Here is a 113,503-nt window from a genome sequence, read left to right on the forward strand (position 1 = left end):
GATCTCGCCCAAATCGCATAAATTCGTCGGCGTCGCGCTCGAGGAAATCTATCACGAGTTTATAAACGTAGAAACGATTCAACCGGAAGAAGCCGTGCAAGCCGAATCGGAGAACGAATGAGAAAACAACCCTCGCGGTTGTTTTTTTCATCGCGGCAACAAGTTTTCGCGCATTTTTCAGATTGACGGGGGAGGGAACGCCATGTCTGGACCGCTTGCAGGCAAGACGATCGTGCTCGGGATTACGGGGGGAATCGCCGCGTACAAGGCGGCGACGGTTTGCAGCCGTCTCGTGTCGCTCGGGGCCGAAGTCCGCGTCATCATGACGGACGGCGCGCAGCGTTTCATCGCGCCGCTTACGCTGCAGACGCTGTCCCGGCATCCGGTGGCGACGGATACGTTCGACGAAAGGGAAGCGTCCAAAGTGCAGCACATCGACTGGGCCGACGCCGCCGACCTGGTCGTCGTCGCTCCGGCCACCGCGAATATCATCGGCAAAATGGCGGCCGGCATCGCCGACGACATGCTCAGCACGACGCTGCTCGCGACGACGGCGCCGGTGCTGATCGCCCCGGCGATGAACGTGCACATGCTGGAGCATCCGGCCGTCGTGCGCAATCTCCAGACGTTGGCCGAGCGGGGCGTCCGGTTCGTCGAGCCGGGAACGGGACAGCTCGCTTGCGGCTACGTCGGCAAGGGCCGGCTCGCCGAGCCCGACGACATTGCGGCGGCCGCCGCGCGGCTGCTGGCGACGGACAAGCCGCTGGCGGGCAGGCGGGTACTCGTCACCGCGGGCGGAACGATCGAGAGGATCGATCCGGTCCGCTACATTACGAACGATTCGTCGGGCAAAATGGGCTTCGCGCTCGCCGAGACGGCGCTGCTGCTGGGCGCGGACGTGACGCTCGTATGCGCCCGGACGGACGGCGCGCCGCCTGCGGGGACGAAGCTCGTGTCCGTTCGCTCCGCGGAGGAAATGCTCGAAGCCGTCATGGCGCGCGCGGGCGAAATGGACGCCATCGTTATGGCAGCCGCGGTCGCCGACTACCGGCCCAAAGCCCCGCTCGAACGGAAAATGAAAAAAGGGCCGGAGACGCTGACGCTGGAGCTGGTCCGCAATCCCGATATTTTGCAGACGGTCGGAGAGTGGAAGGCGGATCGGATTCACTCCGGCAAAACGCCGTTCGTCATCGGCTTCGCGGCGGAAACGGACGAAGTGGAAAAGCATGCGACGGACAAGCTCAGGCGCAAGCGTTGCGATTTGATCGTCGCCAACGACGTTTCGCAGGAAGGCGCGGGCTTCGGCGCCGATACGAATATCGTGAGCGTCTACGGGCCGGAGGGTCTGGTGGAATCGCTGCCGCTCCAGTCCAAACGGGCGGCGGCGGAACGCATCTGGCGGATCGCGGCCGCGCGTCCGCCGTGGCGCGAAGCGGGAGAAGCCGCAAAGGCCGGGCAACCGGCAGCCGCGGCGGCGGACAGCCGGACCGTCCCGGCAAGCAGCGGCCGCCCGGCTGCTACCGGGGAGGCGGCCGACGCATGAAGGTTGCCCGCGTCATCGTCGACGTGCCCAGCCGGGACACGGACCGGCCGTTCGATTACCGCATCCCGGAGCATCTCGCCCGGTGGATCGACATCGGCAGCCGGGTTGCGGTCCCATTCGGCGGCAGGCTGCTTCAGGGGATCGTCGTCGCCGTTCCGGACCGGGCGGAGGTCGATCCGGGCAGGCTCAAGCCGGTCGAGGACGTCCTCGACTCGCTGCCTCCGCTGTCGGCGGAACTGGTGGAGCTCGGGGAATGGATCAGCCGCCGCTGGCTTTGCCCGCTCACGGTCGCGCTGCAGGCGATGCTGCCCGCGGCGCTGAAAGGGAAGACGGAGAAGTACATAGCGCCGATGCCGGGAACTCGCTGGACGGAAGCCGACAGGGCCGCGGCGCCCGGCCTCGTCGAAGCGCTCGAGCGGCAGGCTCCGCTCAAGCTGACTGCGCTCGCGAAGCAATTTCCGGATGCGGCGGACGCGATCAAGCGATGGCTGAAGCAGGGAAAATTGGGGGAACGGCAGAAGGTGGAAGACCGGCTGTCGGTCAAAACCGTGCTCACGGTCGTTCCTCCGGACGAGCGGCGGCTTCGCGAGGCGCTCGCGGACATTCCGGGTCGCGCCGCCAAGCAGCGGGAAGTCCTCGAATATTTGCTCGCCCATCCCGAGCCGATCGCCCAGCAGAAGCTTGCGGACGCGGCGGGGACGAACGTCTCCGTCATTCGGGCGCTGGCCGACAAAGGCTATGTCGCCGTCGAAGCCGTCGAGGCGAACCGGGATCCGTACGCGGACCGGACGTTCGCGCCGTCCTCGCCGATGACGCTGACCGAAGCGCAGGCGGCGGCCTTCGAGCCGATCGCGCGGGCGATCGACGAGGAGCGAAGCGAAGTGTTTTTGCTGCATGGCGTCACGGGAAGCGGCAAGACGGAAATTTATTTGCAGGCGATTCAGCGCTGCCTGACGTTGAACAAGGAAGCGATCGTGCTCGTGCCGGAAATCGCGCTGACCCCGCAGATGGTCGAACGCTTCAAAAGCCGGTTCGGCGATCTGGTCGCGGTGCTTCACAGCCGGCTGTCGAACGGCGAACGCTATGACGAGTGGCGGAAAATCCGGGACGGAAGCGCCCGCGTGGCCGTCGGCGCCCGCTCCGCGATTTTCGCTCCGTTCGAAAACATCGGGCTGATCGTCATCGACGAAGAGCACGAATCTTCGTACAAGCAGGAAGAAAGCCCGAAATATCATGCGAGGGACGTGGCGGCGGAAAGGGCGAGAAAGCACGGCGCCGCCGTCGTGCTCGGCTCGGCGACGCCTTCGATGGAGTCTTACGGCGCCGCCAAATATCCGGGCAGCGGGGTGGAAGCCGATCTTCGCCCCGTTTACGTTGCCTTGCCCGAGCGAGTCGCCGCCCGCCCGCTTCCGCCCGTGTCGATCGTCGACATGCGCGAGGAGCTGCGCCTGGGCAACCGGGCGATGTTCAGCAACCTTTTGAAAGAGAAGCTGGAGGACCGGCTCGAAAAAGGGGAGCAAACCGTTTTGCTGCTGAACAGGCGCGGCTACTCCACGTTCGTCATGTGCCGGTCCTGCGGATATACGGCGCAATGCCCGCATTGCGACATCGCGCTGACGTACCATAGGGGATCGCGCAACCTGCGCTGCCACTACTGCGGCTACGCGGAACGGGAGCCGGAGGAGTGCCCGTCGTGCCAAAGCCGGCACATCCGCTTTTTTGGCACCGGAACGCAAAAGGTCGAGGAAGCGCTCGCCCTCGCGTTCCCCGGCGTCCGCGTCATCCGGATGGACGTCGACACGACGTCGGAAAAAGGCTCGCACGAAAAGTGGCTGACCGCGTTTCGCGAGCGCAAGGCGGACGTCCTTCTGGGCACGCAAATGGTGGCGAAAGGGCTCGATTTTCCTTACGTCACGCTCGTCGGGGTGCTTGCCGCCGATTCCGCGCTGCGCCTTCCCGATTTCCGGGCTCCCGAACGAACGTTCCAGCTGCTGACCCAGGTGGCGGGGCGGGCGGGAAGGCACGAGCTTCCGGGCGAGGTGGTCATTCAAACGTACGAGCCGGAGCACGCCTCGATCGCGGCCGCCCGCCGCCACGACTACGGCGGCTTCGCGCTCGAGGAGCTTCGCCATCGGCGAATGATGGCTTATCCGCCGTACGGGAGGCTGATCGCCGTCACGTTTTCGCACGAACAGGTTCCGCTGCTCATGTCTCTCGGAGAAACGTTCGCCTCCAAAATGCGGGCGAGGGCGGAATCGGCCGGGCTTGCCGGAGCCGCGGGCTTGCCCGCGTTCGAGGTTCTCGGTCCCGTCGCGTCGCCGATTCCTCGGCTGAAAGATCGCTACCGTTTTCAATGTATGGTAAAATATCGGGGAGCGGATGCGGACGCTCATGCCTGGACGGCGGAAACGCTCCGCGAAATCGCGGACCCCGCCAAAAAACACGGCGTGCAAATCAGCGTCGACGTCGATCCGCAAATGATGTTATAGCCGTTTGCAACGCCAGTCTGCTTGAAAAGGAATGATGAAACCATGTCGATTCGATTGATCGTCAAACACCCGGACGATGTGCTGAGGGAAAGGGCTCAGGAGGTTACCAAGTTCAACGCGAATCTCCACAAGCTGCTCGACGATATGGCGGATACGATGTACGACGCGGATGGGGTCGGTCTCGCGGCTCCGCAGGTCGGCATTTTGAAGCGCGTCATCGTCGTCGACGCGGACGAAGAGCAAGGGCTGATCGAGCTCGTCAACCCCGAGATCGTCTCGGCGGAAGGCGAGCAGCTCGGACCGGAAGGCTGCCTTAGCATTCCGGGGCTGCAGGGCGACGTGCGGAGGGCGAACAAAGTCGTCATCCGCGGACAGGACCGTCACGGCAACCCGGTGCAGTACGAAGGAACCGGATTGCTGGCGCGCGCTTTCCAGCATGAGGTGGATCATTTGAACGGCGTGCTTTTTATCGATATAGCGGAATCGGTATACGAGGCGCGCAAGGCGGAACAGGACGGGGAATAAAATGAACATACTGTTTATGGGAACGCCCGATTTCGCCGTTCCTTCGCTTCGGGCGCTCCTGGAGCGAGGCCTGAACGTCGTCGCGGTCGTCACGCAGCCGGATCGGCCGAAAGGCCGCAAGCGGGAACTCTCCCCGCCGCCGGTCAAGGCGTTCGCGCAGCAGCGGGGACTCCGCGTGCTGCAGCCGGAGAAGCTGCGATCGCCCGACGCGGTCGCGGCCGTAACGGAGCTGGCCCCGGATTTGATCGTGACGGCTGCGTACGGCCAAATTTTGCCCAAGGCGGTGCTGGATTTGCCGCGCTTCGGCTGCGTCAACGTGCACGGCTCGCTGCTGCCGCGTTACCGCGGCGGAGCTCCGATCCAGCGCTCCATCATGAACGGGGAGCCGGTAACCGGCGTAACGCTCATGTACATGGCGGAGGGGCTCGACACCGGGGACATGATCGCCAAAGTCGAGGTCCCGATCGGCGACGACGATACGGCGGGCTCGATTTTCGCCAAGCTGAGCGACGCGGGGGCCGAGCTTCTGATCGAATGGCTGCCTCGCCTGCTCGACGGAACCGCCCCGCGGATCGCGCAGGACGATGCAGAAGCGACCTATGCGCCGAACTTGACCCGGGAAGACGAGCGGATCGACTGGAATCGGACCGCCCGGGACATTTTCAACCAGGTCCGCGGCCTGCATCCGATGGCCGGGGCGTTTACGTTTTTGAACGGGGAAGTGTTCAAAGTATGGGGCTGCCGGGCGCCGGGGGAAACGGATGCCCGACTGGCGGCCGAATGGGCCGAAGCCAAGCCCGGCACGGTGCTCGAAGCGGGCGCGGACGGCATTCGCGTGCGGACGGGCGACGGCAGCGTCGTCCTGACGCAGGTGCAGCCGGCAGGCAAAAAAGCGCTGCCCGCGGCGGAGTATGCGAGAGGGGCGCGCATCGCCCCCGGAACGGCGCTCGGTTAATACGGGCGCCGTTTTTTCGCATCGCAGCGAATCGGGAACCCCAAAATACATCACCCGCCCGATCCGGCGCAAACTAGGTTTGCGCGGACCGGAACGGGGCATGCGGAAGGACGACGAAATCGAGGTGCGAACATATCGTGGACGGTCAACATCGAAACACGCCGGGACAAACCGGCGCTAAAAAAGCCGGGCCTGCCGGGGGAACCAGAACCCGCCGGGATCCCGGGGGAGCGGGAGAGCACGGCAGGAGAACGCCGGCCAAAAGGAAGCCCGAGGGAGCGCGCGAAACCGCGCTCAACGTGCTGGAGCGGGTCGACCGGGAAGGGGCGTACAGCGGGCTTGAGCTCAACCGGACGCTGAACGAAGCGGGCTTGTCGAGGCAGGACGCGGCGCTGGCGACCGAAATCGCGTACGGCACGATTCAGAGGCTGAATACGATCGATTACGTCCTCTCGGACCGGGTGAAAGGCTGGCCGCGCAAAATCGAGCCCTGGGTGCGCAGCCTGCTCAGGCTCAGTTATTACCAGTTGCGCTTCCTTGACCGGGTGCCGGCGCACGCGGTCGTCGCCGAGGCGGTGAACATCGCCAAGCGGCGCGGCCACGCCGGCATCGCGGGCCTCGTCAACGGCACGCTGCGCGGGCTGCTGCGGGACGGCGTCGCGCCGTCATTGCCGGACGGGCTGGACGAGGCGGAGCGGATCGCGCTCGTCCACAGCTATCCGCTCTGGCTCGTCCGGCGCTGGCTTGCGGCCTACGGCGCCGCAAGGACGGAATCGCTGTGCGCGGCCGGCAACGAGCCGCCGCGAGCGTCGGCCCGCGTCAACCGGCTGCGGGCGGACCGAGACCGGCTGCTGGCCGAAATGGCCGAAGCCGGCATTGCCGCGATGCCGTCGAAGCTGTCGCCCGACGGCATCGTCGCGGTGCGCTCCGGCAGCCTCGCCGCGACGCCCTGGTACAAGGACGGCCTGCTCACGGTGCAGGACGAAAGCTCGATGCTCGTCGCCGCCGTCGCCGATCCGCGCCCGGGCGATCGCGTGCTCGATTGCTGCGCCGCCCCGGGCGGCAAGACGACGCAGCTTGCGGAGCGGATGGGCGACGCCGGCGAAGTGACGGCGAACGACATTCACGCGCACAAGGAGGCGCTCATCCGGGAGCAGGCGGCTCGGCTCGGCCTCGGCTCGATCCGGACGATGACCGGCGACGCGCTCGATCTGGCCGACCGCCTGCCGCCGCTGTCGATGGACGTCGTGCTGCTGGACGCGCCTTGCTCCGGTCTCGGCGTCATCCGCCGCAAGCCGGAAATCAAATGGAACAAGCGGCCCGAAGACATCGCCGCGCTGGCCGGCTTGCAGCGCCGCCTGCTGGAGCGGGCAAGCGCGCTGGTCCGGCCGGGGGGACGCTAGTGTACAGCACGTGCACGATCGCACCGGAGGAAAACGAGGAAACGATCCGGCATTTTCTCTCGTCCTTTCCCGAATTCGCGCTCGACCCCGGCTGGCCGGAGGAGGCGGCTCGGCCGCTTCGCGAGGCGGGCGTTCTGACCGACGCGTTCGAGGGAATGCTGCAGCTTTTGCCCGATCAGTTCGGCAGCGACGGTTTTTTTATCGCCAGGCTCCGCAGGAAGGAAGCTTAGCCTCTCGCGAAAGGCCGGGTTCTTTCTGAGCCGGCGGTTTTTATGGTAAAATAGACAGAATGGTGGTGACAAAGTGGAAAAACAAACGACGGTCAAAGGATTGGCCGATAAGCTCAATTACAAAACCGAGAAACCTTTTATTTACGACTATACGCTCGAACAGCTTCAAGATTGGGTCAAGGAGCAGGGCCAGCCGGCTTTCCGCGCCGGCCAAATCTTCGACTGGCTTTACGTGAAGCGGGTCGACGATTTCGAGGGCATGTCCAATTTGCCCAAAGCGCTTCGGGAAAAGCTTGCCGAGACGTTCAATTTCGTCACGCTGAAGGAAATTACGAAGCTGCAATCGAAGGACGGAACGGTCAAGTTTTTGTTCGGGCTGCACGACGATCACGCGATCGAGACGGTCATCATGCGCCACAACTACGGCAACAGCGTCTGCGTGACGACGCAGGTCGGCTGCCGGATCGGCTGCACGTTTTGCGCTTCGACGCTCGGCGGTTTGAAACGGAATTTGACGCCCGGCGAAATCGTCGCCCAGGTCGTTCAGGCGCAAAAGCTGCTCGACCCGGAAAACGAGCGGGTTTCCAGCATCGTCATTATGGGTTCGGGAGAACCGTTCGAAAACTATGACGCGACAATGACGTTTCTCCGCTTGATGACGCACCCGAAGGGGCTCAACATCGGGCAGCGCCACATTACGGTTTCGACAAGCGGCATCGTGCCGAACATGATCAAATTCGCGGACGAGAACACGCAAATCAACCTGGCGATCTCGATTCACGCGCCGAACGACGAGCTGCGCTCGAAGCTGATGCCGGTCAACCGGAGGTTCCCGTTCAGCGAGGTCATCGACGCCTGCAAATATTACATCGAGAAGACGGGCCGGAGAATTACGTTCGAGTACGCGCTGATCGGCGGCGTCAACGACCGCCCCGAGCACGCGGAGGAGCTCGGCAAGGTGCTCAAGGACATGCTGTGCCATGTCAACCTGATTCCGGTAAACTACGTGCCCGAGCGCGACTACGTGCGAACGCCGCGGGACGATATTTTCGAGTTCCACCGCATCCTGGTTCGCAACCGGATCAACGCGACGATCCGCAGGGAGCAAGGGCACGACATCGCGGCCGCTTGCGGCCAGCTGCGGGCGAAGCATATGGAGTCACAGGCGAGGTGAACGATGTGAAGACGGCTTGGCGAAGCCATGTCGGAAGAGTCCGGCATTTGAACGAAGACAGGGCTTGGACGGGGCAGCTCCGGAACGGCATTGCGGCGGCGGTAGTCGCCGACGGAATGGGGGGCCACAAGGCGGGGGACGTGGCAAGCGGCCTTGCGATCGACAGTTTGACGCAGTCGCTGACCGAGTGGAACGAGGATCTCTCTTCGGAGGCGAGCGAGGATCGCCTTCGGGCAATCGTTCGCAAGGCGAACGCGGCGGTTTTCGAAATGGCTTCCGGCAACGAAGCTTATTCCAACATGGGGACGACGGTCGTCCTCGCCATGGCGGACAAGGAAGCCGCGATGATCGGCCATATCGGCGACAGCCGGGCCTATCGGATGCGCGAGGGCGAACTCCAGCAGCTGACGGAGGATCATACGCTGGTGAACGAACTCGCCAAATCGGGCCAACTGAGCCCGGAGGAGGCGGCGAACCACCCGCGGCGCAACGTGCTGACGCGGGCGCTGGGAACCGACCGGGAAGTCGCGGTCGACGTCAGGCGGATCGATCTGCGGCAAGGCGACCGGCTGCTGCTGTGCAGCGACGGGCTCAGCTCCCTGGTGGAAGACAAGCTCATTCTGGATACGCTGAAGGAACCGGACGCGAATATGGAACAGATCGCGGACCGGTTGATTACGCTTGCTCTCCTGGCCGGAGGGGACGACAACGTGACGGTGGCCATCATCGATTGCGCCGAGGATGATGCCGCGGAAGGGGGAGCGTCATGATCGGTCATACGTTGAGCGGCAGGTACGAGCTGCTCGAGCGGGTCGGCGGCGGCGGGATGGCCCTCGTTTACAAGGCGAAGGACAATCTGCTCAACCGATTCGTTGCCGTGAAGGTGCTTCGCCAGCAGTTTATGCACGACGACGAATTCGTCCGCCGCTTCCGCAGGGAAGCGCAAGCCGCGGCGTCGTTGTCGCATCCGAACATCGTGAGCATCTATGACGTCGGGCAGGAAGAAGATACTCATTATATCATTATGGAATTCGTGGACGGCCGCAATCTGAACGAAATTATTCGCGAGCGCGCGCCGCTGCAGGCGGAGGAAGCGGTGCGGATCGCGTCGCAAATCTGCGACGCGCTCGATCACGCGCACCAGAACCAGATCATCCATCGCGATATCAAGCCTCATAACATCCTTATCGGAAACAACGGACGGGTGAAGGTTACCGATTTCGGCATCGCCCGCGCGGTCACCTCCTCGACGATTACGCAAACGGGCTCCGTCGTCGGCTCGGTCCATTATTTTTCGCCCGAGCATGCCAAGGGCGTGACGACCGGCGAGAAGTCGGATATTTATTCGCTGGGGATCGTTTTGTATCAAATGCTGACGGGCCGTCTTCCGTTTTTGGGCGAAAGCCCGATCAGCGTGGCGCTCAAGCACCTGCAGGAGCCGTTCGAGCAGCCGCGCCTGGTCAATCCGCACATCCCGCAAAGCGTCGAAAACATCATCCTTCGCGCGATGCGCAAAAATCCGCAGGAGCGGTACGCTTCGGCCAAGCGGATGCTCGACGATCTGGAGACGTGCCTGTCTCCGCAGCGACTGAACGAACCACCGGTTTCGTTCGAGAGCGACGACGACGAGGAGGAAGACCGGACGAGGGCGATCCCGGCGCTGAAGCCGGATATGCGGCTGTCGGGCGAAGAGACGATCGTTCGCGGCGAACCGGAGTCCGATGAAGAAGAGGAAGAAGAGGAGCCGAAGCGCCGGTGGGTGATGCCGACGGTGCTCAGCGTCATTGCCGTCATCCTGATCGGGATTTTGATCTGGGCGATCATGACGCTGCGGGGATCGCTCAGTCCGGACGACGTCGAAGTGCCGACCGTCATCGGCCACGATATCCAGGAAGCGATGCAAATGTTGGAAAACGTCGGCCTGGTAGGGGTCGAGGTCGCCTCCGAGCCGAGCTCCGAATACGAAGAAGACGTCGTCATCAAGCAGAACAAGCAGGATATGTCCGTCAAAAAAGGCGCCACGGTCGAACTTACGGTCAGCAGCGGACCGCTCATGATCGAACTTCCGCCGCTCGTCGGAGGGACGTACGAGGATGCCGTCGTCAAGCTGGTCGGTCTCGGCATCGACGAGGGCAGGATCGAGAAAACGGAAACCCATGACAAGAGCGAGCCGGGCACGGTTATCCACCAGTCGCCGGGCGAGGGAACGGAGTTCAATCCGGAAACGGACACGATCGAGCTGACCGTCAGCCTCGGCGAAGAGTCGTTCCCGATGCCGAACCTGATCGGGATGACGCTTAGCGAAGCCAAAGCCGCCATTTTGCAAAACGATCTGGTGCTGCCGAAGGAAAACATCCTTTACGAGCCAAGCTACGCGACGGAGAACAAAGTATTCAAGCAGTTCCCGGCCGAGCAGAACGAATCGGTGACAGCCGGATCCGAAGTGCAAATCTGGATCAGCAGCGGCTATCCGGCCGAGGCCAAGGAGCGGAAGTACAACGTGACGGTGCCCCCCGCGCAGGAAGGCGCGCAAAGCGTCATCCGAATCGAGTATTCCGACGCGCGCGGCGACAATATCGAATGGGGCACGAAAAAAATTACGACGACGGAGACGTTCCCGGTCACGCTCGTGCTGTCGCCGAGCAAGGAAGGCTTGATCCGGATTTACCGGGACGATCAAATATTGGACGAAATTCCGATCCCGTACGAGGACGTCCCGGCTTCGGAGACGCCTGCGGTAGAGCCGTCCGGGGAACCGTCGGACAATCCGGACGCTTCCGGCGAACAGACGGACGCCGAGCAGGGAACGTTTAACGAAGACGGGAACGGAGACGGAATCGAAGGCGAAGGAGAAGGCGGAGAACAGGAGAATCAAGGATGAGCAGAGGAGGCCATACATGCCCGAAGGCATGATTTTCAAGGCGCTCAGCGGCTATTATTACGTCAAACGGGACGACGGCGGAGAGCCGGTGCAATGCCGGGCGCGCGGCATCTTCAAAAAACGGGGCGTTTCGCCGCTCGTCGGAGACCGGGTAAAGTTCAGCGAAACGGAAAACGGGGAAGGCATGGTGGATGAAATCCTTCCCCGCTCGACGGAGCTGATCCGGCCGCCCGTCGCCAACGTCGATCTGGCCGTGCTCGTGTTTTCGGTCGTTCGTCCCGAAATGAACTTGCTGCTGCTTGACAAATTTCTCGTCCATACCGAGCATGCCGGGCTTGACGCGCTCATCGTGCTGACGAAGCTGGACGCCGTCCAAAACGACCCCGAGCATGAACGGATCGTGCGGGAAATGGAAGAAGCGAGAACGTTGTACCGCGCCATCGGGTACGATATGCTGGCGACAAGCTCGAAGCAGGGCGAAGGGATCGAAGAGCTGCGCAAGCGGCTAGCGGGCCGCGTCAGCGTGTTCGCCGGCCAATCGGGCGTAGGCAAATCGTCCCTTCTCAATGCGCTCGTGCCCGGTCTGACCCTCGAAACGAGCGAAATCAGCGAGCGGCTCGGGCGGGGACGCCACACGACGAGGCACGTGGAGCTGGTTCCGCTTGCGGGCGGCGGCTACGTCGCGGATACGCCCGGCTTCAGCCAACTGGACTTCGCGGAGCTCGGCATCGATCAGATCGGCTCCTGTTTCCGCGAACTCCGCGAGCTGGCGTCAAGCTGCAAGTTCCGCGGGTGCACCCATATGCACGAGCCGGGCTGCGCCGTTCTCGCCGCCAAGGAAAGCGGCGAGATCGCGGCGAGCCGCTATCAAAATTATGCCGAGTTTATGAACGAATGGAAACAGATTCGACGGAGGTATTAAGAGATGGCTATTATTGCGCCCTCTATTTTGTCGGCGGATTTCGCCAAGCTGGGAGAGGAAATCCGGGAAGTCGACCAAGGCGGCGCGGATTGGATTCATATCGATATTATGGACGGCCAATTCGTGCCGAATTTGACGTTCGGCCCTCCGGTCGTAGCGGCGGTTCGCCCGTACACGAAACTTCCTTTCGACGTTCACTTGATGGTGCATACGCCCGAGCGGCTGTTCGGCGATCTCGTCAAGGCCGGGGCGGATCGGATCACCGTGCACGCGGAGGCTTGCGTTCACCTTCACCGGACCGTGCATATGATCCGGGAGCTCGGCCTCAAGGCCGGGGTGGCGCTCAATCCCCATACGCCGCTGTCGGTGCTGGACTACGTGCTTGAAGACGTGGATCTCGTTTTGATCATGACGGTGAATCCGGGATTCGGCGGACAAGCGTTCATTCCCTCCACGTTGGCGAAAATTCGCGCCCTGCGGGACGCGCTCGACGCCCGGGGCCTTTCCGGCGTTCATATCGAGGTCGACGGCGGCATCAACGCGGAGACGGCGAAGCTTGTTGCGGAGAGCGGGGCGAACGCGCTCGTCGCCGGAAACTCGATCTTTTCGCAGGCCGACCGGGCGGCCGCGATCCGGGCGCTGAGGCCGTAAGCTTGCCTTCGCGAAAACGGCTGTGCCTCTCCTTGCGGGGAGGGCTCAGCCGTATTTTGATAATATTCTCTGTCCCGGGGACGTCTATGTCGTTTTGCTTGTTTTTACTTGAAATATAAAGAAGGTTTTATTCTTTCGTCGCGAAGCCGACCGAGAAATCTTTCTGGACATTTGCGCGCCGTTCGGACAGCGGGAACATTTCCCCTTTGATGTTTTTTCCATCTGCGCCGCAAATCGGCTCGCCCTTCCGCGGATCCGATGGAGTCGTAGTTGCTCAACTTAACCGATTAAACGCATGTGACCGCACTCAGTTGGGTAAATATGACTCATTTCAACCGGATAGACGCATGTGACCGCACTCAGTTGGGTAAATATGACTCATTTCAACCGGATAGACGCATATGACCGCACTCAGTTGGGTAAATATGACTCATTTCAACCGGATAGACGCATATGACCGCACTCAGTTGGGTAAATATGACTCATCTGAACCGGCTAGACACATAGGCCGGAGTCAATTGGGTAAATATGACCCGTCTCACAGGAGGCAGAGCTGTTTTGACCTGGCTGCCGGCCGCCCGCAAGATGGGCGCGCGATCTCTTCGATCGCCGTCATAGGACAAAGAGGCACGTGCATACAATGGAATCAATAGCGTGCGCACTGCGGAACGACCGCCGCCGCGGACCTATGTCTGCTTTGCCGCGAAGGGACCGGAGGAGGGTGAAGGATGAAATTTTACACCATCAAACTGCCGAAATTTTTAGGCGGATTTGTCAAGGCAATCCTGAACACGTTCCAGAAAAACTGACGCCTCACCGGGACTACTTTCGTTCCGGGGGGCGCCGGCCTTGCCGGCACCCGGCCGCAAATCGCAACCTTTCCAACGACAACAAAAAGCACCTGGAGCCCAGGTGCTTTTGTCATGTCGCCGCAATGGCGGCCGATTATACGCGAGTCACTTTGCCGGATTTGAGAGCGCGGGTGCTCACATAAACCCGTTTCGGTTTACCGTTTACCAAAATACGCACTTTTTGTACGTTAACCCCCCACGAACGGCGGGTATGATTGTTGGCGTGAGACACATTGCAGCCGGACCCCGGACCTTTGCCGGTAACAAAACACTTGCGTGCCATTTAACTCCACCTCCCTGCCAAGACCATGCAAACACTCTACCTATCATAGCACAGCCTATGAGGGGTTGCAATCGATGTTCCGCGCTTCAAACCGAAACTTTTTTGTAGTAAAATGGGGATAATCCTTAGGTAAGGATTGAAGGAGGAGTTTCCATGTCCATGCAACTGACGACAGAAACCGGAAAAATCCACGTCTCGGACCAGGTTATAGCGATTATTGCCGGGTCGGCGGCGCTGGATTGCTTTGGATTGGTGGGAATGGCCTCCCGCAAGCAGCTGAAAGACGGATTCTCGGAAATGCTCGGACGGGAAAATCTTTCGCGCGGCGTTGAGATCAGGCGCGAAGGAGAACAGCTGCATCTGGATCTGTACGTCATCGTCGCATACGGAACCAAAATTTCCGAAGTTGCGCATAACATTCAATCGCAAGTCAAATATGTGCTGGATGAAGTGGTAGGGCTCAAGGTCGATCATGTCAACATTTTTGTTCAAGGCGTACGCGTTAGCCGCTAGGACACGACCGGGAAAGAGAACAACTTTATCGATGCCGATCGTATCTTTGGAAGGAGAATTTACATTTGAGCAGACGCAGCTTGAACGGAGCGGAATGGTCGGCCATGGTGCTCGCGGGTTCGGAACGGCTCGCGGAGCATGCCGAGCGAGTGAATGAATTGAACGTGTTTCCCGTGCCGGACGGCGATACGGGAACGAATATGAGCATGACGATGAAAGCGGGAGCGGCCGAGCTCGGGGCGAGGCCGCAGGCGGAAATCGGACGGGCGGCGGAGGTTCTGTCCAAGGGACTGCTGATGGGCGCAAGGGGCAACTCCGGCGTTATTTTGTCCCAGCTGTTCCGGGGGTTCGCCCGCGCGGTCGCAGGGCACCAGGAATTGACAGTGCCGCTGTTTGCGACCGCTTTGCAGCAGGGAGTTGACACCGCTTACAAATCCGTCGTCAAGCCGGTGGAGGGAACGATTCTGACCGTCGCGAAGGAAGCGGCGCGCCACGGCACGGCGATCTCCCGCCGAACGCCGGATATCGGCGAGTTCATGAAGGAAGTCCACCGCAAGGCGGCCGAAGCGCTGTCGCGCACGCCGGATTTGCTTCCGGTGCTGAAGCAGGTCGGCGTCGTCGATTCGGGCGGTCAGGGCCTAGTCTACGTTTACGAAGGCTTCGTCGACTATTTGTTCTCGGGCGCCGTCGAAGCCCCGGGCTTCGGGGCGCAGTCGGCCGGGCGTTCCGCCGCGGAACCGCCTTCGGCTTCGGCGCCGTCTTCGGCAGCCGTTTCGGGAATCGCGCCGACGAGCCGATCCGCCCAATCCCGAATCGCGACGGAATCGATTCGATTTCCGTACGACATGGAATTTTTTATCCGGAAATTGGCTTCCCCGGGCGGCCGGGCATTTTCGGAATCCGCCTTCCGAAGAGAGCTGGAGAAGGACGGGGACTCCATCATTTTGATCGACGACGGAGACGTCATCAAGGTGCACGTTCATTCCCGCCGGCCGGGCGACGTGCTGAACGCGGCGCTTGCCTACGGCGAACTGACCCAGCTGCATATTCTGAATATGCGCGACCAGCATCGCGATTTGCTTCGGCCGGAGACGGCGATGCTTCCGGGCGTCCGCCTCCCGGCGGAGGACGAAGCGCTCGGCATGGAAGCGGCGTCCGGCATTCCGGCGGTGCAGGATCCGTTCGGAGCGGACGTCCTGCAGCCCGGACAAGCGCCCCATCCTTACGTGCACGAAATGGCGGCTTTCGGCGTCGTTGCCGTCAGCGCGGGGGAAGGGAACGCGGAACTTCTGCGCAGTCTCGGCGTCGACATCGTCATTTCCGGCGGTCAGAGCATGAATCCGAGCACCGAGGATTTGCTGCAGGCGATCCGTTCGCTTTCGGTCGAGCACGTATTCGTGCTGCCGAACAACGGCAATATTTTGATGGCGGCCGAGCAGGCGTCCGAGCTGGCGGAGCGGCCGGTTACGGTCGTGCCGACGCGATCGGTGCCGCAAGGCTTTGCGGCCATGTTCGCGTTCCGCGAAGAGGAATCCGCCGCCGTCAACAAGGAGCGCATGCTGCAAGCCATCGAGCGCGTCGGAACGGGGCAGATCACCCGGGCGGTGCGCGATACGCGGATGGACGACATCGACATTCGCAGCGGGCAGTTTATCGGAATCCAGGACAAGACGATCGTGGCGGCGGCGGACGAGCTCGGCGATACCTGCCGGCAACTGCTGGCGCGGCTGATGAAGTCCGGCGACGAAATCGTGACGATTCTGACCGGCGAAGGCTCGGAAGAGACGGTTACGGCCGATTTGCTGGCATGGCTCGAGGAACGGTACCCGGACGCGGAAGCCGAACGGCATGAGGGCGGACAGCCGCTATATCCGTACTGGTTCATGGTGGAGTCGGATTGACGGGCGAGTCGAATCGATTAACTGAAACGGGAGGATTGCCCATGCAAGTCGCGATCGTAACGGACAGCACGGCGGATATTCCGCGGGAAGTGCGCGAGCGTCTCGGGATCGACATGATCCCGCTGCAGGTTCATTTCGGCGACGAATCGTATCTCGACAATATCGATCTTGAGCCTGCGCAATTTTACGAAAAGCTGAAGGCGTCGAACGTATTGCCCAAAACTTCGCAGCCGTCGCCGGCCGACTTTCACGAAGTGTACAGCCGGCACGTGCAGGCCGGGCGGCCGGTCATTTCCATTCATCTGTCGTCCGCGATGAGCGGGACGTACCAGTCCGCGCTGCTGGCGAAATCGATGCTGGAGGACGAGGGCAACGTCACGGTCATCGACTCCAAGTCGGCTTCCTACGGTTACGGCATGCTGGTCGTAGAGGCGGCGGAAATGGCGAACCAGGGCGCCTCCGTCGATGAAATTACCGCGAGAATCGACAAGATTCGCAAAGATACGAAGCTCTATTTTCTGGTCGATACGCTGGAATATTTGCATAAAGGCGGCCGCATCGGCAAAGCTTCCGCGATGTTCGGATCGCTGCTCAATATCAAGCCGATTTTGACGATCGACGGCGAAGGCGTCGTCTCTTCGATCGACAAGGCCAGAGGACAAAAACGCGCCTTCGCGCGAATCGCCGAACTGCTGGAGGCGGATTTCGGATCCGCGCCTTTGCAGCTCAGCGCCGTCGTGACGCCTGGCGATACGGCGATGGCGGACGAACTGATCGAGCTGCTGCACGAACGGTTTGCGATAAGCCGGTTTTTCCGTTCGGAAATCGGTCCCGTCATCGGCACGCACGCAGGGCCCGGGACCGTCGGATTGTTCGCCCGGGCGGCCGCCTCGGACCGATAGTAGCCAGATTCGAATGGGGTAGGTTCTATGTCTTCATCTTTATTTTCCATTCCGGTGAAGCGACTTCAAGGCGTGAGCTCCCAGAAAGAAGAGGAGCTTCACGCCTTGGGCGTTTTTACGATCGGGGATCTGCTGGAGTATTATCCGTTCCGGTACGAAGATTACCGGATTCGGTCGCTTTCGGAAACGAAAGACGGCGAAAAAGCAACCGTTCAGGGAACGGTGGCGTCCATGCCGTCGCTCCAACGCTTCGGCCGCAAATCCCGGCTTATTTGCCGGGTGGCGGTCGACGGGATGATCGTCACGGGCGTATGGTTCAACCGCGCGTTTTTGAAGGAGCAGCTGACGCTCGGCAGGGAGATCGTGCTGACGGGGAAATGGGACCAGAGGCGGCGGCAGATGACGGTGGCGGAATCGGAGTTTCCGGACCGCCAAAACGCGAAGTCCGGGACGCTGCAGCCTGTCTATTCCGTCGGCGGCAGCCTGACGCAGGCGTGGATGCGCCAGCGGATTGCCAAGGCGCTCGATCAATACGGCGCGATGATTCCGGAGCTGCTGCCGGCGGAGCTGCTCGAGCGCTACAAGCTTCCGCCGCGCCGGGAAGCGATATGGCGCATTCACCGGCCCGAGGGCACGGCGGAAGGGCAGGAAGCGCGTAGGCGCATGGTGTATGAGGAGCTGTTTTTGTTCGAGCTCAAATTGCAGGGTTACCGGGCGATGAACCGGAAGCAGCCGGACGGAATCGCGCATAAAATCGACAGCGAAGACATTCGCGCGTTCGCGGCCGGACTGCCGTTTGCGCTCACCGACGCCCAAAAAAAAGTCATCAACGAAATCACGCACGATATGCGCCAGCCTTACGCGATGAACCGGCTGCTGCAGGGCGACGTCGGATCCGGCAAAACGGTCGTGTCCGCGGCGGCGCTCTTCGCTACCGTCAAAGCGGGCTGCCAGGGAGCGCTCATGGTGCCGACCGAAATTCTCGCCGAGCAGCATGCGAGATCGCTCGGCAAGCTGTTCGAGCCGTACGGCATTCAGATCGGCCTGCTTACCGGCAGCCTGACCGAGCGGAAGCGGCGGGACATGATCGCCGGGCTTCAGATGGGGCTGACCGACATCGTCATCGGCACGCACGCGCTGATCCAGGAGGACGTTCATTTTCGCCGCCTCGGCCTCGTCGTGCTGGACGAGCAGCATCGCTTCGGCGTGCAGCAGCGGAGCATTTTACGGAAAAAGGGAATGAATCCCGACGTGCTGTCGATGACGGCGACGCCGATTCCAAGGACGCTTGCGATCACGGTGTTCGGGGACATGGACGTTTCGACCATCCGGGAACGGCCGAAAGGCCGCCTGCCGATTTTGACCTATTGGGTCAAGCATGACAAAATGGACCGCGTGCTCGGATTTATCCGGCACGAAGCGGAACTGGGGCGGCAGACGTTTTTCATTTGTCCGCTCATCGAGGAATCGGAGAAGCTCGACGTGCAAAACGCGATCGACCTGCACGCCCAGCTGCGCCAGGCGCTGCCGGAGCTTTCCGTCGGCCTGCTGCACGGGCGGATGTCGTCGGCGGAGAAGGACGAGGCGATGAGCGCGTTCGCCCGGGGCGAGACGACCGTGCTCGTGTCGACGACCGTCATCGAAGTCGGCGTCGACGTGCCGAACGCGACGCTGATGATCGTGATGGACGCGGACCGGTTCGGCTTGTCCCAGCTGCATCAGCTTCGCGGCCGCGTCGGGAGAGGCGAGCACCAGTCGTATTGCGTCCTGATCGCCGATCCGAAGTCGGAAAACGGCCAGGAGCGGATGAAGGCGATGACGGACACGGACGACGGCTTCGAAATCGCCCGGCGGGATTTGGAGCTGCGCGGGCCCGGCGAATTTTTCGGCACGAAGCAAAGCGGGATGCCGGAATTCCGGATCGCGAACCTCGTCAACGATTTCGAGGTGCTGGAGCAGGCGCGGGACGACGCGGCGGAACTTACGGCGAAGCCGGAGTTTTGGTCGTCCCCGGCTTACGAAGGTTTGCGGGATTTTTTGCGGCGGGAGTCGCAGCTTAGCGGAGAGCCGCTCGATTGAAATGGGCTTGCGAGGATGTTTGGCAAAGCGGGTCATCCCCGCCCGCCGTTCGGCATAGGATAGTCAAGAATGCCGAAAGGACGTGAAGACGGATGGCCAGCTGGCAAAAGTTCGGCATCAAGCCGGAACTCGTGGAACGCGTAAAGTTCAAAATGAAAAACCCGACGACGAAAGAGAAGATGAAGCAACTGCTCGACGGCGTAACCAAGTACGACCTCCAGGACCGGCTGAAGGTGAAGCGCCTCGTCAAATCGGCGTCCAGAATTTTAAACGAACCGCTTTCGGAACTGCAGGAGGAACAGCTCGTCAGCTTTGTGTTGAGCCAAAAAATCGACCCGCAAAACACGCTGCATCTGATCAAGCTGTGGGCGATGTTCAGGTAGAAATCCGCTCGATGCAGGACGGATCGTCGTTGGCGACGTTGCCGACCCGCTTGTCGACTTCGTAAGCTTCCATCTCCTCGTCGGGGTAGGGCGCAAGCAGCCGGTTCAGCCGCTCCGGCTCGCGGATTCGCCGGTCAAGCCAAACGCTCTCGTCCTCTTCCCGCAAAATGACCGGCATCCGGTCGTGAATGTCCGCCATCAAGCGGTTCGGGGCGGTCGTGACGACGGTGCACGTGTGCACGACTTCCCCGCTCGGGGAGGTCCACGTCTCGTACAAGCCCGCGAGGCTGAACAGTTTCTTGCTGCGCAGACTAATCCGGTAGGGCCGCTTCGCCCCGTCCGCCGCCTTCCACTCGTAAAAGCCGTCCGCCGGCAGCAGGCATCTTTTGCGCCGGTAGGCGTCGCGATAAGCGGGACGATCGGCAAGCGTCTCCGCCCGGGCGTTGATCATTTTGTAACCGATTTTGGCGTCTTCGGCCCATGGCGGGACAAGTCCCCACTTCAGCTGTCCGAGCCTGTTGCCCCGCCCGTCGCTGACGATCGCCGGCACGAGCTGTCCCGGCGCCACGTTGTAGCGGGGGGCGTAAAACGGAACGGCGACCTGTCCGGCCATGTACCGGGCGATTAATTCTTCCAGCGTGACGGTAATCGTATATCTGCCGCACATGTTTTGCGTGCCTCCTGTCGAGGTGCTGTTATGTTTAATCCTACTAGGAAAAGCGGCGCGGCGCCAGTCCGGTTGAGTCGCGGTGACGCAACTCAACCCGCCAAACGCAAACAACCGTACGCAGTTGAGTGAAAATTACCCATCTCAACTCCTCGGCAAGCACGTTACCGCTCCAATTGAGTCGTGGTGACACAACTCATCTCACAAATGCTACTCAAGAGTGCGCAGAGCCCTTCACCTACGTTTTATTGCCTAACGGCCCGTCAAGAGTCGGCAGGAAATTCGTCTCCCGTGTCAAATTATGCAGGAACAGGAAGAAGCGCCGTCACGCGTCATTAGCCCCGCTCCGAGCAAATTCACGGCCCAGATTACCGGAACGGATTTGAATTGGGTCGGATCGGATCTTAGCTTCGCGTCATGAACAGGGCGTCGACCCTGTACCGCCTCGTTTCATTTTCAAGATGCATGTTCGAAAGAGCGTTACCCCCTTTAACAGGAGCTGCCGCTCTTATCCTGCAAAGGGGGATGAAGCGTGAAAAAGCCGATCGTTTATGCGCTTGCGCTGGCGCTCGTCGCGGCCAGCCAGCTTCTGGGTGATCCTGCTCGTCCGCCGCGCCGGGCGGGAGCTGTCCGGACCGGGCGGAGACGGCGACGGGAGCGCGGAATCGGAGGGTCATGCGGAGCGACGGATCGATATCGCCGTTTGACGTTGTTGACGAAATTTCGATTAAGCGGTATATTCGAAAAGGATAAATCGTACGGACAACCGAAAATCGCCCCCGGGAGCTTAGGGAACTATGCTGAGAGGAAAGCTGATCCGCTTTCGACCGGATAACCTGATCTGGATAATTCCAGCGTAGGAAGGTGGCCGCAATCGCGACGGTTTCGTTGCGTTTGCCTAAGTGCAGCTTGTGCGCCCTCCGAGATCGGGGGGCGTTTTTCATGCGTTCCGTAACCAGGGAAAGAGTGGATTGGGGAGGATGGCCATGGAACGGCAACATCAAAGAAAAGGCTGGAAATCGAAAGGGGCGGCCGCGTTCGCGGCGCTGCTTGTAATAGCGGGCTGCGGAGCCGGCGGGAACGGGGGAAGCGGCAACGAAGGCGGGGCCGCCGCTTCTCCTTCCGCGACGGCGCAGCCGCTCAAGGAAATCAAAGTCGTGCTCGACTGGACGCCGAACACGAACCATACGGGCCTGTACGTAGCGGCGGCGCAAGGCATGTGGGAGAAGCGCGGCCTGGACGTCGAAATCGTGCAGCCGCCGGAAAGCGGCGCGGATCAGATGGTCGCGAGCGGAGCGGCCGAATTCGGCGTCGGCACGCAGGAAGGGCTGACGCTCGCCCGCGAGCAGGACATTCCGCTCGTGTCGCTGGCGGCGGTCATTCAGCACAATACGTCGGGCTTCGCTTCGCCCGCGGACAAAAACATCACCGAGCCCAAAGATTTCGAAGGCTATACGTACGGAGGCTGGGGGTCGCCGGCCGAGGAAGCGGTCATCGGCTCGATGATGAAGGAGCAAGGGGCGGACGTCGGCAAAGTCAACATCGTCAACATGGGCATGGCCGATTTCTTTACCGCGGTGCAAAAGGACATCGATTTCGCCTGGATTTTTTACGCGTGGACCGGAATCGAAGCGGAGCAGCGCGGCATTCCGATCAATATGGTGTACTTGTCCGATTTCAACGAGCAGCTCGATTATTACACGCCGGTGCTCGAGACGAGCGAGAAGATGATCGCGGAGCAGCCGGACGTCGTGCGCGCGTTCGTGGAAGGGGCGTCCGAGGGGTACGAGTACGCGATCGAGCATCCTGCCGAAGCCGCGGACATTTTGCTCGAAGCGGTGCCGGATTTGAACGCCGAGCTGGTCAAGGAGAGCCAGGAATGGCTGGCCGGCAAATATCAGGACGACGCTCCCCGCTGGGGCGAGCAGAAGCGGGAAGTTTGGTCCGGCTATGCCGAATTTTTGCGGGAGCACGATCTGCTGAAAAAGGAACTCGACATCGACGCGATGTTTACGAACGAGTTTTTGCCCGAATAAACGATAAAACGAAACGCAACGGAAAGCGGGGAAACGACGATGGCGCAAGCGCTGCTCAGCATTCAAATTTTACCGAGAACAAAGTCCGGGGACGACAGCGTCTATCCGTACGTGGACAAAGCGATCGACATCATCAAGGCTTCCGGCGTCCCTTACCGCGTCGGTCCGCTGGAGACGACGATGGAAGGCGATCTGGACCTGCTGCTGGATATCGTCAAGCAAATGAACGCCGCCATGTTCGAGCTCGGCAGTCCGTCCGTCTTGTCCCAAATCAAGCTGTCCGTCGATCGGGATAGCAACGCCTCGATGGCGCGGCTGCTGCAAAATTATCCCGATGGGAAGTAAAGCGTACCGCCGCGTCCTTCTGCCGGCCGGGACGCTGGCCGGCATTGTGCTCGTATGGCAGGCGTGCTGCTCGCTGCTTCGCATCGATCCGTGGATGCTGCCGAGCCCGCTGGCCATCGCCGAGCGGATGGGGACGGACGCTTCGCGGCTTGCGGAGCAATCCGTTTCCACCCTGCTGCTGGCGCTCAAAGGAATCGGGCTCGGCGTCGGCTTCGGCGTGCTGTCGGCGATCCTCTTTCATCTGATTCCCGGCGTGCGGACGGCGCTGTCTCCGATCATCATCATTACGCAAAACATTCCGATCATCGCGCTCGGGCCGCTTCTCATGCTGTGGTTCGGCTTCGGGCTTTTGCCCAAGCTGATTTTGCTGGTGCTCGTCTGCTACTTCCCGGTCGCCTGGTCGATGCTGGCCGGCCTCGGTCAGTCGGAGCCGCATCTGCGCGAATATTTGGCCATGATCGGCGCGAGGCGCTGGGAGGTGCTCCGAAGGCTGGAGCTTCCGGCTTCGCTGCCGTACTTCTTTTCCGGATTGAAAATTACGGCGACATACAGCATTTCTTCGGCCATCGTGGCGGAATGGCTCGGAGGCAGCGAAGGCATCGGCCACTATCTTGTCTTGAAGAAAAACGGCTACGATACGGCCGGCGTTTTTTCGGCCATCATCTGCATCATCGTGCTGTCGCTCGCGTTTTACGGGCTTGCCGCGCTGCTCGAGCGGCTTTCGATCCGCTGGCGCCCGGCCGGAACCGAAGCGAAGGGAGGGAGGAACGCATGAACGCGCAAAACCGTCCCAAGCTGGAGCTCTCCGGCATCAGCAAAAGCTACGCGCGGGGCAAGCTGAGCCATCCCGTGCTGGACCGCATTTCGCTGACCGTACGCGCCGGCGAGTTCGTGACGCTCATCGGGCCGTCCGGCAGCGGCAAGTCCACGCTGTTCCGGCTGATCGGCGGCGTGGAGCGGCCCGACGAAGGGGAGATCCGGATCGACGGCGAGCTGTCGACCGGCCGGCGCGGGCGGATCAGCTACATGCCGCAGCAGGCGTCGCTTTTTCCGTGGCTGTCGGTATCGGCGAACATTTCCTCGGCGTTGACGACCGCCGGCGTGCCGGCGAAGGAAGCGGCCGCCCTGGCGGACCGGTGGCTCGACCGCATCGGACTCGGCGGCGTGGCGAAGCAGTATCCGCACGTGCTGTCCGGCGGGATGCAGCAGCGGGTGTCGTTTTTGCGCGCTTTGCTCATGCCTCGCGGCTTGATGTGCCTGGACGAGCCGTTCGCGGCGCTCGACGCGCTGACGAGGGCGGACATGCAGGCGTGGCTGCTCAAGCTGTGGGAGGAGGAACGCCGCTCGGTGCTGTTCGTGACCCACAGCATCGAGGAGGCGCTCACGCTGTCGGACCGCATTTACGTCCTGTCGCTGGCGCCGGCCCGCGTGCTTGCGGAGCTTGAAATCCCGTTTCCCCGTCCGCGGCGGACGGACGTCTGGACCGAGCCCGCTTTCGTCGAGCTCAAGCGCCAGGTGCTCGAGTTGCTCGGAGAGACGGGCGGCGGGCAAGGCCGTTAAACGTTAACGTCGTCTCCAATCGTACTCGCCCGATCTGCGGCGCAAGCTGCCGGATCGGGCGAGCGCGCGTTTGCGGGCGTGCCGCGCCGGAGGCGGGGGATTAACGAGCTTCCTGCATTCGCGCAATTTCGGCTACGATCTCTCGCCGTTCCGTTTTTTCGAGGGCGGCGATTTCCGGCTGCGCCGGAATGTCGAACCGGAGGTGCGAATGCGCAAATTTCAGCACTAACGTTCCGATTCGATTCCGCTACCGAACGTACGACAAGTTTCAGGAAGCGAAAATCAGGCTGTTGAAATCGCTGCAAAACGCGGTCTACGCCGAGGAAACGGTCCGGCTCAAGTCCGCGATCGGAAACGCCGCGTCCGGGGATTTGCCCGCCCTCAGCGCGCTGATCGAGTCCGCGCGGGAGGCGCGGCATCGCCGGCAGCGAGAGCAGCTGCGCGGGCTGCACCGGCTGTATCGGCTTTGCGAGGCGCTCGGATTGCTTTGAATTCCGCCGCAAACCCGCGCCTGACCGCGCCATGCGAAGCCGATCCGAAGGCGCGCCGAAAATGGCTTTGAGAAAGGGGGCGTCGGCCATGGCCGTTGACGCTCATATTCATTTGGATTCGTATCCGCCCGATCGGCGGGAGCAGCTGCTGAACCGGGCGTTTGCGTCCGGCGTGGAGGGGCTCGTTGCCGTTTCCATGGGGTTCCGATCGTTCGCCGTCGTTCGCGAGTGGGCGGCGCGGTTCCCGGGCCGCATCCTTCCCGCATACGGGCATCACCCCGAACAGCCGCCCCTTGCGGAGGAGGAGCTCGCGAGGATGCGCGACTGGATCGGGCAGCTCGGGGACGGCGCATTCGCCATCGGCGAAGTGGGGCTGCCTTACTATTTGCGGACGGAAGCGGAAACGTCGGGCCGTTCGTTCGACGAGGCTCCCTATATCGTTCAGCTCGAAGCCTTCGTCCGGCTGGCGGCGGAGCTGGACCGCCCGATCGCGCTTCATGCCGTTTACGAAGACGCCGACAAGGCGCTCGAGCTGCTGGAGCGCCACCGGGTGCGGCGCGCGCATTTCCACTGGTTCAAAGGCGGGCCGGAAACGATAAACCGCATCGTCGCGCGCCGGTACATGATCTCGATCGCGCCGGACGTGCTGTACGAGCCGGAAATCCGCGAGCTCGCGGCGCGCGTGCCGCTTGCGCAGCTCATGACCGAAACGGACGGGCCCTGGCCGTTCGAAGGACCGTTCGCGGGCAAGGAAACCGTGCCGGAAATGGTGCTGGACGTCGTCCGCGAGATCGCCTCGCTGCGCGGTTCGGACGAAGCGGAGACGGCGGCGGTTCTGCGCGCGAATGCGCGAAGATTTTACGGGATCGGGTGAAATGAACAATTTTTTGATCGAAACCTGATTGAAATTTGATCATTTGTCTATTAGAATGATAGCAACGATGGATTTCCCGGTATAAGGAGAAACTTGATGCCAAATTCCAGACAGGAACAATTGATTCGCTGTCTCGGCGAGAAATCGCCGCTGTCGGTGGAGGAGCTGTCCGTCCTGCTTTCGGTTTCGGAAGCGACGGTCCGGCGGGATCTCGTCGAGCTTGAAGACAAAGGCCTGATCGTCCGCCAGCGCGGCGGCGCTTCCTTGCCCGGATTGGGCGTCGAGCCGCTGTTCAACCAACGTCAAAAGCTCAATCGGGATTGGAAGAGGAAGATCGCCCAGCACGCCGCCGAGCAAATAGCGGAAGGCGAAGTCATCGCGCTTGATGTCGGAACGACGACGGCCGAGCTTGCCAAGGAACTGCTCAAAAAGGCCAACCTCACCATTTTCACGTACTCGCTGCAGGTGGCGAGTATTTTGTCCCGAAGCCGCCATAAGGTGTATATCGTCGGCGGGCATTTTCGCATGTCGGAAATGTCGATGGTCGGCTCCATCGCGCTGAGCACGATCAAGCAATTCAACTTCGACCGGTTTTACCTCGGGCTTGCGGGCTTGTCCAAATTCCAGGGCCCGACCGATTTCAGCCTCGAGGAAGTAGAAATCAAACGCGCCCTTATCGAACGTTCCAAGCAGGTGATCGCGCTGGCGGATCCTTCGAAATTCGGCGTTTCCTCCTTGGTCAAGGTATGCGAATTCGATGAAATCGACGAGATCGTGACGGAGGAGAGCGGGCGCAAGGCGGCGGAAGAGCTGGAATTCGCGGGCAAAATAACGATCGTATAGCGCGTGGCGGTTATGCGGAAAGAGCGGGAGCGGCGTTCCCGTTCTTTTTTTGCATGTCAACATTGTTGAATTTCTGCCCCTCGCCATCCGCCCAGGGGCGATTCGGAGAATCGGTTCCGGCTTTCAATTTATATGTAATAAAACATGACGCTATAAAAGTGAATGTTTGTTCCAGAAACCCGCCTCATTTTGCAATTATGCCCACATTTGTGCATGAAACTATGGTTTTTTCGTTCGGTTCAAGGTGATTTTTGATTTTTTTTGATTGAAACATGATTTTTTGTTGACAGTATTTGATCGAAATATTATATTTAACTTACGGAACGAGAAAAGGGTTATGTGATTTATGTGTAATGTAAGATGACATCATTTCTTCGTTTGCCGCCTGCTCCGGACCGGACCTTCCGTCCGGCAACGCCGAACGCATCATACTTGCAGAGGAGGAGTCGATATGGCCGTCACATCGACCGAAGGAGTGCCGGAACAAAAGCGAAGCAAGCCGATGCCGTTCCCCGTGATCGACACGGACGTGCACGAGCGTTTCGCTTCCGTCGAGGAATTGCTTCCTTATATGAAGGAGCCGTTCTTAAGCTACATGAAGCATTGGACCGGATGGGGAGAACTCAAATATACGCATCCGATCGGCGGCTCCAGGCTGGATTCGCTGCTGCCCAACGGCAACGTGCCGGGTTCCGACTACGATGTGCTCCGGGAGCAGCTGTTGGACGAGTACGACATTCAGTACGCGATCTTGACCGGGCTGTTTTATCCGGCGACGATGGAGGCCCAATTCGAGCTGGCCGGGGCGCTAGCCGCCGCCTATAACGAATGGGTGGTCGACAACTGGCTGGGCAAGGACGACCGGTTTCTCGGATCGATTCACGTCGCGCCGCAAATTCCGGAGCTCGCGGTCCGGGAAATCGAAAAATGGGGCGATCATCCGAAAATGGTGCAGGTGCTGCTGCCGATCGGCAACGTCGCGCTCGGGGATCCCTACTATCACGCGATCTATGAAGCCGCCCAGCGGAAAAACCTCGTCATCGGCATGCACCAGGGCAACTCGGTCACTTCCTGCTTCGGACAGCCCCGCTACTATGTCGAATGGCATACGCTTCTTTCCCAGGCGTTCATGGCCACCGCGGTCAACCTCATCCTGAACGGCGTGTTCGACAAGTACCCCGGAACGCGCGTCGCCATGATCGAAGGCGGATTTTCCTGGGTGCCGTCGCTCATGTGGCGCATGGACCACAATTACAAATCGCTCCGCGTCGAAGTGCCGTGGGTCAAACGGCTGCCGAGCGAATATATCAAGGATCACTTCCGCTTCGCCACCCAGCCGATCGAGGATCCGAACCCGCAGTTCATGCTGCGGATGGTCGAAATGATGGAGAGCGACGAGCTGCTCATGTTCTCCACCGACTACCCCCACTGGGACTTCGATTCGCCGCTGCGCAGTCTTCCGACGACTTTTTCCAACGAACTGAAACGCAAAATCTTTTACGACAACGCCAAAAATTTCTACAAGCTGCCGGACAGGCCGAACGCTGCGAGGTGACGTTGACATGAGACAAGTGGTTTGCAAGGCCGACGAAATGGCTTGCGGCGAAAAACGGGCCGTCCAGATCGGCACGCGCTCGCTCGTGCTCGTCCGGACGAACGACGGGGACTATTGCGCGCTGCTCAACGCCTGCCCTCATCAGGGGGCGAGGCTGTCGGATGGCGACCTGACCGGAACGACGCTGCCTTCCTCCGTCGGGGAGTACGTGTTCGGCCGGGAAAGCGAAGTGCTGCGGTGTCCCTGGCACCGCTGGGAATTCGACGTCAAAAGCGGCAACACGCTGTTTCCGGACAGGCGGGCTTGCGTTAAGCGGTACGAGGTGACGATCGAAGAAGGAGACGTCGTCATTCATTACTAATACGTCTCGCAGAAGGGAGCGGGGAGAGGATGGCTATGGCTGCGGAACAACTCGGGAAGGTGGCCCGGTCCGAAGCGTGGGCGCTCGAATTCAAGGACGTGGGCAAAACGTATCAACGTCACACCGGCGAAAAGGTTGCGGTCGTGCGCGACGTCAACCTGAAGCTCGAGAAAGGGGGCTTCCTCTGCTTGCTCGGCCCGAGCGGCTGCGGCAAAACGACGCTGCTGAATCTCGTCGCCGGCTTCGAGGGAGCGACCGCGGGGGAAATTCTCGTGAACGGCAAAGCCGTCAAAGGGCCCGGGCCGGAGCGGGGCGTCGTGTTCCAGAACGATCTGGCGCTGTTTCCGTGGCTGACGGTCGAAGAGAATATCGCCTACGGCCTGAAAATCAAAGGCGTGCCGAAACGGGAACGCCGGGAGCAGGCGCTCGCGTGGATGAAGCAGGTCGGGCTCGAGCAACACGGGAAAAAGTATCCGAGCGAGCTTTCCGGCGGGATGAAGCAGCGGGTGCAGATCGCGCGGGTGCTCGCGAACGATCCGGACATTTTGCTGATGGATGAGCCCTTTGCCGCGCTCGACGCGCAGACGCGCACGCACCTGCAGCTGGAGCTGTCCTCGATTTGCCGGCGGTCCGGCAAGACGGTCCTGTTCATCACCCACGACATTCAGGAGGCGCTGCTGCTGGCGGACCGGATCGTCGTCATGGCGCGGGCGCCGCAGGAGAACATCAAGGCGGACTTCAAGGTCGATTTGCCTTACCCAAGGGAGCGGATGAACGAGCAGTTCGCGGATTTGTACAACCGGCTGCTCGACGAGATCGACAATCCGTTCAAGGCGCAGACGGCCCCGCAGCTTGCGATAGCGGGAAAAACGTCCGGCGAAAAGGACTGAAACGATGAACGTTCGAGCGTTATGGCGCAACAAAAGTTGGACGGCGGGCCTGATCGGCTGCCTGATCTTCGCCCTGCTGTGGCAAATCGCGGCGATGGCGTCGGGACCGGATTTTTTGCCCGCTCCCGCCCGGGTGATCGGCACGTTTATCGAAATGCTGGGCACGAGGGAGTTTCTCCTTACCGTTCTCGCGAGCTACGAGCGGGTTTTCGCCGGCTGGGCGATCGGCGGCTTGCTCGGCGTCGTTCTCGGCATCCTGATGGGCCGCTACAAGCCGCTTAGTCAATTTTTTTACTCGCCGATTCAGTTTTTCCGGGTCATTCCGTCGGTCGCGCTCGTTCCGATTCTTGTCATCTGGCTCGGCATCGGCGAAGCGATCAAAATCATCATCATCGCCTACGGCGTGCTGTTGGTCGTGGCCGTCAGCATTTCGGACGCGGTGCACCGGGTGTCCGCCTCGCGCCTTAGGGCGGCGCAGTCGATGGGAGCGGGTCCGCTCAGGCTGTTCTGGGGCGTGCTCATCCCGTCCGTCATGCCGGAAATTTTGAAGGGGGTGCGGGGCGCGCTGGCCTTCGCCTTCATGAGCATCGTCGGCATCGAGATGCTCGCGGCGCAAAACGGGATCGGCCAGCTCATCTGGAACGCGCGGGTGCTGCACGAGACGGAAACCGCCCTGTCGGGCATTCTGGCCCTCGGATTAATGGGGATAACGGCCGATTTTGCCGTTCGAACGGTGTTCCGGTTAACGGCTCGCCGGTTCATGCTGCGGGGGTGACTTGACATGATCCGATCACAGAAGACGTATATGAAATGGATTCTCGGCCTATTGCCGTTCGCGCTCGCGCTTGCCATCTGGTATGCCCTGTCGGCGTCGGGGGCGGTGCTGGAGCTGTTCCTGCCAAGCCCGGCCCAAACCTGGGACACCTTCGTCGCCCTGCTTCGCGACGGAACGCTGATCGAAAGCGTCGGCGTGAGCCTGCGAAGGCTCGTCGTCGGCTGGCTGATCGGCGTGCTTGCCGCCACGCTGGTCGGGTGGGCGCTCGGCATGTTCGATTGGGCGCGCCGCGCGGTACAGCCGCTGCTTTTTCCGCTTCGTTTTATCGAACCGGTCGCCTGGCTGAGCATGGTCATTCTCTGGTTCGGCACCGGCGAAACCTCCAAAATCCTGCTGCTCGCCTATTCTTCCTTTTTCGGTTCTTTTCTGTATATATTAACCACCGTTTCCAATATTGATGAAACCAAACTGCGAGCATCGCGCTCCCTCGGAGCCAACCGCCGGCAGCTGTTTACGAGCGTCATCGTGCCGTCCACCATACCCGGCATTCTGTCCGGAGCCCGGGTCGGCATGGGTTACAGCTTCCTGACGATCGTTACGGCCGAGATGGTCAATTCCACGTCCGGAGTCGGGTACATCATCGCCTACGGCAGCGTCTACATGCAGGCGGACCGGATTTTCGTCGGAACGATTGTGGTCGGGCTGATGGGCATCGCCGTCGATTGGCTGTTCCACCGCACGACGCGCAGGTTTGGCCGAAAGTATTTTCTGGACCACATTTAACAAGGTTTCAACAAAATATAAATCTTGAAAAGGTGGAGAGGTCAACATGAAATTCGGAAAATTCGGTCTAATCGTTTCGCTTGTCGCCGCCATGTCGCTTGTCGCCGCATGCGGAAGCAATTCGGGAAGCGGCGGGGGGGCCGCCTCCGGTTCCCCGTCCGGAGAGGCGTCCGCAAGCGCCGCGCCGGCGGAAAGCGCGAAGCTCGTCATCGCCCGGGAATCGGGCGCCTCGTCCGGGCTGCTGTTCATTGCGGACAAAAAGGGCTTTCTGACGGAGCAGGGCCTCGAATACGAAATCGCTTCTTATGCCAACGGCTCGGCCGCGGTCGATGCGCTGCAGGCGAAAGAAATCCAGGTGGCGTTCGGAGCCGCCGACACGTTCCCGATCCGCGGAGCCGACAGCGGAATCAAGGGGCTTGCCGCCATCAGCCAACAGCCGGACGCCGTGCAGCTCGTCGCGAGCAGCGACGTTAACGGCCCGGAAGACCTGAAGGGAAAAAGCATCGGCGTCGTGCCGAACACCGTCAGCCAGTTCGTGCTCGAGAACGTGTACATGGAGCAGGCGGGACTCAAGTCCGGCACCGATTACACTTCGGTTCCGACGCAGCCGGCGCAAATGGTCGCGCTGATGGCGCGCGGCGGCATCCAGGCGTTCGCGCTGTGGGCGCCGTTCCCGGCGAAGGCGGTCGAAAGCATGGGCGACAAGGTCAAAATTCTGGAATCCGCGGGCAATCTCGGCTTCCCGAACACGACGTTCATGCTCGTTCGCGAGGATTCCCTGACCGACGACGCGTACCGCGCTTCGTACGTCAAGTTCCTCAAAGGGCTTAAGCAGGCGCAGCAATTTCTCGCCGAAAACCCGGACGAGTCCGCGCAAATTATCGGCGATGCGACGCAGGTGTCGAAGGAAGACGCGCTCGCCACGCTCGAGGACATCCGCCTGGAGCCGTTCCTCGACGACTCGGCGTATACGGAAATCAAGACGTATAACGACGTGCTGCTCAAGTCCGGCACGATCGAGGCGGCGGTCGACGGCAGCACGGTTATCGACGATTCGATTATGAAAGAAGCGGGGCTGTAACGAACGGGAGGAGGCCGGTCCCGCCGCGCGCCCGGCGCCGGGACGGCCGAGTCCGCCCGAACCCGCCGGGGCGGGGGCTGGCGCTCGCCTCCCTGCGGCGATCCCGACACAGGAGGGCGAATAGATGGCGAAAGAGCACGTTTTGGACCCGTCTCCGCAGACGGTGCATTGGGGATATATCGGCGGCCCGCAGCGGCCGGCGCTGACGGTCGACCCGGGAGATTTGCTTACGCTCCGCTCGGTAAGCGGAGACCCCGCCGATCCGGTGCCGGAGGATTGGATTTCCGAGCCGCTGAAAACGATTCATGCCGAGGTCCGCGACAAAGGGCCGGGCGTTCATATTTTGACCGGTCCCGTATGGGTGAACGGCGCGGAGCCGGGCGATACGCTGGCCGTGACGATCGGGCCGATCCGGCCGACGGCGCCGTACGGCTTCAACTACATGGGGCCGACTTCGGGGCTGTTCCGGGAAGAGCCGGAGGTTGCCGAAACGGCCGTCATCGCCTATGACGAGGAACGGCAGAACGGCTTCCTCGGCAGGATCAAGGTGCCGCTTCGTCCGTTTTTCGGCATTGTCGGCGTAGCCCCTCCCGAAAGCTGGGGACGCATTTCCAGCGTCATTCCGGGCCGTTACGGCGGCAACATGGACAACAAGGAATTGATCGAAGGCACGACGCTGTATTTGCCGGTGCTTCGCGACGGCGCCTTGTTTTACGCAGGGGACGGCCACGGAGCGCAGGGCGACGGCGAGGTCAACGTGACCGCGATCGAGACGTCGCTGGAAGGCCGGTTCGAATTCGGCCTGATCAAGGGAACGGGCCAGAGGTGGCCGTACGCGAAACGCGGGTCGCTGTTGATCAGTATGGGCTTCGACGAGGATTTGACCGCGGCGCTCAAGGACAGCGTCCGGCAGATGATGGAACTGCTCGAAGACGGGTACGGCTTTTCGGCCATGGAAGCTTATCGCGTCTGCAGCCTGGCGGCGGATTTTCGCATTACCCAGGTCGTCAACGGCGTGAAGGGCGTTCACGGCATGCTGGATACGTCCGTCATCGCGGAGGAAGGCGCATAACGAACTCGGAACGAAACGGAGGCAAACCGCATGCTGTCGCAAAAAGACAATGAAAGGATTACGCAAGTCGGAGAAGGCACGCCTGCAGGCGAGCTGTTCCGCAGGTACTGGATTCCGGCCTTTTTGTCGGAGGAGCTTCAAGCCGGCGGCGCGCCGCTTCCGGTGAAGCTGCTCGGAGAGCGGCTCGTCGCCTACCGCAACAAGGAAGGCACACTTGGCCTTTTGGGCGAGTTTTGCCCGCACCGGGGCACGTCGCTTACGCTCGGACGCAACGACGATTGCGGGCTGACCTGCATTTACCACGGCTGGGCGTTCGATACGGAAGGCGCCTGCACGAGCATGCCCTCGGAGCCCGATTACAGCAAATTCAAGGAAAAAATCAAAAACAAAAGCTATCCCGTCCATGAAGCGGGAGGCATCGCCTGGACGTATATGGGACCTCCCGAGCTTCGGCCGCCGGTTCCGAATTTCATCTGGACGTCGCTGCCGGAGTCGCACCGGATGGTCGCGAAAGTGTATCAGGAATGCAACTACATGCAAATTTGGGAAAACGAAATCGACTACATGCACGCCTCCTTCGCGCATTTGGCCCTGAAGGAGCAGGACATGAAGGAAGGAGCGCTCAGCACGGAGCTCGGCATCAATCCGTCCCATCCGCTGGTGACCTCCCGCAATCCGCTGCTCAGCGTGCAGCCGACGACGTACGGCTTCCGCAATATGTTCGTCGGCCAGACGGACCAGACCGAGAACGCGCAGCAGTTCATTCTCGAAGCGCCGATTTTGATGCCGTCCTTCGCCTATACGCCGCGCGTTCCGGAGGAGGACCACCTGTTCCACGCCTATGTGCCGATCGACGATACGACGACGTGGTCCTACGACGTCCACTTTACGCTCGAACGCCCGCTGAACCACGAGACGCAAAAGGAACGCCGCGGCTTGTGGGTCGATGAAAACTATAAAAAAATCTACAACAAGGACAACAACTACAAGCAGAACCGCGAGCTGATGGACGGCGACAATTTCTCCGGCATTCTCGGCATCAGCAACCAGGATCACGCGGTGACCGAAAGCATGGGCCCGATCGTCGACCGGTCCAAAGAGCATCTCGGCACGAGCGACGTCGGCGTCATCGCGCTGCGGCGCATGGTGCTTCAATCGATCAAGCGGATGGAAAAGGGAGAGCCTCCGATCGGCCTCGACCCAACGATTCCGACCGACAAAATCTACAGCGAAGGCGTCATTGCGCCCAAGGGCATCCCGTGGGAGGAAGCCTGTCCGCTGAATCCGGCATTCTCGCCGGTCAAAACCGAAAAGCCGGAGCTGACGAAGGGGGGAGCCGGATGAACGGATCCCCGGCCGCGCACGACGGAACGGCGATCGGAGCCGTGCATTTGAAAGTAAGCGATCTGGCGCGGTCGGTCCGCTATTACACCGAAACGATCGGCCTTGGCGTGCTGAACCGCTACGGCGGGCTCGTGCGGCTGACGGCCGACGGCACGTATCCGCTCATCGTGCTCGAGGAGCTTCCGAACGCGCGCGTGCTGCCTCCCGGACGCAACAGCGGCTTGTACCACTTCGCGCTGCTCGTTCCGAGCCGCGCCGATCTCGGCGGCGTGCTGAAGCGCTTGCTTGAGACGAAAGCCGGCTTCGGCTCGGCGGACCACGACGTGAGCGAGGCGCTGTACTTGACCGATCCCGACGGCATCGGCATCGAAATTTACCGGGATCGCGACCGGTCCGAGTGGACGACGCTGCCGAGCGGAGAGGTGTACATGTCCACGGACCCGCTCGACGGCAAGGGCCTGCTGCGGGAAGCGCCGGAAGGCGAATGGAAAGGGCTTCCGGTCGGCACGAAGGTCGGCCACGTGCATCTGCACGTCGGCGACTTGAAAACGGCGGAGGAGTTCTACTGCGGCCTGCTCGGCTTCCGGCCGATGCTGCGCTTCGGGCCTTCGGCGCTGTTTACCGGCGCCGGCGGCTATCATCACCATATCGGCCTGAACGTCTGGGCGGGCGTCGGCGCGCCGCCGACGCCGGACGACGCGACGGGGCTTTCGTTCTTTACGATCGTTTATCCCGATCCGGCCCATATCGAGCTGATTCTGCGGGAGCTGGAGCGCCGCGGCGTCCGGACGGAGGCGAAAGGCGACGCCTATTACTTCCGCGATCCGTTCGGCATCGGCATCCGGCTGACGACGTGCGGCATTTTGTAGACGGCGATATGCGGCGGCGATGGCCGCCGCCAACGAAACGAGGTGAAAGCGATGTCCGCTTATGCGCTTGGAATCGATATCGGCACGACGGCCGTCAAAGTCATCCTGCTGTCGGAGGACGCGATCGTCTACCAAACGAGCGCGGAGCACCATTTGCTCTCCCCCCGGCACGGCTGGGCGGAGGAGGACCCGCGGCAGTGGTGGAGCAACGCCGCGAAGGCGGTTCGCGAGACGCTGGCCGCGGTGCCGGACGCGCGGGACGGCATCCGGGCGATCGGCGTCAGCGGCATGGTGCCGGCGATCGTGCTGCTGGACGAGCGCGGCGAGCCGCTGCGCAACAGCATCCAGCAAAACGACGCGCGGGCCGTCCGGGAGATCGAGGAAGTGAAGGGCGCGCTGCCCCAGGCGGAGCTGTTCGCGGCGACCGGCGGCTTCACCAACCAGCAGCACGTGCTGCCGCGGCTGCTCTGGGTGAAGCGCAACGAGCCGGACGTCTGGAGCCGGATCCATGCCGTGATGGGCTCTTACGATTACGTCAATTACAAGCTGACGGGACGAAAATCGCTCGAAATGAACTGGGCGGTCGAAAGCGGCATGTTCGACATCCGTTCCCGGAAGTGGCTTCCGGAAACGTTTTCCGGCTTCGGGCTTGCGCCGCAGTGGCTGCCCGAGGTGTTCGAATCGGGCGACATCGTCGGCGAGGTCGGCGCCGAAGCGGCGGCCGAAACCGGCCTTAAAGCCGGCATCCCGGTCATCGCGGGAAGCGCCGATCACGTGGCGTCGACGCTGGCGGCCGGCATCGTGGAGCCCGGCGAGCTGCTGATCAAATTCGGCGGCGCCGGCGACATCCTGTACTGCACGGACGAGATTCGCCCCGTGCCCGAGCTTTTTTTCGATTATCACGTGTGTCCCGGCAGCTATTTGCTCAACGGCTGCATGGCGTCCAGCGGCTCGCTCGTCAAATGGTACGCCAAGGAGTTTCTTCAGGACGAATCGCCAGACTTGTTCGCCCGGCTGGATCGGGACGCGCAGCGGGTTGCGCCCGGCTCCGACGGCCTGATCATTCTTCCGTATTTTCTCGGAGAGAAGACCCCGATTTTCGATCCGGAGGCTCGCGGCGTCATGTTCGGGCTCAGTCTCGCGCACAAGCGGGAACATATTTTCCGGGCGATTTTGGAATCGGTCATTTACGGCTTCCGGCATCACATCGAAATCATTCGCGAAAAGGGGTTCGAGCCGACCGCGATCCGGGCGACGAACGGCGGCGCCAAAAGCAGGTTCTGGTGCCAAATCGCCGCCGACGCGCTGAACGCGGACATCCGCTCGTACCCTTCGCATCCGGGCTCGGCGCTGGGCGTGGCGTTTCTGGCCGGCAAGACGACGGGCGTCTACCGCTCGTGGGAGCAGATCGCCGGCTTTCTGACCGAGTACCGGGATTTTCGGCCGCGGAAGGACGATGCGGCGATATACGACAAAAGCTATGCGATCTACCGGAAGCTTTATGAGCAGCTCAAGCCGTCGTTTCGGCAGGTAAACGGGCTGTACGGCTGACGGACGGATCACGGGCGGATCACGGACGGATAACGGGCAGATCTCGAACGGATCACGGACGGCGGCAGGGGCAGGCGGTACGGATCCGGCGAAAACGGCAGCCGCAGGCCCCTCGCGGGCGTCCGCGGCGCGCCCGTCGGAACCGGATCGCGCCATTCCGGCCGCGGCAACCGACAGGAGGAACGAACATGGGAGAACTCGACAATCAAATCGCCGTCGTGACGGGCGCGGGCAGCGGCATCGGCCGCAGCATCGCCGTTCGTCTGGCGGAGGCGGGAGCGACGGTCGTCGTCGCCGACGTGAGCGAACCGGCCGGGAAGGAGACGCTGGCGCGGCTTCCCGCCGCCCCAGGCGGCGAGCACGCGTTCGCGCGGATCGACGTCACGAGCAAGGACAGCGTCGGGGAGGCGTTCGCGTCGATCGCGGAGCGGTTCGGACGCATCGATATTTTGGTCAACAACGCCGGCGTCTCCACGATGAACCGGATCGAGCAGTTGACCGAAGCGGAATGGGATTTCAATTTCAACGTCAACATCAAAGGCGTGTTCCTTTGCACGCAGGCGGCTTTGCCGTACATGAAGGCGCAGGCGAAGGGAAAAATCGTCAACACCGCCTCGATGGCGGGCAAGCGCGGCGTGCCGCTGCTGGCCCACTACGCGGCGTCCAAATGGGCCGTCATCGGCTTCACGAAAAGCGCGGCGATCGAATTCGCGCCGTTTAACATCACGGTCAACTGCGTATGCCCCGGCTACGTGAAAACCGGCATGCAGGACCGGGAACTGCAATGGGAAGGCGAGCTTCGGGGCATGACGCCGGACGAGGTGCGGGAAGAGTATATTCGGCTGACGCCGCTCGGCCGGCTGGAGGAGCCGGAGGACGTCGCCAAGGCCGTCTGGTTTCTGGCGACCGACCACGCCGGCTTCATCACGGGCGAAGCGCTCGACGTCACCGGCGGAGCCGATCTGCTTTGATCCGCTCCGGCCCTTATTGCGGTAAGCAAGCACTCCTACTTTACGATCGGAGGGATCGTTCATGAAGTTCGACGCGCTGCACTATCCGAACCCGTCGCGCCGGACGGCCGTGTACGGCCGGAAGGGCATGGTCGCCACCTCGCAGCAGCTCGCCGCCCAGGCGGGGCTCGAGATGCTGAAGAAGGGCGGCAACGCCGTCGATGCGGCGGTGGCGACCGCCGCCTGCCTGACCGTCGTGGAGCCGACCTCCAACGGCATCGGCGGGGACGCGTTCGCGCTCGTTTGGACGGGCGGCAAGCTGCACGGGCTCAACGCGAGCGGTCCCGCTCCGGCCGGCATCTCCATCGCCGCGCTTGCGGCGCTGGGACATCGCGAAATGCCGAAATACGGCTGGCTTCCGGTCAACGTGCCCGGAGCGCCGGCCGGTTGGGCGGAGCTGTCGCGCCGTTTCGGCCGGCTGCCTTTTCGCGAGCTGCTTGCGCCCGCGATTCGCTACGCGGAGGAGGGCTATGCCGTATCCCCGACGCTCAGCCGCTTCTGGAACATGGCGTACGACCGCCACCGCGCGGAAATGACGGGCGAGCTTTTCGACGAGTGGTACAAGACGTTCACGCTGAACGGCAAGCCGCCCGCGCCGGGGCAAATCTGGGCGTCGCCGGATCATGCCCGGACGCTGCGCGAGATCGCCGAAACGGCGGCGGAGTCGTTCTATCGCGGCGAGCTGGCCGAGCGGATCGACCGGTTCGCGCGGGAAACGGGAGGCTTTCTCCGGAAGGAGGATCTTGCCCGCTTTGCGCCCGATTGGGTGGAGCCGATCAGCGCCCGCTACAAGGGCTACGACGTCTGGGAGATTCCGCCGAACGGCCAGGGCATCGTGACGCTGATGGCGCTCAATATTTTGAAGGGGCTGGACGAGAGCGCGTTCGGTTCGCCGGAGCATGTCCACCGGCAGATCGAAGCGATCAAGCTGGCGTTCGAAGACGGCTTGTGGGAAGTGACCGATCCGGCCCGCATGGCGCCGGGAACGGTCGCCTCGCTGCTGTCGGACGCCTATGCGGCGGAGAAGCGCAAGCGGATCGGAGACCGCGCGCTCGAGCCGCGCCCGTCGCCGGTTCCGACCGGCGGCACGGTTTACCTGTGCGCGGCGGACGGCGAAGGCAACATGGTTTCCTACATTCAAAGCAACTACATGGAGTTCGGTTCCGGCCTCGTCGTGCCGGGCACGGGCATCGCCCTGCACAACCGCGGCCATTCCTTCTCCCTGAACCCCGGCCACATGAACGCGCTGGAGCCGGGGAAGCGGACGTATCATACGATCATTCCGGGATTTTTGTCCCGGGACGGCGAGGCCGTCGGACCGTTCGGCGTGATGGGCGCGTTCATGCAGCCGCAGGGCCATCTCCAGGTCGTCGTGAACGCGGTGGACGGAGAGCTCAACCCGCAGGCGGCGCTTGACGTGCCGAGGTGGCGGTGGGACGAGGGCAAAAAGATTTTGATCGAGCCGTCGTTTCCGAAAGAGCTGGCCCGGGAGCTGGCGGAGCGGGGGCACGAGCTGGAAGTCGCCGAAAACGCCGGCTTGTTCGGCCGGGGGCAGATCATCTGGCGCGATCCGGACACCGGGGTGCTCTGCGGCGGCACCGATCCCCGCACCGACGGAGCCGTGGCGGCTTGGTAGCCCCGAAGGCTTCGCAAGCGGGGAATGTCCCCCGCGCAGGCCGCAGAAAGCAAACGCGAACAGGAGGGCGACCGAATGACGGCTTTGCGGATTAACGGACAGCGCTACGAGGTCGACGTCGTCGTGTTCGATAAAGACGGCCTGCTGTTCGATTCCCAGCATTTCTGGAAAGCGCTCGCCAAGGTTCGGATCCGCTGCCTGCGCGAAACGCTCGGCGACGAGGGCGTCCGCCGCTGGTGCCGGCTGTTCGGCGTCGCGCTGAACGAGCGGGAGGAGCCGGCGCGGATCGATCCGAACGGCATATTCGCCCTCGCTTCGCCTCAGGAGGAAATCGTCGTCACCGCGTCCGTGCTGAAATCGGTCACGGGAAGCGACTGGGGCGAGTGCCGCCGGAACGCCGCCGCCGCGTTCGAGCGGTCGGACCGCGAATTCGAGCCGGCCGAGGGGTTGCTTCCGAAGCCCGGCTTCCCCGACATTTTTCGCCGGCTGAAAGAAGTTTCGATTCCGTTCGGGATCGCCACCTCCGACGACTACGAGCGGACGAAAGCTTCCGTCGAGCGGTACGGCGTCTGGGACGAACTGCGGTTTCTCATTACGCCGGCCGACGTCGAGCGAGGCAAGCCGAATCCCGACATGCTCCTGCTAGCGGCCGAGAAGATGAACGTGCCGCTTTCGCGGATCGCGATGGTGGGCGACTCGTTCGTGGACGTGCAGATGGCCCGGGCCGCGGGCTGCATCGGGATCGGCATTCCCGACGATCCGGACATGGCGCGCAAAATGCGGGGGCTCGCGACGTGCATCGCCAGCGATTTGAACGCGATCGAGACGGAGCGGGCGCCCGCACGCGCGGAGGGAACGATTTTAACTTAACTTGCGAATGGGGAGTGTGCCAAATGACCTGGCTGAAAGATGTGATCGGAACCGAAAAACCGATTATCGCGATGTGTCACCTGCTGCCGTTGCCGGGAGATCCTTACTATGACCGCGACAAAGGAATGGACTTCGTCATCGCGATGGCGCGCAAGGATTTGCGGGCGCTGCAGGACGGGGGCGTGGACGCGGTCATGTTCTCGAACGAATTCAGCCTGCCGTATTTGACCGATGTCAAGACGGAAACGGTCGCCGCGATGGCCCGGATCATCGGGGAGCTCATGCCGGACATCCGCATTCCGTTCGGCGTCAACGTGCTCTGGGACGCGAAAAAATCGCTGGACCTGGCGATGGCGACCGGCGCGAAGTTCGTGCGCGAAATTTTTACCGGCGCTTACGCCAGCGATTTCGGCATCTGGAACACGAACATCGGCGAGACGATCCGGCATCAGCGGAGCATCGGCGCGCAGGACGTCAAGCTGCTGTTCAACATCGTGCCGGAAGCCGCCAAATATTTGGCCGACCGGGACATCGAGAGCATCGCGCGCTCGACGGTGTTCAACAATCGTCCGGACGCGCTCTGCGTTTCGGGGCTGACGGCCGGTTCCGAGACCGACCCGCAAGTGTTAAGGCGCGTCAAACAGACGGTGCCGGGCACGGTCGTGCTCGCGAACACCGGCGTGCGGCTGGAAAACGTCGAGCAGCAGCTGTCGATTTCCGACGGCGCGGTGGTCGGCACCACCTTCAAATACGACGGAAAGTTTGAAAACCATGTGGATCCGAAGCGGGTGGAGGCGTTCATGGGCAAAGTGAAAAGCTTCCGCGCGGGTCTCGTGGAAAACGCCGTCTAGGGCGCGCCGGGTCTGTGCATGTTAAGCCGAATATTGTGTGCAGTTAAGCGACCGTCCGGGAATTCCCCGGGCGGTCGTTTTTCTTCACCGTGTGAAAGTGTCCGAGCAAGCTTGCGGGCACAGGCGTACCGCTCGGACGCGCTCCAGTTGAGTCGTGGCGACTCAGCTCGGCCCGCCATACGCCTATGCCCGCACGCAGTTGGGTGAAAATTACCCATCTCGCCGCCTCCGCATGTCCGCCAACGCTCCAATTGAGTCGTGGCGACTCAACTCGGCCCGCTATGCGCCTATGCCCGCACGCAGTTGGGTGAAAATTACCCATCTCGCCGCCTCCGCATGTCCGCCAACGCTCCAGTTGAGTCGTGGCGACTCAGCTCGGCCCGCTATGCGCCTATGCCCGCACGCAGTTGGGTGAAAATTACCCATCTCGCCGCCTCCGCATGTCCGCCAACGCTCCAGTTGAGTCGTGGCGACTCAACTCGGCCCGCCATGCGTATGCATGCTTGAGGCGGTCGCCTTTGCCGGGGAAATTTCATGTCCTTGATAGCCAATATTCCCATCTATCCAAGGCAAAGCGGTTTTCAGCGTCCCCGCCTTCCAAAGCGAGGCCGGCTCGTCCCTTCGTTGGATTTCTTCAGATTTCTTCCAATCTACAGGAAGAAAAAAGCGACAGAGCGGCCTATGCAGGATTTTACCAACGGGAATCGGGGATTTCGGGCGAAATGCCTCAAAACCCGTTCCTTGGTTGGATGAAATCCAATCGGGGGCGGCGAAGCCTTCAAATAGACCGCTTTTCATTTGGATGCAATCTGATGAAATCCAATGGAGCCCGCGGGCCGGGGCGGCCTCAAAACACTGCCGGCACCGCCCGCCGCGAAGGCTTGTCCGCGTTCGGCCGGTACTTCAGCGGTTTCCGGGAGACCGATCCTTCCGCAGCGTTTGCGCGATTTCCAGCATGAGCTTGGTCAGGTACGTTCGCAGCGGCATTCGTCCGTTTCGCATCCGTCCTATCCCTCCCTTGGTTCGTATGGAAAATTGTTCTATATTCAATTTCCCCGAAACGAACCGGGTTGAAACCCCGCGCCCGCTTATGACCCGCGAATGGCTTGCCTGCTCCCGCCGGCGGCCATTTCGCGGTCGTTTCCGGCCGATGTCGCTTTCCAAGGGCGCGGCCGCTAGCCGTGATAGCTGCCTACCGGCTCGTTCAGCACCCATTCGAGCAGCAGCATTTGCTCCTCGAGGCGGGCGATCGCCGCCTGGCCGGCGGCGGAAGCTTCGCCTCCGGCATTTGCCGCTTCTTCCAGCTGCTTTTTGCGGGCGGCCAGCTCGTTGTATTTTCGCTTGATCTGATCCGCTGTTCTCATGTCGTCCCTCCCCTTCTTGTCCCTGCATGATCCCGCCGAAGCGGTTCTTTTCCTTCCATTGATAGCACAAACCGGGCCGGCGCGCAACGGAAAAGGCGGAGCGGTCCCGCGGGCCGTTCTGAACTGCCCTGGCGGATCGAACCCGTCCGAGCCTCCGGCCCTTGCAAACAAACGTCGAATTCCCGCAAGCGAATGGAAACTTTGCCCGGCAACAGGAATAAATTGATTGTTGTAAGGGAACAATTGTTCGTATTATAATAGGAACATAAGTTCTGTTTGGGATTATCGGAATGGAGGCGGAGGCCATGCCCATGGAGAAGTACGTCGGGCACACGGTGGAGATTATTTACGTAGACGCCGAAGGACGGTTCACGCAGAGAAAGATCACGGTCCGCTCCGTGATCGACGGGCGCGTGCGGGCCTACGACCACTCGAGACGGGCGTTTCGGGTATTCAAAGCGTCGAATATTTTGGCGAGGAAGCCGGTGAACGGCCATGCCTCGTGAACGCACCATCTTCCTGGTCGACGGCCAATCGTTCTATGCCTCGGTTGAAAAATCGGGCTACCCCCAATACCGGAACAAGCCCGTCGCGATCGGGGATCCCGACCGGCGTTCGGGTATCATTCTGGCGGCTTGTCCGGTTGCCAAAGCCCGCGGAGTCACGACGGCGGAGCGGATCTTCGAGGCTCGCGCCAAATGCCCCGACCTCGTCGTCATCCGCCCGCGAATGCAGCGCTATATTTCCATATCGCTGTTGATCACGCAGTTATTCGAAAATTTTACCGACCTGGTGGAGCCGTACTCGATCGACGAGCAATTTTTGGACGTGAGCGGGTCGATCTCGCTTTTCGGGAGTCCTTACGAAATCGCCCGCCAGATTCAGGCGCAGGTTAGGGCCTCGACCGGCGTATGGTCGCGGGTGGGGATCGGACCGACGAAAATCCTCGCCAAAACCGCGACCGACAACTTCGCGAAGAAGCGTTCCGACGGCATTTTCGAACTTAATCGGGACAACATCGAAACCGAGCTGTGGCCTTTGCCCGTTCACCAGATGTTCATGGTCGCCAATCGGATGACGCGCCATTTTATCCGAATGGGGCTTCCCACGATCGGCGACGTGGCCAGGCTGGAACTGGGCGAGTTCAAGCGGCGGATGCGCCGGGAAATGGGCAAGCAGAGCGACATTCAGGCGGAATACTACTGGCAGACGGCGAGGGGGATCGATCCGTCCCCGGTCGTTCCCGGCATCCGGGGCGCGCTCAAGTCGGTCAGCCACGGAAAAGCGCTGCGAAGCAGCTTGTACCGCCGGCTCGAGGATATCGAGGTGGTGCTTTTGGAGCTTGTCGTCGAGGTATGCCGCAGGGCTCGCCGTCACGGGTATATCGGGCGCGTCGTCTCCGTCGGCGCCGTCGAAACGGACGGCGAAAGAACGCTGCATTTCGGCCGGCAAACGACGCTGCCGCACGCCACCTCCCTTACCCATGAAGTGGCCGCCGCCGCCCGCAAGCTTTTCGTCGACCATTGGCGCGGATTGCCGCTTAGCCGTTTGTTCGTTTCGCTCAACGAACTGTCGGACGACAGCGCGTACCAGCTTACGTTATTCGATGACCGGCCGGCAGCGTATGCGATCGAGCAGGCAACCGACGCGATCAAGGATCGTTTCGGAGATGCGGCGATCATGCGGGCTTCCTCCCTGCTGGAGTCGGGCGTCGCGCGGGAAAGAGCGGAACAGATCGGAGGTCATTATCGATGAGCAAATTGGACGGCAACGAACGCTGGAAATCGAAAATGCTGCTTACCGAGCATCAGGAGCAATACGAACAGCGCAACGCGAAACCGGTCAACCAGCAGACGGAGGAAGAACGTTATCTCGTTCGCGACTACGTCGTTTTGCCGCATATGCTGACGATGGCCGATAACAGCCACCGCGCGATCCTTTCCACGGCCAATCCGCTAAAATCCGTTATCGCCGTTTTCCTGCAGGTGCTGATGGATCAAATCAGCGGAGAAATTCAGCGCACCGTCCGGGAGTTCGGAAAGCGGAACATAAGAGTCATGCAGGACGAGTGCGTCGACGGGATTTATTATTATCAGGTTCGCTGCCGCGGATTTACCGAGAAGGTCGGGTTTACGCGGGAAGTCATGAGGTCGGAGATCCGAAACAAAATGACCAAATTCACGGAAGAAATCCTGCAGCGAACCGACGGGAAAAGGGCATGAGGGACAGAAGGATCGGAAATGGCCGCTCGAAACAGGGGGACCCGACCCCCCCCCCCCGAGTTCGAGCGGCTTTTTTTCGCATCTTCACAGCCCAGGACCCGGGAGCGGTTAGAAACGAATCGTGACACGCGTGCCGACCGGGACGAGCGATGACAGCGCCAGCACGTCCTCGTTGTACATCCGGATGCAACCGCGCGACACTTCATAGCCGATCGAAGAGGGATCGTTCGTGCCGTGGATGCCGTAGTGCGGCCGCGACAGCCCCATCCAGAACGCGCCGAACGGACCGCCGGGATTGGCCTGCTTGTTGATGATCGTGTATTCCCCGACCGGGGTTACCGTGGCAGCCCGGCCGATGCCGACGGGAAACTCCCGTTCGACGACGTTCCCGTCCAGCAAATAAAGCCGCCGATCCGACAGATCGACGATAATCCGGTAATCGGGCACGCGCGTTCTCTCCTTTGCGGCGATGGTTGATCAAAATCAGCTTATGCGGATAAAAAGGCAGGGGTAACCGGACGAAAACGGCCATATGGATGTCATAAAAGCGCTATCGGAGGTCGATCGAAAATGAACGAGGGCCAACTGTTCACCTGGGCATCCTTGTCGGCGATAGGCGGGGCGTCGCTGCTGACGTTTTTTGTCGTGCAATACACGAAAGAGCTGGTCGACCGTTACGCGAAGCGGCTGCCGACCGATCTATACGCGGTTTTGGTCGCGTTTGTCATTTTGCTGCTGGCGCAGCTGGCGAACGGAGCGAATGCGGGGGATTGGCGCGTTTACGTGCTGGCGCTGGCCAACGGCTTTCTCGTGGCGGCCGCGGCGGGACAAATCCAGAACAAGGCGCTTCATCCTCCGGGAGCGAAGAAAAACAGCGGAAACGGCAACGGCGGCGACAAAAGCGCAGCGGGCGAAACGGAAGGCGGCCGTGGCGATTCCGGCGACGGAAACGCCGAAAAAAACGAGTAGAACGGAATTGTCAGCCTGAAAAGTTGCAAAAAAATGTCGAAAACGCACATTTGCTGTTAGAATGTGGTTAAGGGCTTCATTCATTTTCATCAAGGATCCGATAGTGAGAAAATATTATCTTGGCTATAACGGCCAAAGAGTAGGAGAGCCGATGCAGCGGGACGAGGCGACCAGGCTGCTGTTCGCCACCCGCCGCTCGGTCAAAGGGCTTTGCCTCCTGATCTATGACGAAAAAAACCGCCTGATTCGGCAAATCCCGAAAAAGTTAAAACGATAAAAGAGGCTTTCGGGGTTCCGATGACGGGATGATCGTGATATTTTATTACGAGGAGACCATAAGCGGGAGGAAAACATGAGACTTATCCGAACTTTTGCCGAGGGCGACGAAATAACGGGCTTTTACCTGTTGAAAAACGTGGAAATCAAACAAACGAACGGGACGCCGCCCAAGGACTTTCTCGATCTCGCGCTGGCGGACAAAAGCGGCGAAATTCCGGCCAAGCTATGGGACGCCTCCCCGACCGACAAGGAAGCGTTCGTGGCCCCCATGCTGGTCAAAGTGCGCGGAATCGTGCAGTCGTACCGCGAAAAGCCGCAGCTCAAAGTCATTCAAATCCGTCCGGTCGTTCGGGAGGACGGCCTGAACATTACCGATTTTGTCCGTTCCGCCCCGGTGCTGCCGGTGGATTTGCTTCACGCGATCGCGACGACGGCGGGCAGCTTTCAGGATCAGGACATCAAACGGATCGTGGAAATGTGCCTGGCCAAGGCTTCGGACAAGTTGATGCATTATCCGGCGGGAAAAGGCATGCACCATGCGTTTTACGCCGGCTTGGCCTACCATGTCGCCCGAATGCTGGAGCTCGGAGAGTTCGTGTGCAGGCAGCGGCCGTTTTTGAACCGGGATTTGCTGCTGGCCGGCATTATTCTGCACGATATCGCGAAGACGGAAGAAATGGAAGCGGAGCTCGGCGTCGTGTCGGACTACAGCGTCAAAGGCAAGCTGCTCGGCCATCTGGCGCTGGCTTACGGCTGGATTACCGAGTCGGCCGTCGCGCTTGGCATGAGCCTGGACGACGAGAAGGTCGTCGCCCTTCAGCACATCGTGCTGTCCCATCACAATTTGGGCGAGTGGGGCAGTCCCGTGCAGCCGCAGCTCCCCGAAGCGGTCGCCCTGCATTACATCGACCAACTGGACGCGAAGCTGCAGGCGGTCGAAGACGCGGTGGACGCCGCTCACGACAACAGCAAATGGACCGCCCCGGTTCGGGTCGCGGAAAACAAGCAAATGTACGTCATAACAAGGCGTAACGCGCCTTGAGGTTTCGCCGTTATTCGAATCCCGCTTTTTTCAAATTGCGGTAACTGATGGCCAGGCTTTCGAACGCTTCCGTCGGCCCTTGATCCCGTTCGACCAAGTACCATTTCACTCCGGCATCCTCGCAGGCGGCGAAGATAGCCGGCCAGTTCAGATTGCCCTCCATCACCTCGGACATGGTCGTCTGCTCGTCGGCGATGGCCGAAAATTTTTGGGGAAGGCGGCATAGCCGTCGGCGCTGCGGAATTCCTTGGGCGGCGCGTCGGGCCTCTCCGCGAGCCATTTATGCCTTTTTTTCCAAGGGTTCGGGCGGGGGAAGAAAAACAGGGGCCGCCGAAATCGTTGCCGCGGCAGCCCCGCAAACCCTTATTCCATCGTAGCGTGCAGCGACCAATAAAGCCGAACCAGCTGCGATTCGTACATAAAGTGCTTTTTGTAAAAGTAGATGTGTTTTTCCGGGTCGATGTGTTCGTAATATTTGGCCAAAGTACCGTACAGGCTTGCCTTTTGCAGCAGTTGCGCCAAACGCGGATCCAATTTCATCTCTCCTTGGGGTTGATTTCAAACCAGCATATGCGGAGTAGGCGTTTACCGCTACCGGAAAGGAGCGAGGGGAGGAATAAAGAAATCGAGCCACGTCTCGCGACGTAGCCCTCATGGGAGACGGATTTGCTTTTTCTGGAAGGCATTGTCGCCGGCTCGGCGAAGGCAATGGATGAAGTCGCGGCTGCAGTACACCGCCATGTAACAAAAGCAAGCTTTTCGGCATATGCTAAATCAATTTAATCTGATTGGAGGCAGCGGCCGATCAGATACTCCCGGCTCATCATCGGCCTGCCGGATGGAGAGTGACAAAATGGACAGGACAGCGAATATGGGACTCCCGCAGTTGGATCAAAATGATCCTTGGAGCGTGGAGGACTTTAATAACTCCCTTATGCAACTGGACAAAGAAATTGCGCATCGTGGAATCAATCTGAATTGGTATGGCTTGAGTTCCGATAATGCAGATAATTTACCCCACATACTCCGCGCGATTGATGAAAATCCGCCTGGAACGACCTTTATAACGCCTTACTCTCCGGCTCCTTACAAGATTAAGGGCACGATTAAACCGAAATCAGGCATGAAATTCCTATCGACAGAAGGAGCGGTATTCGATTCCTCAGAATTTAATGGTGATTTGTTTTTGATTGACAATGTAGATGGAGTGGAAATCAGCGGGGTTACATTTATAGGACCTGCAACTCCAGGCTATAGCCGTGCCATTACAATCTCCGGCACTTCGAAAAGATGCAAGGTGAAAGACAACGAGTTTCGCAATTATTACGGCGGTGCGGTATTTGTCAACGCAAGCCGCAATTATATCCTTCACAATGATTTTTACACGGTGAATAACAAGCCGACACCCAGCGAAGCTGATTTTGGTACAATCCATATCTCAGGCGATCGGAACGTAATGATCGGAAACATCATCCGCGATAATGACTATTCGGGGATTTCCCTCTACAAGGCATCGTACAACATTGTTCAATCCAATGAAATTGTGTGTAAAGATGGATTCGGTCCCGGACAGATGGGAATTTACATTCTTTCCGGTTGCAGTTACAATGACATCTCGCATAACGTCGTTAAAAACAGCGGAAACGAAGGAATTATCCTTAATTCCAACGACAACTACGGTCCGATCGAGCACAATATCGTGAGTAATAATATTCTTGTTAATTGTTTGTATGCGGGCATTTCACTCGAAAAAGGGGGCAGTTACGGGGTTAATTATAATATCGTTGAGGCGAATCAGATCGCTTCGTTTTCAGTGCCTATACCGACCACCGATACAAGCCATGGCATTCGAGTGAACGGGGCCAATCATAATCTGATTAAAGGAAATATCATTCGATCTGACAGATCCCGCTTATTGGTTGGCATTCGAATCGAAAACGGCGCTATTGCCAATAACATCGAAGGAAATCAGATAATCGGGGCAGCTAGAGGGATAGCTGTCACAGGTGAGGATGTACATGTTCAAAACAACCATCTTTATGATAGTTTTGAGCTATCCATGAGAATAAGCTACGCAAGAAACGGGATTATTGAAAACAACACGATCAAAAACTCCGGTCTCGGCGGGTCGATTGCAATGGGCAATGATTTACACGGGTGCGTAATTCGTAATAATAAATTAGACCGAATGCCATATGATGAGGTTGGAGCAGTTGGCGTTCGCGCAATGCTTCATAGCAACCAAATCCATACCATCACATATCAAGGTACGGCTACGCTTGTTTCGGGCATGGCTGCGGTTTCTACCGTAGCGATAAATCCGGATAATTCCATTGGCGAGATTCAGTTGAGTTACTTAGCTCCGGCAGGTGTGGCTGCAAATCGTGGCGCATTATTTATAGACGGCGTCTTTAAAGAGAGCAGCCAGTTCGTTATTCGATCAACGAATCCTAACGATGCCTCAACAGTCGCATGGCGAATAATTCGATAAAAACAAAAAAATCGAGCCACGTCTCGCGACGTGGCCCTCATGGGAGAGGAGAAACCGGACGAAGAGCTTATGGGGAAACGTAAGTCTTCTCCGCGGTTGTCCCCGGCGCCTTGCGAGCGCCGGTACTATCATTGTGACCGCTTTGCGCGGAAATATACGCCGAACCGAAGAAAATTTTGAAACGCCGGTTCGGCGGCCGGAGGCTGCGCTTTTGCGATGCGGCGAAATGTGGTAACATAGCACCATTGACGCCTCGGACAAGCCATGCGCTTGCGAGGCGATGCGTGCGAGGGATAACAAACGTGAGAGTCATATCGGGACAAGCCAGGGGACGGCCGCTCAAGGCGGTTCCCGGCGACGCGACGCGTCCGACGACGGACAAGGTGAAGGAAGCGCTGTTCAGCATGATCGGGCCGTATTTCGACGGGGAAAGGGTGCTCGATCTGTTCGCCGGAACGGGCGGGCTCGGCATCGAGGCGCTAAGCCGCGGGGCGGGGCATGCGGTGTTCGTGGACGCGAGTCCCAAGAGCGTGGCGGTCGTCCGAAGCAATCTGGAGGCGACGAGGCTGGCCGATCGGGCGGAAGTGTACCGGAACGATGCCGGCAAGGCGATCCGGCTGCTGGAGAAGAAGGGGCTTAAGTTCGATCTGCTTTTTTTGGACCCTCCCTATATAATGAAAGATTGCGCGGAGCGGCTGCTCGACCTGGCCGCCAGGGGGCTTGTGGCCGAAGGCGCGACGGCGGTCGTGGAGCACGAATCGGCCTTCGATTACGGAGACGGGTTCGGCCCGTTTCGACGGCGGCGGCACGCGGCGTACGGCGAGGTTGCCTTATCCATCTATCGATATGAAGGAGAAGCGTAAATGACGCGGAACACATCCAGGCAGGAAGGCGAGCATCCGAACCGGATCGCGGTCTATCCGGGCAGCTTCGATCCGGTCACGTTCGGCCATTTGGACATTATCCGGCGGGCGGCGAAGCAGTTCGACCGGTTGATCGTGGCGGTGCTGAACAACACGAAAAAAAACGCGCTGTTCACGGTGCAGGAGCGAACCGAGCTGCTGCGGGAAGTGACGAAGGACATCCCGAACATCGAGATCGACAGTTTTCGGGATTTGCTCGTCAAATATATGCGCTCCCGCAATGCGCAAGTGAGCGTTCGAGGCATTCGTTCGGTGACCGATTTCGAGTACGAGCTGCAAATGGCGTCGACGAACCGGCATCTCGACGAAGGCATCGAAACGATTTTCATGATGACGAATCCGAAGTATTCGTATTTGAGCTCGAGTATTGTCAAGGAAATCGCTCAGTTTAACGGGCAGGTGCAGGAGCTTGTGCCCCCTGCCGTGGAAGCCGCGCTCAGACGCAAGTTCGGAACGTCGTAGGCGGCGGCGCCGGCAGATCGGAACCGGCGGCGGCGCTTCGGCGGAGGCAAGCGAAAGAAAAATACCGTCCGGGCGAACGAACGCCGCGGGCGGTATTTTTTTGACGAATTTTTTGACGATATGGAAGAACGCATCAAGGCTCCGGCGGGCGCTTGGGCGGGCGAATGAGCGCGGCGAGCAGGGCCAGCAGCAAAAAAACGGCGATGGATGCGACCGCGGTCGCCAGCGTCGCCGAAGAAAGCGCCCAGCCGCCGGGGAACGATAAACCGGCGCTTTCGGTTCCGCCCGGCGGCCCGCCGGCGGCCCAAGCCGGGACCAGCTGCGCGAGCCACCCTTGCCGGACGGCCGTGGCGAGCGGATAAACGAAGGCGAGCGCGAGGGCGGCATGCAGCAGGCGTCCGGCGATAAAGCGCAGCCAGGGGAACGGGCGGCCGGCGCCGAAAACGGCCCGCGCCTGCAGCAGGCCGCTGAAGCCCGTCCAGGCAAGCACGGCGGCAAGGAGAGCGGCGGCGTGAACCGGCTCGGACTCGAACAAGGCGGAGCGGCCCGTTTCGTAAGCGCCGAGGTGCATTTCGTAGACGCCGGGCACCGCCAGCCAGGCGTCGGCGCCGGGAAACGCGACCTGAATCATGCGCAGCAGCACGGCGCTCAGCATCATAAGGCCGCCGACGGCCATCAGCGTCGCGACGGAATGGGTCACCGCGTCGGAAATTTGCTGCCCGAACGGCCGCCCGTCTTCCTGCCGCGCTTCGCGGACGGCGCGATAAGCCCGGCGCAGCGCGGCGGAAGGGGAGCCGACCGGCAGCGGCGGCGGCACGGCCGGGGCCGCCGCCTTCATCAGCCGCGCCCACAGCCACCCCGCGGCGGCCGCCGACAGCCATAACCCCGCCGCAATCGCCCATCCGTACAGAGGAGAATGCAAAAAACCGCTGCCGATCACGAGCACGACCAGAAACGGGCTCGGCACGTGCGAAACGAGCAGCAGCGTGTCCGTATCCTCGTCGCGCACGAATCCTTTTTCCCTGAGCCGCGCCGTTTCTCTCGCGCCCGCGGGCGCTCCGGCCGCCCAGCCCAGGGCGATGGCCCAACCGGATACGCCCGGCAGCCGGAACATCTTCCGGGTAACCGGCTCCCCAATAACCGCCAGCCCGTGGAGCAGGCCGGACGCCGCCAGCAGCTCGGCCAAAATAAGCGGCGGCAGCAAGCCGGGAAACACCGTCTGCCACCACACCTCGAACCCGCCGAGCGAGGCGCGGAACGCTTCCCCCGGCGAGCGAACGATGCTGGCGACAAGCAGCAGCGCGCACGCGCCAAGCAAAACGGACACGAGAACGGATTTTTTCTTTATGCCTTCGCTCACGTCGCACCTCCTTTTTCTCCGAAGCCCGATAACCCGCCGAACCGTGAATTCGCGAGCGGGCCGCAGGGCGTAATGTTGTCGAAAAAACGTTCAATTGGCCGATGTGTCCGCGCTTGAGCCGCTGGGTTAAGCTGCCGCAGCGATGCTCGGGTTGCACGCCGCGGGACAAGCGGGCTTCAGTTATAAGTACGCTGCGAACCGGGGAGGTAGACCAAGGGAGCGAGCATGGAGGGCAAAAGGGGCGCAAAAAAAAAACGGCGCCGCACCGACGATCCGGCAGCGGCGCCGCGCCTGTCTTTAAAAGCGAACCGGAGGCTCCGTATAATCGCGCCAGGCGCCGCCGGGCGAAGCGGGGTCGAAGGCAAGCGAATAGACGGCGGTCGCTTGCGCGTCCAAGCGCAAATAAGCCCAATCGCCCTCTGCCGCGCTTTGGACGACCGGGACGGACGCGGACGTTTTCATCCGGCGCAGCAGGGTCCGGCCCCGTTCGCCGAAGCCGAGAACGCGAATATACTCGATGCCGGACGCGAGCCGCTCCGGCGAGAGCTCCTCCTTGCGGTGGCCGAGCAAAATGCGCAGCAGCGTCCGCTGCAGCTTCGTGCGCGTATAGCGCTTCGTCTTCAGCGTCTCGAGCAGCGCCTCGACGGCGTAGGACGGAAGCGCACGGAGCGACTGGCGGATGCGGAACTCCAGCCCTTCCGTCACTTCCGCGAACGCGGCCAGCTCCGCCTCGCTCGATTGCAGCAGACGGTGGAACAGCGGGCGGGCGAACGCTTCCCACGTGATCGGCGCCCTGCCGGCCGCCGCCTCCCGCCGCAAAACGTCCAACGTGCTCTCGGGCACGAACGGCGCGATGGCCGACAAGTCCGCCTGCTCGGCGAGCAGCTTGCGCAGCGCGGTGGCGCTGGCGATCCGGTCGTCGGTAATCGACGTCTGATTGTAGCCGGATTTTTCGCGGCGGATCGAATAGGGCTCGATTCGGCTGTCGAGCCGCCGGAGCGCAAGCAAATAGTGCAGGCCGAGCGTATGGTTCGGCTGATCCAGCCGAAAGCCGGCGTCCGCGATCAAGCCCTCGCCGGCCAAATACGAGCGGACCGCTTCGTTGAACGCGGTCGGGTACGGCAGTCCCGTTTTCAGCAGTTCGCCGAGCCGGGCCCCGACCGCCTCCGGCTCCTCCGCGAGCCGCTCCGCGATGCTTACGAGCGGAGCCAGCTCCCCGCTTTCGCTGCCGAAGCACAGCGCGTCGACCGCTCCGGTCGCCGCGAGCACGCCGACGGCTCCGTACGCGAACCACTGCGCCGGCTGGGCGCTGTACGCGACGGGCAGCTCCAGCACGAGGTCGCAGCCCGCGCGGAGCGCCATTTCGGCGCGCGCCCATTTGTCCGCGAGCGCCGGCTCCCCCCGCTGCAAAAAATGGCCGCTCATGACGGCGACGACCGCGTCCGCTCCCGTTATTTTCCTTGATTGCCGAATGTGATAGAGATGGCCGTTATGCAATGGATTGTATTCGACGACGATTCCGACCGTGCGCATCGCGTTCTCCTTCCGTATGGACCGCGTTTTGGCCGCAAGCGTTTTTTTTCAATATACACATCTTCGCGCCCGAACGGCAACCGCGGCGTATGCCGGGCATGCGGCCGAACCGGGGAACGAAGCGGGAAGCGGACCTGCGCCCGGCGATCCGATAACGGCGCAGGCCGATTCCCGAATCCCGTCCGCGACCGAAGGGAACGGCAATCGCCGCAATCGGCCGAGGCAAGAAAATATCCGGCAAAAGCCGTATAAGGAGAAGGGCTCCCGCGCAACACTCTAGTATGGCGAGCGGCTCTTTTCTTTTTTGGCCTGACGCGACCGGCATGCGCAACCTGCATAAATGTTGACAAAACGTTAATAACCTCGATATAATAATTTTTGTTTGTTTGGAGTGATGGTCTATGTTGCTGAACGTTCAAGAACTCGCGGCCCGCAAGGTCCCCGTACGCTTAAGCGAGTCCTTCGATGCGGCGAAAACGGTTGAAAATCTGCGCGACGTGAAGCCGCTGAGTCCCGTCTCCGCGGAACTTACCGCGGAATACGCGAACGGAATGATCGAAGTTTCGGGCCATCTCGACTGCCGACTGCAGCTTGCGTGCTCTCGTTGCCTTGATCCGATCGAGTACGATTGCAGGGTTTCGTTTCGGGAATCCTTCAAGATCGTATCGAAAGAAATGGCCGAGCGCGGGGAGCAGGACGACGAAGATTTTGTGCCGATATACGGCGACAGCCTGGAGCTTCGCCCGTATGTGGAGGAAGAATTGCTTCTTCATCTGCCGTATGCGCCGCTTTGCCGTGAGGACTGCAAGGGATTATGCTCCGAGTGCGGGCACAATCTCAATCACGGAACTTGCGGATGCAACAGGGAGAAAATCGATCCCCGGCTTGCGGCGTTGAAGGATTGGTACGATACGAGGCCGAACTGACTTTCTCTCGTTAATGAACGCCTATACAGGGGCAGCAGCTTTGAGCACTCGACTCGGATAAGGAGGTGGGAACATGGCAGTCCCTTTTGGAAAAACATCGAAATCCCGCAAAAACAAGCGCCGCACGCACTTCAAACTGGTCGTTCCGGGCATGGTTAAATGCGATCAATGCGGCGAGCTGAAGCTGGCGCACCGCGTTTGCAAAGTATGCGGTACGTACAAAGCTCGCGAAGTCATCAAGCAATAATCGAATGAACGCGTCTAGGGGTCATTGCTTCCGGGCGCGTTTTTCTTTATACTCTGGTTTAGTACCTGGTATCAGTATGAACCTTTAAGGCGGTGGCGAACGTGGAACGGCTTCCCAAACGTCAGCGCCACCAGCAGCTCAGCCGCTTGCTGGAGGAAAATCCGTTCCTTACCGACCGGGAGCTGACCCGCTTGCTCAAAGTGAGCATCCAGACGATCCGGCTCGACCGGATGGAACTGGCCATTCCCGAGCTTCGGGAAAGGCTGAAAATGATGGCGGAACGATCGTACGATTCGGTCCGTTCGCTGCCTCTGCACGAGGTGATCGGCGATATCGTGGATTTGCAGCTGGACAAGAGCGGCATTTCCATTTTCGAGATTCGGGAGGAACACGTGTTTTCCCGCAGCGGCATCGCCCGGGCCACCACGTGTTCGCGCAGGCCAACTCGCTGGCGGTAGCCGTGATCAACGACGAAATCGCCCTTACCGCGTCGGCGGACATTCGCTTTATCCGGCCGGCCAGGCTCGGAGAGAAGTGCATCGCCAAGGCTTACGTTCGCTCGAGCGGGAGCCAGAAGGGAAAGGGCAAAGTCGAAGTCTTTACTTACGTAGGTGAAGAAATGGTGTTTCAAGGGAACTTTGTCATTTATCGTTCGACGGGGGAACCGGATCGCGAAGGAGGAAGCGCCCATGAGAATCGCCATTGACGCGATGGGCGGAGACCACGCCCCCGAGGCGCCGGTCGAAGGGGCGCTGGCCGCGGCGGCCGAGTGGCCGGATACGGAGCTGATTCTCGTCGGCAAGCCCGACGCGATCGAGCCGCTGCTGGCCGGCCGGAAGCCGGCCAACGTTTCCGTCGCGGCCGCGACGGAGATTATCGGCGGCGAGGACGAGCCGGTCCGCGCGGTGCGGCGCAAGACGGATTCCTCGATGGTCGTCGCGGGAAAAATGGTCAAGGAAGGCGCGGCGGACGCGATGATATCGGCCGGCAACACCGGCGCGCTGATGGCCGTCGGCCTGCTCGTGCTCGGCCGGATGAACGGCATCGAGCGTCCGGGCCTGGCGCCGATGCTGCCGACGCTGGACAGGGTCGGCGTGCTTGCGCTCGACCTCGGCGCCAACATGGACGCCAAGCCCGAGCATTTGCTTCAGTACGCGCTGATGGGCAGCATGTACCGGGAGAAAGTGCACGGCCTGCAGAAGCCGCGCGTCGGGCTGTTGAACGTGGGAACCGAGCCGGGCAAGGGGAACGAGCTGACCAAGGCCGCGTTCGAGCTGCTCGGCGGCGCGCCGATTCACTTTATCGGCAACGTGGAATCCCGCGACGTGCTGACGCGCAACTGCGACGTGCTCGTATGCGACGGTTTTTCGGGCAACATTTTGCTGAAGGCGATGGAAGGCGTAGCCGATACGGTTTTCGGCGTGTTGAAGAAGGAGCTGACGTCCTCCCTGAAGTCCAAGCTGGCGGCCGCCATGCTTCGGCCCAACTTCCGCAACATCCGGAAGCTGATGGATTCCAAGGAGCATAACGGCGCTCCCTTGCTCGGCGTGAACGGTCTCATCGTCAAAAGCCACGGCTCGTCCGACGCGGTCGCGACGAAATTCGCGATCCGCCAGACGCGGACCGCGATCGAAAGCGGACTTATCCCCGCGCTCGCGGGGGAATTCGGCAGAAAGTGAGAGATAACGGATGAATGGATATCCCGTAGGCGTTCTGGGCGTCGGCATGTACGCGCCGGAACGCCGTCTGACGAATCAAGAGCTCGAAAAAATGGTGGACACGAACGACGAATGGATCGTCAGCCGGACCGGCATTCGCGAGCGGCGGATCGCCGCGCCCGAACAAGCGACGTCCGACCTCGCGTACGAAGCCTCGCTGAAGGCGCTCGCCGCGGCGGGCATCACCGCCGAAGAGCTCGACCTGATCGTGGTGGCGACGATTACGCCGGACATGTTTTTCCCGTCTACGGCTTGCATCCTGCAGGAGAAGCTCGGCGCGAAAAAGGCGGCCGCATTCGACCTGTCCGCCGCATGCTCCGGCTTTATTTACGGACTGGCGAACGCTTCCGGATTCATCGCGTCGGGCATGTACCGGTACGCGCTCGTGATCGGAGCGGACAGCCTGTCGCGGATTACGGATTACACCGACCGCAATACGTGCATTCTGTTCGGCGACGGCGCGGGAGCGGCGGTGCTGGGACGGGTGCCGGAGGGCCGCGGCTTCCGCTCGTTCGAGCTCGGGGCCGACGGAAGCGGAGGGGAACTGCTGAACCTTCGCGGCGGCGGCTCGCGCCTGCCGTCTTCGGAGAAGACGATCGCCGACCGCAATCATTTTATTTACATGAACGGACGCGAAGTGTTCAAGTTCGCCGTCCGGATCATGGGCAACGCGGCGGAAGAAGCGCTCCGGAAAGCGGGCAAGAGCAAAGAGGACATCGATCTGCTCGTCCCGCATCAGGCCAACATCCGGATCATTCAATCTTCCCTGGAGCGCCTGAGCCTTTCCGAAGACAAGTGCAAAATCAACGTCGACCGCTACGGGAACATGTCGGCGGCTTCGATCCCGCTCGCGCTTGCCGAAGCGGTGGAGGAAGGACGGGTCCGCGAAGGGGATTGCCTCGTGCTCGTCGGTTTCGGAGGCGGGCTGACGTGGGGCGCTTCGGTGCTCGTTTGGTAAGCCGCAAGCCGCCGGAAGACCCCTGCATGAATTAGGAGGAATCGTCACGATGGGTAAAACAGCGTTTGTGTTTCCCGGCCAAGGGGCGCAAGCCGTCGGCATGGGCCGGGACGCTTACGAACGGTTCGAATCGTCGCGCGCGATCTACGACCGCGCCGACGAGGCGCTCGGCTTCTCCGTATCGAAGCTGGCGTTCGAAGGGCCGGACGAAGAATTGAAAAAAACGGCCAACACGCAGCCGGCGCTGCTGGCGACGAGCATCGCGCTGCTCGAAGCGTTCAAGGCCCGCGGCGCGAGGCCCGATTACGTCGCGGGACACAGTCTCGGCGAGTACAGCGCGCTTGTCGCCGCCGGCGTGCTGGCGTTCGACGATGCGATCCGCCTCGTGCGGGCGCGGGGGTTGTTCATGGAGCAGGCCGTGCCCGGCGGGAAAGGCGCGATGGCCGCGACGCTGGGCGCGGAGCGCGACGCGCTGGAAGCGCTGTGCCGCGACGTGTCCGCTTCGGTCGGCCTCGTGGAGCTCGCGAACGTGAACTGTCCCGGGCAGATCGTCGTTTCCGGCACGGCCGAAGGCGTCGCCGCCGTCGCGGAGCGCGGCAAGGAAGCCGGCGCGAAGCGGGTCGTCCCGCTGGAGGTCAGCGGACCGTTCCATTCGTCGCTGATGCAGCCGGCCGCCGACAAGCTGGAAGCGGAGCTCGCCGGGGTCGCGTTCGGCGACGCGGCCGTGCCGGTCGTCGCGAACGTATTCGCGCGTCCGGTCACGTCCGGGGAGGAGCTGCGCGGCCTGCTCGTCCGGCAAGTCGTCTCGCCGGTGCTGTGGGAAGACAGCGTGCGCTTCTTGCTCGGCGAAGGCGTCGACACGTTCGTCGAAATCGGGTCGGGCACGGTGCTAGCAGGCCTGATCAAAAAGATCGACAAGACGGTCAAGATCGTGTCGATCAACAGCGCGGCAGCCGCCGAAGAGGCGGAATGGAATTGACCGCGATTACGCTTGGCATCGAAAGGAGGCGTTACGGATGGCGAATTGGGATTTGAGCGGCAAATCCGCGCTCGTTACGGGCGCGTCCCGCGGCATCGGCCGGGCGATCGCGATCGCGCTCGCGGAAGCCGGAGCCGACGTGGCCGTCAACTATTCCGGCAGCGAAGCGGCCGCGGCGGAGACGGTGCGCGCGATCGAGGCCCTCGGCCGGAAGGCGGTCGCCGTCAAGGCGAACGTCGGCAAGGCGGCGGAATTCGAATCGCTCGCGCAGACGACGCTGGAAACGTTCGGAAAATTGGATATACTGGTGAATAACGCGGGCATCACCCGAGACAATCTAATCATGCGGATGAAAGAAGAAGATTTCGACGCCGTCATCGAGACGAACCTCAAGGGCGTGTTCAACGGCATCAAGGCGGCAACGCGGCCGATGATGAAGCAGCGTTACGGAAGAATCATCAACATTTCGTCCGTCGTCGGCGTGCTCGGCAACGCGGGGCAGGCGAATTACGTCGCCGCCAAGGCGGGCGTCATCGGCCTCACCAAATCCGCCGCCCGCGAGCTCGCTTCCCGCGGCATTACCGTCAATGCGGTCGCTCCCGGCTATATCGAAACGGATATGACGGACAAGCTCCCGCAGGAAGCGCGCGAAGGCATTTTAAGCCAGGTGCCGCTCGGACGCATGGGCAAGCCGGAAGACGTCGCCAGCGCGGTCGTCTACCTGGCGTCGGATGCGGCGTCGTACTTGACGGGCCAGACGATTCATATCGACGGCGGCATGTACATGTAACGGCGTCCGGGGTTTGGCCGCTTCAAGTAAACGGTTGCGCTATGGCTTTTTGTCCATGATTCACGTATAATACGTTAAGGGAGGTGAACCGGATGTCCGATATACAGGAACGCGTTAAACGCATCGTAGTCGAACGCCTGGGTGTCGACGAGGCGGAAGTGACCAACGAAGCATCCTTTAAAGACGATTTGGGCGCTGATTCTCTCGACGTGGTTGAACTCGTGATGGAGCTCGAAGATGAATTCGACTTGGAGATCTCCGACGAGGATGCAGAGAAGATCACAACGGTGGGAGAAGTCGTGAATTACATAAAATCTCATTCGTAATGATCCGACAAAAGTCCCGTTCGTGGAACGGGACTTCTCCGCATCTAGGCGCCTTTTTTGCGGTTTGCGGCGCGGATGTTTGACATGGCCATTCAGGTACCCGAAGAGGTGAACTTCTTTTGAAACAGCGTGTCGTCGTGACCGGGATGGGGGTTATCACCTCCCTCGGCGCCGATTTAAATACGTTTTGGAATCATCTTTTGGCCGGCAAATCCGGGGTCAGCCTTGTCGAGGCTTTCGATATGACCGACTACCCGACGAAGATCGCGGCCGAAATCAAAAATTTCAACCCCGAACAATTCGGCATCGACAAAAAGGACGCCCGTAAAATGGACCGCTTCGTGCAGTTCGCGATGGTCGCGAGCGGCGAGGCGATCAAGGACGCGGATTTGCGGATCGGCGACAACGCCGAAGCGGACCGCGTCGGCGTCAGCATCGGCTCCGGCATCGGCGGGCTGGGCACTTGGGAAGATCAGCATACGATTTTGATGGAAAAGGGCCCGCGCCGCGTCAGTCCGTTTTTTATCCCGATGATGATCGCCAATATGGCCAGCGGCCAGGTTTCGATCGCCACGGGCGCGAAAGGGCCGAATACGACGGCCGTCACCGCTTGCGCCACCGGCACGCATTCGATCGGCGACTCCTTCAAGATGATTCAGCGCGGGGACGCCGACGTGATGATTTGCGGAGGCGCGGAAGCGACGATTCGGCCGATCGCCATGGCCGGTTTTTCCAACATGCGCGCGATGAGCACCCGCAACGACGAACCGGAAAAGGCAAGCCGCCCGTTCGATACCGGGCGGGACGGGTTCGTCATGGGCGAAGGCGCGGGCGTACTCATTTTGGAATCATTGGAACATGCTCGGCGCCGCGGCGCCCGCATCTATGCCGAAGTGATCGGATACGGCATGAGCGGCGACGCGCATCATATGACGGAGCCGGATCCCGACGGCGCGGCCCGCTGCATGTCGCGGGCGCTCAAGGATGCCGGCATCGCGCCGGAAGCGGTCGACTACATTAACGCGCACGGCACGTCGACGCCCGTCGGCGACAAGTCGGAGACGGCGGCGATCAAGGCGACGTTCGGCGAGCACGCGTACAAGCTCGCCGTCAGCTCGACGAAGTCGATGACCGGGCATATGCTCGGCGCGGCCGGCGGCGTGGAAGCCGTCATTCTGGGGCTGTCGCTGCAGAACGGCGTCATTCCGCCGACGATCAACCTCGAGGACCAGGATCCGGAGTGCGATCTGGACTACGTGCCGAACGAGGCGCGCAAAGCGGACATCGACGTCGCGCTGTCGAATTCCTTCGGCTTCGGCGGGCACAACGCGACGATCATTATGCGTAAATATGAAGCCTAACGGCGCGAACGTGTGACGCAGGCGGCGCGAGCCGCCTGCGTTTTTGCTTGGCGGGCAGCTGGCGATTGGAAGGCTTCGTTGGGTTTTATCCAATCTGCAGAGCCAAAAAGGCAAAAGGCGCGACCCAGAGTGGATTTTATCCAACGAAAAATGGGGAATTCGGGCAAATAGCTTAAAAAGGCTGCGGCGGACGGGTGCCTGGATGAAAAGTACGGACGCATCAACCGCCAATTACAATGTTACACCCATCATTAACCCCGGGTCAGGTTTGGGAGGTGCCCTCATGGACGATCATTTTCGTCGTTTGCAGGACAGGCTGAATTTGCGGTTCCGAAATCCCGCGTTGCTTCGTCAGGCGTTTACGCATACTTCGTACGTGAACGAGCAGCGTGGGGCGCGGACGCAGCATAACGAAAGGCTCGAATTTCTCGGAGACGCCGTTTTGCAGCTTACGGTTTCCGAGAAGCTGTACCGGATGTACCCGGATCGGCCGGAGGGGGAATTGACCCGGCTTCGGGCAAGCATCGTCTGCGAGCCGTCGCTTGTCCGTTTTGCCGAGGCGCTCGATTTCGGAAAGGTCGTGCTGCTCGGCAAAGGGGAGGAGCAAACGGGGGGCCGCACCCGGCCGTCGCTGCTCGCCGACGCGTTCGAGGCGTTCGTCGGCGCGCTCTATTTGGACCAGGGGCTGGATGCGACCCGGTCGTTTCTGGAAGAGCACCTGTTCGTCCATTTGCCGAAAGACACGGCAACGTCGCTTAAAGATCACAAAACCGAGCTCCAGGAGAAAATCCAGCAGCTCAATTTGGGCCAGCTCGATTACCGTACCGTCGAAGAGAGGGGACCCGCTCACGATCGGGAATTCGTCGTGATCGTCTACGTCGGCGACCGCAGCCTCGGCGAAGGAGCGGGCCGCTCCAAAAAAGAGGCCGAGCAAAAAGCCGCGGCCAAAGCGCTGCAGCGGCTGCAGGAAGGCGGCATCCCCGGCCGGATGAAATCGGGGGAACGCAGGAGGTGATTTAAGCCGCTATGTTTTTGAGAAGGATCGAGCTAGCCGGCTTCAAATCGTTCGCGGACCGACTCGAACTCGAGTTCGGACGCGGAATTACGGCCGTCGTCGGCCCGAACGGCAGCGGCAAGAGCAACATCTCCGACGGCATCCGCTGGGTGCTCGGGGAGCAAAGCGCCAAAAGCCTGCGCGGCGGCAACATGCAGGACATTATTTTTGCCGGGAGCGACAGCCGCAAGGCGGTCAACTTCGCGGAAGTCTCGCTTACGCTGGACAACACCGACAAAGCCCTGCCGCTGGAGTTTTCCGAGGTGACGGTCACGCGCCGCGTTCACCGCAGCGGCGAAAGCGAATATTTGATCAACAAGCAGCCGTGCCGGCTGAAGGACATTACCGAGCTGTTCATGGATACGGGGATCGGCAAAGAAGCGTATTCCATTATCGGACAAGGCCGCATCGAGGAAATTCTCAGTACGCGATCCGAGGATCGGCGCGGCATTTTCGAAGAAGCTTCGGGCATCGTCAAGTACAAATCCCGCAAAAAAGAAGCGCAAAAAAAGCTCGAGGACACCGAAGCGAACCTGCTGCGGATCAACGACCTCGTCGTGGAGCTCGAAGGCCAGGTCGAGCCGCTGCGCAAGCAGTCCGAAAAGGCCGAAACGTACAAAACGTTAAAAGAAGAGCTGAAGGCGAAAGAAATCGCGCTTTACGTCCACCAGATCGAGACGACGCACAAGACGTGGTCGGAAACGAGCGAGCGGCTCGCGAAGCTGAAGGAAGAGGAAGTGGCGCTTTCCGCCGAAGTCGCGCTTCACGACGCGAAGCTGGAGGAGGACCGCCAGTCGCTGCACCGGCTCGAGGAAACGCTGGAAAAGCTCCAGGACGAGCTGCTCCATACGAGCGAAGAGACGGAAAAAAGCGAAGGCTATGCCGAGCTGCTCAAGGAACGCCACGCGAATTTGCTGCGCAACCGGGAAACGATCGAAGGCAGCCTGGAGCAAACCGCGTCTCGCCTTGCCGAGGCGGAAGCGGAAGGGGCGGCTCTCGCGCAGCGGCGCGGCGTTCTGGAGATGGAGCTCGCGGCTTTGAAGGAGCGCCTCGAACGGGAAGAGACGAGGCTGGCGCTTGCCGACGGAAGCGGCGAGGCCGAAGAGAAGCTGAAAGCCGAGCTGTTCGAAACGATGAACGCGATGGCGCAGGCGCGCAACGATATCCGCTATTGCGAGCAGCAGCGGGAAGTGCTGGAGCGGCGCATGCAGCGCTCGGCCGAGGAGAGGGCGAAGCTCGGCGAACAATCGGCGCTGCTTGCGTCCCGCAAGGAAGAAGTGGAAAGCCGGCTTGCCGAAGGGGCGGCCGCCGTCATCCGGGCGCGCGACCAATATGTCGCCGAGGGAGCGAGGTCTTCCGACCTGCAGCGCAGGCTGGAAGAAGCGCAGGCGGCGTTCCGCCGCGCCGAGCAAAAACGGGAAGCCCTCGTGTCCCGCCGGGATACGATCAAGGAAATGCAAAACGATTACGACGGCTTCCAGCACGGCGTCCGCGAAGTGCTCAAAGCGGCGAAACGGGGCCAGCTGCAAGGCGTGCACGGGGCGGTAGCCGAGCTGATCGGGGTTCCGGCCCAGCTCGAAACCGCCATCGAAACGGCGCTCGGCGGCGCGATGCAAAACATCGTCATGGAAAACGAAGCCACCTCGCGGACGGCGATCGGGTATTTGAAGCAGCGGCAATCCGGACGGGCTACTTTTCTGCCGCTCGATGTCATCCGTCCTCGTCAGCTCGGCGATCACGACCGAAAAATCGCCGGCGAAGCGGAGGGCTTCGTCGGGGTCGCTTCCGAGCTCGTCAAGTCGGAAGCCCGGTACGCGAACATCGTCGGCAGCCTGCTCGGCAACGTGGTCATCGCGCAAAAGCTCGAGCATGCGAACCGGATCGCCTCGCGGCTGCAATACCGTTATCGCGTCGTGACGATCGACGGCGACGTCGTCAATCCCGGCGGCTCGATGACCGGGGGCAGCCTGCAGAAAAAGTCGTCCAGCCTGCTCGGCCGGCAGCGCCAGCTCGAGGAGCTGGAACGCGAGATCGGCCAGGCGGAAAGCGACCGCGCCGCCTCGAAAGGCGAAGTCGACGACCTGAAGAAGGAGCTGTCGATCGTCGCCCAAAATATCGAGCAGCTGCGCGAGCTGGGCGAGCGGGAGAGGCTGAACGAGCAGCGGCTGACCGCCGAGCTTCAGCAGCTGACGCACGAGGAGAAGCAGCTCGGCGAGCAAATGGCGGCGCAGGAAGGCGAGACCGCCGCGCTCGGCGCCGAAGCGAGCGGGCTGGAGGCGGCTCGAAGCGAAGCGGACGCCCGGCTTGCCGCGTTGACGGCGGAGGAAGCGAAGCTTAACGAGCAAATGCGCGAAGCGGAAGAGCTTCGCCGCCGAAGCCAGACGGAGAAGGAAGAGCTGCAGGCGGAAGTGACCGAGCTGAAGGTGAAGACGGCCCGGCTCGAGCAGGATCGCCAGGCGGTCGACGACCAGTTCGGGCGGCACAAGAGCGAGCGGCAGCGGCTCGAGGCGGAAAGGCAGCAGCTGGCCGATGCGCTCGCGCAAAACCTGGAGGAGACGGCGCGCACCGAAGAAGAGCAGGTTCGGCAGCAGGAACGGCTCAACGAGCTGCGGCTGGCGAGAAGGGAATTCACGGAAGGAATCGAATTCAAGCGTTCCGACCGCGCCGAGCGCCTCCGGCAGCTCGAACTGAAGGAGAACGAGACGAAGGAGCAGCGCACCCGCCACAAAAACGTCGAGGAACAGCTCCGGCAGACGGAAATCGCCGTCAACCGGATGGACGTCGAGCTGGACAATTTGCTGCGCAAGCTGAGCGAAGAGTATGAAATCGGCTTCGAATGGGCGAAGCAGAAATATCCCGTGCCGGAAGATATCGCGGCGGCGCAGAACGAGGCGCGCGAGCTGAAGCGCCGCGTGTCCGCGCTGGGCGACGTCAACATGGGCGCCATCGAGGAATACCGCCGCGTCAGCGAGCGCTTCGCGTTTTTGTCCGCGCAAAAGGAAGATCTGATCGAAGCGAAGTCGAAGCTGCATGAAATTATCCGGGAAATGGACGAGGAAATGTCGAGGCGTTTCCGGACGACGTTCGACGAAATCCGCAAGCATTTTATCGTCGTGTTCTCCCGGCTGTTCGGAGGCGGCCGCGCCGATCTGATTTTAAGCGAGCCCGACCGCCCGCTCGACACGGGCATCGACATCGTCGCGCAGCCCCCGGGCAAAAAGCTGCAAAACCTGCAGCTGCTCTCCGGGGGCGAGCGGGCGCTGACGGCGATCGCGCTGCTGTTCGCAATTTTGAACGTCAAGCCGGTTCCGTTTTGCGTGCTCGACGAGGTCGAAGCCGCCCTCGACGAAGCGAACGTGGCCCGGTATGCCCAATACATGCGGGATTTTTCCGAAGTGACGCAATTTATCGTCGTGACGCACCGCAAAGGAACGATGGAGGAAGCGGACCGCCTGTACGGGGTCACGATGGAGGAGGGCGGCGTATCCAAACTCGTGTCCGTCCGTCTGGACGAAGACGAGGATTCGGTCACGGCCACGGCCTGATTATTTTTTCGGCAATCGAACGAAGGTTGGAGGTTGGACGTTATGAGCTTTTTCAAAAGGCTGAAAGAAAGCATCGCCTCGAAAACCGAAGCGGTGACGAGCAAGTTTCGCGAAGGGCTGGCCAAAACCCGCGACGCCTTCGTCGGCCAGGTGATGGATTTATTTTCGCGTCGGTCTAAAATCGACGAAGCGTTTTTCGAGGAGCTGGAGGAAATTTTGATCGGCGCGGACGTCGGCGTGAACACGGTCATGGACTTGATCGACGACCTGCGGGCCGAAGTGAAAAAACGCAAAATCGAGGAAGCGTCGGAGCTGAAGCCGATTTTGTCGGAAAAGCTGGTCGCCCTGCTCAAAAGCGAAGACGAGTCGGCCGAGATCCGGATGAATCCTACGGGAATTACCGTCATCCTGTTCGTCGGCGTCAACGGCGTCGGCAAAACGACGACGATCGGCAAGCTCGCCTGGCGCTTCAAGCAGCAGGGCAAGTCGGTGCTGATGGCGGCGGGGGACACGTTCCGCGCCGGCGCGATCGAACAGCTTGAAGTATGGGGCGAGCGCGTCGGCGTCGACGTGATTCGGCAGCAGGCCGGTTCGGACCCGGCGGCCGTCATGTACGACGCCGTGCAAGCGGCCAAGCAGCGGGGCGTCGACGTGCTGCTGTGCGATACGGCCGGCCGGCTGCAAAACAAGGCGAATCTGATGGAGGAGCTGTCCAAGATTTATCGCGTCATCCAGCGGGAAATTCCGGGCGCCCCGCATGAGACGCTGCTCGTGCTCGACGCGACGACGGGGCAGAACGCCCTGCAGCAGGCGAAGCTGTTCGGCGAAAAAAGCGGCGTCTCCGGCCTCGTGCTGACCAAGCTTGACGGAACGGCCAAGGGCGGGATCGTCATTGCCATCCGCCAGGAGCTCTCGATTCCGGTCAAGCTCGTCGGCCTCGGCGAAAAAATGGACGATTTGCAGCAGTTCGACGCCGAGCAATTCGTGCATGCCCTGTTCGCCGGGCTCGCCGAGAGCGAACAGGCGGATTCGAAGCCGAGCGAATCGTCGGACGAATAAAGAACGAATCCGAAAACCCCGTTTAACAAAAGCTATTTCCGAAGGTCGAAAAGACTATCGGGAATGGCTTTTTTCGTAGTTCGACTGAAAGCGCTTTGAATATTATTTCCAAAAATAATAATTGACTACAAAGTGTTCTATTAGTAATATATTTCGTATGCGAAATATTTATAGGCATATCTTTTAGTAATAAGGAGTTGTCTGGAATGGAGGATGAGCTGCAAATAAGCAAACTGTTCAAATCGTTTCGCGAAGTAAACCAGGTGTTTCATCAAGCGATTTGGCGGGCGGCGGAAGGCATGGGAGTCACGCCGATTCAATTCCACGCTTTGAAGACGTTGAAGAAGCATCCGCGCATCAGCTTGACCGAGTTGGCGGAACTTATTCATATCGGCAACAGCGCGACCAGCGGCATCGTGGACCGGCTGGTCAAGGCGGGCATGGTCGCCCGCGAGAGGCCGGAAACCGACCGGCGCACCGTTGCCTTGAATGTGACCCCGAAAGGCGAGGAGCTGCTGCGGAAAGCGAACGATTCCGCAATGCTGGGAATGTCGTCGCTGACGGAGCTGCCCGAAGGGGACATCGATCAATTGCTGCGCATCCACCGGGCGATCGTAGAGAAATTACAGAACGTGGAGAGAGGGAATGAACAATGAGTCAGGCTGCTGCACAATTTAAAAGGGCGCCGATTATGGCGGCTTTGATCATCGGGGCGTTCGTGGCGATTTTGAACCAGACGCTGCTGAACGTCGCGCTGCCGAAAATCATGGACGATCTCGGCATTACGACGAATACCGCCCAATGGCTGACGACGGGCTTCATGCTCGTCAACGGCGTGCTGATCCCGATCAGCGCTTATCTCGTAGGAAAATTTTCGACTAGACAGCTGTTCAATACGGCGATGGGGCTGTTTACGATCGGTACGCTCATCTGCGCGATATCGGGCAGCTTTTCGATGCTGATGATCGGCCGAATCGTGCAAGCGGCCGGCGCCGGCATTTTGATGCCGCTGATGTCGGTCGTCACGCTGACCATCTTCCGGGTGGAAGAACGCGGCAAGGCGATGGGCGTCATGGGCATCGCGATGATTTTCGCGCCGGCGGTCGGTCCTACGCTTTCCGGCTGGATCGTCGAGCATTATGACTGGAACGTGCTGTTTTACTTGCTGCTTCCGCTTGCCGTCATCGCGCTCGTGTTCGGCGGCATCTTCATGAAAAACGTCGGCCAGCGCACGAATCCCCAATTGGATACGTGGGGCGTTATCTGGTCGACGCTCGGCTTCGGCGGCCTGCTGTTCGGCTTCAGCGAAGTCGGCAACAAGGAGGACGGCTGGAGCGATATGACCGTCATTCTGTCGCTGGTCGTCGGCGCCGTGTCGCTATTGCTCTTCGTTTTCCGCGAGCTTCGGACGAAGGTGCCGGTGCTCGAGTTCCGGGTGTTCAAGTACAACATGTTTTCGCTGACGACGGTCATCAACGTTATCGTGACGATGGCGATGTACGCCGGGATGATTTTGACCCCGATCTATTTGCAAAACATTCTGGGCTTCACGCCGATGAAGTCGGGCTTGCTGCTGCTGCCCGGAGCGATTCTCATGGGCTTGATGAGCCCGGTTACGGGGGCGATTTTCGATAAAATCGGCGCGCGCTGGCTCGCGGTCGTCGGCCTTGCCATTACGGCGGCGACGACTTGGGAATTTTCCAGACTGACGGTCGACACGTCGTACACGCACATGATCTGGATTTACTCGATCCGGATGTTCGGCATGAGCTTGCTCATGATGCCGATCCAAACGGCCGGCCTCAACCAGCTTCCGCAGCGGTTGAACGCCCACGGCTCGGCCATGTCGCAGACGCTAAGAACGGTCGCCGGAGCGCTCGGCACCGCGCTGCTCGTCTCGATCATGTCGAACAAAACGAAGAGCGAGCTGACGGAAGCGATGATCTCGCAAGGCATCGCCCAGACCGACACCGCAGCCGTGCTCGAAGCGACCCGGCATGCGACCGTCGCGGGCATCAATCACGCGTTCCTGTACGCGTTCTGGTTCACGATTGCCGCGCTGGCGCTTTCCTTCTTCATTCAAAAGACGAAGCCTAGCGAGGATTTCGCCAAAACCTCCGAGGCGCCGAAGCCCGCGACTGCCAAGTAACGGGCGGCCTCTCAAATGCCATCCTTTCGATCGCGCCGCGATCGGGGATGGTTTTTTTTGTATTAATAACCGACAAAAATCAATTTAAATGTTATGTAACTTTACATAAACTATTGCATTGAGGCGATGTCGAACCTAAAATGTTATTAATGATGACGAGGCGGAGGGGGATCTATGAGTACGATGTATTTGACCGTCGAGCAAGCCTTATCCGTCTATCCGCTTACGGAAGCGAAGCTGATTGCGGGCGATGCCGGCAAAAACCGGATCGTCAAGTCCGTCAACGTCATGGACGCGCCCGACATTACGGATTGGATCAAGGAGGGCGAAATGCTGTTTACGACCGCCTATTTGATCAAGGATCGGCCCGAGGAAGCGGCGGACCTCATCGACAGGCTCGACCGCCGAGGCTCGTCGGGACTCGGCATCAAGCTGGGCCGCTTCTGGTCCTCCGTCCCCGAACCGCTCGTCGAACGGGCCGACAAGCTCGGCTTTCCTCTCATCGAGCTTCCGTTTCAGTTCACGTTTTCCGATCAGATGAACGGTTTGTTCCATGCGGAAATGAAGCGCAATACGAGCGTGCTGCAGGACGTGCTCGACAAGCAGGTCCGGCTGATGCGGTTCGCGCTCCAGGCCAACCCGGTCCGTCAACTGTTCGATTCGGTGGCGGAGGTGATCGGCGACCCGATCGCGATCGTCGGTTCCCGGGGGAAGCTCGTCTACAACACGACCGGGCTGCCGGAAGCGGAGCTGGCGCGCGGCCGGCCATGGCCGCAGCATCCGACGTGGGTGAAGGAAGGGGGCTGGCAGGCGTTCGGCGTGCCGCTTAAACATTCGGAGCGCTGCACCGGTTACGTGCTGTTTTTTACCCCGCGAATGGCGTTATCCGCGATCGAGGAAAGCCTGTACGTCCAGGCGGCCGAACTTCTTGCCTTTCATTTGAATTTTAACTACGAAAATGTTTACGAGCTGTCGGTGCGCAAGGATTTCGGGCAGCTCGTCAAGCGCCACCTGAAAAACGGCCTGTCGGCCGAGGCGCTTTCGGAGTATGCGGACCGGTGGGATATCGATTTGTTCCGGAACGCCTACCGCTGCGTGCTGACGGACGTCTCCGGCATGGCAAGCGAGGCGGCCCGCGCCGAAACGCTGGAAGCTTTGAAAGAGGAATACGTTTGCCATACCCGCCTTCAAGAGTTGAAGGGGACGCATATCGTAATGGAAGAAGGGCTCTTGTCGTTGTTTCCGGAGGCGGAAGCCGACGACGGAGGGGGCTGGCCGCGGCGCTGGACCATTGCCTCGCCTGCTACAAAGGAGCGGAACCGAAGGCGGCCGTCAGCAGCCGAAAGAAACAGCCCGCGCTGCTTGCGGATGCGTTCAGGGAATGCGCGGAAACGCAGCGCTTGGCCCGGGACTGGGGGATCGGCGACCGGATTTTGCGTTACGAGACGCTCGATTTTGCGTTCATTTTCGAAAATGTGCCCACGGAAAAAATGCAATTTTATTGCGACCGGCTGCTCGGCGGCCTGATGAACAAAGATCCGGAATATGTTCAGGAGATGCTGCGAACGCTGGAAACGTATTTGGAAAACGACGGCCAGCTGAACGAAACCGCAAAGAAGCTGTTCATTCACCGCAACACGGCCACATACCGGATCGAGAAGCTGGGCGAGCTGCTGGATGTCGATTTTAAGCGGATAAACGATCTGCTCCGGCTCAAGATGGCGTTTCTGTTCCGGAAGCGGTTGTCGGGCGGGGCGGGAAGCCGTTCGGAGCGCGTTCGCTGACCGTTCAAAAAAAAGGGGGAGCAACAATGGCGACTACGCTTGTTCGCAATGCGATCATCATGACGATGAACGAATCGGGCGATATCGTGCATGGAGACGTTCTGGTCGAGGGGAACCGGATCAAACGAATCGGCGCCGACATCCGGGAGGAGGCGGACCGCATCGTCGAAGCCGGCGGGAAGGTTCTGCTGCCCGGCTTCGTGCAGACGCATATCCACCTGTGCCAGACTCTGTTTCGCGGGCGCGCGGACGATCTGGCGCTGATCGACTGGCTGCGCGAGCGGATTTGGCCGCTCGAGGCGGCGCATTCGGAGGATTCGATCTATTATTCCGCGCTGCTCGGCACGGGGGAGCTGATCCGGAGCGGGACGACGACGATTTTGGATATGGAAACGGTGCATTATACGGAATCGGCGTTTCAGGCGATCAAGGAAAGCGGGATTCGCGCCATATCCGGCAAGGTGATGATGGATCACGGGACGGAAGTGCCGCTTGCCCTGCAGGAGGATACGGACCGATCGCTGCAGGAAAGCGTCGATTTGCTGGAAAAATGGAACGGGGCGGCCAACGGCCGCATCCAGTACGCGTTCTGCCCGCGCTTCGTCGTTTCGTGCACGGAACGGCTGCTTGTCGGCGTGCGGGATTTGTCGGCGCAATACGGGGTTCGGGTGCATACCCACGCTTCCGAAAACCGCGAGGAAATCGCCATCGTGGAAGCGGAAAGGGGCATGCGCAACGTCGTTTATCTCGACCATATCGGCCTGGCCCGGCCGAATCTTATTCTGGCGCACAGCATTTGGCTGGATGAAGAGGAAAAGCGGATCATTCGGGACCGCGGCGTCAAGGTGACGCATTGTCCGGGTTCCAACCTTAAGCTCGCCTCCGGAATCGCCGAAATTCCGGATTTGCTGGAACGGGGCGTCGCGGTCGGAATCGGCGCCGACGGCGCGCCATGCAACAACAACCTCGATATGTTTCAGGAAATGCGGCTGACCGCCTTCATTCAAAAGGTGCAGCACGGGCCGACTGTCATGAACGCGCGCACGGTGCTGCGCATGGCGACGATGGGCGGGGCGGAAGTGCTCGGCCTCGAGAAGGATATCGGCAGCATCGAACCCGGGAAGCTGGCCGATTTTCAGCTTCTCGATCTGGAAGACTTTCATGCGTATCCTTCGCATGACGCGGACCTGTATTCCCGCGTTGTCTATGCCGCGACGCGCGGCGATGTGGATACGGTGATGATCGACGGGGAAATCGTCATGTCGGGCAAAGTCGTGCGGACGATCGACAAGTCGGCCGCGCTCAAAGGAGCGGACCGGTCGCTTGCGAAATTGCTCGCCAGAATCGGGTAGGGGGGATACGGATGGACGGTTACGAAATTTTGTCCTTTCTTCGGCGGAACGCGGAACCGGCCGTCCTGGCTACCGTCGTCGAGGTGAAAGGCCACGCTTATCGAAAAGCCGGCGCGATGATGCTGCTGAAGGAGGACGGAAGCGCGGTCGGGAGCGTCAGCCCCGGCTGCCTGGAGTCCGATCTTCGCGAGCGGGTTCGCGGGCTGCTCCGCAGCGGCCGGAGCGAGATTGTCGCCTACGATCTGCGTCCGGAGGAGGACGCGGTGTGGGGGGAGGCGGTCGGCTGCGGGGGCGCGCTGCGGATTTTGCTGGAGCCGGTCGGCGGCGAGCTGCGAAGGTTGCTCGGGCAAATCGCCGAACGCAACGCTCGGGGAGAAGCCGTATGCTTGGAGCGAATCCGCGCGGATGGCGGGCTTCGGTATAAGCTCGCGGCGGCCGCGGGCAGCGAGGGCGGGAATTCGCGGGTACGAGAGCTGGAGCGAGGCGGAGCGCTTTTTTTCAGTCAGCTGTTCGAGCCCCGGCCGCGGCTGATTCTGTTCGGCGCGGGAAGGGATGCGGACCCGATCGTGCGGCTGGCCGGCCGCATCGGCTTTCAAGTGGCGGTAGCCGACTGGAGGCCTTCGCTCGTGAGCGAAGAGCGATTTCCCGGCTTGGAGCTCGCGGTCGGATCGGCCGCGGCGATTGCCGAACGCCTGAACATCGGCGCCGGCGATTACGCGCTTTTGTGCGGACACCAGCTGCAAAGGGATCGCGAAATGCTGGAGCTGCTGCTGGCGATCGGTCCCGCATACGTCGGAGTGATGGGCTCGCAAAGCCGGATCCGGCATTTGTTCGACGGATTGCCGAAGAGGGACTTCGTGCACGCTCCGGTCGGCCTGTCGATCGGCAGCGAGGGCGCCGAGGAAATCGCGGTCAGCATTGCGGCCGAGCTCATTGCGGTGAGAAGCGGTCTTCGCGCTTCGGCGGCGGGCCGGCGAACCGAAGCCGCGGGCATGCCGGCGTTAGGCGAGGCTGATGTTTTCGAGGCCCAAAACGTCTGCGAATGGAGATAAAACGTCAGGAAACTTGACTTATATCGGAAGAGAGTGCACGGCGCACAATGCGCGAGGGGTCCTTTTATTCTTGCGTCCAATTAAATGTCATTTAAGTTGACTTGAAAATAACGCGACCTTATAGTATGAACTACATCCGAGATTGGACTCCAAGACGAAGACAGAGAGTCGGGGAGGAAAAAAATGAAAAGGATGAAAAGGTCATGGTCGCTGGGCGCTATCGGGATTTTGACATTGACGGCCGCGCTGTCCGCGTGCGGCGGCGGCAATAACGGAAATTCGTCCGCTTCCGGCGAGCCGGCGGCGCCGTCGTCGCAGGCGGCAAGCGAATCGCCTTCCGGGCCGGGGCCGGCTTCGGGCATCGAGAATCCGCGGGTTGCCTTCGTGTACATCGGTCCTCCCGGGGACGGCGGCTGGACGTACCAGCACGACCAAGGAAGGCTGTACATGGAAAAGGAGCTCGGCATCGAAGCGGACACGGTCGAAAACGTTCCGGAAAGCGCGGATGCCGAACGGGTGATCGCCGAACTGGCGCAAAATCACGACATCGTGTTTACGACCAGCTTCGGATACATGGATCAAACGCTGAGCGTCGCCCGGAAGTTCCCCGACGTTAAGTTCGAGCACGTCTCCGGATACAAGACGAACGACAACATGGCCACGTATTTCGGAAAAAACTGGGAAGCGAGCTATTTGAGCGGGATCGCCGCCGGCAAAATGACGAAGGTGAACAAGATCGGCTATATCGCCGCGTTCCCGATCCCCGAACTCATATACAACATCAACGCGTTTACGCTGGGCGTGCAAAGCGTCAACCGGGACGCCAAAGTTAGCGTCGTCTGGTCGAACACCTGGTTCGATCCGACGACGGAGCGAAACGCCGCCATCAGCCTTCTCGACCAGGGAGCCGACGTGCTGCTCGCCTATCAGGACTCGCCCGCGGCGCTGCAGGCTGCGGCCGAAAGGGGCGCGATGGCCGGAGGCAACGACTCCGACATGACGCGGTACGCTCCCGAAGCGTACTTGACGAACCCGGTCTGGAACTGGGGGCCGTACTACGTGAAAAAAGTGAAGGCGCTCATGGACGGCACGTGGACGAACGAACCGTACCTCGGCTCGTTCCGGGACGGCATGGTCGATATCGCGCCGCTCGGCCCGAGCGTCCCCGACGACGTCAAACAGCTGGTCGAGGAAACGAAGGCCAAATTCGTGGCCGGCGAGCTGAACGTGTTTACCGGACCGATCAAGGATCAAAGCGGAACGGAGAAAATCGCCGCGGGACAGGAGCTTGCGGATGCCGAAGTTCTTGAAATGAACTGGTTCGTCGAAGGCGTGGAAGGCACGATTCCCCAATAAGGAAGATTCGAACCGACAAATCCCTTGCGCAAGGGATTTGTTGGTTTAAGCGGAAGAAGAGCGCCGAGGGCGAGGGTGCAGGCATGGTTGCTCCCTCGAGGCGGAGCGCAAGGAGGAAACGGCAATGGCGGAAACGTTCTCGCTCGAAATGAAGCGGATCGTCAAGCGGTTCGGAAGCGTGCTGGCGAGCGACGGCGTCGATTTCAGCTGCAAGCCCGGCGAGATTCACGCTCTGCTCGGAGAAAACGGAGCCGGCAAGAGCACGATCATGTGCATGCTGTCGGGCGTTTATCGTCCGACGGGCGGCGACATTTTTATCCATGGCCGAAACGTGCGGATACGGTCCCCGAAAGACGCGGCCAAGCTCGGAATCGGCATGGTCTATCAAAACTTCCGCCTTGTGCAGACGCTCACGGCGACGGAGAACATCGTGCTCGGCGAGAAGGGCTCCTTATGGCGGGGGGCGAAATGGATGCGGCGAAAACAGGAGGAAATCGATGCGATCGCGCGGCGGTTCGGACTGGCGTTTCCGGTCGATCGGCCGATCTGGCAGCTGTCGGTCGGGGAACAGCAGCGGGTGGAGATTGTCAAGACGCTGTACCGGGAAGCCGAATTCATCATTTTGGACGAACCGACCTCGGTTCTGACGCCGGGAGAGGCGGAACGGCTGTTCGCAACGCTGGAGCAAATGAAAGCCGAGGGCAAAACGGTCATTTTGACGACGCACAAGCTGAAGGAAGTGATGGCCGCGGCGGATCGCATTTCGGTCATGCGCAAAGGGAAGATGATCCGTACGGTCGATAAAGCCGCGACGAGCGAACGGGAATTGACGCTTTGGATGGTCGGCAAGGACGTCGCCGCCGATTCGCGCGAACGGGCGCCGCGTCCGAAAGGAAATCTATTGCTTGACGTTCGGGAGCTGGACGTTTACGCCGAACACGGACGGAAAGCGCTCGACCGGTTGACCTTGAACGTGTACGAAGGCGAAATCGTCGGCGTGGCGGGCGTTGCCGGCAACGGGCAGAAGGAACTGGCCGAGGCGCTTGGCGGCTTGATTTCATGGAAGAAGGGGAGCGTCTCGTTTGCCGGCAAGTCGTTCAACGCCGCATCCGTCCGCGCCGCGATCGAAGCCGGCATCGCCCACGTTCCGGAAAACCGGATGAAGAGCGGCCTCGCCGGCAGCCTCGGCGCCGTCGACAATCTGCTGATCAAGTCGTACCGGACGGCCGACCGTTCGAAGTTCGGATTTTTGCGGATCGGCGCGAACCGCGAGTGGGCGCAGAAGCTCGTCGAGCGGTTCGACGTCAAGACGCCGAATCTCGAAACGCCGGTTCGGCAGCTGTCCGGCGGCAACCAGCAAAAGCTTCTGTTCGCCAGGGAAATCGATCGCCGGCCCCTGCTCATGGTGGCCGTTCATCCGACCCAAGGACTTGACGTCGGGGCGGCCGAAGGCGTGCACCGCATGCTGTCCGATCTGCGCGACGATTCGAAGGGCGTCCTTCTCATCTCCGAGGACCTGGATGAAATTTTGCGGCTGGCGGACCGGATTTTGGTCATCTATGGCGGCCGGATCGTCGGAGAGATGGGAAGGGAGGAAGCCGACCGTCAGACGATCGGCATGTACATGGCCGGGCTAACGCCGGAAAAGGGGGTGGCGGGATGAGCGAGCGAACGACCGCAGCCTTGCCGCCGGAGCCGCGGACGGCGCGCGCGCCCGGACGCTTTCCGTTTCGAATCGAAATCGATCCCGCCGGCAAGGAGAGCCCTTGGTGGATGACGATCGCGTCGGTCGTCCTCGCGCTTCTCGTTTGCGCCGTCTTCATCGCCGCAAACGGGAAAAATCCGGTCGAAGTGTACGCCAAAATGCTCCAAGGAGCGTTCGGCAGCGAATTCGGGTTTACGGAAACGCTGGTCAAGGCGATTCCGCTGCTGCTATGCGGCCTCGGCGTCTCGATCGCTTACCGGATTTCCGTCTGGAACATCGGCGCGGAAGGCCAGTTTGCCGCCGGGGCGATCGCGGCGACCGCCGTCACGATTTATTTTCCGGAACTGCCGTTTTATGCGGCCATCCCGCTCATGATCGCGTTTGCGGTTGTCGCGGGCGGGGTTTGGGGCGCGCTGACCGCCATCCCGAAGGCGTTTTTCCAGGTTAACGAACTCATAACGTCGCTGATGCTGAACTATGTGGCGCTGCTGGCGCTCGATTACTTCGTGTTCGGCCCGTGGCGCGATCCGAAGGGCTTCAATTTTCCGGGCACGCCGATGTTCACCGAGGCTCAGTCGCTGCCGACGCTGGGCGGTACGCGGCTGCACTTCGGCCTTGCGATCGCGCTTGCCGCCGTCGCCGTCTACGCTTTGGCGATTCGCTACACGCGCTGGGGCTACGAGCTGCGGCTGATCGGCGCCAATCCGGAAGCCGCCAAAAACGCCGGCATCCGCCTCAATCGCCACATTCTCGTCGTCATGATCGTCAGCGGGGCGCTTGCGGGCATCGCGGGCATGGCCGAAGTGTCGGGCGTCGCGCACCGGCTGATGTACGGCATTTCGCCCGGCTACGGCTATACCGCGATCATCGTCGCCTGGATCGCCAAGCTGCATCCGCTCGGCCTGATCGCCGCTTCGGTTCTGTTCGGCGGTCTGATCGTAGGGGCTACAGCGTGCAAACGCTGGGCCTCCCGTCTTCGATCTCAAGCATGCTGCAGGGGGCCATTCTGTTTTTCCTGATCGCCGGCAACATGCTCGCCAAATTCCGCTTGCGCCGCAACGGCCGATAGGAGGTGGGGAAATGGATTGGCTCGCCCAACTGGCAACCGCCGCGATCGCGTCCGGCACCCCGCTCCTGTTCGCGACGCTCGGAGGGATCCTGATCGAGCGTTCGGGCATCATCCAGCTCGGGGCGGAAGGCTTGATGCTGATGGGGGCGGTGACGGCCTGCATCGTGTTTCTGCAAACCGAAAGCTTCGTCCTGACGCTGCTGGCGGTCGCCGGCATCGGGGCGGCGCTCGGGGCGCTGCATGCGTTTATGTGCGTCACGCTCCGGACGAACCAGGTTGTCAGCGGGCTGGCGATGACGCTGTTCGGGGCGGGGCTGAGCGCCTATTTGGGCAAATCCGTGACGGGGCTGCCTCTTCCCGGCGCCGTGCCGAAGGTGGAACTTTCGTTTCTGGCGCCGATTCCGTTCGTCGGCGACGTGTTCGCCCGCCTCGATGCGCTTGCTTGGCTGAGCTTCGCGCTTGTCCTCGCGCTGCATCTGTTCATCCATCGGACATCCTGGGGGCTGCACCTGCGGGCGATCGGGGACGATCCGGCGACGGCGGACGTCATGGGCATCCGCGTCCAGTTGTTCAAGTACGGCTGCGTTGCCGCCGGCTCGGTTCTGATCGGGCTGGCCGGCGCGGATCTGCTGCTCGTTTATTCCCCGACCTGGATCGAGGGGATGACGGCCGGCCGCGGCTGGATCGCGGTGGCGCTTATCATTTTCGCCCGGTGGAATCCGCTGCGCGCCTTGTTTTGCGCTTATTTTTTCGGCGTCATGGATACGATCGGCTTTAAAATCCAACTGCTCGGCAGCGAGATTCCGTCCTATTTTCTGAAGATGATCCCGTACATCGTCACGATCGCCGTTCTGATGTATTTGGGCTGGCGGAACCGCAACAAGCCGACGGGGGCGCCGGAAGCGCTCGGGGTTCCGTACATTCGGGAGCAGCGATCGTGAACCGGCGAATTCAAAACCCGCTTTTTCGCCGAAACAAGTTTTTTAGCCGCCGTTAGAAACGCATGTCTTCGACTTGCGCGAAATCTCGTAACACAATTTCAGGGAGGGGAGTTCGATGACAATGCATCAAGAGGAGTTTGTTCCGTCTCCCTCCGTATGGCAGCCCGCCGATCCGGGGACGGCCGTTCGATGGAAGGAACAGTTCGGGCCGGACGCGGCATACGTGGCCGGCAGCACGCTGCTTCGCACCCAATGGGAGGCGGGGACGGCGGTTATGCCCCGGCATCTGATCGATTTGAGCTCGATTCCGGGGCTTTCCGGCGTTTCGCTTCAGGATGGGGAACTGGCGGTCGGGGCGCTGACCACGCTCGGGCAGTGCCGAAACGATCCGCTGATCGGGGAGTTCGCCCCGATGCTGCGGGAGGCGGTCCGGGCGATCGCCGGCTGGTCGGTTCGCAACTTGGCCACGATCGGCGGCAATGTCGCGTTTCGCGTCGGGGACGCGCTGCCGGCGCTGCTCGCCTTGGACGCCGATCTCGTTTGGCACGACGGGCGGGCCGAACGGGCGGAGAAGGCGGCCGACTGGCTGGCAAGTTCCGCAAGCCCGGATGCGCGGCTGCTGACGCAACTTCGGCTGCCGGTCGCGCAGGACGATGCGAATTCGAACGCAAAGCGAATGTTCGCTTATCATAAAGTCGGACGAAGGGAAGCTTTCACGCCTTCGCTTGTCACCGTCGCGCTAAGCGCGCATACGGAGCCGGACGGCGTCCTGCGCCGCGTGCGGATCGCGGCCGGCGGCGGTCAGACGCCGCCGAAGCGGCTGATGCGCGTCGAGCGGCTGCTGGAAGCGCGCAAGCCGGATCCGGAAGCGCTGGGCGAAATTTACCGGGCCGCGCTGGAAGAGTACGAGCCGAAGCCGGATCCGTTCGCTTCGAACGAATATCGCAAAGCGGCGTGCGCCAACCTTATCGTCGCGGAGCTGTGGAAACAGGCCGGCGCCGGCCCGCAACAGAAGGAGGGAGCCTGATGCTGAATCGGAAGACGAGCGGGAGCAGATGGCGGGTTCGTCCCGACGGCCCGGACAAAGTGTCCGGACGCTTGCCGTATTTGACGGATTTGTCCTCGCCCGATATGCTTTACGGCCGCGTTCTGAGAAGCCCTCATCCGCATGCCCTCCTCAAATCGATCGACACGGCGAAGGCGCGTTCGATCCCCGGCGTCCGAGCTGTGCTGACGAGCGCGGACGTGCCCGGGCTGAACCGCTTCGGCATCGCGAAGCCCGACCAGCCGGTGTTTTGCGAGGACCGGGTGCGGTTTATCGGGGACGCGGTCGCGGCCGTCGCCGCCGAATCGGAGGAGCTCGCGGCCTACGCGCTCGCGCAAATCGAGGTCGAATACGAAGAGCTCGACGTCGTCGACGATCCCGAGCGGGCGCTGGCCGAGGATAGCGTCAAGCTGTTCGAGCACGGCAACGTGCTGCACCGAAACGACTACGGATTCGGCGACGTCGAGGCGGGGTTCGCGGCATGCCGCTTTATCGTGGAAGAAACGTACGAGACGCCGAGGCAGATGCACACCTATATGGAAACCGAAGGCGGCCTGTTCGTCCCGGAAGCGGACGGCAGGCTGACGGTTTACGCGCCGACCCAGCACGGATTTATGGACCGGATGCAGCTGGCGCGCATCCTGAACCGGCCGGAGGATTCAATCAGGGTCGTATCGAGTCCGATCGGCGGTTCCTTCGGCGGAAAAGACGAGCTCAACGTCCAGCCGTACGGAGCTCTCCTCGCGCTCGCCTGCGGCCGTCCGGTCAAGGTTCACCATTCCCGCTGGGAATCCGTAAGGGCGGGACTTAAGCGGCACCCGATGAAAATTACGATGAAAACGGGCACGGACGAAAACGGCAGGCTGCTTGCCCACCGCGTCCGGGTCGTCTCGGACGCGGGACCGTATTCGACGCTCAGCGCCGAGGTGCTGAACTTCGCGGTAGAGCATGTGCTGGGGCCCTATGTTTACGAGGCGGCCGAAGTCGAGAGCGTGTCCGTCTTTACGAACAACGGAATGTCCGGCGAATTCCGCGGCTTTGGCGGCAACCAGGCGATCTTCGCCTTGGAGGGCCAGATGGACCGCCTGGCCGAGCGGCTCGGCCTCGATCCTTGGACGTTTCGGCTCATGAACATGCGGCAGCCGGAAGATCCGGGGCCGTTCGGCCAGCCGATCGCGCCGACGGACGGGGCGCGTCTCGTATGGGAGGCGCTGCCGGAATGCCGGCTATGGCGGGAAAAAGCGGCCGCAACGGCCGAAAGGGACCGGCTCCCGTGGATCAAAACCGGTTACGGAGCGGCGTTCGTCATGCACGGCGCGGGCCTCGGCGTCGGCATTCCCGATCCAGCGGGCGGCCGCCTGCGGCTCGCGGAAGACGGAAAAATCGAGGCTGCGTTCGGATACGAGGAGTTCGGCCAGGGGCTCCTCGCGTCGCTGGAGCAGATGCTGATCGAGCAATTCGGCTTTGCGGCGAGCGATTTGCGCATCGTCATCGGCGATACCGACGCCGTGCCGGACAGCGGCTCCAGCACGGCATCGCGGGCGACGAGCATGATGTGGCAGTCGCTGAGGCGCTTGCGGCCGCCGTTCGTCGGGGCGCTGCGCCGGCAGGCCGCGCTCGCGCTCGGAATCGCCGAGGAGCGGCTCATTCCGGGCGCGGGCGGGATCCGGTCGGCCGATTCCGGAGAGCTCCTGCTTTCTTACGCGGCGCTTGCGGCCGGATCGACCGAGCCGATCGCGGCGGAAACGAGCTTTTCGTTTCCGACTTCTTCCGTCGACCGCGTGGGCGCGCACTTTTTATACAGCTATGCCTCCGTTGCGGTCAAGGTCGAGGTCAACACGCTGACGGGCCGGGTCAAGGTGCTGGACCAGTTCCACGCCGTGTCCGCCGGGCCTGTCGTCAACCCGCAAGGTTATCTCGGCCAAATCGAAGGCGGGAGCGGCATGGCGCTCGGCTTTACGCTGACGGAAGACGCGGTCATGGATAAAGGCTTGTATTTGACCCGCAACCTGGACACGTACCTCGTGCCGACGATTGCCGATGCGGGCGGCGGGTTCGAGGTGCTCGCGATCGAGGATTTGCCCGACGGAGACGAACACGGACCGCGCGGGATCGGCGAAATCGGTTCGGTCGGGCTCGCTCCGGCGATCGCCCAGGCGGTGTTCGACGCGGTCGGCAAACGCGTCCGCAAGCTGCCGATCGATCCCGAGCAGCTGCAGGAACAGCCGAATTTTTTGCCGAAGGCGGTGGAACTTCGATGAGCGACGCAATTCGCCGGGCCACGGCGGAAACTTTTATACTGGAATGCGAGATTAACGGACAGAACGCAGCGCTTGACGTCGCCCCGGCCGAGCGGCTCCTTTCCGTTTTGCGGGACGGCCTCGGGCTTACCGGAACGAAGCGTTCCTGCGAAATCGGCCGCTGCGGCGCCTGCATGGTGCTGATCGACGGCCAACCGGTCAATTCGTGCCTGACGATGGCCTACCAATGCGCAGGCAAAAAAATTACGACGATCGAAGGGCTCTCTTCGGAAAACGGCCTGAACGCCGTGCAGAAGAGTTTTTTGGAGGAAGGCGGCTATCAATGCGGCTACTGCACGCCCGGCATGGTCGTGACCGTTACGGCGCTGCTTCGCGAAAATCCGCGCCCGACGGCGGAGGACATCGAAGAAGCGCTGTCGGGCAATATTTGCCGCTGCACGGGATACGCGGGCATTCTCCGCTCGGTCCGGAAGGCGATGGGAGCGAGCGGGGAAGGGGGAGCGACGGCATGAAGGGCAACGGCAGGGAACGGTTGAAGGAAAAAACGGGAGACAAAGAGGTTCACCTTACGTTTTTGCGGTTAAGCATCGAAGCTTCCGTCAAGGCGCGGCGGACCGGGAACACGCCGTTCGGCGCCGTTCTGGCCGACAAATACGGCAGGGTGCTGTGGGAGCAGGGCAATGTCGAGATGACCGAGCGCGATTGCACGGGGCACGCCGAAGCCGCGCTCATGCGCGCGGTGTCGAAGCGGTTTACGAAAGCCGAGCTTTGGGATTGCACGCTCTATACGACGGCCGAGCCTTGCGCGATGTGCGCCGGAGCGATATATTGGGGAAATGTCGGCCGCGTCGTGTACGGGATTACGGAGCATCGCTTGGCCGAGCTGACCGGCGACGACGAGCGGAATTTGACGCTCGACTTGCCTTGCCGGGACGTTTTTGCGAGGGGGAGGAAACCGATCGTCGTGATCGGCCCCTTCCCCGAAATCGAGGCGGAAGTCGTAGCCGCGCATGAGGGGTATTGGAGATGAAGGAAACGGTGAAAAAAAGTTCTGTAAACGAAATTAACGCGATGGACCGGGACGAATTCGTCCGAACGCTGGGCGGCGTCTTCGAGCATTCGCCCTGGGTGGCGGAAAGCGCGTGGGCGCTGCGGCCGTTTGCCTCTGGGCAGGAGCTGCACGAAGCGATGATGCGGACGGTCCGCGGCTCCGGCCCCGATGCGATCCTCGAGCTGCTCCGCGCCCATCCGGACTTGGGGACCCGGCTTGCGGTCAGCGATTATTCCGCGGCGGAGCAGCAGGGAGCCGGACTTGGCGAATTGACCCCGGAAGAATACGAAACGTTCCGCGGGCTGAACGAAAGCTATGTCGGGAAATTCGGTTTTCCGTTTATTCTTGCCGTTCGGGGAAAAAATAAGGAAGATATTTTGGCCGCCATGCAAAAGCGGATCGACCATTCTCCGGAAGCGGAGCGCGAGCAGGCGCTGCGGGAAATTGAAAGGATTACCGGTTTTCGGCTCGCCGATCTGATCGAAGGCGACGGGGAGGCGACGGCATGAGCGGGCGGCTGACGACGCATGTGCTGGACGTTTCGATCGGCCGGCCCGCCGCGGGAATGCGGGTGCAGCTGTGGCGGCTGCCGGAGGAGGGCGCTCGGACGCTGCTGAAGGAAGCGTTCACGAACGACGACGGCAGATTGGACGAGCCGCTGCTCGCGGCGGGCGAAATGGCCGAAGGAACGTACGAGCTGATGTTCGATGCGGGAACGTATTTTCGGGGAACGGCGGGCGCCGTTTTCCTCGAATGGATTCCGGTGCGCTTCGCGATCGCGGAGCCGGAATCGCATTATCACGTTCCGCTTCTCGCCGCTCCCGGCGGCTACAGCACGTACCGCGGAAGCTGAATGAGAGACATTTGCGAGGAAGAGGCGAAGCGCACGACGGCAACGGCGTCGGGACGGGAGAAATCCGCGGGTCCCGGCGCCGTTCTTCGCCATGCCGGTTTGCGCTCGCTCGCGGCGCGCGGGGACCGCCGGCGGGTCCCGGGCGAACGGGACGTGTCGAGGTTGTATCGTAGCTGAGCGAGCGCCCTTATTTCCTCGTGTTTCCCCGTAATCGCGCCGAATTATCGTCCATAGCGTAATTCGTTTCCGTTTATAGGCATCCAATCCCGAATTTAGACGAATAAGATCTCCGGCAGCCGTAAGCGCCCTCTTGATCAAGCTTGTGCTCCGTCCCATCCGTCGAATCCGGACCTATGGCCGGTCGGAGGAGGGGGAATGCCCAAGCGGAGGGAGCTTATGTTGGATTTTGTCCAACCAAGGGAGCAGAAATTGGGGAAACCGCTGTCTAGAGTGGATTTTATCCAATGAGGAACTTGGAATTTTGGTTGAAAAAGCGGAAAAGGCTCCGCCAGATTGGACAAAATCCAACGAAGACGACGTGTTTTGCGAAAAAGCCGGTTTTGATTGGATGAAATCCAACCAAGCTTTGCCGAATTCAGTACCATCCCGTGCAACTTCGCAAAACCTGCGCAACCTGCGCAACCCACGCAAACTGCGCATCCCGCGCAACCCGAAAAACCCGCAAAAACCCGCAAAAAACCGCAAAAAACCGCAAAAACCCGCAAAAATCCGCAAAAACCCGCAAAAAACCGCAAAAACCCGCAAAAACCTGCAAAAACCCGCGTCCCCCTCGTTCATCCCGCCAGGAAGTTTGCCAAGTGCCTGCATGCTGCCGCCTCTTGCGCTATCCCGCTAACCTCTCTTTAACGGTAAGAGGAAGTCCGTCTATTCAAAGGACGCCGCCGGGGATTTTTCTTAGAGGTGTTAAGGTGATAGTGTAAAATCTCTGTGGGTGTAGGAATTGGAAAAAGCGGATATAGAAAAAGAGCTTCTCCCTTGGTAAAGTGATGTTTGCGCACAACACACCAAGAAGGAGGAAGCTCCTGTGAGCCACTTTACCACAACAATGCCGACGATGAAAGAGATTGAGCAATGGATTTTCCGGAAAATGCAGGAGGAATTCGCTCGTGCGATGAAGCAGGTACTGGAGGCGCTGGATCAGCAGATCCTGGAGCAACGGGACCGAGAGCGTTATCGAGTAAAGGACGAGCGTGAAACAAGCGTCAACACAGTGTTCGGGAATGTGCGCTTTAAGCGGAGATTGTACTGTGACCGTAGAAGCGGCAAACACGTGTATCTGCTGGATCAGCTGTTGCAATTCGAAGGGCGCGGGAAAGTCAGTCCGCATTTGGAAGAGACAGCAATCGCATTCGCAAGCCAAGGACCGTCGTACCGGGACAGCGCAAAGAGGCTGGAGCAGCTTTTGGGCTACAATGTGCTGAGCCACCAAGCGATCAGGGAAAAACTGATGGAGCGTGCGCAACAGCCGATGCCAGCGGTGAAACGGCGCGCTGCCCGCGTGCTGTTCGTGGAAGTGGATGGGCTGTACACGAAGCTGCAGCGGAGCAAAAAGCGCGGGATGGAGAACGCAATTGCAGTCGTACACGAAGGCTGGGAGAAGAACGGCAAGCGGGTACAGCTGAAGAACAAACAGCATTACCTGCATACGAGCGGCGGCGACTTCTGGGAAGGGTTCGGGGACTTTCTGGTGGAGCGTTACGAAATCGACGAGAACACGTGGCTTGTGGTGAACGGAGACGGCGCGGCGTGGATCGGGGAATGTACATCCTACTTTCACCAATGTCTGTACATGCTGGACCGCTTTCATGTGGCGCGTGATTTGAAACGCTTTGTTGGTCATTTGCCGCAGGTGTGGGAGACCGTGAGACGGTCTTTGGCCAAACAGGATGCAGCCGCGCTTATGGCGGTCCTGGAAGGCGTGTCGGAGCAAGAGATAGCGGAAGAGAACCGGAAGGATTGGAAGCCGTATAAAAGATTTCTAAAGCGGCATGAGAAGCATTTGGACGACTACCGAAAAACACTCCAGGCGAAGGGGATCGACACAAGCGGTATGCGCCCGATGGGAAGCGCGGAATCGCAGATGCGTATATTCGCCAAGCGGACGAAGCGTGGCGGGTACAGTTGGAGTGAGCGAGGCGTCAGGGCGATGCTGAGGACGATGATGAGGATTCAAGAAGCGGGCACGGTGGTAAGAACGGTTGAAGGACAAGCGAGTAAGCAGGCAACGCCGCAGCAGTCGATAAACATGCGGCAATTGCTCAAGAACGTGACGCAACCGGTCAAGGGTTGTATCGCTGGAATGATTCGCATGCTGCAAGGACCGAAGCAAAGCAGCACAACGGGTATGGCACTCAAAGCACTTCGCGGATAACGGCAAAAAATTCTGACAAATCACTTGTGTTTGATGAAAGAACGAAGCAAAGCGCTTACAAGGAAGAGGTTCCTTCGGGGTTCGCGTTCCAGGCATCTTAAATGACTGCCCACGCTAGCTTGACACTGACTGTTAAGGTTAATCGCTTGACATCGCCGGGCGAATTGCGTAACATAAGATGAGTTGAAACGCTGTAAAGTGCTTTTCCTTGACAATGGCGAGGGGTGAACCTTTGTGCATGGGGAGAACGCGCTGGAGAAGACGAACCGCATCAACGTTTTGTTCGATTTTTACGGTTCGTTGCTGACGGAGAAGCAGCAGACTTTTCTCAAGTGTTATTATCAGGACGACTATTCCCTCGGCGAAATCGCCGAAGAGTTCGATATTAGCCGGCAAGCGGTGTACGAGCACCTGAAGCGGGCGGAGCAAGCGCTGGAAGACTATGAAGCCAAGCTTTCGCTGACGCTCCGGCACGAACGGCTGCGGCAAGGGTTGAACAAGCTGGAGCGGCAGGTGAGCGAGCTTCCCTCGCCGTGGCGGCAATCGCTCGAAACGACCGTTTCGCTGCTGCGGATCGCGGACAGCGGGCAGCCTCAGGGTGACGCGTAAGGTTCGGACAGGTACGATTACGATTCGGAAGGAGGGGATCCGGCATGGCGTTCGAAGGATTGACGACGCGCCTGCAGAATGTGTTCGGCAAACTGCGGGGCAAGGGCAAGCTGTCGGAAGACGACGTAAACGAAGCGATGCGCGAGGTCAGGCTGGCGCTGCTCGAGGCGGACGTCAACTTTAAAGTCGTCAAGGATTTCATCGCGAAGGTGAAGGAGAAAGCCGTCGGAGCCGAAGTCCAGAAGAGCTTCACTCCCGGCATGGTCGTCGTCGACATCGTTCACAAGGAATTGATCGAGCTGATGGGCGGCACGCAGGCGAAGCTCGCCAAGTCGAACAAGCCTCCGACGATCGTGCTGATGGCCGGTTTGCAAGGCGCGGGCAAAACGACGCTCACCGGGAAGCTCGCGAAGCTTTTGCAATCGCAAAATCATAAGCCGCTGCTCGTGGCCGGCGATATTTACCGCCCCGCGGCGATCAAGCAGCTGGAAGTGCTGGCCGGCCAAATCGGCGTTCCGGTGTTCACGCTCGGCGATCGGGTAAGTCCCGTGGAGATCGCGAAGCAGGGAGTGCAGCTCGCGAAGGAGCAGGGCAACGATTACGTGCTCATCGATACGGCGGGCCGGCTTCAGATCGACGAAGCGCTCATGGAGGAGATCAAGCAAATCCATGCGGCGGTGAAGCCGGACGAGGTGCTGCTGGTCGTCGACGCGATGACGGGCCAGGAAGCCGTCAACGTCGCGAAAAGCTTTCACGAGCAGCTCGAGCTGACCGGCGTCGTGCTGACCAAGCTGGACGGCGACACGAGAGGCGGCGCGGCACTGTCGGTCAAGGCCGTCACCGGCTGTCCGATCAAGTTCGCCTCGATCGGCGAGAAGATCGACCAGCTCGAGCCGTTCCATCCCGACCGGATGGCTTCGCGGATTCTCGGCATGGGCGACATGCTGTCGCTGATCGAGAAGGCGCAGACGAACATCGACGCCGAGAAGGCGAAAGAGCTCGAGAAGAAAATGCGCACCGCCGACTTCACGTTCGAGGATTTCCTCGAACAGATGGAGCAGGTGCGCAAGCTCGGACCGCTCGATCAGCTGCTCGACATGCTGCCCGGCATGAACAAAGTCAAAAACATGCCCAACTTCAAAATCGACGAGAAGCAAATCGCCCGCACCGAGGCGATCGTCAAGTCGATGACGAAGGCCGAAAAGCAAAAGCCGGATATCATCAACTACAGCCGCCGCAAGCGGATCGCGGCCGGCAGCGGAACGACGCTTGCCGACGTCAACAAGCTCATCCGGCAGTTCGAGGACATGAAGAAGATGATGAAGCAGTTTTCCGGCATGATGGGTCCCAAAGGCCCGAAGGGCGGAATGAAAGGCCTGAAAAACATGAAAAACATGCTCGGCGGCAAAAACATGAAGTTCCCGTTTTGACCGCAGCCTGCGGATTATATTAAGGAGGTGAAAGTTTACTATGGCAACTCGCATTCGTCTGAAACGCATCGGCGCCCACAAGGCTCCGTTCTACCGCGTAGTCGTATCCGACTCCCGTTCCCCGCGCGACGGCCGCTTCATCGAAGAGATCGGGATCTACAACCCGGTCGCTCAACCGGCCGAAGTGAAGATCGACGAGGAAAAAGCGCTGAAATGGCTGCAAAGCGGAGCGCAAGCTTCCGATACCGTTCGCAATCTTCTGAGCAACGCCGGCGTTCTGAAAAAATTCCACGAATCCAAGCTCCAGAAGTAATGTCGGATTCCCGGAGGGCATAAACCATGGAACAATTAATTCGGGTTATCGCCCGAGCTTTGGTGGATCATCCGGAAGACGTGCAGATTCAGGTCAAGGAGGACGCGCGAGGCTTGGTGTACGAGCTTTCCGTTCACCCCGACGACGTCGGCAAAGTGATCGGGAAGCAGGGCCGCATCGCGAAAGCGATGCGCACCGTCGTCACTTCCGCCGCGGTCAAGGAGCGGAAGCGTGTCATCGTGGACATTATATCGGAATAAAGGGAAGAAGCGGGGTCCGGGCTGCATGCCCGGACCTTTTTAGACTCATCTTAAAGAAAAGAAGGGAGCTGTTTCCGTGACGGAAGAGCGTTTGCTCAATGTCGGCAAAATCGTCAACACTCACGGCATCCGCGGCGAGCTTAAAGTGTGGCCGCAAACGGATTTTCCGGACGTGCGCTTCCGTAACGGAAGCCGCTTGCTGCTCTGTCCGCCGGAGGCGGCAGCCGGCGAGTCGATCGAAGTGGAAGTGCAGAGCGCCCGCGAGCAAAAAAAACTGTTCGTCCTCAAGCTCAGAGGCTACGACCACATCAACCTCGTCGAGAAGTACAAAGGCTGGGAACTGAAGGTTTCTAACGAAGACCGGGTCGAGCTGGAAGAAGGCGAGTACTACTTGCGGGACATTATCGGCGCGGAGGCCGTGACGGAAGACGGAGAGAAGCTCGGGTTCATTTCCGACGTGCTGTCGCCGGGCGCGAACGACGTATGGGTCGTCAAACGCCCGAAAGGCGGCGACCTGCTGCTCCCGGTCATCGACGACGTCATTCTGGAGGTCGACGTGCCCGGCCGGCTCGTGAAGGTGCGTTTGATGGAAGGGCTGCTCTAACATGCGAATCGACGTTTTGACCCTGTTTCCGGAAATGTTCGAAGGGGTGTTCGGCAGCAGCATTTTGGGGAAGGCGCGCGATCGGGGCAAGGTCAGCTTGGCCACGGTCAATTTTCGCGATTTCGCGACGAACAAGCACAATACGGTGGACGATACGCCCTATGGCGGCGGAGGAGGGATGGTGCTCAAGCCGGATCCGATCTTCGCGGCGGTGGAAGCCGTCGTCGAGTCCGCGCGGCAAGCCGCGAGCCCCGAAGCGAAGCCTCCCCGCGTCATTCTGATGTGTCCCCAGGGAGAACCGTTATCGCAGGCGAAAGCGCGGGAGCTCGCCCAAGAGGAGCATCTCGTTTTTATTTGCGGCCACTACGAGGGCTATGACGAACGGATCCGGGAGTTTCTCATTACGGACGAGCTGTCCATCGGGGATTACGTGCTGACCGGCGGCGAGCTGCCGGCGATGGTCGTCATCGATGCGGTCGTCCGGCTGCTCCCCGGCGTTCTCGGGAACGACCAATCGGCCCTTCACGACTCGTTCAGCGACGGTTTGCTCGAATATCCGCATTACACGCGTCCGCCCGAATTTCGGGGATGGAAGGTGCCGGACGTGCTGCTGTCGGGCAATCATGCGGAAATCGACAAATGGCGGCGGCGGCAGTCGCTGCTGCGCACCGCCAAACGGCGCCCCGAGCTGCTGGAACGGGCGGAACTGTCGGACAAAGAACGGGATTGGCTGGAGCAGGCAAAAAATCGGCCGGATCTTGAAAGATAAGGTTGAGTTTGGCGGGCGCATGTGGTAAAATTTCAACTGTTGTGTAAGTCGGACGCCTGGTTTTTTCGAATCCGGCGCCGGCGATAATCGGACGGTCCTCTGCACGCCGTGAAGCGATCGTAAGGATTCGTGGAGCGGGTACGAACGTCTATGGTGGAAGGAGTGGTATCCATGAATCTTATTCAAGCGATCACGCAAGAACAATTGCGTAAGGACATTCCGAGCTTTCGTCCGGGCGACACGCTCAAAGTGTACGTCAAAGTAGTCGAAGGTTCCCGCGAACGGGTTCAGCTGTTCGAAGGCGTTGTCATCAAACGCCGCGGCGGCGGCATCAGCGAAACGTTTACCGTGCGTAAAATTTCGTATGGCGTCGGCGTCGAGCGCGCTTTCCCGCTGCACTCGCCCCGCATCGACAAAATCGAAGTGGCGCGTCGCGGCAAAGTCCGTCGCGCGAAGCTGTACTACCTGCGCGGCCTGCGCGGCAAAGCAGCTCGCATCAAGGAAATTCGATAAGGCTAATCAAAAGGGGGCTTGGCTTTTGTTCAAGTCCTCCTTTTTGCTTTTTCGCAAAAAAACGGCCCGCCGGGCCTGACCATAGAAAGACGGACTCAGGAAAAGAGGCGAAATCGACATGGATCAGTCGCGTGACTTGAACAATGAACAATCCAAACCAAAAGCGGGCGACCGTCCGGAAACGACGGGGGCGTCCTCTACATACGAAACTCCCGAAGCCGGCCGTTTGCACGGCGTACCCGGGGCCGCGGCCGACGGCAACCCGACCGTGCCGGGCAAGACGGCCGCGCCGCGCAAAAACAACGAGCTCGTGGAATGGATCAAGGCGCTGGCGATCGCGGCCGTGCTTGTTTTGATTATCCGCTGGCTGCTCGTTTCGCCGTTCATCGTCGACGGTTCCTCGATGGAACCGAATTTCTGGGACGGAGAACGGATTATCGTCAACAAGGTGCTGTACGACATCCGCGAGCCGAAAGCGGGCGAAGTGATCGTGTTTCACGTTCCCGAAGAAGGCCGGGATTATATCAAGCGGGTAATCGCCACGCCAGGGGATACCGTCCAGGTGGACGGCGATACGGTGTACGTGAACGGGGAAGCGATCGAAGAGCCGTATCTTCAGGAAACTTACGAAGAAGCTCATGCGGCGGGCGCGTTGTACAACGAAAGAAGCTTCAGCAGCGATTATCCGAATTCGCAATTCCAGGAAACGACCGTTCCCGAAGGCGAATTGTTCGTGCTCGGGGACAACCGTCCGGACAGCAAGGACAGCCGGATGATCGGATTCGTCTCGCAGGACGAGGTCGTTGGCCGGGCCGAGCTGATTTTCTGGCCGCTTAACAAAATTCAGTACATCGGACGCGGCTGGTGACGACATGACAATTCAATGGTTTCCCGGGCATATGACCCGGGCCAAACGGCAAATCGAAGAAAAGCTGAAGCTGATCGACGTCGTATTCGAACTGCTTGACGCGCGCGTGCCGGAATCCAGCCGCAATCCGATGATCGACGAAATCGTCGGGAGCAAGCCGAGGCTTGTGCTCCTGAACAAAGCCGATCTCGCGGATGCCGAGGCGAACAAGGCCTGGAACGATCATTTTCGCTCTATGGGGCTTGAAGTGCTGGCGATAGACGCCAATACCGGAACCGGGGTGAAGGAAATTCCGGCGCGGATCAAAGTGCTGCTGAAGGAGAAAATCGAGCGGCAGATCGCCAAGGGGATGCGTCCGAGGCCCGCTCGCGCGCTTATCGTCGGAATTCCCAACGTAGGCAAATCGACGCTCATCAACCGGCTGGCGGGGCGAAACGCGGCGGTGACCGGCGACCGGCCCGGCGTGACGAAAGGACAGCAATGGATTCGGACCGGCGGAGATCTCGAATTGCTCGACACGCCGGGCATTTTGTGGCCGAAATTCGAGGATCCGGGGGTCGGGTTCCGCCTCGCGGCTACGGGCGCGATCAAGGAGGAAGTGCTGCCGATCGAGGAAGTGGCCTGCTTTTTGCTGCAATGGCTGGCGGCGTCGTACCGGGATGCGCTGAAGGAACGGTACGGTCTCGCGGATTTGCCCGAAGAGCTGCCCGACATGGCCGCCGCCTCCGAAGTGCTGGAGGAAATCGGCCGGCGGCGCGGCTGCCTGGGGGCGGAGGGCGCATCGATTACGAAAAGGCGTCCGGCGTGCTTTTGCGGGATTTACGGTCCGGCAAGCTCGGGCGCATTACGCTGGAGGCTCCGGGGAACGAGCCGTCCGCAAGTTCTTGAAGCCGGCTGTGGGCAGCCGGCCTTTTTATTTGCCGACAATTCCCTCCGTCGGATGTTCATCCGATTCCAATTGGAAGAAATCCAACGCGACGGCGAGACGCCGCGAAGAGGCGGTTCGGATGGGGAAATCCCGGGTATCCGCAGAGGAGAATCCGGGTTTCGCCGTCCAGGCGTTTTTTTAATCTAAAAAAGCTTGCCGTCGGCGGCGCGATGACGGACAATACAAGAAAGAAAAGAGCAATCGCTTGGGGAAGGCGGGTAAGAAGTTGCCGCAGGATCATGCACGGGAAGAGCCGGATCGGCTGGAATTCGAACGAAAGCTGTGGGAAAGCGGTCTGGTCGCCGTTGCCGGCGTGGACGAGGTCGGGAGAGGCTGCCTGTTCGGCGACGTCGTCGCGGCGGCGGTCGTTTTTCGGCCGGGAACGAAGCTGGAAGAAATCGACGATTCCAAAAAATTAAGCGAGAAAAAACGAGAGCTTCTGTACGACCGGATCGTGGCCGAAGCGGCGGCGTGGTCGGTCGCCCGGGTCGACGCGGAGACGATTGACCGGATCAACATCCGGCAAGCGTCCCGCCTTGCGATGAAGATGGCGGTCGAGGGCTTAGGCCAGGCGCCGCAGCATTTGCTCGTCGATGCCGAGACGGTGAGTCTCGACATCCCGCAAACGGCGATCGTCAAAGGCGACGCGAGAAGCCAATCGATCGGGGCCGCTTCGATATTGGCCAAAGTGACCCGGGACCGGCTCTGCAAGGAAGTGTGGGACGTATTGTATCCGGGCTACGGCATAGCCGGGCACAAGGGCTATGCGACGAAGGAGCACCGGGACGCGCTGCTGGCGCTCGGGTCGACGCCGCTGCACCGGAAATCGTTTTTGGGCGGGATTTTGTCGGTTCAGCAGGAGCTGTTTACTTGAATTTGCGACGGACTTTGCCGATACATAGGGTAAGGATTTTCGGGGGAAGGAGGGGACGCGCATGAACGCCAATATCGGATCGATGCTTCGGGCGATGATGGGTGAGACGCAGCCGGCGGAAAGCGTCCGCGCGCTCGAGCTGAAAATCGGGCAAATCGTCAGGGGCGTCCTGCTGCAAATGCTGGACGAACGCGAAGCCGTCATCAACGTCAACGGGGTCAAGGTAAGGGCCACGCTCGATGCCGAAATGCCCGTCGGAAAAGGGACGCTGCTGCAGGTGATGCCGGATTCGCAAAACGGTTTTGTCGTGCTGAAGCCGCTTGCCGAAACGTCCGAATCCGTTCCGGACGAGACGGTGCGAAACGCGCTCAAATCGTTCGGCCTGCCGGAGAACGATTGGGCGAACGAGCTCGTGCGCGGATTGAAGCGGGACGGGTTCGCGCTCGACCGGGACGCCGCCCGATGGTTTCGCCAGGCGGCCGAAGCCAGACCCGCAAACGTCGGCGCGCAGGAATGGATGAACGCCGCGGGCGTGGCGTTCCGTCGCGGCCTCGAGCCGTCGGAAACGACGATCGCCTCGCTGCGGCAAGCGCTGTTCGGCCAGCCGATGCACGCGCAGCTGGCGGAAATGCGAACGCTGGCCGGAGAATTCGCCGCCTCGGTCAAGCCCGGCAGCCCGGCCGCCGAGACGATCGGCCAGCTGCAGCGCTTGCTGGCGCAAGGAGCGGCGCTGCTGGACGAAGGCGCGGCCCCTTGGACGGGGGACGCGAGCGAGGCGCCGGCCGGCCGACGCGCCGACGGCGGAGCAAGCGGGGGCCCGAATCCGGCCGGGGCGAAGCCGGAACGGGCCGATGCCGCCGGTCCGAACGCAGCTTTCGCGGCGCTCCCGCAGGCGGAGAACGGCGCGGAGCGCGCCGGGCGGGCTGCAGGGAGCGGTCCTTTGCCGCAGCAGCCCGCAGCGCCGTCGGGGGCGGTTCCGCGCCCCGCCGGGGAAACGGCCGCCGGCCGGACGCCATTGGCGGCGGCGATGGGCGGCGCGGAAACTGCCGAAACGGACGCCGCCCGTCAGGCCGGCCCGGACGAACGAGCCGACGGATCGCCGCGGCGAGCGGTCTCCGACCAGGCGCAACGCCCTCCTGCGCCCGTGCCGGCACCCAATCAGGGGAACGCGGCGCCGGCCGCATCGCAGGAAACGGCGCGAACGGACGAAGCGCAGAGGGCGGCAGTCGGGCAGACGGGACGCGACGCCGGCTTCGAAACGGCCGCGCAGCGCCCGGCCGCCGAAAGCGCGGATCGCGCGGAGCCGTGGATCGGCCGCTTTTTGCAGTGGCTGGGCGTCGGTCACGAGCGTCAGGCGCTGATGACGGCCGAAGCGGCCAACGGCTGGCCGGCGCCGGGCGGCGGCGATCCGTCTCCGGCCCAGGACGCGGCCAAAGCCGGAGAGACGCTGAAGGGCGCGCTGCTGGCGCTGGCAAGCCAGGAAGACGTTCCCCAGGCGCTTCGCGAAGCCGCGGGCAATCTGGCGCAGCAAATCGCCGGCCAGCAGCTGCTGCTCTCTCCGGAACGCCAAAACGCGACGCTGCTCAGCCACATGACGTTTTTCGTCCCGCTCAAAAACGCGGACGGAGAGACGACGGCGACGATTCACGTCCAAACGCGCCGCGGCCGAAAAGGCGAGTGGGATTCGGATAATTGCCGGCTTTTATTTGATTTGAAGATGTCGCACCTGGGGGATACGCTCGTCGATGTGGCCGTCGTGGACAAGGTCGTCTCGCTCAGGCTGCTCAACGACCGGCCCTGGGTGGCGGAGCTGGTGGAAACGGCCAAGGAAGAAGCGGCCGAAGGCCTGCGCTCGGCGGGCTATCAGCTGCTGTCGCTTAAGGCGGCGCCGTTTCCGAAGCCGATCGCGGAAGAGGGGGAGCCGTCCAAGCCGGACGTTGTCCGCCGGGATGGCTCGGCCGACAAGACCCTGCAGGAGCCTTATGCGTCCAAGCTCTACAAGGGGGTCGATTTTCGCGCATGAGCGCCCAGAACAGCTATCCCCGCAAAGAGCCGGAGCAGCGAACGCTCACCAAAAAAGCCGTAGCCCTGAAATACAGCCCGGAGCGGGCGCAAGCGCCGATCGTCGTCGCCAAAGGGCAAGGCGCCATGGCCGAGGAAATTTTGCGCCGGGCCAAAGAAGGCGGGGTGCCGGTTCAGGAGGATGCCTCGCTTGTCGAAGTGCTTTCCAAGCTCGATCTCGAGCAGGAAATTCCGCCGGAGCTGTATCGGCTCGTGGCCGAGGTGCTCAGCTTCGTCTATCGCACGGACCGGAAAGCCGGACTCAAGTCCGCGGGCGAAGGGATCGCGGACCGGAGGGGGAGGTAGAAGGATGAACGACGGGTCGACGAACGGGCGTCCCCGCGCCGGGAAACGCGCCGATCGCCGAAAACAGGCGGGAAGGGAAGCGGAAGAGGCGGCCGCCGCCTATCTGGCCGACCAAGGATTCGTCATCCTGGAACGGAATTGGCGCTGCCGGACGGGGGAGATCGATCTGATCGCGAAGGACGGGGAGAGGCTCGTCTTCGTGGAGGTGCGTTCCAGACGCGAATCATCCCGCTTCGGGACCGCCGTCGAGGCGGTAAACGCCCGCAAATGCGCCCGGGTTCGCGCCGTTGCGGGCGTTTACTTGTCGATGTCCCGCGCGGGTTCCAAGCCGATTCGCTTCGATGTCGTAGCCGTCACGTTCGCGGGCGACGGAGGCGTCGGCGAGCTGCGGCACATTGCCGGAGCGTTTTGAGAAGGACGGCGAACGCTCGCCTCAATCGGGGACGGCGGGCTTGTCCAGGCAGCGGTATTGAACCGCTTCGGCGACGTGCTCGGCCTCGATGGCGTCGCGGCCGTCCAGGTCCGCGATCGTGCGCGCCACTTTGAGAATGCGGTCGTGAGCCCGGAAGCTGAGACCAAGCCGCTCGTACACGCTGCCGAGCAGCTTCTCGGCAGCCGGCGAAAGCCTGGCGTGCTCGGCCAGCTTTCGCCCGTAAAGCTCGCTGTTCCAGCGGATCGCGCCGCCCCGGTAGCGGGCTTTTTGCCGTTCGATCGCTTCCTCCGCGCGGGCTCGCGCCATGGCCGATGTCCAGCCTTCGGCGGACGCGGGCTCCCGGGCCGTCTGTCGCGGCATTTCCACCTGGAGGTCGATGCGGTCGGCCAGCGGCCCCGACAAGCGGGAGCGGTAACGGGCGACGGCCGCCCCCGAACAGGTGCAGGCGCGATCCCCGTCGGACCCGAAGTAGCCGCACGGACAGGGGTTCATCGAGACCGCAAGCAAAAAGTGGGCGGGGAACTGCGTTACTCCGCGGGCTCTTCCGATCGTCACCCGAAAGTCTTCCAACGGCTGCCTGAGCGCCTCCAGGGCGCCGCGCGGAAATTCGGGCAGCTCGTCGAGAAACAGCACGCCGTGGTGCGCGAGCGTCACCTCTCCGGGCTTGGGCGACGGGCCTCCGCCGATGAGTCCGGCGATGGAGATCGTATGGTGGGGTGATCGGAACGGACGCCGGCGGATCAGTCCGTGCCGGCGGCCGCCGAGCTTTCCGCAAACGCTGTAGATTTTCGTGACGGCCAGCGCCTCCTCGTCGTCCAGCGGCGGAAGCAGCGTCGGCAGCCTGCGGCAGAGCATGGTTTTCCCGGTTCCCGGCGGACCGACGAACAGGATATTGTGCTTGCCGGCCGCGGCGATGAGCAACGCCCGCTTGCCATGGGCTTGGCCGATGACGTCGGACAAATCGGCATCGTCCGCGGGATCCGAAATCGCGTCGCCGGAGCTCGGCGCCGCGCCGCGGCCGGGCGGACGGCCGAAGCGCGTCGTTCCCCCGCCGGCCCATTCGCCGAGCCCGCGGACTCCGAACACTTCGATGCCTTCGATAAGCTGCGCCTCGCCGACGCTGGCCTCGGGAACGATCACCCGCCGCAGCCCTTCGCTTCGGGCCCGCTCCGCCATCGGCAGAACGCCGGGAACCGGCCGAATCTCGCCGCTCAGCGACAGCTCGCCGATGAGCAGGGCGCCTTCGATTTTCTCCGCGGCCAGCTGGCCGCTGGCGAGCAGAATGCCGGCCGCGATCGCCAGATCGTAGGCGCTCCCTTCCTTGCGCACGTCGGCCGGCGCGAGATTGACGGTGATCCGGTCGAGCGGAAAGGTCATGCCGCTGTTTTGAATGGCCGAGCGGACGCGCTCGACCGATTCCCGGACCGCGGGATCGGGCAGGCCGACGACCGACACCTGCGGCAGCCCGGACGAAATGTTGACCTCGACTTCGATCAGCCGCCCCTCGATGCCGACGACGCTTGCGCTGAGCATTTTCGCATACATGCCAAAAAAGCCTCCTTCTTTTTTAACGTCATTCGTTAACAAAGAAAGGTGCTTCCTTTTCCTTGACGGACCTCGCGGCTCCGCTTCGTTTATCCTCAGTCTAGCGCGCCGGAACCGGGCTGTCAATCGCTCGGCGCGTTCGCGTCTTCGGGCTTCAGCGCCGCCTTCCCGTCTCGCCGGACGGGAGGGGCGCGAGCATGAATCCCTCCTTTTTGGAAAATCTATTACCGGCTGCCTGCTATTTCATCGAATCCCGAGATGAAACCATTGCCAAACGGAGCTAAAAAATTGATGAAAAACAGAGGAACGATCGGACAAATAGTGATACAATAGGGAAGGTTTCGGTACGATTCGTAAGTGCCGACATGTTCTTCAGAAGCGTGTTAAACGGGAGGATGCAGGATCATGAATATTCATGAGTATCAAGGCAAGGAAGTCTTGAGACAGTACGGCGTCACCGTCCCTCGCGGGAAAGTCGCGTTCTCGGTCGACGAAGCGGTCAAAGCCGCCGAAGAGCTGGGCACGCCGGTCACGGTCGTCAAAGCGCAAATCCATGCGGGCGGCCGCGGCAAAGCGGGCGGCGTCAAAGTGGCGAAAGGTCTTGACCAAGTGCGCGAGTACGCCGAGCAAATTCTCGGCAAAGTGCTCGTCACCCACCAAACCGGCCCCGAAGGCAAAGAAGTGAAGCGTCTTCTTATCGAAGAAGGCTGCGACATTAAGAAAGAATATTACGTCGGCCTCGTCGTCGACCGCGGCACGGGGCGCATCGTCGTGATGGCGTCCGAAGAAGGCGGCACCGAAATCGAAGAAGTCGCCGCGCACTCGCCCGAGAAGATCATCAAGGAAGTCGTCGATCCGGCGGTCGGCCTGCAAACGTTCCAAGCTCGCCGTCTCGCTTACGCGATCAACATCCCGAACGAATTGGTCAACAAGGCGGCCAAGTTCATCATGGCTTTGTATACCGCTTTCGTGGACAAGGATTGTTCGATTGCCGAGATCAATCCGCTCGTCGTCACGGGCGCGGGCGACGTCATGGCGCTTGACGCGAAGCTGAACTTCGACTCCAACGCCCTGTTCCGCCACAAGGACATTCTGGAACTGCGCGATTTGGACGAAGAGGACGAAAAGGAAATCCAGGCGTCCAAGTTCGACCTGAGCTACATCGCCCTCGACGGCAACATCGGCTGCATGGTCAACGGCGCGGGACTCGCGATGGCGACGATGGACATCATCAAATATTACGGCGGCGAACCGGCGAACTTCCTTGACGTCGGCGGCGGCGCGACGAAAGAGAAAGTAACCGAAGCGTTCAAAATCATTTTGTCCGACGCGAACGTCAAGGGTATTTTCGTCAACATTTTCGGCGGCATCATGAAGTGCGACGTCATCGCCGAAGGCGTCGTGGCGGCCGCGCGCGAGCTCGGTCTGGACAAACCGCTCGTCGTCCGCCTCGAAGGCACGAACGTCCAACTGGGCAAAGAAATTTTGAACAACTCCGGGCTCAATATCGTAGCTGCGGATTCGATGGCCGACGGCGCGCAAAAAATCGTGTCGCTCGTGAAATGACAAGGGAGAACGAACCGGGGAGTGTGAAGTCATGAGCATTTTGATCGATAAAAACACCAAGGTGATCACCCAAGGCATTACGGGAGCGACGGGTTCGTTCCACGCCAAAGGGGCTCTGGAATACGGCACGCAAATGGTCGGCGGCGTTACGCCGGGCAAAGGCGGCCAAACGATCGATTTCGACCTGGAGAACGGCACGAAGGTGACGCTGCCGATCTTCAATACGGTCAAGGAAGCGGTCGAGGCGACGGGCGCCACGGCTTCCGTCATCTATGTCGCGCCTCCGTTCGCGGCGGACTCGATCATGGAAGCGGTTGACGCCGAGCTGGATCTGGTCATCTGCATTACCGAAGGCATTCCGGTCATCGACATGATCAAGGTCAAACGTTACATGGAAGGCAAAAAGACGCGCCTGATCGGGCCGAACTGCCCGGGCGTCATCACGCCGGAAGAAATCAAAATCGGCATCATGCCGGGCTACATCCACAAAAAAGGCCACGTCGGCGTCGTTTCCCGTTCCGGCACGCTGACGTACGAAGCGGTTCACCAGCTGACGAACCGCGGCATCGGCCAATCCTCCGCCGTCGGCATCGGCGGCGACCCGGTCAAAGGCTCCGAGTTTATCGACATTCTTCGCCTCTTTAACGAAGATCCCGATACTTACGCCGTCATCATGATCGGCGAAATCGGCGGCACGGCCGAGGAAGAAGCGGCCGAATGGATCAAGGCGAACATGACGAAGCCGGTCGTCGGCTTCATCGGCGGCGCCACGGCGCCTCCCGGAAAGCGCATGGGCCACGCCGGCGCCATCATTTCCGGCGGGAAAGGCACCGCCGCCGAGAAGATCGCCAAGCTCGAAGAGTGCGGCATCCGCGTCGCTCCGACGCCGTCCGAAATGGGCTCCACGCTCGTCAGCGTGCTTGAGGAACGCGGCCTGCTTGAAAAATGCAAAAGCTGATCGTAAAATAACAGCATAATCCGATTTAGCGGACAGGCAAGCAGCCTTCGGCTCTCCCCAGGGAGAGCGCGGGGGCTGCTTTTTTCATTCCGTGCGGCGCAGGCCGCGCATGTTAGGGGGATTTGCACGATGTCCACATTTCATCCGGACCGCGAGGTCGTCATCGCCATGCACGAGACGGAAGGCATAACGCACGACAAAATCGATCGGCTGTTCACGGAGGGCGCCATCGACGGCGCGCGGTCGAGGCGGCCCGCGGATTGGCGGGACCTGGGCCTGCGGGCGAAGGAGGCCAAAGCGCTGGCCGAACGCCTGCGGCCGGAAGCGATCGAGGCGGCGATCCGGCGGCGGGAGAAGGCCGGAATATCGATCGTCACCGCGCTCGACGCGGGCTATCCGATGCAGCTGCGCCATACGCACCGGTTTCCGTGGGTTTTGTACTACATCGGGAATCTTGCGCTTGCGAGAAAATCATCCGTGGCCATCGTCGGAACGCGGTCGGCGACATCCTACGGGCGCCGCGTTGCCGAGGAGCTCGCCCTTGCCTGCTCGATGGCCGGTTTGGTCGTCGTCAGCGGCATGGCCAAGGGCATCGACGCCTGCGCCCATGCCGGCGCCCTGCAGGGACCGGCGGGCACCGTGGCGGTGCTCGGCGGCCCCGTCGACTCGCCTTATCCGCGGGAGAACGCGGGCTATACCGGCAAATTGCGGAGAGTGGGCTTGTTTTATCGGAAATTCCGCCGGATATGCCGGTGTATCCTTACTACTTCCCGCTGCGCAATCGAATTATCGCCGGCATATCGCTTGGCGTCGTCGTGGTCGAGGCCGGCGAGAAAAGCGGGGCTCTCCATACGGCGGCCTATGCGAACGATGCGTCCCGGGACGTGTTCGTCGTGCCCGGCCCGATTACGTCTCCGCGGAGCAAGGGCGGCTTGAAGCTGCTTCGGGAATCGTGGGCGAAGCCGGTTATCGAAGCCAAGGATATATTGGAAGAATACAAGCGGCAGCTCGGCGAGGGAAGCAAGCACCGAACAAAGCGGGACAAAGCCGGAGCCGGGCAGGCGGGGGACGCGGCGGAACAAGCCGAGCGGGCGGAACTGCCGCCGGAGGAGGCGGTTTTGTACGATCTGCTGCTGGACGGCCCGAAATCGATCGACGAGCTGCTCGCCGCAAGCGCCTTGGGCGCCGGGCGGCTCCATCAGTTGCTTCTGTCCCTGCAGCTCAAACAAAAAATCGAAAGCCGGCCGGGCTCCGTTTTCGCCGCGATTTAAAGGCGAAAGCGACTTTCCCGAAGGCTCGCCGGAAATCCTTTTTCGTCCGGAATTTGACCGCGGGCTACGGGATGATATACGATGTTTCCGAAGCACATGAATCGGAAGTCCTTGCCCGCGTTCGCCAGGCGCCGGTAATTGCGCTTTGTTGCGAACAGGGCGGCGAATGCATTATGCTACAGATTAAGAGTTTATGACACCAGTTTTCAGGATCCGTATATACTGTCCTTTGCGAGGCCGCCGAAACGGCGGACGAAAGGACCTGTCGACCGTTGAGAGGAGGAGTGGACGTGGCAGACTCATTGGTCATCGTCGAGTCGCCGGCCAAAGCCAAGACCATTGGCAAATATCTGGGCAGCAAATATATCGTCAAAGCGTCCATGGGCCACATTCGGGATTTGCCGAAAAGTCAAATCGGCGTAGAAGTGCAGAACGATTTTCAACCCAAATATATAACGATCCGCGGCAAGGGGAACGTCCTGAAGGAATTGAAGGACGCAAGCAAGAAGGTAAAGCACGTCTTTCTGGCGGCCGACCCCGACCGGGAGGGCGAAGCGATCGCCTGGCACTTGGCCCACTATTTGGAATTGAACGAAAACGACGCCTGCCGCGTCGTATTTAATGAAATAACGAAGCAAGCGGTCAAGGACGCGTTCAAGACGCCCCGCCCGATCAACATGGACCTGGTCAACGCCCAGCAGGCGCGGCGCGTGCTCGACCGGCTCGTCGGCTACAAAATCAGTCCGCTTTTGTGGAAAAAGGTGAAAAAAGGCTTGAGCGCGGGCCGGGTGCAGTCGGTAGCCGTCAAGCTCATCATCGACCGGGAAAACGAGATCAAGGCGTTCGTGCCGGAGGAGTATTGGAGCATAACGGCCGTCCTTTCCAAGAACGGCTCCGAATTCGAAGCGAAATTCCACGCTTTGAATCAGGAGAAGAAGGAGCTCGGCAGCGAAGCCGAGGTCAATGCCGTTTTGGAGCAGATCGAAGGCGGCGCGTTCGTCGTGGGCGAAGTGAAGGAGAAGGAGCGCCAGCGCAATCCCTCTCCGCCGTTCATCACCAGTTCGCTGCAGCAGGAAGCGGCGCGCAAGCTCAATTTCCGCGCGGCCAAAACGATGCAAATCGCCCAGCAGTTGTACGAGGGCGTCGATCTCGGCAAGGAGGGCACGGTCGGTCTCATTACCTATATGCGTACCGACTCCACCCGGATTTCCCCGGTTGCCCAGGAGGAAGCCAAAGAGTACATCCTGGGCAAATTCGGCGAAAAGTATTACCCGGAAACGCCCCGCGTCTATGCGAAGAAGAACGCCAACGCCCAGGACGCGCACGAAGCGATCCGTCCGACGTCCGTGCTGCGCGAACCCGATCAGGTCAAGCCGTATGTGACGCGCGACCAGCTGCGGCTGTACAAGTTGATATGGGAACGTTTCGTTTCCAGCCAAATGGCGTCCGCCGTCCTGGACACGATGACCGTCGATCTGCGCAACGGTCCGGCCGTATTCCGGGCCAACGGCTCGAAAATGAAATTCCCGGGATTCATGAAGGTATACGTCGAGGGCAACGACGACGGCACGACCGAGGAGGACCGGCTGCTGCCGCCGCTCGAACCGTCCGACGAAGTCGAGACGAAAGGGATCGAGCCGAAGCAGCACTTCACCCAGCCGCCTCCGCGGTTTACGGAAGCCCGGCTCGTGCGGACGCTCGAGGAGCTCGGCATCGGCCGGCCCAGCACGTACGCGCCGACGCTTGAAACGATTCAAAAGCGGAATTACGTCGCGATCGAAGAGAAGAAGTTCGTCCCGACGGAGCTCGGCGAACTGGTCATCCAATTGATGGAAGAGTTTTTCCCGGAAATTCTCGATGCCGAGTTTACGGCGCATATGGAGGACGATCTCGACCACGTCGAGGAAGGGAAGGAAAATTGGGTCGACGTCATCGGCGAATTTTACAAATCGTTCGAAAAGCGGCTGGAGGTCGCGGAGGACGAAATGAAGGAAGTTGAAATCCGCGACGAGCCGTCGGACGAAATTTGCGATAAATGCGGAAGTCCCATGGTTTACAAAATGGGGCGCTTCGGCAAGTTTCTCGCGTGCTCCGGGTTCCCGGAGTGCCGCAATACGAAGCCGATCGTCAAGGCGACCGGGGTCGCCTGCCCCAAGTGCGGCAAAGGCCATATCGTCGAACGCCGCAGCAAGAAGGGACGAATGTTCTACGGATGCGACCAGTATCCGGAATGCGACTTCGTATCGTGGGATAGGCCGGTGGCCAAGGCTTGTCCGGACTGCGGCGGCCTGATGGTCGAGAAGCGAACGAAGGGCAACGTCATGTGGCAGTGCACGCAATGCGCCCACAACGAAGCGGCGCCGGAAACGGATGAGGCCGCCGAATGACGGAGGCCGGGTTTGCGGGCGCGGCGCCCGGGCGGCAGCGCGCCTTCGAACATTGCGGGAGGTAAAGGAAATTGACGACGAAAACGACCGTGACGGTCGTCGGAGCGGGACTTGCGGGCAGCGAAGCGGCTTGGCAAATCGCCGCGCAAGGCGTTCCCGTCACGTTATACGAGATGCGGCCGCAGCGGCAGACGCCGGCGCATCATACGAGCCAATTCGCCGAGCTGGTGTGCAGCAACAGCTTGCGGGCGAACGGGCTGACCAATGCGGTAGGCGTGTTGAAGGAAGAAATGAGGCGGCTCGATTCGCTCATCCTGTCGGCGGCGGATCGCCACGCGGTGCCCGCGGGCGGAGCGCTTGCGGTGGACCGGGACGGGTTTTCCGGCGAGGTCACGGCAAGGCTGCGGGAGCACCCGCTCGTGACCGTCGTGCAGGACGAGGTGACGCGAATCCCGCAGGACGGCATCGCGGTCATCGCCACGGGGCCGCTCACGTCGCCGGAGCTTTCGGAGCAAATCCGGGAGCTGCTCGGGGAAGAGTACTTTTATTTTTTCGACGCCGCCGCTCCGATCGTGGAGAAGGATTCTATCGACATGAGCAAGGTGTTCCTCGCGTCGCGGTATGACAAGGGCGAAGCGGCCTACTTGAACTGCCCGATGAACGAGGAGGAGTTCGAGATTTTTTACGAGGCGCTCACGACGGCCGAAACGGCGGAAGTGAAGGACTTCGAGAAAAGCATGGTGTTCGAAGGCTGCATGCCGATCGAGGTGATGGCCGGGCGCGGCAAGCAGACGATGCTGTTCGGGCCGCTCAAGCCCGTGGGACTGATCGATCCGCGAACGGGCAAGCAGCCTTACGCGGTCATCCAGCTTCGCCAGGACAACGCGGCGGGCACGCTGTACAACCTGGTCGGGTTTCAGACGCATCTGAAATGGGGAGAGCAGAAACGGGTGTTCTCGCTTATCCCGGGGCTCGAGAACGCCGAATTCGTGCGCTACGGAGTCATGCACCGCAATACGTTTTTGAATTCGCCGAAGCTTCTCCGCCCGACGTACCAGTCCAACGTCCGCGAAACGCTGTTTTTCGCGGGGCAAATGACGGGCGTCGAAGGCTATGTCGAGTCCGCGGCTTCGGGACTTGTCGCGGGCATCAACGCGGGAAGGCTCGCCCGGGGGCTGGCGCCGGTCGTACCGCCCCAGGCGACGACGCTCGGCAGCATGTCGCATTACATTACGACCGCGGATTTTCGCCATTTTCAACCGATGAACGCCAACTTTGGCTTGTTTCCACCGCTGGAGCGGCGAATTCGCGGCAAAAAGGAAAAGAACGAGGCCATTGCGGCCAGGGCGCTCGAACAAATCGAAAGCTTCAAGTCCGAATTGGCAAGCGGCGCCGGTTTCGCGACTTGAACAAGGCAGAAGGCAGCGGAAGCGAACCCGCTGCTTTGCCGCGTTACTCGGACCGTTATCATTCGGGCGGCCACGGGCTCGAATGCCATGCCGCCATTCATGCAAAGGAGCGATAGGGATGGATATGAGCTTTCACGCCACGACGATTTGCGCGGTGAGGCATAACGGAAAAGGCGCGATCGCCGGCGACGGGCAAGTCACGTTCGGCAACAGCATGGTCATGAAGCACACCGCCAAGAAGGTGCGCCGGCTGTACCGGGGACAAGTGCTGGCCGGATTCGCGGGATCGGTCGCCGACGCGATTACGCTGTTCGAGAAATTCGAGGGAAAGCTCGAGGAGCATCACGGCAATCTGCAGCGGGCGGCGGTGGAGCTCGCGAAAGACTGGCGTTCCGACCGCGTGCTGCGCAAGCTCGAGGCGATGATGATCGTCGTGGACGCGACCGGAATGCTGCTCCTTTCCGGCAACGGGGAAGTGATCGAGCCGGACGACGGAATTCTCGCGATCGGTTCCGGCGGGAGCTTCGCGCTGGCGGCGGCTCGCGCCCTGCAGCGGTTCTCGCCCCAACTGGAAGCGAAAGAAATCGCGCGCAACGCGCTGCAAATCGCCTCGGAAATTTGCGTGTATACGAACGACAACCTGATCGTCGAAGAAATTTGATTTGCGAAAGCGAGGGAACAGGGGATGAATGGACAATTTACGCCGCGCCAAATCGTCGCCGAACTGGATAAATACATTGTCGGTCAAAAGCAGGCCAAGCGCTCCGTCGCGGTCGCGCTTCGCAACCGGTACCGGCGAAGCAAGCTCCCCGAAGCGCTTCGCGACGAGGTCGTGCCGAAAAACATATTGATGATCGGACCGACGGGCGTGGGCAAGACGGAAATCGCGCGCAGGCTCGCGAAGCTGGTGCAGGCCCCGTTCATCAAGGTCGAAGCGACGAAATTTACGGAAGTCGGCTATGTCGGACGGGATGTCGAATCGATGGTTCGCGATTTGGTCGAAACGGCCATTCGCATGGTCAAGGAAGAACGGATGGAGAAAGTGAAGGACAAGGCGGAGCAGGCGGCGAACGACCGGCTGGTCGCGCTTCTCGTTCCTTCGAACGCGAAGCCGAAGCCGCAGCGCAACCCGTTCGAAATGCTGTTCGGGGCGGGCAGGCCGGGCAGCAGGAAGAAGCGGAGCCGCAGGATCCGTCGCTCGCGACCAAGCGTAGCGAAGCCAAGGCGAAGCTTGCCGCAGGCGAGCTGGAGAACGAGCTCGTGGAAATTGAAGTCGAGGACGCCGGCCCTTCGATGATGGATCTGTTCGCGGGAACGGGCCAGGAACAGATGGGACAAAACATGCAGGAAATGTTCAGCCAGTTCATGCCGAAACGCCGCAAAAAACGCAAGCTCACGGTAAAGGAAGCAAGGAAGGTGCTTGCGGTCGAAGAAGCGGGCAAGCTGATCGACATGGACGACGTCATTTCGGAATCCGTCGGCAGGGCGGAACAGGCCGGCATAATCTTTATCGATGAAATCGATAAAATTGCAAGCGCAGGCCGCGGCCAAGGGCCGGACGTTTCGCGCGAAGGGGTGCAGCGGGATATTCTCCCGATCGTGGAAGGCTCAACGATCATGACCAAATACGGGCCCGTGAAGACGGATTACATTTTGTTCGTTGCCGCCGGCGCCTTTCATATCGCCAAGCCGTCCGACCTCATTCCCGAGCTTCAGGGCCGCTTTCCGATCCGGGTCGAGCTGTCGAGCCTGACCGACGAAGATTTCGTGCGCATTTTGACCGAACCGGAGAACGCGCTGACCAAGCAGTATGTCGCGTTGCTGTCGACCGAAGGAATCGAAGTCGAGTTTACGCCGGAAGCGATCGCGGAAATCGCAAAAATGGCGCAGGACGTGAATCGGAACACGGAAAACATCGGCGCGAGAAGGCTGCACACGCTGCTGGAGAAGCTGCTTGAAGATCTGTCTTTCGAGGCGCCGGAGCTCTCGCTCGGCCAATTTTCCATTACTCCTGAATATGTGAGGGAAAAATTGTCAACCATTGCAAGCAACCGGGACTTGAGCCAGTACATTCTTTAAGGCGTTGCTTGTCGTTATGTAGGAGGATACAAAAAGATGACGTTGCTCGGAAAAACCCGTACGCTGAATACGCTGCTTCAAAAGGCGGCGGGAAAACCGCTTAACTTCCGCGAGATGGCGGAGGTGCTGGGCGAGACGCTGCAGGGCGGCGTTTTCGTCGTCAGCAGAAGGGGAAAAGTGCTCGGGGCCGCCCCGTCCCAGGACTTTCCCGAAGCGTGGCTTAGGCAGGAAGAATCAGACGAATTGCGGTTTCCGAACGAGACGAACGATCGATTTTTGCGAATCGTCGAAACGGAATCCAACGCTTCCCCGTCTGAAATGCTCGTTCCGGTAGAGGCCGCGTTCAATGGTCAAATCGTGACTATCGTCCCGATTATCGGCGGCGGAGACCGCCTGGGGACCCTTGTTCTCGCCCGGGAAAACCGGCAGTTCGGCGATGACGATCTCATCCTGGCGGAGTATGGCTCGACCATTATCGGGATGGAAATTTTGCGCGAGCGGGCCGAAGAGCGGGAGCTGGAGGCGCGCGGGAAAGCAGTCGTTACGATCGCGGTCAATTCGCTTTCGTTCAGCGAGCTTGAGGCCGTGGAGCATATTTTGGAGGAATTGGAAGGCAAGGAAGGGCTTCTCGTCGCTTCCAAAATCGCCGACCGCGCCGGCATTACGCGATCCGTCATCGTCAATGCGCTGCGCAAGCTGGAGAGCGCCGGAGTCATCGACACGCGATCGCTGGGCATGAAAGGCACCTATATCCGCATATTGAACTCCCGATTGCAAGATGAGCTGGCCTCGCGAAAACTTTAAATCCTTATAAAAAAAGTCCTAATTTTCGGAATTAGTCCAATCTTGTTCCTAAGATTAGGACTTTTTTCTTATTGTCACATTTCACTCTGTCGGAGATGATTGTTCTTAGAAAATTTTAATTTGTCATCTCCTGGCGCTTGATTGGGACGAATGACGAATTAATTGTCGAATCAAGCAGGAAAATGTTAGTCGATGTTGAATTAAAAAATTGGCCGATAAAATCGAGAAAGGTGGTGGCATTATGGATTTATTGAGCGGCGCTTCGTTTCAAAGGCTCGAAGGAGCCGTCAAAGCCGCTACTCTCCGGCAGCAGGTGCTGGCCAACAACATCGCCAATGTCGATACGCCGAATTTCAAGCGGTCCGACGTTGTGTTCGAGGAACTGTTGTCGCAGGCTATGGGAACCGGAGCGGAACAGGGCATTTCCGGCATCCGGACCGATCCGAGACATATCCCAATCGGGGCATCGGGCGCCATTCCGGCCGCGCAGGTCGTAACGGACGGCACGACGGCCATCACCAATAGCTTGAACAACGTCGATATCGACAAGGAAATGTCCACGCTCGCAGCCAATCAGCTTCGCTACAACCTGATGATTCAGCAGATCAACCACGACATTTCGATGTACCGGATCGGCATCAAGGGGCAATGATAGCGGTGCGAATCGAAGAAGGAGGCATGACAATTGAAGCTTGCGGGATTTGATATCAGCGCGACCGCCCTCACGGCTCAGCGATTGAGAATGGATGTCATATCGTCTAACATTGCCAATGCCGAAACGACGAGAGCCTCATATGTCAATGGGGAATTTGTCCCATATCGCCGTAAAATGGTCGTCGTCGAACCGAGCGAAACGAGCTTTAGCGATATGCTGAACAATCAACTCGGAACGCTCGCCAATCAAGGAGTCAAAGTGACGGCGATCACCGAAGACCAGACTCCGTTCAAGACGGTGTACAACCCTTCTCATCCGGACGCGAACGCGGACGGAATGGTGAGCATGCCGAACGTGGATATTTTGAAGGAAATGGTCGACATGATTTCGGCAACGCGTTCCTACGAAGCGAGCGTTACGGCGCTCAACGCTTCCAAAGCGATGTTTACGAAGTCGCTGGAAATAGGGCGCGGCTAACGCCCGGAACGGCGGCGCTTGAACATCATCCGGAAGACAGGAGGGACGAACGATGATTCAAAACCATTTGATCGGGGCAGTGGGGCAAGCGGCATCCGGCATTCCCTTCGCGAGCAAGCCGACGACGACGCCAGCGGAGGCGACGGAGAGCTTTGCCTCATTTTTGAAATCGGCGCTGGACGGCGTTGCCGCCCAGGAAGCCAACGTACATAAAGTAAACGACGCTTTTATTATCGGCGAAGCCGACGTAAACGAAGTGATGATCGCTGCTTCCAAAGCCTCGCTTAGTTTGGAGCTGACTTCCCAAGTCCGCAACAAGGTGATAGAAGCCTACCAGGAAATTATGCGGATGTCGGTATAGTCGCGCCATTTTGTTGCAGCAAAGCTAGCAGTGAGGTGAAATCGTGAGCGAGAGATGGGCCCGGATCCGGGAGAAGTGGTTAAGCTTTTGGAACCAGTACAGCAAGAAGCAGAAATGGATGCTGGCTTCATCGGCTGCTTTTTTGGTCATTACGATCATTGTATTGACTTACGTATTTACGAGGACCGAATACGAGCTGGCGTTTCAGGATTTGGACAGCGCCGATGCGGCGGCCATTACCGAGTATTTGGACGGAAGCGGCATCCCGTACAAGCTTGGCAGCGGGGGCACGAGCATTTCCGTTCCGAGCGCCGACGCCTCCAAAGTCAAAATCGCCGTTGGCTCCCAAGGTCTCGTTCAAAACGGTTCGTTGGGTTTTGCGGAGATGAGCAACAACTCGTCGATGATCGGCACGACCGATCAAGAGTTCGAAGTCAAGTATCGCAACGCCCTGAACGGAGAGATTCAGCAGCTGCTGCTCGGCATGCAAGGCATTCAGAAGGCGAAAGTGCTTGTCAATCTCCCCGAAGAGAGCGTCTTTCTGAACGATTCGGAACGCGAACGCGCCACCGCGTCGGTCATGCTGACGTTCAAACCGAGCTTCCGCCCTTCCCAGGAGGAAATCGACAGCTACTTCAATCTGGTCAAGACTTCCGTCCCGAATTTAAGCGTGGAAGACATTACCATCACGAGCCAAAATTCGCAGCTCACCCCGTCCGCCGCGATCGGCGGAACCGGCGCGGTCAGCGGAACGCTTCTCGACCAGCAGTTCGAAGTGCAGCGCAAATTCGAGAACGGGATCAAAAACAATATCCAGCAATTCCTCTCCACGCTGGTCGGGATGGACAGCATGGTCGTCAGCGTCGTATCCTCGCTTAATTTCGACCAGAAGACGATGCAGGAGCAATTGGTTCAACCGTTGGAAAACAACGACAACCGCGGCATCATCATCAGCGAGTCCAACACGTCGGAAAGCTACGAAGGCACCGACGGCGCAGCTGGCGGCGTAGCCGGTACGGGAGAGACCGACATTACGAATTATCCGTCCGGAGGCGGTTCGACGGGAACGACGAGCGAACGGACGTCCACGACGACGAACTACGAGCCGAGCCGGGTCACGACTAACACGACGTTCGCCCCTTACCAGGTCAAGGACCTGTCCGTCAGCGTCGCGCTCGATTCTTCGAAGGTGACGCCGGAAACGCAGCAGGCGATCCAACAAAAGCTGGTCAACGACGTGCGCACGCTGTTGGCCGATTCCGGACAAGACTTGTCCGCGGAGGCGATGGCAAACCGGGTCTCCGTCATTACGCAGACGTTCGATGCGGCCGCAGACGAATCGTCCGGCATTTCGGCATCGACCTATTGGCTGGCGGGCTTGGGCGTTCTGGCGCTCGCGCTGCTCGCAGGCGGCGGATATTTCGTTTACCGCAGACGCAAAGCCGCTCGGGAAGCCGAAGCGGTGCCTGAAGATGTGCCGCGCGTCGAACTTCCGACGATCGACATCGACAGCGTTTCGAGCGAAAGCCAAGTTCGAAAGCAGCTGGAAGGATTGGCCAAGCGCAAGCCGGACGAATTCGTCAATTTGCTCCGGACGTGGCTTGTGGATGAATAGAGGTGGCGGGTTATGGCTAAAACGGGTCAGTATCAATTAAGCGGAAGGCAGAAAGCGGCCATTCTGCTCATTACGCTCGGGCCGGAAGTATCCGCTCAAGTGTTCAAGCATTTGCGGGACGACGAGATCGAGCAGCTGACGCTCGAAATCGCCAACGTCCGCAAAGTCGATTCGATGGAGAAAGAGCAGATTTTGGCGGAGTTCCATCAGATCTGCATCGCGCAGGAATACATTTCGCAGGGCGGCATCGCGTATGCGAAGGAAATTCTGGAGAAGGCGCTCGGTTCGCAGAAAGCGAGCGACATTCTCAATCGTTTGACGGCTACGCTGCAGGTACGGCCTTTCGATTTTGCCCGCAAGGCGGAACCGACGCAAATTTTGAACTTTATTCAAAACGAAAACCCGCAAACGATCGCGCTTGTGCTTTCCTACTTGCAGCCCGATCAATCCTCGGCCGTGCTCTCGTCGCTTCCGCAGGACAAGCAGGCGGACGTGGCGAGAAGGATCGCCCTGATGGACAGCACGTCACCGGAAGTGATCGCCCAGGTCGAACGGGTCCTGGAGCAAAAGCTGTCGGCGACGGTAACGCAGGATTACACGAACGCCGGCGGCATCGAATCGATCGTGCAAATTTTGAACGGCGTCGACCGGGGGACGGAGCGGACGATTTTGGACGCGCTGGAAATCCAGGACCCGGAGCTCGCCGAAGAAATCAAAAAGCGGATGTTCGTGTTCGAGGACATCGTCAATTTGGACAACCGCTCGATCCAGCGCATTATCCGGGACATCGAAAATGCCGATTTGCAGCTCGCGCTCAAGGTCGCCAGCGAGGAAGTGCGCGAAGCGATTTTCCGCAACATGTCCAAACGCATGTCGGAAACGTTCAAGGAAGAAATGGAATACATGGGGCCGGTTCGGCTTCGGGACGTCGAGGAAGCGCAGACGCGCATCGTAGCGACGATCCGCAGACTGGAAGAAGCGGGCGAGATCATTATCGCTCGAGGCGGAGGCGACGATATCATTGTCTAATCTGATCAAATCCTCCCATGTCATACCGTTGGAAGATTTGAAACGAATCGAGCTGCTGCGAAAGGCAACAAGTCCCAAAAATATTTCAGATTCCGACAATGCGAACGAAGGAGATTCGACGATTGATGTCGAAACAGTGTCGTTAAGGGATCAAATTTTGCGGGATGCCGAGCAAACCGCGGAACAAATCATTGCCGAAGCTCGCGAAACGGCCGACCGGCTGCGATCGGAGGCTCAGGAGCAGGCGGATGTCTGGTGGCAGCAACGGCGTCAGGAAGACGAACAAGTCGTGGAACAATCGCGAGCGGCCGGTTACGACGCGGGCTACGCGCAGGGCGCGGAGGATGCGGAGCGCGCGGTACGCGGCGAATGGGAGTCCAGACTCCAGGACGCGGGAACTATCGTTCGTCAGGCCTATGCGGCCAAAGACGATATCATCCGGGACGCAGAGCATTTCCTTGTCGAACTAAGCTGCAAAATCGCCGAGAAAGTGCTTGCCCGCCAGTTCGAGCAGCAGCCCGAGCTGACGATCGAGCTGATCAAGAAAGCTTTGACAAGGCGAAAGGAACAGGGCGTGATCACGCTGTGCGTCGCGCCGTCGCAATTCGCCTTTGTCCGGGCGTCGAAGGAAGAACTTGCGCTTTTGGTCGATTCCCAGGCGGAGCTGCAAATCGTCCCCGACGTTTCGGTCGCCGAAGGCGGCTGCGTCATTCGTTCCTCCTTCGGGAGCATCGACGCCCGAATCGACACGCAGATGGCTTCGATAAGACAAGAGCTGCTTCGGGTGGCGGCCCAATCTTCCGAGGAGAGGGAAACCGATGAGCAGAACGCTTGACGCTTCCAAGTATTCGGAGGCGCTGCAGCACTTGGACCCTGTCAAGGTCAACGGCAAGGTGACCCAGATCATAGGTCTTACGGTGGAGTCCGAAGGGCCTGACGCAGGCATCGGCGACGTATGCACGATTCATCCGCTGAAGGGCGGAGAACCGATTTTGGCCGAAGTGGTCGGATTTCGCGACAATCGAGTGCTGTTGATGCCGTTGGGCGATCTGCATTCGGTCGGCCCGGGTTGCGAAGTCGTGACGACGGGCAGGCCGCTGACGGTGCAGGTCGGGTCCGAACTGCTCGGCAAAGTGCTGGACGGGCTCGGACGTCCCCTTGACGGAAGCCGGCTGCCCGGCCGAATGGCGCATTATTCGACCCATAACAGTCCCGGCAATCCGCTGCTCAGGCCGCGCGTCGTCGAACCTCTCGGAACCGGCGTCCGCTGCATCGACGGGTTGCTGACGGTCGGACAAGGCCAGCGCGTCGGGATCTTCGCGGGATCCGGCGTCGGAAAAAGCACGCTCCTCGGCATGGTCGCCCGCAACACGTCGGCCGACGTCAATGTGATCGCGCTCGTCGGCGAACGCGGCCGCGAGGTGCTCGAATTCATCGAGCGGGACCTCGGCCCGGAAGGGCTCGCGCGTTCGGTCGTCGTCGTGGCGACGTCCGATCAGCCGGCGCTGATCCGGATCAAGGGCGCGCTGATCGCCACCACGATCGCCGAATATTTTCGCGATCGCGGGCTGAACGTCATGCTGATGATGGATTCCGTCACCCGCTACGCGAT

At 60.7% G+C, this 113,503-nt stretch carries 113 protein-coding genes, 5 pseudogenes and 1 riboswitch (2 of these 119 running past the window's edge); of the genes and pseudogenes, 107 read left to right on the forward strand and 11 right to left on the reverse strand.

Annotated features, from left to right (window positions below; translation table 11 throughout):
* The 12 genes and pseudogenes from rpoZ to spoVM all read left to right on the forward strand — a co-directional run.
* Positions 1–121: the 3' portion of a DNA-directed RNA polymerase subunit omega gene (gene rpoZ / locus JW799_RS20175; protein WP_080840261.1), read on the forward strand. Its footprint begins 113 nt before the window's first position; the window shows 121 of its 234 coding nt (coding positions 114–234); its start codon lies beyond the left edge, outside the window; it ends in the stop codon at positions 119–121.
* Positions 122–202: 81 nt separating this feature from the next.
* Complete coding sequence (gene coaBC / locus JW799_RS20180; protein WP_205431420.1) at positions 203–1,543, forward strand: bifunctional phosphopantothenoylcysteine decarboxylase/phosphopantothenate--cysteine ligase CoaBC; 1,341 nt, start codon at positions 203–205, stop codon at positions 1,541–1,543.
* Positions 1,540–4,032 carry a primosomal protein N' gene (gene priA / locus JW799_RS20185; protein ID WP_205431421.1) on the forward strand — a complete coding sequence of 831 codons (2,493 nt, stop codon included), beginning with the start codon at positions 1,540–1,542 and terminating at the stop codon, positions 4,030–4,032. Before coaBC ends, priA begins: the two co-directional genes overlap by 4 nt.
* Positions 4,033–4,074: 42 nt before the next feature.
* Positions 4,075–4,557, forward strand: a complete 483-nt coding sequence (gene def, locus JW799_RS20190) for a peptide deformylase (RefSeq protein ID WP_080840256.1) — start codon at positions 4,075–4,077, stop codon at positions 4,555–4,557.
* A gap of 1 nt (position 4,558) precedes the next feature.
* Complete coding sequence (gene fmt, locus JW799_RS20195) at positions 4,559–5,512, forward strand: methionyl-tRNA formyltransferase (RefSeq protein WP_080840255.1); 954 nt, start codon at positions 4,559–4,561, stop codon at positions 5,510–5,512.
* A gap of 299 nt (positions 5,513–5,811) precedes the next feature.
* A pseudogene (gene rsmB / locus JW799_RS20200) lies at positions 5,812–7,145 on the forward strand (16S rRNA (cytosine(967)-C(5))-methyltransferase RsmB).
* A gap of 73 nt (positions 7,146–7,218) precedes the next feature.
* Complete coding sequence (rlmN, locus tag JW799_RS20205) at positions 7,219–8,319, forward strand: dual-specificity RNA methyltransferase RlmN (protein WP_245809827.1); 1,101 nt, start codon at positions 7,219–7,221, stop codon at positions 8,317–8,319.
* A gap of 5 nt (positions 8,320–8,324) precedes the next feature.
* The gene (locus tag JW799_RS20210; RefSeq protein WP_080841018.1) at positions 8,325–9,089 is read left to right on the forward strand and encodes a Stp1/IreP family PP2C-type Ser/Thr phosphatase; all 765 of its coding nucleotides are present in this window, start codon (positions 8,325–8,327) and stop codon (positions 9,087–9,089) included.
* Positions 9,086–11,200, forward strand: coding sequence for a Stk1 family PASTA domain-containing Ser/Thr kinase (pknB, locus tag JW799_RS20215; protein WP_080840252.1), 2,115 nt, complete (start codon positions 9,086–9,088; stop codon positions 11,198–11,200). Before JW799_RS20210 ends, pknB begins: the two co-directional genes overlap by 4 nt.
* A 16-nt stretch (positions 11,201–11,216) precedes the next feature.
* Entirely contained in the window at positions 11,217–12,122 is a 906-nt protein-coding gene (rsgA, locus tag JW799_RS20220) for a ribosome small subunit-dependent GTPase A (RefSeq protein ID WP_080840251.1), read from the forward strand.
* A gap of 3 nt (positions 12,123–12,125) precedes the next feature.
* Positions 12,126–12,773, forward strand: a complete 648-nt coding sequence (gene rpe / locus JW799_RS20225; protein ID WP_205431422.1) for a ribulose-phosphate 3-epimerase — start codon at positions 12,126–12,128, stop codon at positions 12,771–12,773.
* Positions 12,774–13,501: 728 nt separating this feature from the next.
* A complete protein-coding gene (gene spoVM, locus JW799_RS20230; protein ID WP_010345573.1) occupies positions 13,502–13,582 on the forward strand; it encodes a stage V sporulation protein SpoVM in 81 nt (26 codons plus the stop codon).
* Positions 13,583–13,718: 136 nt separating this feature from the next.
* Here spoVM and rpmB read toward each other — a convergent pair whose 3' ends face one another.
* Positions 13,719–13,907, reverse strand: a complete 189-nt coding sequence (gene rpmB, locus JW799_RS20235; protein ID WP_080840248.1) for a 50S ribosomal protein L28 — start codon at positions 13,905–13,907, stop codon at positions 13,719–13,721.
* Positions 13,908–14,060: 153 nt separating this feature from the next.
* On the opposite strand from rpmB, the gene JW799_RS20240 reads away from it, so the two are divergent.
* The 5 genes from JW799_RS20240 (at position 14,061) to JW799_RS20260 (ending at position 19,685) form a co-directional block, all read left to right on the forward strand.
* Complete coding sequence (locus JW799_RS20240; RefSeq protein ID WP_080840246.1) at positions 14,061–14,420, forward strand: Asp23/Gls24 family envelope stress response protein; 360 nt, start codon at positions 14,061–14,063, stop codon at positions 14,418–14,420.
* A 65-nt stretch (positions 14,421–14,485) separates the two neighbouring features.
* Complete coding sequence (locus tag JW799_RS20245) at positions 14,486–16,321, forward strand: DAK2 domain-containing protein (protein WP_205431423.1); 1,836 nt, start codon at positions 14,486–14,488, stop codon at positions 16,319–16,321.
* A gap of 41 nt (positions 16,322–16,362) precedes the next feature.
* Positions 16,363–17,223 carry a DegV family protein gene (locus JW799_RS20250; RefSeq protein ID WP_205431424.1) on the forward strand — a complete coding sequence of 287 codons (861 nt, stop codon included), beginning with the start codon at positions 16,363–16,365 and terminating at the stop codon, positions 17,221–17,223.
* A 27-nt stretch (positions 17,224–17,250) separates the two neighbouring features.
* Positions 17,251–19,302, forward strand: a complete 2,052-nt coding sequence (gene recG / locus JW799_RS20255) for an ATP-dependent DNA helicase RecG (RefSeq protein WP_080840241.1) — start codon at positions 17,251–17,253, stop codon at positions 19,300–19,302.
* Positions 19,303–19,394: 92 nt separating this feature from the next.
* Entirely contained in the window at positions 19,395–19,685 is a 291-nt protein-coding gene (locus tag JW799_RS20260) for a stage VI sporulation protein F (protein WP_080840239.1), read from the forward strand.
* Here the strand turns inward: JW799_RS20260 and JW799_RS20265 are convergent.
* Positions 19,678–20,352 (reverse strand): SOS response-associated peptidase, encoded by a 675-nt coding sequence (locus tag JW799_RS20265; RefSeq protein WP_080840237.1) that lies wholly within the window; start codon positions 20,350–20,352, stop codon positions 19,678–19,680. The genes JW799_RS20260 and JW799_RS20265 overlap by 8 nt on opposite strands.
* A gap of 551 nt (positions 20,353–20,903) precedes the next feature.
* Here JW799_RS20265 and JW799_RS20270 point away from each other — a divergent pair.
* From JW799_RS20270 to JW799_RS20290, 5 genes are all read left to right on the forward strand, one after another.
* Entirely contained in the window at positions 20,904–21,059 is a 156-nt protein-coding gene (locus JW799_RS20270) for a hypothetical protein (RefSeq protein WP_205431425.1), read from the forward strand.
* Positions 21,060–21,121: 62 nt separating this feature from the next.
* Positions 21,122–21,232, forward strand: a riboswitch (TPP riboswitch).
* 106 nt (positions 21,233–21,338) lie between these two features.
* Positions 21,339–22,388, forward strand: coding sequence for an ABC transporter substrate-binding protein (locus JW799_RS20275; protein ID WP_420830644.1), 1,050 nt, complete (start codon positions 21,339–21,341; stop codon positions 22,386–22,388).
* A gap of 39 nt (positions 22,389–22,427) precedes the next feature.
* Entirely contained in the window at positions 22,428–22,733 is a 306-nt protein-coding gene (locus JW799_RS20280; protein ID WP_080840227.1) for a thiamine-binding protein, read from the forward strand.
* Positions 22,723–23,508, forward strand: coding sequence for an ABC transporter permease (locus JW799_RS20285; RefSeq protein ID WP_205431427.1), 786 nt, complete (start codon positions 22,723–22,725; stop codon positions 23,506–23,508). The genes JW799_RS20280 and JW799_RS20285 overlap by 11 nt, the downstream gene beginning before the upstream one ends.
* On the forward strand, positions 23,505–24,293 hold the full coding sequence (locus JW799_RS20290) for an ABC transporter ATP-binding protein (protein WP_205431428.1): 789 nt from the start codon (positions 23,505–23,507) through the stop codon (positions 24,291–24,293). Before JW799_RS20285 ends, JW799_RS20290 begins: the two co-directional genes overlap by 4 nt.
* 100 nt (positions 24,294–24,393) lie before the next feature.
* Here the strand turns inward: JW799_RS20290 and JW799_RS30295 are convergent, their stop codons facing one another.
* Positions 24,394–24,519 carry a DUF6022 family protein gene (locus JW799_RS30295; RefSeq protein ID WP_420830645.1) on the reverse strand — a complete coding sequence of 42 codons (126 nt, stop codon included), beginning with the start codon at positions 24,517–24,519 and terminating at the stop codon, positions 24,394–24,396.
* On the opposite strand from JW799_RS30295, the gene JW799_RS20295 reads away from it, so the two are divergent.
* The 17 genes from JW799_RS20295 (at position 24,482) to JW799_RS20375 (ending at position 41,149) form a co-directional block, all read left to right on the forward strand.
* Entirely contained in the window at positions 24,482–24,784 is a 303-nt protein-coding gene (locus JW799_RS20295) for a hypothetical protein (protein WP_205431430.1), read from the forward strand. The two genes, JW799_RS30295 and JW799_RS20295, sit on opposite strands and share 38 nt — an antisense overlap.
* 88 nt (positions 24,785–24,872) lie before the next feature.
* Positions 24,873–25,658, forward strand: coding sequence for a TatD family hydrolase (locus JW799_RS20300; RefSeq protein ID WP_080840216.1), 786 nt, complete (start codon positions 24,873–24,875; stop codon positions 25,656–25,658).
* A 96-nt stretch (positions 25,659–25,754) separates the two neighbouring features.
* Positions 25,755–26,501, forward strand: coding sequence for a DeoR/GlpR family DNA-binding transcription regulator (locus tag JW799_RS20305; RefSeq protein ID WP_205431431.1), 747 nt, complete (start codon positions 25,755–25,757; stop codon positions 26,499–26,501).
* Between the two features lie 451 nt (positions 26,502–26,952).
* Complete coding sequence (locus JW799_RS20310) at positions 26,953–28,056, forward strand: amidohydrolase family protein (RefSeq protein ID WP_080840212.1); 1,104 nt, start codon at positions 26,953–26,955, stop codon at positions 28,054–28,056.
* A 7-nt stretch (positions 28,057–28,063) separates the two neighbouring features.
* Entirely contained in the window at positions 28,064–28,417 is a 354-nt protein-coding gene (locus JW799_RS20315; protein WP_205431433.1) for a Rieske (2Fe-2S) protein, read from the forward strand.
* A gap of 35 nt (positions 28,418–28,452) precedes the next feature.
* A complete protein-coding gene (locus tag JW799_RS20320) occupies positions 28,453–29,307 on the forward strand; it encodes an ABC transporter ATP-binding protein (RefSeq protein ID WP_240353353.1) in 855 nt (284 codons plus the stop codon).
* 4 nt (positions 29,308–29,311) lie between these two features.
* Positions 29,312–30,082 (forward strand): ABC transporter permease, encoded by a 771-nt coding sequence (locus JW799_RS20325; RefSeq protein WP_080840206.1) that lies wholly within the window; start codon positions 29,312–29,314, stop codon positions 30,080–30,082.
* Positions 30,083–30,088: 6 nt separating this feature from the next.
* The gene (locus JW799_RS20330; protein WP_080840204.1) at positions 30,089–30,865 is read left to right on the forward strand and encodes an ABC transporter permease; all 777 of its coding nucleotides are present in this window, start codon (positions 30,089–30,091) and stop codon (positions 30,863–30,865) included.
* A 46-nt stretch (positions 30,866–30,911) separates the two neighbouring features.
* On the forward strand, positions 30,912–31,946 hold the full coding sequence (locus JW799_RS20335; RefSeq protein WP_205431437.1) for an ABC transporter substrate-binding protein: 1,035 nt from the start codon (positions 30,912–30,914) through the stop codon (positions 31,944–31,946).
* A 124-nt stretch (positions 31,947–32,070) separates the two neighbouring features.
* On the forward strand, positions 32,071–33,018 hold the full coding sequence (locus tag JW799_RS20340; RefSeq protein ID WP_205431439.1) for an acetamidase/formamidase family protein: 948 nt from the start codon (positions 32,071–32,073) through the stop codon (positions 33,016–33,018).
* A gap of 30 nt (positions 33,019–33,048) precedes the next feature.
* Entirely contained in the window at positions 33,049–34,362 is a 1,314-nt protein-coding gene (locus tag JW799_RS20345; protein ID WP_205431449.1) for a Rieske 2Fe-2S domain-containing protein, read from the forward strand.
* On the forward strand, positions 34,359–35,231 hold the full coding sequence (locus JW799_RS20350; RefSeq protein WP_205431451.1) for a VOC family protein: 873 nt from the start codon (positions 34,359–34,361) through the stop codon (positions 35,229–35,231). The genes JW799_RS20345 and JW799_RS20350 overlap by 4 nt, the downstream gene beginning before the upstream one ends.
* 51 nt (positions 35,232–35,282) lie before the next feature.
* Positions 35,283–36,782 carry an FGGY-family carbohydrate kinase gene (locus tag JW799_RS20355; protein ID WP_205431453.1) on the forward strand — a complete coding sequence of 500 codons (1,500 nt, stop codon included), beginning with the start codon at positions 35,283–35,285 and terminating at the stop codon, positions 36,780–36,782.
* Positions 36,783–36,970: 188 nt separating this feature from the next.
* On the forward strand, positions 36,971–37,753 hold the full coding sequence (locus JW799_RS20360) for an SDR family NAD(P)-dependent oxidoreductase (RefSeq protein WP_080840192.1): 783 nt from the start codon (positions 36,971–36,973) through the stop codon (positions 37,751–37,753).
* 61 nt (positions 37,754–37,814) lie between these two features.
* Positions 37,815–39,428, forward strand: a complete 1,614-nt coding sequence (locus JW799_RS20365) for a gamma-glutamyltransferase family protein (protein WP_080840189.1) — start codon at positions 37,815–37,817, stop codon at positions 39,426–39,428.
* A gap of 75 nt (positions 39,429–39,503) precedes the next feature.
* A complete protein-coding gene (locus JW799_RS20370; RefSeq protein WP_176220907.1) occupies positions 39,504–40,298 on the forward strand; it encodes an HAD family hydrolase in 795 nt (264 codons plus the stop codon).
* Positions 40,299–40,321: 23 nt separating this feature from the next.
* Positions 40,322–41,149 carry a BtpA family protein gene (locus tag JW799_RS20375; RefSeq protein ID WP_205431455.1) on the forward strand — a complete coding sequence of 276 codons (828 nt, stop codon included), beginning with the start codon at positions 40,322–40,324 and terminating at the stop codon, positions 41,147–41,149.
* Between the two features lie 474 nt (positions 41,150–41,623).
* Here JW799_RS20375 and JW799_RS20380 read toward each other — a convergent pair whose 3' ends face one another.
* Both JW799_RS20380 and JW799_RS20385 read right to left on the reverse strand, forming a co-directional pair.
* Positions 41,624–41,947: a hypothetical protein gene (locus tag JW799_RS20380; protein WP_139787314.1), complete on the reverse strand. Its 324-nt coding sequence runs from the start codon at positions 41,945–41,947 to the stop codon at positions 41,624–41,626.
* Positions 41,948–42,324: 377 nt separating this feature from the next.
* Positions 42,325–42,513: a hypothetical protein gene (locus tag JW799_RS20385; protein ID WP_205431456.1), complete on the reverse strand. Its 189-nt coding sequence runs from the start codon at positions 42,511–42,513 to the stop codon at positions 42,325–42,327.
* A 305-nt stretch (positions 42,514–42,818) separates the two neighbouring features.
* On the opposite strand from JW799_RS20385, the gene JW799_RS20390 reads away from it, so the two are divergent.
* The 3 genes from JW799_RS20390 to JW799_RS20400 are packed head-to-tail and all read left to right on the forward strand — an operon-like array spanning position 42,819 to position 44,735.
* Positions 42,819–43,019 carry a hypothetical protein gene (locus JW799_RS20390; RefSeq protein WP_240353354.1) on the forward strand — a complete coding sequence of 67 codons (201 nt, stop codon included), beginning with the start codon at positions 42,819–42,821 and terminating at the stop codon, positions 43,017–43,019.
* Positions 43,009–44,268 carry a DNA polymerase IV gene (locus JW799_RS20395; protein ID WP_080840179.1) on the forward strand — a complete coding sequence of 420 codons (1,260 nt, stop codon included), beginning with the start codon at positions 43,009–43,011 and terminating at the stop codon, positions 44,266–44,268. Before JW799_RS20390 ends, JW799_RS20395 begins: the two co-directional genes overlap by 11 nt.
* Positions 44,265–44,735 (forward strand): YhjD family protein, encoded by a 471-nt coding sequence (locus JW799_RS20400; RefSeq protein WP_205431457.1) that lies wholly within the window; start codon positions 44,265–44,267, stop codon positions 44,733–44,735. Before JW799_RS20395 ends, JW799_RS20400 begins: the two co-directional genes overlap by 4 nt.
* Before the next feature lie 108 nt (positions 44,736–44,843).
* On the opposite strand, the gene JW799_RS20405 is transcribed toward JW799_RS20400, so the two are convergent.
* Positions 44,844–45,182 (reverse strand): L,D-transpeptidase, encoded by a 339-nt coding sequence (locus JW799_RS20405; RefSeq protein WP_080840175.1) that lies wholly within the window; start codon positions 45,180–45,182, stop codon positions 44,844–44,846.
* 123 nt (positions 45,183–45,305) lie between these two features.
* On the opposite strand from JW799_RS20405, the gene JW799_RS20410 reads away from it, so the two are divergent.
* The 3 genes from JW799_RS20410 (at position 45,306) to JW799_RS20420 (ending at position 47,025) form a co-directional block, all read left to right on the forward strand.
* Positions 45,306–45,704 (forward strand): hypothetical protein, encoded by a 399-nt coding sequence (locus tag JW799_RS20410; protein ID WP_240353355.1) that lies wholly within the window; start codon positions 45,306–45,308, stop codon positions 45,702–45,704.
* Positions 45,705–45,807: 103 nt separating this feature from the next.
* Entirely contained in the window at positions 45,808–45,981 is a 174-nt protein-coding gene (locus tag JW799_RS20415; protein WP_176220906.1) for a hypothetical protein, read from the forward strand.
* Between the two features lie 75 nt (positions 45,982–46,056).
* On the forward strand, positions 46,057–47,025 hold the full coding sequence (locus JW799_RS20420; RefSeq protein WP_205431458.1) for a 3'-5' exoribonuclease YhaM family protein: 969 nt from the start codon (positions 46,057–46,059) through the stop codon (positions 47,023–47,025).
* A 10-nt stretch (positions 47,026–47,035) separates the two neighbouring features.
* Here the strand turns inward: JW799_RS20420 and JW799_RS20425 are convergent, their stop codons facing one another.
* Both JW799_RS20425 and JW799_RS20430 read right to left on the reverse strand, forming a co-directional pair.
* On the reverse strand, positions 47,036–47,200 hold the full coding sequence (locus JW799_RS20425) for a hypothetical protein (RefSeq protein ID WP_240353356.1): 165 nt from the start codon (positions 47,198–47,200) through the stop codon (positions 47,036–47,038).
* 188 nt (positions 47,201–47,388) lie between these two features.
* The gene (locus JW799_RS20430) at positions 47,389–47,559 is read right to left on the reverse strand and encodes a hypothetical protein (protein WP_176220905.1); all 171 of its coding nucleotides are present in this window, start codon (positions 47,557–47,559) and stop codon (positions 47,389–47,391) included.
* 319 nt (positions 47,560–47,878) lie between these two features.
* Between JW799_RS20430 and JW799_RS20435 the strand changes: the two genes are divergently transcribed.
* The 3 genes from JW799_RS20435 to coaD all read left to right on the forward strand — a co-directional run bounded on the left by JW799_RS20435 (position 47,879) and on the right by coaD (position 50,901).
* Positions 47,879–49,516 (forward strand): right-handed parallel beta-helix repeat-containing protein, encoded by a 1,638-nt coding sequence (locus JW799_RS20435; protein WP_205431459.1) that lies wholly within the window; start codon positions 47,879–47,881, stop codon positions 49,514–49,516.
* A gap of 302 nt (positions 49,517–49,818) precedes the next feature.
* A complete protein-coding gene (gene rsmD / locus JW799_RS20440; protein ID WP_245809825.1) occupies positions 49,819–50,379 on the forward strand; it encodes a 16S rRNA (guanine(966)-N(2))-methyltransferase RsmD in 561 nt (186 codons plus the stop codon).
* Positions 50,380–50,901 carry a pantetheine-phosphate adenylyltransferase gene (gene coaD, locus JW799_RS20445; protein WP_080840170.1) on the forward strand — a complete coding sequence of 174 codons (522 nt, stop codon included), beginning with the start codon at positions 50,380–50,382 and terminating at the stop codon, positions 50,899–50,901. It abuts the gene before it with no gap.
* A 133-nt stretch (positions 50,902–51,034) separates the two neighbouring features.
* On the opposite strand, the gene JW799_RS20450 is transcribed toward coaD, so the two are convergent.
* Positions 51,035–52,261: a nucleoside recognition domain-containing protein gene (locus JW799_RS20450; RefSeq protein WP_205431460.1), complete on the reverse strand. Its 1,227-nt coding sequence runs from the start codon at positions 52,259–52,261 to the stop codon at positions 51,035–51,037.
* 297 nt (positions 52,262–52,558) lie between these two features.
* Positions 52,559–53,794: a nucleotidyltransferase gene (locus JW799_RS20455; RefSeq protein WP_080840166.1), complete on the reverse strand. Its 1,236-nt coding sequence runs from the start codon at positions 53,792–53,794 to the stop codon at positions 52,559–52,561.
* Positions 53,795–54,195: 401 nt separating this feature from the next.
* Between JW799_RS20455 and JW799_RS20460 the strand changes: the two genes are divergently transcribed.
* The 43 genes and pseudogenes from JW799_RS20460 (at position 54,196) to JW799_RS20665 (ending at position 95,714) form a co-directional block, all read left to right on the forward strand.
* The gene (locus JW799_RS20460) at positions 54,196–54,720 is read left to right on the forward strand and encodes a YceD family protein (protein ID WP_080840162.1); all 525 of its coding nucleotides are present in this window, start codon (positions 54,196–54,198) and stop codon (positions 54,718–54,720) included.
* A 73-nt stretch (positions 54,721–54,793) separates the two neighbouring features.
* On the forward strand, positions 54,794–54,967 hold the full coding sequence (gene rpmF / locus JW799_RS20465; RefSeq protein ID WP_080840160.1) for a 50S ribosomal protein L32: 174 nt from the start codon (positions 54,794–54,796) through the stop codon (positions 54,965–54,967).
* A gap of 101 nt (positions 54,968–55,068) precedes the next feature.
* Positions 55,069–55,673, forward strand: a pseudogene (gene fapR / locus JW799_RS20470) (transcription factor FapR).
* Positions 55,657–56,646, forward strand: a complete 990-nt coding sequence (gene plsX, locus JW799_RS20475) for a phosphate acyltransferase PlsX (RefSeq protein WP_205431461.1) — start codon at positions 55,657–55,659, stop codon at positions 56,644–56,646. The pseudogene fapR and the gene plsX overlap by 17 nt, the downstream one beginning before the upstream one ends.
* A 10-nt stretch (positions 56,647–56,656) precedes the next feature.
* On the forward strand, positions 56,657–57,643 hold the full coding sequence (locus JW799_RS20480; protein ID WP_080840155.1) for a beta-ketoacyl-ACP synthase III: 987 nt from the start codon (positions 56,657–56,659) through the stop codon (positions 57,641–57,643).
* Positions 57,644–57,692: 49 nt separating this feature from the next.
* On the forward strand, positions 57,693–58,622 hold the full coding sequence (gene fabD / locus JW799_RS20485; RefSeq protein ID WP_080840153.1) for an ACP S-malonyltransferase: 930 nt from the start codon (positions 57,693–57,695) through the stop codon (positions 58,620–58,622).
* Positions 58,623–58,659: 37 nt separating this feature from the next.
* Positions 58,660–59,412 (forward strand): 3-oxoacyl-[acyl-carrier-protein] reductase, encoded by a 753-nt coding sequence (gene fabG / locus JW799_RS20490; protein WP_205431462.1) that lies wholly within the window; start codon positions 58,660–58,662, stop codon positions 59,410–59,412.
* 92 nt (positions 59,413–59,504) lie between these two features.
* Positions 59,505–59,738 (forward strand): acyl carrier protein, encoded by a 234-nt coding sequence (gene acpP, locus JW799_RS20495; protein WP_080840149.1) that lies wholly within the window; start codon positions 59,505–59,507, stop codon positions 59,736–59,738.
* Positions 59,739–59,857: 119 nt separating this feature from the next.
* A complete protein-coding gene (gene fabF / locus JW799_RS20500; RefSeq protein ID WP_080840148.1) occupies positions 59,858–61,099 on the forward strand; it encodes a beta-ketoacyl-ACP synthase II in 1,242 nt (413 codons plus the stop codon).
* A 283-nt stretch (positions 61,100–61,382) separates the two neighbouring features.
* Positions 61,383–62,114: a ribonuclease III gene (gene rnc / locus JW799_RS20505; protein ID WP_205431463.1), complete on the forward strand. Its 732-nt coding sequence runs from the start codon at positions 61,383–61,385 to the stop codon at positions 62,112–62,114.
* An 11-nt stretch (positions 62,115–62,125) separates the two neighbouring features.
* The gene (gene smc, locus JW799_RS20510; protein ID WP_205431464.1) at positions 62,126–65,698 is read left to right on the forward strand and encodes a chromosome segregation protein SMC; all 3,573 of its coding nucleotides are present in this window, start codon (positions 62,126–62,128) and stop codon (positions 65,696–65,698) included.
* A gap of 42 nt (positions 65,699–65,740) precedes the next feature.
* On the forward strand, positions 65,741–66,757 hold the full coding sequence (gene ftsY / locus JW799_RS20515; RefSeq protein WP_080840142.1) for a signal recognition particle-docking protein FtsY: 1,017 nt from the start codon (positions 65,741–65,743) through the stop codon (positions 66,755–66,757).
* 206 nt (positions 66,758–66,963) lie between these two features.
* Positions 66,964–67,413 carry a MarR family winged helix-turn-helix transcriptional regulator gene (locus JW799_RS20520; RefSeq protein WP_080840140.1) on the forward strand — a complete coding sequence of 150 codons (450 nt, stop codon included), beginning with the start codon at positions 66,964–66,966 and terminating at the stop codon, positions 67,411–67,413.
* 35 nt (positions 67,414–67,448) lie between these two features.
* On the forward strand, positions 67,449–68,906 hold the full coding sequence (locus tag JW799_RS20525; protein ID WP_080840138.1) for a DHA2 family efflux MFS transporter permease subunit: 1,458 nt from the start codon (positions 67,449–67,451) through the stop codon (positions 68,904–68,906).
* A 174-nt stretch (positions 68,907–69,080) separates the two neighbouring features.
* Positions 69,081–70,433, forward strand: a complete 1,353-nt coding sequence (locus tag JW799_RS20530) for a PucR family transcriptional regulator ligand-binding domain-containing protein (protein ID WP_240353358.1) — start codon at positions 69,081–69,083, stop codon at positions 70,431–70,433.
* Positions 70,433–70,690 carry a PucR family transcriptional regulator gene (locus JW799_RS28890; RefSeq protein ID WP_240353359.1) on the forward strand — a complete coding sequence of 86 codons (258 nt, stop codon included), beginning with the start codon at positions 70,433–70,435 and terminating at the stop codon, positions 70,688–70,690. The genes JW799_RS20530 and JW799_RS28890 overlap by 1 nt, the downstream gene beginning before the upstream one ends.
* A 26-nt stretch (positions 70,691–70,716) precedes the next feature.
* Positions 70,717–72,042: a 5'-deoxyadenosine deaminase gene (locus tag JW799_RS20535; protein WP_080840136.1), complete on the forward strand. Its 1,326-nt coding sequence runs from the start codon at positions 70,717–70,719 to the stop codon at positions 72,040–72,042.
* An 11-nt stretch (positions 72,043–72,053) separates the two neighbouring features.
* Positions 72,054–73,094, forward strand: a complete 1,041-nt coding sequence (locus JW799_RS20540; protein ID WP_205431465.1) for an XdhC family protein — start codon at positions 72,054–72,056, stop codon at positions 73,092–73,094.
* A 192-nt stretch (positions 73,095–73,286) separates the two neighbouring features.
* A complete protein-coding gene (locus JW799_RS20545; RefSeq protein ID WP_420830694.1) occupies positions 73,287–74,450 on the forward strand; it encodes a BMP family ABC transporter substrate-binding protein in 1,164 nt (387 codons plus the stop codon).
* Between the two features lie 124 nt (positions 74,451–74,574).
* Positions 74,575–76,113: an ABC transporter ATP-binding protein gene (locus tag JW799_RS20550; RefSeq protein WP_205431466.1), complete on the forward strand. Its 1,539-nt coding sequence runs from the start codon at positions 74,575–74,577 to the stop codon at positions 76,111–76,113.
* Positions 76,110–77,174, forward strand: a complete 1,065-nt coding sequence (locus JW799_RS20555) for an ABC transporter permease (RefSeq protein ID WP_240353360.1) — start codon at positions 76,110–76,112, stop codon at positions 77,172–77,174. The genes JW799_RS20550 and JW799_RS20555 overlap by 4 nt, the downstream gene beginning before the upstream one ends.
* A gap of 61 nt (positions 77,175–77,235) precedes the next feature.
* The gene (locus JW799_RS20560) at positions 77,236–78,165 is read left to right on the forward strand and encodes an ABC transporter permease (protein ID WP_205431467.1); all 930 of its coding nucleotides are present in this window, start codon (positions 77,236–77,238) and stop codon (positions 78,163–78,165) included.
* A gap of 115 nt (positions 78,166–78,280) precedes the next feature.
* A complete protein-coding gene (locus tag JW799_RS20565; protein ID WP_080840124.1) occupies positions 78,281–79,192 on the forward strand; it encodes an FAD binding domain-containing protein in 912 nt (303 codons plus the stop codon).
* The gene (pucD, locus tag JW799_RS20570; RefSeq protein WP_205433055.1) at positions 79,189–81,471 is read left to right on the forward strand and encodes a xanthine dehydrogenase subunit D; all 2,283 of its coding nucleotides are present in this window, start codon (positions 79,189–79,191) and stop codon (positions 81,469–81,471) included. The genes JW799_RS20565 and pucD overlap by 4 nt, the downstream gene beginning before the upstream one ends.
* Complete coding sequence (locus JW799_RS20575) at positions 81,468–81,983, forward strand: (2Fe-2S)-binding protein (RefSeq protein WP_205431468.1); 516 nt, start codon at positions 81,468–81,470, stop codon at positions 81,981–81,983. The genes pucD and JW799_RS20575 overlap by 4 nt, the downstream gene beginning before the upstream one ends.
* Positions 81,980–82,501: a nucleoside deaminase gene (locus JW799_RS20580; protein WP_080840120.1), complete on the forward strand. Its 522-nt coding sequence runs from the start codon at positions 81,980–81,982 to the stop codon at positions 82,499–82,501. The genes JW799_RS20575 and JW799_RS20580 overlap by 4 nt, the downstream gene beginning before the upstream one ends.
* Positions 82,498–83,031 (forward strand): 2-oxo-4-hydroxy-4-carboxy-5-ureidoimidazoline decarboxylase, encoded by a 534-nt coding sequence (gene uraD, locus JW799_RS20585; RefSeq protein WP_205431469.1) that lies wholly within the window; start codon positions 82,498–82,500, stop codon positions 83,029–83,031. The genes JW799_RS20580 and uraD overlap by 4 nt, the downstream gene beginning before the upstream one ends.
* Positions 83,028–83,375, forward strand: coding sequence for a hydroxyisourate hydrolase (gene uraH, locus JW799_RS20590; RefSeq protein WP_205431477.1), 348 nt, complete (start codon positions 83,028–83,030; stop codon positions 83,373–83,375). Before uraD ends, uraH begins: the two co-directional genes overlap by 4 nt.
* Before the next feature lie 406 nt (positions 83,376–83,781).
* A complete protein-coding gene (locus tag JW799_RS20595) occupies positions 83,782–84,231 on the forward strand; it encodes a hypothetical protein (RefSeq protein WP_205431479.1) in 450 nt (149 codons plus the stop codon).
* Positions 84,232–84,420: 189 nt separating this feature from the next.
* Positions 84,421–85,767 carry an ISLre2-like element ISTco1 family transposase gene (locus JW799_RS20600; protein ID WP_080836672.1) on the forward strand — a complete coding sequence of 449 codons (1,347 nt, stop codon included), beginning with the start codon at positions 84,421–84,423 and terminating at the stop codon, positions 85,765–85,767.
* A gap of 234 nt (positions 85,768–86,001) precedes the next feature.
* Positions 86,002–86,376: a YlxM family DNA-binding protein gene (ylxM, locus tag JW799_RS20605; protein WP_080840112.1), complete on the forward strand. Its 375-nt coding sequence runs from the start codon at positions 86,002–86,004 to the stop codon at positions 86,374–86,376.
* 44 nt (positions 86,377–86,420) lie between these two features.
* Complete coding sequence (ffh, locus tag JW799_RS20610; protein WP_080840110.1) at positions 86,421–87,806, forward strand: signal recognition particle protein; 1,386 nt, start codon at positions 86,421–86,423, stop codon at positions 87,804–87,806.
* Between the two features lie 40 nt (positions 87,807–87,846).
* Positions 87,847–88,119 carry a 30S ribosomal protein S16 gene (gene rpsP / locus JW799_RS20615; protein WP_080840108.1) on the forward strand — a complete coding sequence of 91 codons (273 nt, stop codon included), beginning with the start codon at positions 87,847–87,849 and terminating at the stop codon, positions 88,117–88,119.
* 26 nt (positions 88,120–88,145) lie between these two features.
* A complete protein-coding gene (locus tag JW799_RS20620) occupies positions 88,146–88,379 on the forward strand; it encodes a KH domain-containing protein (RefSeq protein WP_080840106.1) in 234 nt (77 codons plus the stop codon).
* Positions 88,380–88,455: 76 nt separating this feature from the next.
* The gene (gene rimM, locus JW799_RS20625) at positions 88,456–88,983 is read left to right on the forward strand and encodes a ribosome maturation factor RimM (protein ID WP_205431481.1); all 528 of its coding nucleotides are present in this window, start codon (positions 88,456–88,458) and stop codon (positions 88,981–88,983) included.
* Between the two features lies 1 nt (position 88,984).
* Positions 88,985–89,752 (forward strand): tRNA (guanosine(37)-N1)-methyltransferase TrmD, encoded by a 768-nt coding sequence (gene trmD, locus JW799_RS20630; protein WP_205431485.1) that lies wholly within the window; start codon positions 88,985–88,987, stop codon positions 89,750–89,752.
* A 171-nt stretch (positions 89,753–89,923) separates the two neighbouring features.
* Entirely contained in the window at positions 89,924–90,265 is a 342-nt protein-coding gene (rplS, locus tag JW799_RS20635; protein WP_080840100.1) for a 50S ribosomal protein L19, read from the forward strand.
* A gap of 118 nt (positions 90,266–90,383) precedes the next feature.
* Complete coding sequence (gene lepB, locus JW799_RS20640; RefSeq protein WP_080840098.1) at positions 90,384–91,133, forward strand: signal peptidase I; 750 nt, start codon at positions 90,384–90,386, stop codon at positions 91,131–91,133.
* A gap of 4 nt (positions 91,134–91,137) precedes the next feature.
* Positions 91,138–92,021: pseudogene (ylqF, locus tag JW799_RS20645) on the forward strand (ribosome biogenesis GTPase YlqF).
* A 245-nt stretch (positions 92,022–92,266) separates the two neighbouring features.
* On the forward strand, positions 92,267–92,935 hold the full coding sequence (locus tag JW799_RS20650; protein ID WP_338026304.1) for a ribonuclease HII: 669 nt from the start codon (positions 92,267–92,269) through the stop codon (positions 92,933–92,935).
* A gap of 61 nt (positions 92,936–92,996) precedes the next feature.
* Complete coding sequence (locus JW799_RS20655) at positions 92,997–94,958, forward strand: hypothetical protein (RefSeq protein ID WP_205431489.1); 1,962 nt, start codon at positions 92,997–92,999, stop codon at positions 94,956–94,958.
* Positions 94,955–95,302: an EscU/YscU/HrcU family type III secretion system export apparatus switch protein gene (locus JW799_RS20660; RefSeq protein WP_080840090.1), complete on the forward strand. Its 348-nt coding sequence runs from the start codon at positions 94,955–94,957 to the stop codon at positions 95,300–95,302. The genes JW799_RS20655 and JW799_RS20660 overlap by 4 nt, the downstream gene beginning before the upstream one ends.
* Before the next feature lie 4 nt (positions 95,303–95,306).
* Complete coding sequence (locus JW799_RS20665) at positions 95,307–95,714, forward strand: YraN family protein (protein ID WP_080840088.1); 408 nt, start codon at positions 95,307–95,309, stop codon at positions 95,712–95,714.
* 21 nt (positions 95,715–95,735) lie between these two features.
* Here JW799_RS20665 and JW799_RS20670 read toward each other — a convergent pair whose 3' ends face one another.
* Positions 95,736–97,280, reverse strand: a complete 1,545-nt coding sequence (locus JW799_RS20670) for a YifB family Mg chelatase-like AAA ATPase (RefSeq protein WP_205431491.1) — start codon at positions 97,278–97,280, stop codon at positions 95,736–95,738.
* Between the two features lie 405 nt (positions 97,281–97,685).
* Between JW799_RS20670 and sucC the strand changes: the two genes are divergently transcribed.
* From sucC to fliI, 16 genes and pseudogenes are all read left to right on the forward strand, one after another.
* On the forward strand, positions 97,686–98,846 hold the full coding sequence (gene sucC / locus JW799_RS20675; protein ID WP_080839956.1) for an ADP-forming succinate--CoA ligase subunit beta: 1,161 nt from the start codon (positions 97,686–97,688) through the stop codon (positions 98,844–98,846).
* 31 nt (positions 98,847–98,877) lie between these two features.
* On the forward strand, positions 98,878–99,804 hold the full coding sequence (sucD, locus tag JW799_RS20680; protein ID WP_080839954.1) for a succinate--CoA ligase subunit alpha: 927 nt from the start codon (positions 98,878–98,880) through the stop codon (positions 99,802–99,804).
* 399 nt (positions 99,805–100,203) lie between these two features.
* A pseudogene (gene dprA, locus JW799_RS30300) lies at positions 100,204–100,742 on the forward strand (DNA-processing protein DprA); the annotation flags it as partial.
* Positions 100,743–100,790: 48 nt separating this feature from the next.
* The gene (locus tag JW799_RS20690) at positions 100,791–101,075 is read left to right on the forward strand and encodes a DprA-like winged helix domain-containing protein (protein WP_476695932.1); all 285 of its coding nucleotides are present in this window, start codon (positions 100,791–100,793) and stop codon (positions 101,073–101,075) included.
* A 290-nt stretch (positions 101,076–101,365) separates the two neighbouring features.
* Positions 101,366–103,462 carry a type I DNA topoisomerase gene (gene topA, locus JW799_RS20695; protein WP_080839952.1) on the forward strand — a complete coding sequence of 699 codons (2,097 nt, stop codon included), beginning with the start codon at positions 101,366–101,368 and terminating at the stop codon, positions 103,460–103,462.
* Positions 103,463–103,533: 71 nt separating this feature from the next.
* A complete protein-coding gene (trmFO, locus tag JW799_RS20700; protein WP_205431498.1) occupies positions 103,534–104,871 on the forward strand; it encodes an FADH(2)-oxidizing methylenetetrahydrofolate--tRNA-(uracil(54)-C(5))-methyltransferase TrmFO in 1,338 nt (445 codons plus the stop codon).
* A gap of 118 nt (positions 104,872–104,989) precedes the next feature.
* Positions 104,990–105,532 carry an ATP-dependent protease subunit HslV gene (gene hslV, locus JW799_RS20705; RefSeq protein WP_080839948.1) on the forward strand — a complete coding sequence of 181 codons (543 nt, stop codon included), beginning with the start codon at positions 104,990–104,992 and terminating at the stop codon, positions 105,530–105,532.
* A 24-nt stretch (positions 105,533–105,556) separates the two neighbouring features.
* Positions 105,557–106,950, forward strand: a pseudogene (gene hslU / locus JW799_RS20710) (ATP-dependent protease ATPase subunit HslU).
* Positions 106,951–106,986: 36 nt separating this feature from the next.
* The gene (gene codY / locus JW799_RS20715; protein ID WP_080839945.1) at positions 106,987–107,754 is read left to right on the forward strand and encodes a GTP-sensing pleiotropic transcriptional regulator CodY; all 768 of its coding nucleotides are present in this window, start codon (positions 106,987–106,989) and stop codon (positions 107,752–107,754) included.
* A 241-nt stretch (positions 107,755–107,995) separates the two neighbouring features.
* Positions 107,996–108,406, forward strand: coding sequence for a flagellar basal body rod protein FlgB (flgB, locus tag JW799_RS20720; RefSeq protein WP_080839944.1), 411 nt, complete (start codon positions 107,996–107,998; stop codon positions 108,404–108,406).
* A gap of 33 nt (positions 108,407–108,439) precedes the next feature.
* Positions 108,440–108,886 (forward strand): flagellar basal body rod protein FlgC, encoded by a 447-nt coding sequence (gene flgC / locus JW799_RS20725; protein ID WP_205431500.1) that lies wholly within the window; start codon positions 108,440–108,442, stop codon positions 108,884–108,886.
* A gap of 52 nt (positions 108,887–108,938) precedes the next feature.
* Positions 108,939–109,247: a flagellar hook-basal body complex protein FliE gene (fliE, locus tag JW799_RS20730; RefSeq protein ID WP_080839940.1), complete on the forward strand. Its 309-nt coding sequence runs from the start codon at positions 108,939–108,941 to the stop codon at positions 109,245–109,247.
* A gap of 43 nt (positions 109,248–109,290) precedes the next feature.
* Positions 109,291–110,862 carry a flagellar basal-body MS-ring/collar protein FliF gene (fliF, locus tag JW799_RS20735; protein ID WP_080839938.1) on the forward strand — a complete coding sequence of 524 codons (1,572 nt, stop codon included), beginning with the start codon at positions 109,291–109,293 and terminating at the stop codon, positions 110,860–110,862.
* A 12-nt stretch (positions 110,863–110,874) separates the two neighbouring features.
* Positions 110,875–111,891 carry a flagellar motor switch protein FliG gene (gene fliG / locus JW799_RS20740; RefSeq protein ID WP_080839936.1) on the forward strand — a complete coding sequence of 339 codons (1,017 nt, stop codon included), beginning with the start codon at positions 110,875–110,877 and terminating at the stop codon, positions 111,889–111,891.
* Complete coding sequence (locus tag JW799_RS20745) at positions 111,884–112,726, forward strand: FliH/SctL family protein (RefSeq protein ID WP_080839934.1); 843 nt, start codon at positions 111,884–111,886, stop codon at positions 112,724–112,726. Before fliG ends, JW799_RS20745 begins: the two co-directional genes overlap by 8 nt.
* Positions 112,710–113,503 carry the 5' portion of a flagellar protein export ATPase FliI gene (gene fliI / locus JW799_RS20750; protein ID WP_080839932.1) on the forward strand. Its footprint extends 529 nt past the window's final position, so only the first 794 of its 1,323 coding nucleotides appear in the window; it begins with the start codon at positions 112,710–112,712; its stop codon lies beyond the right edge, outside the window. The genes JW799_RS20745 and fliI overlap by 17 nt, the downstream gene beginning before the upstream one ends.

The sequence above is a fragment of the Cohnella algarum genome (assembly GCF_016937515.1).
In the GTDB taxonomy this organism is placed as follows: domain Bacteria; phylum Bacillota; class Bacilli; order Paenibacillales; family Paenibacillaceae; genus Cohnella; species Cohnella algarum.

Excerpts from the sequence above, each read along its gene's own strand:
- coaBC (WP_205431420.1), top strand. The coding sequence starts at position 203 with ATGTCTGGACCGCTTGCAGGCAAGACGATCGTGCTCGGGATTACGGGG.
- priA (WP_205431421.1), top strand. The coding sequence starts at position 1,540 with ATGAAGGTTGCCCGCGTCATCGTCGACGTGCCCAGCCGGGACACGGAC.
- def (WP_080840256.1), top strand. The coding sequence starts at position 4,075 with ATGTCGATTCGATTGATCGTCAAACACCCGGACGATGTGCTGAGGGAA.
- fmt (WP_080840255.1), top strand. The coding sequence starts at position 4,559 with ATGAACATACTGTTTATGGGAACGCCCGATTTCGCCGTTCCTTCGCTT.
- pknB (WP_080840252.1), top strand. The coding sequence starts at position 9,086 with ATGATCGGTCATACGTTGAGCGGCAGGTACGAGCTGCTCGAGCGGGTC.
- rsgA (WP_080840251.1), top strand. The coding sequence starts at position 11,217 with ATGCCCGAAGGCATGATTTTCAAGGCGCTCAGCGGCTATTATTACGTC.
- rpe (WP_205431422.1), top strand. The coding sequence starts at position 12,126 with ATGGCTATTATTGCGCCCTCTATTTTGTCGGCGGATTTCGCCAAGCTG.
- spoVM (WP_010345573.1), top strand. The coding sequence starts at position 13,502 with ATGAAATTTTACACCATCAAACTGCCGAAATTTTTAGGCGGATTTGTC.
- rpmB (WP_080840248.1), bottom strand. The coding sequence starts at position 13,907 with ATGGCACGCAAGTGTTTTGTTACCGGCAAAGGTCCGGGGTCCGGCTGC.
- JW799_RS20240 (WP_080840246.1), top strand. The coding sequence starts at position 14,061 with ATGTCCATGCAACTGACGACAGAAACCGGAAAAATCCACGTCTCGGAC.
- JW799_RS20250 (WP_205431424.1), top strand. The coding sequence starts at position 16,363 with ATGCAAGTCGCGATCGTAACGGACAGCACGGCGGATATTCCGCGGGAA.
- recG (WP_080840241.1), top strand. The coding sequence starts at position 17,251 with ATGTCTTCATCTTTATTTTCCATTCCGGTGAAGCGACTTCAAGGCGTG.
- JW799_RS20260 (WP_080840239.1), top strand. The coding sequence starts at position 19,395 with ATGGCCAGCTGGCAAAAGTTCGGCATCAAGCCGGAACTCGTGGAACGC.
- JW799_RS20265 (WP_080840237.1), bottom strand. The coding sequence starts at position 20,352 with ATGTGCGGCAGATATACGATTACCGTCACGCTGGAAGAATTAATCGCC.
- JW799_RS20270 (WP_205431425.1), top strand. The coding sequence starts at position 20,904 with ATGCGCTTGCGCTGGCGCTCGTCGCGGCCAGCCAGCTTCTGGGTGATC.
- JW799_RS20275 (WP_420830644.1), top strand. The coding sequence starts at position 21,339 with ATGGAACGGCAACATCAAAGAAAAGGCTGGAAATCGAAAGGGGCGGCC.
- JW799_RS20280 (WP_080840227.1), top strand. The coding sequence starts at position 22,428 with ATGGCGCAAGCGCTGCTCAGCATTCAAATTTTACCGAGAACAAAGTCC.
- JW799_RS20285 (WP_205431427.1), top strand. The coding sequence starts at position 22,723 with ATGGGAAGTAAAGCGTACCGCCGCGTCCTTCTGCCGGCCGGGACGCTG.
- JW799_RS20290 (WP_205431428.1), top strand. The coding sequence starts at position 23,505 with ATGAACGCGCAAAACCGTCCCAAGCTGGAGCTCTCCGGCATCAGCAAA.
- JW799_RS20295 (WP_205431430.1), top strand. The coding sequence starts at position 24,482 with ATGTCGAACCGGAGGTGCGAATGCGCAAATTTCAGCACTAACGTTCCG.
- JW799_RS20300 (WP_080840216.1), top strand. The coding sequence starts at position 24,873 with ATGGCCGTTGACGCTCATATTCATTTGGATTCGTATCCGCCCGATCGG.
- JW799_RS20305 (WP_205431431.1), top strand. The coding sequence starts at position 25,755 with ATGCCAAATTCCAGACAGGAACAATTGATTCGCTGTCTCGGCGAGAAA.
- JW799_RS20310 (WP_080840212.1), top strand. The coding sequence starts at position 26,953 with ATGGCCGTCACATCGACCGAAGGAGTGCCGGAACAAAAGCGAAGCAAG.
- JW799_RS20315 (WP_205431433.1), top strand. The coding sequence starts at position 28,064 with ATGAGACAAGTGGTTTGCAAGGCCGACGAAATGGCTTGCGGCGAAAAA.
- JW799_RS20320 (WP_240353353.1), top strand. The coding sequence starts at position 28,453 with ATGGCTGCGGAACAACTCGGGAAGGTGGCCCGGTCCGAAGCGTGGGCG.
- JW799_RS20325 (WP_080840206.1), top strand. The coding sequence starts at position 29,312 with ATGAACGTTCGAGCGTTATGGCGCAACAAAAGTTGGACGGCGGGCCTG.
- JW799_RS20330 (WP_080840204.1), top strand. The coding sequence starts at position 30,089 with ATGATCCGATCACAGAAGACGTATATGAAATGGATTCTCGGCCTATTG.
- JW799_RS20335 (WP_205431437.1), top strand. The coding sequence starts at position 30,912 with ATGAAATTCGGAAAATTCGGTCTAATCGTTTCGCTTGTCGCCGCCATG.
- JW799_RS20340 (WP_205431439.1), top strand. The coding sequence starts at position 32,071 with ATGGCGAAAGAGCACGTTTTGGACCCGTCTCCGCAGACGGTGCATTGG.
- JW799_RS20345 (WP_205431449.1), top strand. The coding sequence starts at position 33,049 with ATGCTGTCGCAAAAAGACAATGAAAGGATTACGCAAGTCGGAGAAGGC.
- JW799_RS20350 (WP_205431451.1), top strand. The coding sequence starts at position 34,359 with ATGAACGGATCCCCGGCCGCGCACGACGGAACGGCGATCGGAGCCGTG.
- JW799_RS20355 (WP_205431453.1), top strand. The coding sequence starts at position 35,283 with ATGTCCGCTTATGCGCTTGGAATCGATATCGGCACGACGGCCGTCAAA.
- JW799_RS20360 (WP_080840192.1), top strand. The coding sequence starts at position 36,971 with ATGGGAGAACTCGACAATCAAATCGCCGTCGTGACGGGCGCGGGCAGC.
- JW799_RS20365 (WP_080840189.1), top strand. The coding sequence starts at position 37,815 with ATGAAGTTCGACGCGCTGCACTATCCGAACCCGTCGCGCCGGACGGCC.
- JW799_RS20370 (WP_176220907.1), top strand. The coding sequence starts at position 39,504 with ATGACGGCTTTGCGGATTAACGGACAGCGCTACGAGGTCGACGTCGTC.
- JW799_RS20375 (WP_205431455.1), top strand. The coding sequence starts at position 40,322 with ATGACCTGGCTGAAAGATGTGATCGGAACCGAAAAACCGATTATCGCG.
- JW799_RS20380 (WP_139787314.1), bottom strand. The coding sequence starts at position 41,947 with ATGAAAAGCGGTCTATTTGAAGGCTTCGCCGCCCCCGATTGGATTTCA.
- JW799_RS20385 (WP_205431456.1), bottom strand. The coding sequence starts at position 42,513 with ATGAGAACAGCGGATCAGATCAAGCGAAAATACAACGAGCTGGCCGCC.
- JW799_RS20390 (WP_240353354.1), top strand. The coding sequence starts at position 42,819 with ATGCCCATGGAGAAGTACGTCGGGCACACGGTGGAGATTATTTACGTA.
- JW799_RS20395 (WP_080840179.1), top strand. The coding sequence starts at position 43,009 with ATGCCTCGTGAACGCACCATCTTCCTGGTCGACGGCCAATCGTTCTAT.
- JW799_RS20400 (WP_205431457.1), top strand. The coding sequence starts at position 44,265 with ATGAGCAAATTGGACGGCAACGAACGCTGGAAATCGAAAATGCTGCTT.
- JW799_RS20410 (WP_240353355.1), top strand. The coding sequence starts at position 45,306 with ATGAACGAGGGCCAACTGTTCACCTGGGCATCCTTGTCGGCGATAGGC.
- JW799_RS20420 (WP_205431458.1), top strand. The coding sequence starts at position 46,057 with ATGAGACTTATCCGAACTTTTGCCGAGGGCGACGAAATAACGGGCTTT.
- JW799_RS20425 (WP_240353356.1), bottom strand. The coding sequence starts at position 47,200 with ATGTCCGAGGTGATGGAGGGCAATCTGAACTGGCCGGCTATCTTCGCC.
- JW799_RS20435 (WP_205431459.1), top strand. The coding sequence starts at position 47,879 with ATGGACAGGACAGCGAATATGGGACTCCCGCAGTTGGATCAAAATGAT.
- coaD (WP_080840170.1), top strand. The coding sequence starts at position 50,380 with ATGACGCGGAACACATCCAGGCAGGAAGGCGAGCATCCGAACCGGATC.
- JW799_RS20455 (WP_080840166.1), bottom strand. The coding sequence starts at position 53,794 with ATGCGCACGGTCGGAATCGTCGTCGAATACAATCCATTGCATAACGGC.
- JW799_RS20460 (WP_080840162.1), top strand. The coding sequence starts at position 54,196 with ATGTTGCTGAACGTTCAAGAACTCGCGGCCCGCAAGGTCCCCGTACGC.
- rpmF (WP_080840160.1), top strand. The coding sequence starts at position 54,794 with ATGGCAGTCCCTTTTGGAAAAACATCGAAATCCCGCAAAAACAAGCGC.
- plsX (WP_205431461.1), top strand. The coding sequence starts at position 55,657 with ATGAGAATCGCCATTGACGCGATGGGCGGAGACCACGCCCCCGAGGCG.
- JW799_RS20480 (WP_080840155.1), top strand. The coding sequence starts at position 56,657 with ATGAATGGATATCCCGTAGGCGTTCTGGGCGTCGGCATGTACGCGCCG.
- fabD (WP_080840153.1), top strand. The coding sequence starts at position 57,693 with ATGGGTAAAACAGCGTTTGTGTTTCCCGGCCAAGGGGCGCAAGCCGTC.
- fabG (WP_205431462.1), top strand. The coding sequence starts at position 58,660 with ATGGCGAATTGGGATTTGAGCGGCAAATCCGCGCTCGTTACGGGCGCG.
- acpP (WP_080840149.1), top strand. The coding sequence starts at position 59,505 with ATGTCCGATATACAGGAACGCGTTAAACGCATCGTAGTCGAACGCCTG.
- rnc (WP_205431463.1), top strand. The coding sequence starts at position 61,383 with ATGGACGATCATTTTCGTCGTTTGCAGGACAGGCTGAATTTGCGGTTC.
- smc (WP_205431464.1), top strand. The coding sequence starts at position 62,126 with ATGTTTTTGAGAAGGATCGAGCTAGCCGGCTTCAAATCGTTCGCGGAC.
- ftsY (WP_080840142.1), top strand. The coding sequence starts at position 65,741 with ATGAGCTTTTTCAAAAGGCTGAAAGAAAGCATCGCCTCGAAAACCGAA.
- JW799_RS20520 (WP_080840140.1), top strand. The coding sequence starts at position 66,964 with ATGGAGGATGAGCTGCAAATAAGCAAACTGTTCAAATCGTTTCGCGAA.
- JW799_RS20525 (WP_080840138.1), top strand. The coding sequence starts at position 67,449 with ATGGCGGCTTTGATCATCGGGGCGTTCGTGGCGATTTTGAACCAGACG.
- JW799_RS20530 (WP_240353358.1), top strand. The coding sequence starts at position 69,081 with ATGAGTACGATGTATTTGACCGTCGAGCAAGCCTTATCCGTCTATCCG.
- JW799_RS28890 (WP_240353359.1), top strand. The coding sequence starts at position 70,433 with ATGAACAAAGATCCGGAATATGTTCAGGAGATGCTGCGAACGCTGGAA.
- JW799_RS20535 (WP_080840136.1), top strand. The coding sequence starts at position 70,717 with ATGGCGACTACGCTTGTTCGCAATGCGATCATCATGACGATGAACGAA.
- JW799_RS20540 (WP_205431465.1), top strand. The coding sequence starts at position 72,054 with ATGGACGGTTACGAAATTTTGTCCTTTCTTCGGCGGAACGCGGAACCG.
- JW799_RS20545 (WP_420830694.1), top strand. The coding sequence starts at position 73,287 with ATGAAAAGGTCATGGTCGCTGGGCGCTATCGGGATTTTGACATTGACG.
- JW799_RS20550 (WP_205431466.1), top strand. The coding sequence starts at position 74,575 with ATGGCGGAAACGTTCTCGCTCGAAATGAAGCGGATCGTCAAGCGGTTC.
- JW799_RS20555 (WP_240353360.1), top strand. The coding sequence starts at position 76,110 with ATGAGCGAGCGAACGACCGCAGCCTTGCCGCCGGAGCCGCGGACGGCG.
- JW799_RS20560 (WP_205431467.1), top strand. The coding sequence starts at position 77,236 with ATGGATTGGCTCGCCCAACTGGCAACCGCCGCGATCGCGTCCGGCACC.
- JW799_RS20565 (WP_080840124.1), top strand. The coding sequence starts at position 78,281 with ATGACAATGCATCAAGAGGAGTTTGTTCCGTCTCCCTCCGTATGGCAG.
- JW799_RS20575 (WP_205431468.1), top strand. The coding sequence starts at position 81,468 with ATGAGCGACGCAATTCGCCGGGCCACGGCGGAAACTTTTATACTGGAA.
- JW799_RS20580 (WP_080840120.1), top strand. The coding sequence starts at position 81,980 with ATGAAGGGCAACGGCAGGGAACGGTTGAAGGAAAAAACGGGAGACAAA.
- uraD (WP_205431469.1), top strand. The coding sequence starts at position 82,498 with ATGAAGGAAACGGTGAAAAAAAGTTCTGTAAACGAAATTAACGCGATG.
- uraH (WP_205431477.1), top strand. The coding sequence starts at position 83,028 with ATGAGCGGGCGGCTGACGACGCATGTGCTGGACGTTTCGATCGGCCGG.
- ffh (WP_080840110.1), top strand. The coding sequence starts at position 86,421 with ATGGCGTTCGAAGGATTGACGACGCGCCTGCAGAATGTGTTCGGCAAA.
- rpsP (WP_080840108.1), top strand. The coding sequence starts at position 87,847 with ATGGCAACTCGCATTCGTCTGAAACGCATCGGCGCCCACAAGGCTCCG.
- JW799_RS20620 (WP_080840106.1), top strand. The coding sequence starts at position 88,146 with ATGGAACAATTAATTCGGGTTATCGCCCGAGCTTTGGTGGATCATCCG.
- trmD (WP_205431485.1), top strand. The coding sequence starts at position 88,985 with ATGCGAATCGACGTTTTGACCCTGTTTCCGGAAATGTTCGAAGGGGTG.
- rplS (WP_080840100.1), top strand. The coding sequence starts at position 89,924 with ATGAATCTTATTCAAGCGATCACGCAAGAACAATTGCGTAAGGACATT.
- lepB (WP_080840098.1), top strand. The coding sequence starts at position 90,384 with ATGGATCAGTCGCGTGACTTGAACAATGAACAATCCAAACCAAAAGCG.
- JW799_RS20655 (WP_205431489.1), top strand. The coding sequence starts at position 92,997 with ATGAACGCCAATATCGGATCGATGCTTCGGGCGATGATGGGTGAGACG.
- JW799_RS20660 (WP_080840090.1), top strand. The coding sequence starts at position 94,955 with ATGAGCGCCCAGAACAGCTATCCCCGCAAAGAGCCGGAGCAGCGAACG.
- JW799_RS20665 (WP_080840088.1), top strand. The coding sequence starts at position 95,307 with ATGAACGACGGGTCGACGAACGGGCGTCCCCGCGCCGGGAAACGCGCC.
- JW799_RS20670 (WP_205431491.1), bottom strand. The coding sequence starts at position 97,280 with ATGTATGCGAAAATGCTCAGCGCAAGCGTCGTCGGCATCGAGGGGCGG.
- sucC (WP_080839956.1), top strand. The coding sequence starts at position 97,686 with ATGAATATTCATGAGTATCAAGGCAAGGAAGTCTTGAGACAGTACGGC.
- sucD (WP_080839954.1), top strand. The coding sequence starts at position 98,878 with ATGAGCATTTTGATCGATAAAAACACCAAGGTGATCACCCAAGGCATT.
- hslV (WP_080839948.1), top strand. The coding sequence starts at position 104,990 with ATGGATATGAGCTTTCACGCCACGACGATTTGCGCGGTGAGGCATAAC.
- codY (WP_080839945.1), top strand. The coding sequence starts at position 106,987 with ATGACGTTGCTCGGAAAAACCCGTACGCTGAATACGCTGCTTCAAAAG.
- flgB (WP_080839944.1), top strand. The coding sequence starts at position 107,996 with ATGGATTTATTGAGCGGCGCTTCGTTTCAAAGGCTCGAAGGAGCCGTC.
- fliE (WP_080839940.1), top strand. The coding sequence starts at position 108,939 with ATGATTCAAAACCATTTGATCGGGGCAGTGGGGCAAGCGGCATCCGGC.
- fliG (WP_080839936.1), top strand. The coding sequence starts at position 110,875 with ATGGCTAAAACGGGTCAGTATCAATTAAGCGGAAGGCAGAAAGCGGCC.